Below are 107,667 nucleotides of genomic sequence, written 5' to 3' on the forward strand. Positions count from 1 at the left end.
CTTGTTTCCCTTCCCAAAAAGCTCGTGACCGCTATTATCAGAAGATTACCTTCTGCCTGATTCAGGAATTTGATGCCTGCGCCTAAATGTACTGCTAAATGTACAAAAAAAAGTGTCCGTCAGTCAGGGTGTAGTGTATCTAATTTTAGGTACATAACTCTTGGAATTCAACATTTATGATTCATTACTACTGGCAACTATATCTCTTCCTGTAACGTGAGTCTGTCAGCATATCCTAGGCATTACCCTAGACGTTAGCTTTTGACTCTATCTTTCCTACACATGACTTGCGGCTAACTACCTACTCAGTAATCGACCTTACTGAGAGTGCATGTGAGGTTACTTCGTTCCTGATAACCATTCTGTGAACTTTTAGGGTGGTACTATTCACCGGGAGTTATATGGGAAATCGTTACAAGGAAATCCAACTTTGTAATCCTAACTCCGTTGACTTTTTTGTCTGTAGCGTATCAAACCTTCTTTCGCTACACTACAATGACGATGATTCAAACATACCTTTCTCTCGTACCCATGAGTTCTCTGCCTGCTACTAACATCGGTCAGGTTAAGGATGCTTCGCTATTCGACCCTTGCATCAATCCATGGGTTTGTTATGTCCATAAATCAGGGTAGGGCTTTCACTCGGATTTCGCGAGGGATGGATTTACACCATCATGGTTATCAAGTTGTCATGGTTCTTTTCGACCAAGCGGCTAATCCCCCAAACCTTATTTAGGTATGATTTCTAGCCAACGAATCGCACGGATGTCCTTGTACCAAGGATGAGTTTTCTTGAGATTCGGTAAGGTCTTCTTATTAAACTAAGTCGATGAGTCGCCTCACCGACTCGTCTCCAGAACCGTACGTGACAATGCACGCATCATACGGCTCCTCGTCATAGGAACCATTGTCATTGGTACCTCTTAGAACGGATGTTGGTCTAGTTTATTAGAGTCAATCCTTGTTCCATGTTTGTTGTCGTGGCAGTGGAGGTGTAGTAACTCTAGATTTTTATCTTGGTCATCTCCACCTAGTGCGCGTGGTAATATGTGATGCTTTTCTAGTAAATCTCCTTCCCTGAAGGTAAGACCACAATGAGCGCATTTCCGGAAACGAAACCTTAGATAGGGTCGCCTTACTACAAAAGACTTCAACCTTTTACGCATAACCTACCAACTATAAAGGCTCCACTATCTTACGGTAACTTCAAACCCTTTTTGCCGTTCTAAAAGCCTTCCCTTCTGATTGGTCATCTCAGGATGCTTTCTCATTCTGGTATTCCAATAGATTAGGTCTCCATCATAAGGGCTTCTGGTGTCTTTGACTTTTGTGTGTCTGATAATTTCTACCTTGGCATGTCTAGGTAAGTAATTATCTTTACTAGTCATAAACATCCATCTATCCTTTCCTAAGGTTCCCCAATATTTCTTGGTTACCCAGTTTTTAGATTTATTAGGATGCCTTCTGTATCCCCATCTTTGAAGCTTATTCCATAACATGTATCCTATTTTCTCGAATGTTTCTTTGCTACATACTGTTTTATTGTAGTTGCACCATCCGAGTATAATAGGTTTAAGGCATTTTATTAGTGCCTCTTGGGAGGCGGCTCTATGACGGTCTATTTTGTCTGAGAGCTGCCTATAATGTCTTTGGATGCTTTCTTTGGATGGTTTTATGATGGTATTAAAACCTTGTTTTGACTGATTTTTACCTACATTGTATTGACGTATATTGAATCCTAGGAAGTCAAATCCGTCCGTTGTGTGGGCTATTTTTGTTTTACTTGGTTTTAATTCCAGCCCTATATCCTTCAACCATGTGCTAATAATTTTTTGACATTCTTCTACTGTGGTTTGGTCTTCGTGTATGATTACGAAGTCGTCAGCATATCTTATCAAACTCATTGCCTTTCTCTTTTGTGTTTTAGCCCTCCCTTTTATTTTTAATGTTTCTGCATATTGTTTGATGTGCTCTTCCATTCCGTGGAGGGCTATATTTGCCAGGAGTGGAGATATAACTCCACCCTGAGGAGTGCCCTCTTTTGTAGGTGAGAATGTTCCATTGTCCATCACTCCGGCTTTGAGCCAGGACTTTATTAGACGTCTTAAGGATGGATATGTATTTAATTTTGTTAGTAGCGTTTCATGGTTGATTTTGTCAAAGCATTTGGCAATATCTGCATCTAGAACCCATTTTTGTTTTTGGGCAATGGCTTTGAATATTGCTTCAATAGCATCGTGACATGAGCGTCCTGGTCTGAACCCATAAGAGTTGGGTTCAAATTTTGCTTCCCATTCAGGTTCTAATGCCTGTTTAGCAAGTGCCTGTAAAGCACGGTCATATATGGTCGGGATTCCTAAAGGTCGCTTTTCCGTTTTTCCAGGTTTTGGTATCCAAACCCTTCTTGTTGGTTTTGCCTTCTTATGGATTTTTAGGTTAACTACCAGGGCGAGTCGTTGCCTATGGGTTAAGGCTTCTTTCCCGTCTATTCCGGCAGTTTTCTTACCTTTGTTTTCCTGGGTAACCCGCCTGACCGCAATCATTTTGGCTGTCCAGGATTTCATTAGGGTCTTTTGTAGCTTTCTTACCACACGGACGTCACCACGTTGTGAGGCTCGATATATTCGTTTTTGTAACTTAAATAAGACTTTTTCTAGCTTACGCCAATTTACCCTATTCCATTCCACCGTCTGGTTTCCCTGGGTTTTAGACATATTCATTACTACTTACAACTATATCTTTTCCTATAGACGTGAATCTGTCGGCGTATCCTGGATGTTACTCCAGGTATTAGCTTTTGATTCAATCTTGCTCCCATATAACTTACGGCTAACTACCTACTCAGAATATTCGACCTTTCTGAGAGTATATATAGGAGTTACTTCGTTCCTGATAACCATTTTTTCGGACTTTTAGGGCGATACTATTCACCGGGAATTAGGGAAATCATTATGTAGAGCCAAAACTACATAATCCATTTGTTTTCCTTTAACTATTTGTTTGTAGCGTATCAAACCTTATTTCGCTACACCTATTTAACTCGGATGTATCTTTCTTGCGTACCCATGAGTCCCTGCCTGTTACTAACATCTGTTCAGGTTAAGGATGCTTCACTGTTCGACCCTTGCATTAATCTATGAGTTTGTTATGTTCATAAATCAGGGTAAGGCTGTCACTCGGATTTCGCGAGGGATGGAGTTTCACCATCATGGTTATCAAGTTATCAGAGTCAGTTTCCTGACCTAGCGACTAATCCTCCTTCTGACCTTTAATTGGTTTGAAGTTTATAGTCAACGAATCGCACTTGGCTGTAGTAGTCTGGATTATTTCTTAAATCAGGGAGATGACAAACAAGAGGACAAGCATTAATGGAACAGCGATTCTGTTCATACCAGGCCAATCTATCCGCCAACAAATAGTTGTACTGGGCACAAAGCATTGACAACCATTTATCAATTTTAGCTACTTGTTCTTTTGTTGGTTTTAATCGGTATTGATACGCTAGTTTCATCCCTTGCTTCCTGTTTGATCGACCTACTCTGATGATCACATGCCTGTACACATGCGACAACCCATAATGAAAGACAAGAAGTTGATTATCAGACTTACCGATTTTGAAAAAAGGCAGTTCTTACAGGAAGCAGAACGAAGAGGAATGACTCAATCTGAATTAATCAGAAGTTTAATAGCTCGTTTTCCTGTCCCGAAAGACTCTGTGCAAAATTCATCCCTGGAGACGAAACCTTAGGATAGTGGAGCCTTTACAGGCGACAGACTATGCAGAGAAGGGTTAAAAATTATTAATTAAGGCGACCCTATCCTTACGGTAACTTTAAACACTCATGCTGCGCATGTTCGTTGTGGGGCTTCTTTTGCCGGACAGCTAAATGGAAACTAACTTGCTAAGGGTTCTGATATCAGTTCCCAAGCATTGACATCGCTGACACCAATGCGCACTGGTACGTTCAGATAATCCTCTACCAGGTAATAATCCGTCTCATAGCGGCCTAATGTGCCATCGGGACGCCTGAGGGTGTACTGGAATTTGGGAATGTAACGCTCCCGAGTCAATCGATCAATTAGTTCGTTATAGTCATCCCGACTATCACGCCACAAGTAGCGATAATTAAAGCCAGTCCACTGATGGGGTTGGAGAATACCCCGCTCTGGTGCAAGTAGGTCATTGGTGTGTAAGCAAACATCATTCCACATTGACGTAATTACTACAATTAGACCTTCTTGACGCTTTTCTTTGATAAAATCATTAACACGAAGGTAGTTCGCTCCTAGCAAATAGGTTCCGTCTTGGCGTACTGGTCCGGTCATAGTTGTCTGGCTCCTGAGTATGGAGGTGGGAATTTGGTAAGGTCGCTCGCATCCAGGCCAAGATACAATAGCCCGTTGAAGCCTGAGTTTTTGAGCAGATACAGCCAGCTCACTAGCATGTCGCCTTAGAGCGTAAGCTGCTAATCGTGATGGAGCTTCAATATTGAAGCTTTCCGTGGTAACTGATAGATGGCACCCTGAGAAAAAGAAATTGTCCATTGTTGAAGACTGAAACCTAAAATGACACGCTGAGTAGTGAGTGTTGCTGTTAAACAAGTTAAACCGGACCAACGGAGACTATGGCTAACTACTATGGCTAACTACTATGGCTAACTATGGTTGTTGATCTATGGTTGTTGATTTATGGTTGTTGATCTAAGTAACCGACGGCTTCCATAGTACAGTAACTGGCAGGATTGATTTTAGCCAAAAATCGCTTCAAAAACCGATAATTTCTGTAAAAAATCCCCTCTGATAGCAATCACCATTGGCAGCTGTTAGTCCGATCACGGTTATTGAATCCTTGGCGACTCGCTGTTGCTCGACAATTTTGGAAAACCGTAGAAACAGCGATCGCGAATCTCCACTAACTCATCGGTTGTCCAAGGTTCATCATTGTTCTTGCATAGCACTACACCCAAACCAATCAGATCATCATCTGTGGGTCGGTTTCCTTCCAAGATGGCTTGGAGGTTTTCAACGCTAACTTCACTTAATCGTGATAGTTCTTCCAAGTTCCAGCCATGAATCAGATCAGCAATGGTAGGAGTTTGTGCTGGAACTGCTAATTGTTGGCTGCTGTCTAGGTACTGAAAAAATTTAGTCAGCGCATCTTCTAGTCCTTCACTGTAGTCAAGTTCGTGTTCGACACAGTAGTTGCGGAAGCGCTTTAGTAGATGTTTGGGAATATGTCCTCGCAGTAATGCATACCGGGGATCTGTCTTTTTGTGAACCAATGTCCTTGTCCTCTAGCTCCAGAGAGAGCAACATGTGATTGTCCTCTTATAAGTTTGGCACATTTTGTCACGATATACTTCTATTGGTATATCGTGATATCATGACAATGGGTTAATACACTGGTTAATACACTTAGGTAGTTACTACACTTACGGGGTTTATTTAAGTGTTTTACTATCGTGTTTTGTGTGTTCGTTCCTTTTGTCGCGATATATTTATATAGTTACATCACTATGTCGCGACGTCAAGACCAAAAAAAATATTTTTTTCCCCTTTCCCTGTGGCCTAATGCCTGTGGTAATGCCTGTTGCCCTTAAGTTTATTGGTGAAACGGTACAACCAATAGGGGTAATAATACGTATAGCAACCAACTCCAATTCCAGGAGTAATTCCAGGAGCTAGTACCAGTGGCAGACTCTGGCTCTGTCAAGAGTGCATCGATTCTCTCTTGGAAGCGACTGGGAGGCACAGGTCTACTAAAGGGAGCACAGAAATTTTCCGTAGTTATCATGGGACTGCTAACCATAGTCAACAGTGATTCTGCCAACAATAGGGCATCGACCCGTTTAGCGGCCCAATGGTCAGCACGGATTTCTCGTAGATTCAATAGTTCTTGCCACAATGACTCTGTATTTGGTAACCAAGCGGTAATTCGATGAATCCATCCTAGCCAGAAAAACCAGAAGGTATCTCGGTAATGGTGGTGAGCTTGCTCATGGGTGATCACAGCCTCTAGATGTTCCGATGAAAGAGTTTCTAGGAGTCCCTGACTGACCACAAGTTCGGGTTGCCAAAAGCCAATCTGAGCAATAAAGGGTATGGGAGTGTCTAAAAGACGAGCCAATTGACCCTGACTAGCTAGGGATTCAGGGGTTGGAGTTAAGCCAGGACAGTTTTCAACCCTTTCCCATTGCCCATTTTGCCATTGCCCATTTATTAAGCAAATTTGGGGTAAGGAACGAACTTGTTGCAAAGACTGCCAACCAAGCTTTGCTGACTTTAGCCACAACACTACTGCCCAACCCAGAAATCCTAGGGCTAGGCAGTAGCTGAGCCAGTCGGTGCGTAACCCGATCATTTGTCCCTTTGGCCCCATGGATAGGACAGCCAAAGCAGTGGTTAGGAGAAGTAGGGGTGGAGCAAGAAATTGCACTAGTACCTGTTGCCAGCGCCTGGGCAAACTCCCAGGAAGTTGGTAGCTTGTGTGCCTGTGCCAGCAAGCCAGCCCTAATGCTGCTATAATCATCACCACATGCATTATTTTTCCTCCTTCCGCCTTTGACGTGCTGCTTGCAGTCGTTGTGCGATCGCAGAAATTTGTTCCACACTGGCTGCATCTAAGCTATCGGCAAAGGCAGCAACTACATCCGGATTGCCTACGGCTAAAAAGCGATTGAGCTGGTCATGGGCTGCGAGTACCTGGGCTTCTTGCCGAGACACTAAGGGTCTCCATAAAAAGGTACGCTGTCGTTTATCACAACTGAGCCAACCTTTCTGGGTCAAGCGGCGTAGCACTGTGGTCACTGAAGCATAAGCTAATTCCCGATCTGGGTCAGCCAAAATCTGTTCATGGACATCTTTGACAGTAGCGCAACCTAATGCCCAGATAATCTCCAAGATTTCTCGTTCCAATGGACCTAGGGAGAGTTGTTTAGGGCGATGATGGGGCAGAGGACTCATAGATTACTGGTTAATTTTGGTTTAATTTTATTTAGGTTAATTTTGGTGCTAGAGGTTATTTACAGTTTATGACATTTTGATCAGTCAGGCTATCCCGATTCATATGTAGTCGGTCTGCTTCCTTCATTGATAGTCTTGGTTCTTAGGTTTGACAGCAGTTCTTCTAAGGTTTACAGTCATTCTGAGGAATAATTATAGGCCACTCTGTAGCCTGCTATCTGTTTTGATCAGAAGGAGAATACCCTTGAAGAAGCTGCTATCAATCCTGTTGACTGCTACGGTATGGTTTACATTTGCTCTAGAACGTCCAGCCCTCGCTGGTGATGCCGCTCAGGGAGCTCAGGTTTTTAGTCAGAATTGTGCTGCTTGTCATATCGGTGGCAATAACGTGATTATGGCCAATAAAACCTTGAAGAAAGCTGTCCTGAAACGATATAAGATGTATGACCTGGAAAAAATTAAAACCCAGGTAACCAATGGGAAAAACGCTATGCCCTCCTTCCAGAAAAAGCTAACTGAGCAGGAGATTGAAAATGTGGCTACCTATGTTTTATTGCAGGCTGACAATGACTGGAAGTTGGGTAAAGAAATTCCTAATCGAAAATCCCCACAGTCCAAATCTCCACAATTAGGTGTAGAGGCTGATCAGACGCCAGTTAATCAGGACAAGACCGATACCCTTAAACCCAAAAAGCGCCCATTCTGGCGCTCATTATTTTGATTCCCCTAATGTAATGAAAGTTACTATAGCATTTTTATTGGATGTGCGAAACTAGGATTGATGGGAAAAGCGATGTAGTGAAGTCTTGGACACCCCACAGCATGGGTCGATTTAGGGAGCCAAGATGCTAATGCTTTCAATAATTAATCGTTAAGTTGAGCAACGCCAAAAATGCTATTATTCTCAAAATAAACGTCAAAATGGATTGAAGACATGAAAACCTAGTATCGCTAGATACTAAGTTTTCAATTCAATTATTGGTATCAACAGCTACGATTAATGGGTAGGACGAGCAACTCATGGCTTCAAGATATTCGCTTCAAGATATCAAAGCTTAGTATGCCTATAAAATAAATTATAGATTATTGTTATCCCTAAGCTAATATTGGTATCAACAGCTACAATTAATCGGGAAAAGGGGATCCAGGGCAAACGCATCTAAATTCTAAAAGCCTTACTCAGAAGAGATTTCAAAATTAATAAGCATAAATACTTATCTTATTAATCTCATATCCAGTAGGCATTTCAAAATAAGATGCGTTTACCCTGAAAGGGGATCAGACTCCTGAATCCCTTACTGCCAAGTATTTAAAGCGACCTTGGTTTAGCTTTACCAGGGCTTGAAATAAATTTATGCAAATTTTTAGTAAAGTTGGTGAATTGCTTTGGTAAACTATCTGTGAAGCTAAACAAACCTACAAATCCTTTATTCAAATCATGAGAAGGGTGCATATGATGATTCGCTGTCAAGATTCGGTTAGTTTGTGGATTAACTCCTGGGAGCTGTTGAGATCCATCTATAACCTCAATTGAGGGGTTAACCAAGCTGTCCCAACTGGCCAACCGCCTCAGTGGTGATTAATGCCTAGTTTAGTGACCCCTACTGGTTAAACCTAGTTACACCTATGTTGACGAGAGGTAATTTCCCCTAAACCGCTGTCGAATGGGAGCAGTTGGTACTGATGATTGAGACAAGAGAGAGAGCACCCAGAGCTGTTTAAAAAGCTCTCCATAACCTGTAAGCCTATTCAAAACTGGCCAAAGCCTAGCTTACCCAACCACATCAGGTAGAGCTAATAGTGCTTTCGACCAGCTCCAACAAATTCTGTTTCTGACAGCAAGTAGGGCGATGTCTACCCAACTGTCAGATTAGAACCATATGCATTTTTTTTGTAAGCTCATGATGTTATGGCGCTACGCCCAAGGCAAGAGGCATGCATCCATGCAAAAGTTGAATACAACAGCTTTTAAGCTTGTATCAATGTCCTCTTAATGCTTAGTGCTATAAAAATTTGGAAACTGCATAAAAGGTGTGGACTCAACCAGATAAGTAACTGGTGACACAAACCAATGGTGTTAGTTAGGTTGCCCACAAACCCAAGCTTAAGAGGCTTGACCTAAAGCTGGTTGGTTTTATGGAACAGATCATGCCCAGGCATGGGTAATTCTCATCATCAGGATTTAGTTTCGGTGCTAGCTGTTAGGAATTATCCAAACGGGTACTGTCAATGGCTGAAGTTGTTTCTCATAATGGAGCAAAAGGGGGTTAAAGTGATGCTGTCAAAGGTACCAGAACAAAGTTGGCACCGAGTCCGTTGGGTGCTAGTGATTAGTTGGCTAATATTAATTGTCTCGTTGTTTTATGACCCGATCTCACACAATTTAACTGATCCTGATAATCTATTCAGCCTATTTCGAGATCCCATACTCACCCGAGACCCATGTGTTCAAGTCCAGGGAGTATGCCTAGATGAGAAACCCTATGCCCTGGGAGCGCGAATGTTTTGGGGCATGATCGTGCCTAGCGCCATCATGATTGTCTTGGTGTTTGGTCATGAGACTTGGCGACGCATTTGCCCACTTTACTTTCTGTCCCAAATTCCCAGAGCTTTGGGGTTGCAGCCACAGGGGGATATCAGCAAAAATCCCTGGCTAGTTCGTAACCATTTATATGTGCAGTTTGCCATTTTCTTTATCGGGTTGAACTGCCGGATTCTATTTGTTAACTCTGACCGCTTGGTTCTGGGTTTGTTTCTGAGCTTGACTATCGTATCCGCCATGATGATGGTATTCCTCTATGGTGGCAGAAGTTGGTGTCATTATGTCTGTCCATTTGGCATGGTTCAGATGGTATTTACTGGACCACGGGGATTGCTTGGCACTGAAGCTCACAACGCACCGCCAAAAACCATTACCCAGTCCATGTGCCGCACCCTAGACAAGACCACAGGTCAAGAAAAAAGTGCCTGTATCAGTTGTAAGTCCCCTTGTATGGATATCGATTCCGAAAAAGCCTACTGGCAACAACTGACTAAGCCTGGTCGGAAATTAGTCCAATACGGTTATTTAGGCATGGTAATTGGCTATTTCGTCTACTACTGGTTGTATGCAGGAAACTTCGATTATTACCTGTCTGGGGCTTGGACCCATGAAGAGAATCAGTTAGGTGCGCTTTTCAAGCCAGGGTTTTACATCATGAATCACCCGATTGCGATTCCTAAACTGGTGGCAACTCCTCTTACCTTCGTTGTCTTCGTGGCGCTCAGTTGTCTAATTTGTACCAAGCTAGAGAAGACATACAAAGCTGCTCTGTGGCGAAAAAACCAATCTATCACTCACGAGCAAGTATTGCACCGAGTCTTTTCCATTTGTACCTTTATTGCGTTTAACTTCTTCTTCATCTACGGGGGTCGTCCCGAAATTAATCGGTTCCCTGTTCTAGTGCAATTCCTGTTTCAGAGTGTAGTGATTCTAGTCAGCAGCTTATGGCTTTATCAAACTTGGGGTCGTAGTTCCCACCAATATACCCAGGAGAGTTTGGCAGACAAGTTGCGCCGTCAACTCAAGAAGCTACCCCTGGACTTCTCGGAATTTCTGGAAGGTCGTTCCGTGGATGATCTCAAACCTGAGGAATTACACATCCTGGCTAAAACCCTACCGGGTGCTAACCAACAATACCGCTTGGGGGTATACAAAGGGGTGCTAAGAGAAGCCATCCAAGCTGGACATGTGAATTCCGCTAGTAGTCTCGAGGTTCTCCAGCAGATCCGGGATGAACTGGGTATCAACGATCAGCAACATTATCAGGTTTTAGAAGAACTTGGTAAGGAGCAAGAAAACTTACCAATATTGTATCCCCACTATGGACGGGACCCTTATAAAGTACTGAGCACCATCAAAGAGCGCCAGAAAACTAGTACTTCTAACCAACGCACTATACTCAGGGAATCTCGCCAGCAAAATCGTTCTGATAAGCGCACCAAGCTGCTAAAAAACCGCAAAGATGAGAACAATCAATCAGGTGATCACGACTAGTCCAAGGTGATCCCAGATAGTACATTCAACAGGGTGAAACGAGGAGGATATACCGTAAAAAAAGAGAATTTTTCATAAAAACAAAAAAAAAGGCTGATAATTATATAGCCACTGGTAAAACACTTACTTGTGGCTCAGGCCGAGGGCTTCTGACAGTTTATAAAAATATTCACTAATCTACCACTATCTACAATTAAATGGTAGATTACATCGATGACGCTTGTACCACTCCCTAAGGCGGTCGAACTTACGGGAGTCTCCAAAAACACTTTAAGGAAGTATGCAGATGATGGGACGATCAGATGTGAGAAGACCCCAGGATAAACTAGGCTCTTTGACACAGAAAGCTTGCTTAGTCTTGGGCGACGACAACCAAGGCAACCAACAACCATCTGTTATTGTCGAGTCAGTAGCAACAAGCAAACAGACGACCTCGCCAGACAAATCGCCTACGTGCATTCCCTCTTCCCGGAAGCAGAAATCATCTTTGACATTGGGTCAGGACTCAACTACAAAAGGAAAGGACTTAAAGCCATACTGGAACGGATTGTGCGCGGATATCAGCTCACAATTGTTGTTGCCTGTAGAGAACGAATTACCCGATTCGGATTTGAACTCATTGAGTACTTGGTCAGTATCAACGGTGGAAAAATCCTGGTTCTCCACCAATCTCAAAGCTGCCCGGAATCAGAACTTACCGCAGATATTCTCTCCATCATTCATGTCTTCTCAAGCCGTGTCCACGGACTCCGAAAATACGGCCAAAAAATCAAAGAAGATTCGAGTGTTCCTAAGCGCTGAACAACGTTCTATGGTTCGTCAGTGGTTTGGAGTTTCCCGTTACGTTTTCAATAAAACCGTCAAAATACTTGAAAATGGCGAAGTCAAGGCTAATTGGAAAGCTATTAAAACGGGAATATTAAACAACCTTCCTGAATGGTGCAAGACAGTACCTTATCAAATCAAGTCTATAGCGATAAAGGATGCTTGCACCGCTGTTAGGGAGGCAAAGAATAAATATAAAAAGATTTCGCAGATTAATCGTGTTAGATTTAGGTCTAGGAAGAACCCTGTTCAATCTTGTTATATCCCCAAATCAGCGGTTTCAGCTCAAGGCATTTACCATACCAAACTAGGGGTAGTAACCTTTACTGAGACTCTTCCTGAGAATATCTGTGATTGTCGATTAACCAGTACAAATGGGGATTATTATCTTGTAATCCCCCATAAGGTAACTAGTATCAAAGCCGAAAACCAAGGTAGAGTAGTTGCTTTAGATCCTGGAGTCAGGACTTTTTTGACATTCTTTAGCGAGACTTCTGTTGGAAAGATTGGTAATGGCGATTTCTCTCGGATTCAACGCTTATGCCAACACCTGGATAATCTAATCTCGAAGATCAGTAAAGCTAAAGGTGGACAGAAGCGTCGGACAAGGAAAGCCGCTAGGCGGATGATTATCAGGATCCAAAATCTGGTCAACGAACTTCATCATAAAGCTGCCAGGTTTTTGGTTGACAACTTCGATGTGATATTGCTTCCCACTTTTGAGACTTCCCAGATGTCGAACAGAAGCGTACGCAAGCTCTTATCCAAGACAGTTCGCAATATGCTCTGTTTTGCCCATTATCGTTTTAAAGAATTTCTCAAACATAAAGCCCAAGAAACGGGAAAGATTGTCGTAGATGTCTGTGAGGCGTATACCAGTAAGACTGTTAGCTGGACTGGGGAGTTAGTCAACATTGGCGCAAGCAAAGTAATTAAATCAAAAGTTGATGGCCGAACAATGGATAGGGACATTAACGGCGCTCGTGGGATATTCCTACGGGCTTTGGGAGATACCCCCTGGCTGAGAAATCAGCTTGCATTAGTGAGCCAAGATCTGCTTTTGGTAGATTCTGGTAGCTAAAAAGTATCGGTACTACCGATGAAGACAAGTTGATATCAGTTGTGAACTCACAATGGACAATCCCTTCATAAATTTCAGCAATTGACGCAATTGACCCATTAGTTCGGTAATTTGGAGTGACACAAAACATGCTTACGACTACAGTCATCAACTACCAAACCAACGAGTTACAGGAAAAAATCCTGAAACCGGAAACTGGAATTCAAGGTGAGTATCTGATTGGCCGCCATCCGAGCTGTGACCTAGTCTTGGATAGTCCTGTCGTCAGTCGTGTACACGGCAGAATCCTATGCATAAGGGGACAGTGTTTCTTTACTGACCTCGGTAGCACCGATGGCTCTCGGATCAATAATGAGGAGGTAGATGTTAACCAAAACTGGCTCCTGAAGGAAGATGATATCATCCGCATCGGTGAATTTGTGTTGTTGGTCAAAGACCTACAGCTCTATGGCTCTAACCAGGAAGCCAACCTGGTAGATGGTAATAGCCCTGGAATCAAGCAGTGGACTAAGGGTGAGATTACTGTCCGCTGTGTACAGGTCATTAATGAGACCGATGATGTGAAAACATTTCGCTTCGTTGCCGAACCACCAATACTGTTCAGCTACAAGCCAGGTCAGTTTGTCACTCTCGATTTGGAGATTGATGGCAAACCAGTGAAGCGTTCCTACTCCATATCTTCGGCCCCCTCACGTCCTCATACCTTGGAAATTACTGTCAAGAGAGTTCCAGCACCAGCGGACGCTCCTGATGTGCCAGCGGGTTTGGTGTCTAACTGGTTGCACGACAACATCAAAGTTGGGTCCGAGGTGAGATTAAATGGTCCAATGGGGAAATTTACCTGTGCTGACCATAGGGCTGATAAACTGCTGTTTATTTCAGCAGGTAGTGGCATTACCCCGATCATGTCTATGTCCAAATGGCTTTGTGATACCGGTGCTGATGTGGATGTTGTGTTTGTCCACAGTGCTCGTAGCCCACAAGATATCATCTTCCATCAGAAATTACAGTTGATGGCCGCTTTGCACCCTAATTTTAAGCTGGCGATTACCACGACTCGCCCAGAACTCGACCAAGCTTGGTCCGGTTATACCGGAAGACTCAATGAAGCCATGCTGGCAGAGATGGCTGCAGATTTTCGCGATCGCATTGTTTATGTCTGTGGCCCGAATCCCTTTATGGCAGGGGTGAAAGGGATGCTAGCCGGTCTAGACTTCCCCATGGAAAACTACCATGAAGAGAGCTTTGGCGGCAAAAAGCCCTCTAAACAGAATAAACAGAAAGCAGCAGCAACAACTCCTGAACCAGTCAAAGGGGACAATCGTCCTAGACTACACCTAGTAGAATCACCATCAACCTCTAATGAACCCACTGTGGTCTTTGCTGAGTCTGGAAAAGAGGTCAGCTGTGATGCGGAGGATGTGATCCTAGATGTGGCGGAACAAGAAGGGGTGCCATTACCAAGTGGTTGCCGCATGGGAGCCTGTGGTGCTTGTAAGCGCAAGCTTATAGAAGGGAAGGTAGAGTATGATGAACAGCCTGACGCTCTGGAAGACGAGGAACGGCAGCAAGGGATGATTTTAACTTGTGTGGCTCGTCCTGTAGGACGAGTAGTGGTTAGCGCATAAACATCTCAAGTCAACGGTTCAATAATGAATCTAGCTTACTACTGATTCAGGTCAATAAAGCTGAAACAGAACAGGGAAAAGGTTTTATAACAGTTCAAATTTCGCCAAATACCTTTTCCCTAGCTGAAATCCCCGCAATTTTGGGGAGTTATAGCAGAAGTCAGAAGTCAGAAGTAAAACTCTTGCGCTTACTTAGGTTTAAGACTTTTGTCATGTCCTAACTGCCCTGGCCACTGCTATATTACTCAAAATACGAACTCTGTGAAGATTGTGACAATTAGGTGAACAAAACCTGAGGATTTGTGAAAACTACTGGTCGTTATCAGTAACTCTGATTATGACCAGGAATTTTTGCTGTGAAAATACGAGACTAATTTGTGAAGATCATGACCATGAGGTTGGCCAAATCGAATCAATAACAGAAACGTGATTAATAAGTGCTACTAACTTAAGGCAGTAAACCTGATCTAGCGATGGTTTTAGCCTCTGGGGGATTGAGCTAATTATGGTCAGAATTTTGTCCTGGTTTACCCTGGTAGCGGTAACTCTAATCATGACGATTCCCAGTTTCTGTGAAACTTGTGAAAATATGGATATCTTTTATGAAGATTTCTTAAAGTTACCAAGAAGTTTACTGATGAGGATTGACGTTGTTTGTGAAAATACGGATGATAACTGTGAAGGATTTAAATCTAGCCAAAAATTTTGACCTATGTGTCAAGTACCGAGAACTCCCAAAGACTCTGATTAATCAACCAGATCTAAGGAATTTATGCTCAGAGTTCCTAGTCTGTTCAGGGTAAACGCATCTAATTTTATGACTTATATATAGTGTTTATTGAATTCACAAAACACTATATGTGTAAAATGCCTTGTCAACAACCACAATAATGCAGAATTTATTGATAATTTTTTTCGATTTTTTTTGATTATTGAGAATTATTACGAATTAATTGACAAGATGCGTTGACCATGCTACTCTAATATGGGTCTTATTTGAATCTATTTTGGAACTTGATTCAACGGCAAGACATCAGTGTTTTTACCTGTAGTGTAAGCATATGCGCTACAGATGGTGCTACTTGAGGTGCCGTCAGCCGTCAGCCGTCAGCCGTCAGCCGTTTGCCAATGGCTGATAGCTGAATGCTGATAGCTGAATGCTAATAGCTGAATGCTGATACCTGAATGCTGATACCTGAATGCTGAATGCTGAATGCTGAATGCTGAATGCTGAATGCTTACCCTGTAGTGTTCTCGGGAGACTATTTATCCTAAATTTTCTCCTAAATTGGTGAGACGACCTGATCTCATCATTGCTTTTTCCCAGGTAACCAATCCGATCGGTAACGACGTTTTGCTACCGTCCAATCTATCGTCCAATTTTTAGACCTGTTGCATAAAAAGCTAACAACAGGGTGATAACTACTGTAGTTGCCTCGTAAAAACCGTCCAATCTACCGTCCAATTTTTAGACCTCTTGCATAAAAAGCCAACAACAGGGTGATAACTACTGTAGTTACCTCGTAGAAACTGACTTTTGCAAAAGGTCTTTTCAAGAACAACCAGTCACGGGTGTAAATATGAAAAATTTATTTTCGGCTCACCATCAAGGGCTGACAAAACGACAGCATCTCTCCTCACTCCTAACCATTGGAGTAACAACCGTAGGTCTATCCCTGGGCTTACCAGCACAAGCCATAGACCTGACACTAGACAACAGCGCTAATCTGTGGGTGAATCAAGCCTTGAGGGCCGTAGAAAATAACCCGCAATTGGGACCGACAGGAGCCTCCCGGGCCTATGGCATCTTGGGTACTGCCATGTACGATGCCTGGTCGGCTTATGAAGGAACCCCGATTAGCACCACTCTTGGGGATACTCTGCAACGTCCTGATATTGAGAACACCTTGGAAAATAAGTCCCTAGCGATTAGCTATGCCGCTCATAGCGTCCTCTCGGACCTTTTCCCCTCTGAGGTTGCTTCCTTCGATTCGCTTCTGACTGATGTGCGATCGCTTGCTGGCAACTCTGCTTCTATCCCTACTGCTACCAACGTTGGTAAAACAGTAGCCAACAGCTTATTGCAGTTCCGACGTCAGGATGGTTCCAACCAGTTAGGAAATGACCCGAGGGGTACACTTGGTGTTCCTTACTCCGACACCACTGGTTATCGACCAGTGAACAGTTCCGATAACATCGTCGATATCACTCGCTGGACACCAGAACGGGTACCAATTGGCAGCCCGGATGCCAGGCTGCAACGGTTTCTGACTCCCCAGTGGGGCAATGTTACTCCCTTTGCCTTGAACTCTGGCTCTGAATTTCGACCACCAGCACCAGAACCTTTTCTGCGTGTAGAGGGTACTCTGAATCGGGAGGAGCGTACCGTCACCCTTGAAGATGGCACAGAGGTTAGTCTGGTTAACGAAGACGGCGAGATTAATACTGACGTTGTTAACCCTGGGTTTATCGACCAAGCTGAGCGCATCGTTGAGGTCAGCGCTAATCTCACCGATGAGCAAAAACTAGTGGCTGAGTTCTGGGAAGACCCCTCTGGCACCCCCTTCCCTCCTGGAACTTGGATGAGTTTTGGTTCATTCGTCTCTGAACGGGATAACCAAACCCTAGATGAAGATATCCAACTTTACTTTGGTCTGGGGAATGCAGTTTTGGATGCGGGCATTGCGACTTGGGAAGCAAAAGTCTTCTACGACTATACTCGTCCTGTCCGAGCGATCCGCGAACTAGGTGAGCTGGGCTTGATTGGTGAATTCGATCAGGAGCTGGGAGGCTTTGCGATCGAATCTTATGGTGGACCAGGAGTAGGAACCATAAGGCTATTAGCTAGTGATTTCATTACCTACCAAACTCCTGGTGCCGATCCATCCCCTCCCTTTGCGGAATTTACCTCAGGACATAGTGCTTTCAGTGCTGCTGCAGCTGAGATTTTTAAGCTATTTACCGGTAGTGATTACTTCGGCAATTCAGTAACTTTTCTCCCTGGTTCCTCTCTTTTTGAACCTGGTTTGACTCCCACGGATCAAGTCACCCTGTTTTGGGAGACATTTTCCGATGCTGCTGATGAAGCTGGTATTTCTCGCATCTACGGTGGCATTCACTTCGATGATGGAGATATATTCGGGGGACAATTAGGGCGAGACGTTGGTGGCAAGGTCTATGACCGGACATTATTCTTCATCAATGGTGGTGTTAAAGTTCCCGAACCTACCTCGGTATTGGGTATGTTAGTATTTGGTGCCTTTGGTGCTGCTTCCATGATCAAAGGAAAACGGGGAAATCAATCTCACCATCAATCTCACTAACATTACCTAAAAATCTTCCTTTTGGAGGTTTAGGAAGCCTTGGTTTCTGATTAACCTAAAAAAGAAAAGGGAAAAGGTTTCATAACAGTTCAGGTTTCGCCAAATACCTTTTCCCTAGCTGAAATCCCCCCAATTTTGGGGGGTATTTAGTTAGGATACATAACAAATCTGGCTATGGCAAGTTGGTATATAGCATTTCCAAATGATTTGTAAACAAGGACTACCATTTTTTTATTACCAAAAACCCCTATATACTTGATTAACTCTTGCCTCTTGCCTCTTGCCTCTTACCTTTCCCTAAGGATTCTGTTCACAACTCAAATAAAAATGCTATAAATCCATCAAAACCGAGGGTAAGGGAAAGAATCAATAAAGAATAATTTTTATAAATAATATTAAGAAGAAATTGCAATAGTGCTGAAAATCAAGGCTTAATATGGTCATAATCCTTGCCATATATCACATTTTGGCTCAATTTTTCTGGCGCTTACCCTGCTTAAAAACCGACGGCTGAATTTCATGAACCTGGATTGCCTTTGAAGATTTTCCCAGGGTTTCTTCCAGATTTTGTACCAGAATGGTTTATACTGATTATCTGGGGAGGCGACATCCAAGCTGAAATCCATACTGGGTAATAATTTCAGCCCATAAGCTCCAAAAAGATACATGCTGTTTTGAGCAGACCTTGAACCACGATACACAACGATCACATCAACGGAGCATTCAACCAACTATTCAACCGAGCATTCAACAGGTACAATCTGGTCTAGGGGAATTTTCAGCAATTTTGCGATCGCATCAACTCACCATAAACCCATTGGTAAGTAATGCAGGTAATGCAGAATTTATCCAGGTTTAAGGTAGCTGACTATTCCACAGATGAAAGCCCTGTGTCAAGCCTTGGGTGTGACTCTCGACGACTTACCGAATGATTGCGGACTGCCCAAGGGTAAATCATAGTAATCCATCGGAATTCTTGCCTAGTAACCAATAATACTGAATGATGATAAATAGTGTCATGGCAAGATCACGTTTATCAATGGGATTAGTCATTAGTACAGTCAATATGAAAGGTGGTGTGGGCAAGACCACCCTCACCGTCAACTTGGCGACTTGCTTAGCCAAAAATCATAATAAGCGGGTTTTGGTGGTCGATTTAGATACCCAAATTAGTGGAACCTTGAGCTTAATGCAGCCCCAAGCATTTGCTAAAGCTAGAAAAGGCAGACGGACATTAAGCCGCTTAATTGACAAAGTCACTAAACCTAGCTATCGCAGTCGCTTAACAATTGAGGATATTATTCAAACTGATAATTGTAATATCAAAGGATTGGATTTATTGCCGGGAGATATTGAGCTTTATGATGAATATGTAGTCTCTGATCTACTCCATAAGCAATCTATTCAGGAAGGGGAGGTGGAATTTAGTAAGGTTTGGAGCCGCTTTGAAAGTTTATTAATCAAAGGGATATTAGAGCCGATTATCCCTAACTATGACTTTATTATTTTAGATTGCGCTCCTGGGTACAATCTTTTGACTCGCAGTGGCATTGTGGCTAGTGATTTATATCTGCTACCAGCCAGACCAGAACCTTTATCTATTGTAGGGATTCAACTTCTAGAAAGACGGATTGCCAGGCTCAAAGAAAGTCATCAGCAGGATAGTCCTCTTAACTTGCAGCTGTTGGGGATTATCTTTATTTTGTCAGGCGGTGGACTGATGGGTAGGTACTATAAGCAAGTGATGAGGCGAGTTGATAACGATTTCGATAGCAACCAAATTTTTAAAATTCGCATTCCCATGGATGTTAATGTTGCTAAAGCTGTGGATAGTTTTAGTCCTGTAGTTATCGCTCATCCTAATTCTGCTGGCTCTAAAGCATTCTTCAAGTTGACAGAAGAATTTTTACTTAAGCTTGAGGGGATTAAGAGTATGGAACAAATCAGGGATTAGTGTTGAATCTCTAATCCCTGATCTGGCCAATAGTGCTAACTGTCCTTAGCAATCTCTCAATCACCAATAACTTACGGGACTGCTCCAGGCTGAAAGCCCCGTGTTTTTAAACCGGGGATGAAAGCCAGGTAGCGACTTTAGTCGCCGTGAAAAAAATTAAGTCATAACTTGACGTTTTATTTAAAACGTGTTAGGGTAATATTCTATCGAATAGAGGTCGAAATTCGGTGATCATATTAGAGTTCAAAGCATACGGTAAACCCCTTCAATATCAAGCCATCGACGAAGCGATTCGGACAGTCAAGTTGATCCGAAACAGTTGTATTCGTTTGTGGATGGACAATAAAGGGACTGGCAAGTACGACCTTAGTAAGTATTCTAAAATACTAGCTAAAAACTTCCCATTTGCTAATGATTTAAACTCTACCGCCCGACAGGCTGCTGCTGAAAGGGCTTGGTTAGAAGTTACCGTAAGAAGAGTGGAGCCTTTATAGGCGACAGGCTATGCAAAAAAGGGTTAAAACTCATGAAATAAGGCTCCACTCTTCTAAGGTTTCATCTCCGGTCATCGATATCTCGCTTCTTTGAAAATTGCCAGAAAAAAGTACCTGGGAAAAAGGGCTACCCTCGCTTTCATAAACACTGTAGGTCGGTTGAATATAAGCAGTCAGGATGGAAGTTATCCCCTGACAAAAAATCAATCACTTTCAGTGACAAAAAAGGAATCGGAAAGCTTAAGCTCAAAGGCACATGGGACTTGTGGCGTTTTGACCAAAAATCAATCAAGCGAGTTCGTATAGTCAAAAGGGCTGATGGGTACTATGTTCAGTTTTGTGTCTCGGTTGATATAGACGAACAATTAGAGCCAAGTCATTCGACTATTGGGTTAGACGTAGGACTGAAAGAGTTCTATACTGACTCCATGGGTAATACCCAACCAAATCCTCGGTTTTATAGAACAGGGGAAAAGCGGTTAAAGTTTTATCAACGCCGAGTTTCCCGGAAAAAGAAAGCCTCATCCAATCGTAAAAAAGCCATCAATAGATTAGGTAGGCAGCATCTCAAGATAAGTAGGCAGCGTGAAGAACATGCCAAGAGACTGGTTAGAAGTTACCGCAAGAAGAGTGCAGCCTTTATAGTTGATAGGCTATGCATCAAAGGTGGCAGGTTTTGTTGTAAGGCTGCACTCTTCTAAGGTTTCGTCTCCGGCACGTTGCGTAATCCGGTCTAACGATCTGGTCGCCTATGAAGATTTGAGAGTCAAAAATTTGGTGAAAAATCACTGTCTCGCTAAATCTATTAATGACGCAGGTTGGTATCAATTTAGGAAATGGTTAGAGCATTTTGGCAAGAAGTTTGGAAGGGTCACGGTCGGAGTGAATCCTGCCTACACAAGTCAAAACTGCTCTGAGTGTGGCGAAGTGGTTAAAAAGTCATTATCAACCAGGACTCACGTCTGTGGGTGTGGCTGTGAATTAGACCGTGACCACAACGCTGCAATCAACATACTAAATCGAGCCTTGGGTACGGTGGGGCACACCGGAACCTGGGTCATTGATCCAAACGCTTCAGGAGAATCGGCCTCTATTGTTCTTGGTTCCGACCAGGTTCAGTAAGCTGGCTCGTTGAATGAAGAATCCCCGTCTTTTTAAAGCGGGGAGTGTCAAAAGTCAGTTAACAAGTTACCTCAGAAGTTACCAGCTAAGGCAGCATTACAGCGTTCGCAGATGGTAGGATGCTCAGCAATTGTACCTACTTTAGGTCCGTAGTTCCAACAGCGATCGCATTTTAAGCCTTCTGCATTGACTACCCCTAGCGCTATAGTTTCCGAATCAGCGCTATAGGTGGCTGTTTGTATGGCTTCTAGGGAATCTACTAATTCTACTTGAGAGGCTAACAGGAGATAGCGCAATTCATCCACTTGATTTCCACTCAGGCTATCGGAAGGATTCATGGCTTCCAGGCGCTGCTTTAATTGTTGATCTTTAACATAAAGCAAGACCTTAGCATCTAGAGATGAGCCAATCATCTTTTCGGCTCTGGCTTTTTCGAGTACTTTATTTACTTCTGTGCGGATGGTGCGCAAGGTTGACCAGGACGCCGCTAGTTCAGGGTTTTTCCATTGTTCGTCTAATTTGACCCAACCTGACTCAAACACGGATTCATGGGATTTCTGGTAAGGTAGGTATTGCCAGATATCCTCTGCCATGTGACAGAGGACCGGTGCGATCGCTTTAGCTAAATTTTCTACTGCTATTTGTAGCACTGTCTGACAACTGCGCCGCCGTGGTGAGTTGGCAGCACTGATATAGAGTCGGTCTTTGGCAATATCCAGATAGAAGTTAGACAGGTCTACTACACAGAAGTTCTGCACGCTCTGGAAAAAGCGGAAGAATTGATAACTCTCAAAGGCATCAGTTACATCCTCAAATACCTCTGTGATCCGGTGTAGCATGTAGCGGTCTAATTCCGGTAATTCCTGAACAGGCACCTTATCCTTAGCTGGGTCAAAGTCATGAAGGTTCCCTAGCAGGAAACGCGCTGTATTACGAATTTTGCGATAGACATCGGCTAGCTGCTTAAGAATACTCTGAGATATTGGAACATCTGAGGAATAGTCTACAGAAGATACCCACAATCGCAGCACATCAGCTCCGTAGGGGGGTTCTTTTTTCTGGTTTTTACCACCCTCGATGATTATAGCTGGTTCCAAGATATTCCCCAAAGACTTACTCATCTTGCGCCCTTGGTCATCTAGAACAAAGCCGTGGGTTAAAACAGTTTTGTAGGGAGCATAACCATTGCTGGCTACACTGGTCAGTAAGCTGGACTGGAACCAACCCCGGTGTTGGTCTGAGCCTTCCAAGTAAATATCCACGGGATAGCGTAATTCTTCCCGTTGCTCGGCCACTGCTGCCCAAGAAGACCCGGAGTCAAACCAGACATCCATGGTATCGTTGCCCTTGCGGTAGGTCTTACCATTATTACGATAGGATTCTGGTAACAATTCCTCTACTGATAGTTCCCACCAGGCATCAGAACCTTTCTCAGCAATAATTCCCTGGACATAAGCAATGGTTTCTTCATTGAGCAGGGGTTCGTTAGTTTCTTCGTCGTAGAATACCGGAATTGGTACACCCCAGCTCCGTTGGCGGGAAATGCACCAATCGGAACGATCCGCCACCATCGGGGTAATCCGGTTTTGTCCTTGGGCAGGGATCCATTTTACGGATGCGATCGCATTTATTGCTTCATCCCGGAATCCCTCTACTGAAGCAAACCATTGTTCTGTGGCTCTAAAGATCGTTGGTTTTTTAGTGCGCCAATCGTAAGGATATTTATGAACATAGGGCACTTCTTTGATCAATGACCCAGCTGTGTTCAGTGCTTCAATGATTGCTGGATTGGCGTCCTTAAGCACATTCAACCCAGCAAACTGTCCCGCCTCTGCGGTAAACTTCCCATCTGCATCTACTGGGGAAAGGATAGGTAAGCCATAACGCTGACCCACACCATAGTCTTCTTGACCATGACCAGGAGCCGTGTGAACCAAACCTGTTCCCGATTCCGTGGTGATGTAATCCCCACCAATCACAATTTTGCTTTCCCGATCAAATAGGGGATGCTGGTAAGTGCAATTTTCCAATGCCTCACCCTTAACCGTCGTTTTGACCGTAAGTGGAGTTTCCAGAGTAACTGATAGTCTTTCAACCAAATCCGCTGCTACTAATAGGAATTGGGATTGGTTAGTTTGGGAACCGCCTTCCACTATTGCATAGGTCAGTTCTGGATTAACCGCTACTGCCAAATTCCCAGGGATTGTCCAGGGAGTCGTAGTCCAGATCGCAACACCTAGATTTGGCAAAAATGGGTCTAGGATTTCCTTTATCCCTGACGCTGCCTTAGTCATTGGGAAAGCGGCATAGATACTTGGGGAGGTGTGACCTTCCGGATATTCCAACTCCGCTTCCGCTAGGGCTGTTTTAGAACTGGGACTCCAGTGAACTGGCTTCAGTCCCCTGTAAATGTAGCCCTTCAAGACCATTTGACCAAATACCCCAATTTGAGCCGCTTCGTACTCTGGGTTTAGGGTCAGGTAAGGATTTTCCCAGTCTCCCCATACTCCATAGCGCTGGAAACCTTTACTTTGCTGCTCTACTGTTTTCAGGGCAAATTTCTTGGCTTTCCGGCGTAGTTTGATCGGAGTGAGATGTTGACGATCCTCTAGCTTCATAGCTTGCAAGACTTTCAGCTCAATCGGCAAGCCATGACAATCCCAACCAGGTACATAGCGAACTTTGCGACCTTGCAGCAGTTGATATTTATTAATGATGTCCTTGAGGACTTTATTAAGGGCGTGACCCATGTGCAGAGACCCGTTGGCGTAGGGAGGGCCATCATGCAACACGAAAATCTCGCCAGGATTAGTTTGTGACAGGCGCTCATAAATAGTTTGCTCTGCCCAAAACTGTTGGAGTTGTGGTTCTCGCTTGATAGCGTTTGCCCGCATATTAAAGTCGGTTTTGGGCAGATTGACCGTATCTTTATAGCTTTTGGATGCTGTCACAGTTTCAAGCCAAAATTCTAGTAGATCAGTTGATTAGCAGTTGATTAGATAGCTATAACCAACTTTAACGTGGTAACCGCTGAGTGTGTACTGCTGAGTCGTTACAGCCAACATCACACAATCAACGGTCAACAAAGGATATATATCTATATGATATATCTCTGTTATTTTTCTTGGCAGCAATCTGGCCAACCTTCAAATTTCCTTAGAAGGATTGTCTGATTTTTTAGGAATCGGTTTTTTCGCCGTTGGGGCTGGTGGCGGCTTTTGTGTTGCGCTAGACTTATTTTCCACCTTGGGATTAGGAGGAGGTGGCGCTTTGGCTTCTGGTGCGATCGCTTCTGGTGCGATCGCTTCTGGTTTCTGCTCTGGCTCCTGAGTTGACTTTGCCTGAGTTGACTTTGCCTCTGGAGGGGGTGAGTCTTCTGACTTTTCTTTAACCTTGGGATTAGGAGGTGGTGGGGCTTTTGCTTCTGGTGCGATCGCTTCTGGTGCGATCGCTTCTGGTTTCTGCTCTGGCTCCTGAGTTGACTCTGGCTGTGCGGGAGGTGAGTCTTCCTTAGCCGCTGCTACTGGTTGAGGGGTTTCTGTTTTAGGGATAGTTGTTTCAGGCGACTTAATGGTTTTAGTGTCATCTGTTTCTATAACCGCTGCTTGGGTAGTGGATGGTAGCGTAGTTGCTTCATCCGCTGCAGAGCTTGGTTGGGCAGTTTTGGGATTAGTTTCCTGGGTGGGTGACGCCATGGTGGTATCTGCCGGTACAGCAGGAGTTCGGGCTGAGTCTTGGCGTTTGCCCAAAAGATTGCCAATAAAGCCAGTTACTTTAGGTATTAGCCCTTTTAATGACTCACTTGGCAGTATTTCTTGAATTTTGGCGATAAATTCAGCTTGACTTGGGATAGGGGTTTGTTGGTCAATCGGTATCAAGGCTCGTCGCAAGGTCAAGGTTTGCCAACCCAACCAGCCTACCAGGGATACACCCGCAATTTGACCGATTAAGACGCCGCCAGTAATGCGTCCAGCACAAATCCATAACACTAGAGCGTAGAATAATCCCACTCCACTCCAGATAAAGTCATATTTACGATGCACCTCTGGTAAAAAGAAGGCAGCTAGGTAAAAGACTAAGCTACCAAGAGCAATAACCAACGCCAAGAGGTATGCCAGCATTTTCGGAGTACTCCTTACGTGCTTCTTTACTCATCATGAAGCAAAATGTTGCCTCATATACAAATTATCTCTCACTTAATCACTCACATCACCTGCACCACACTCACTCTACCCAGTATAGTGTGGGGTTTGAGTACTCCTACGTTAAAGAATTGGGATTAGTACCGAATACGAGGGTCAATCAAAGCATTAACAATATCAATGGCAATACTTGCGATTACCACAATAGTGGCAAAAAATACCATAATCCCTTGCACCGTCGGGTAATCCCGTCCAGAAATTGCTTCATACAACCGATTCCCTAACCCTGGCCAAGAGAACGTCACCTCTGTCAACACTGCTCCACCTAACAAAGCAGCTAAAGTCAACCCTAGCACTGTAATCACAGGAATCATGGCATTTTTCAGAGCATGGGCAAAAACAATCCGTCTTTCGTGAATACCTCTAGCTCTGGCCGCTTCTACATAATCAGCCTTGAGAGTTTGCTTCAAGTTTACCCGCACAATCCGTTCAAAGATGCCACTCAACAGCAGCCCTAAGGTAATACTGGGTAAGGCTAAATAATAGACAGCAGTGAAAAACTGAACTAAATTACCACTGAAGAGACTATCTATTGTATATAGACCAGTAAACCCTTCTGGTGTTGGTAGGGTAATGGGATAGCGAGTACCGATGGGAAACCAACCCAGCTGAACAGAGAAAATTAACTGCACCACCATCCCCATCCAAAACAGAGGGATGGAGTAAGTAATGATACCAAATAATCTACCCCCCACATCCCAAACTGTTCCGCTGCGGGATGCGGCTAAAGTGCCAACTCCTATACCAACTAAGAATGCTATGGCCATGCCGCATACTGATAGTTCTACAGTGGCGGGGAAATGTTGTTGAATAATCTCCCAGACTTTTTGACCTTGGCTAGTGATTGAGGTACCTAGGTCTAAACGTAGCAAGGATCCTAAGTAGCGAATATACTGCAACCACAACGGGTCAGCTAATCCTAATTGTTTTCGGTAGTCTTCTTTAACGATATCTGGAGCGCGATTCCCTAACACAGCATCCACAGGATCTCCTGGGGTAGCTCTGAGCAGAAGAAAAACTAGGGTGGTAATGGTCCATAGCATCAGGGGCGCTAGCAGCAGGCGGATTATTATGTAGTATTTTAGGGCTTTGGCACGGGACATAATTATAGCGTTTTTATCTGGGTTGTAAACACAATAATTGCAGCAAAAGGCAAAAGGCAAGAGGCAAAAGGCAAGAGGGTAAGGATATCTCTATAGACACTAAAATATAGCATTTACTGGTAATTTTTCAACTTAATTTTAGGTAAAAATCAAGTTACATGCAATGATTAGTTATTTTGCTTTTATTAATTTAGTCTATTTAAAACCATGTTTAATGGTTTGTATTATAGTGATAATAATTGCATAGCAATACTTTTATAAACTATAGATTTTTGATAGTAATTAATCATCAATAATAATCGGGTATTATAATAGTTTTTTTATTTAAAATTGACAATAAAAAATATTTAATATTACATATATCCCATAATTTATAACTTTTGCAACAGATTAAAAATGATGTACATTGAAATTGTTTATTCCCTGTTCCCTGTTCCCTGTTCCCTGTTCCCTATTACAGACTGTTTATTTAGCAAAACAAGTACCGTAGAGCCATTAACAATTATCCCAAGCAACGGTATAAATGTTCTTTCCATCGGGGTGCGTCGATAGACCAGATTACAGTCATGTTTGGTGTTTGGTTGAGTACTCCCAGCTCATCCACTACAGTTTGACCACGGGTGAGTGCGCTTACTGTTTCTACCTCCACGTAGTATTTGCTTTGGGTGGTTACGATAGCTGGGTCAAGAGCCACTGCAGCTGGAGTGACGTTGCCCACCACATTAGCGGCTCCACCCATGATCACGCAACGCTTGACTAGGGAGGCTATGGCATCATCGGAAGCGGTATCGGTGTCAATCAGGAATTTCCGCATATCTGAATGTAGCATTTGTTAATGGTATTACTACCACAACTCTTAATCTCTTCTTTAGGCAAGAACCCAAAATATCGGGCTAACCTGGGAGTGAATCCACCCTAGACAACTACTACAGCAACACTGGCGGAGATTTTTATGACACAACGGACCTTTGGGGTAATTGGTTTGGCTGTAATGGGGGAAAACCTCGCGCTTAATGTAGAAAGTCGTGGTTTCCCGATCGCAGTATACAACCGGACTGCAGCCAAAACCGAGAAATTTATGGCTGAGCGAGCTCAGGGCAAGGATGTGAAAGCTGCTTATTCCTTGGAAGAGTTTGTTCAAGCTCTGGAGCGACCCCGCAAAATCCTAGTGATGGTGAAAGCAGGGAAGCCAGTTGATGCAGTCATTGAGCAACTCAAACCTCTCCTAGAGCCAGGAGATATGATCATTGATGGTGGCAATTCTCTCTACCAAGATACCGAGCGGCGGACTAAGGATTTAGAAGCCACAGGATTGGGATTTGTTGGCATGGGCGTCAGTGGTGGTGAAGAAGGAGCCCTCAATGGTCCGAGTTTAATGCCTGGTGGTACTTCATCGGCATACAAGGATTTAGAACCAATTTTGGTCAAAATTGCGGCTCAGGTTGATGATGGTCCCTGTGTAACCTACATTGGTCCCGGTGGTGCTGGTCACTACGTTAAGATGGCACACAATGGCATTGAGTATGGCGACATGCAACTAATTGCTGAAGCCTACGATGTACTGAAAAATGCCTTGGGACTAGATCACAAGCAGCTACATGAAGTGTTTGCTGAATGGAACACCACTGATGAGCTAAATTCCTTTTTGATTGAAATTACAGCGGATATCTTCAAATACATTGATCCAGAAACGAATGGGCCGTTAGTGGAGATGATTCTTGATGCTGCTGGACAAAAGGGCACTGGACGGTGGACTGTAGTTAGTTCCCTAGAACTAGGGGTGTCAATTCCTACCATCTACGCTGCAGTCAATGCTCGTGTTATGTCCTCTTTCAAGGATCAGCGGGTAGCAGCAGCTAAGGAAATCACTGGTCCTGTGGGCAAGTATGATGGCGATGTCAAAGCATTTATTACCAAAGTCCGGGATGCTCTCTATTGCTCTAAGATGTGTTCCTATGCTCAGGGAATGGCACTCTTGAGTCGGGCATCGGAAGAGTTTAACTATAATCTGAACTTGAGTGAAGTTGCCCGGATTTGGAAAGGAGGTTGTATCATTCGAGCTGGCTTCTTAGATAAGATTAAGAATGCCTTCAACCAAAATCCCCAACTCCCCAATCTGTTGTTAGCTCCTGAGTTTAAGCAAACAATTTTGGATCGTCAGGATGGTTGGCGAGATGTGCTAGCGGTATCAAACAAATTAGGGATTCCAGTCCCTGCTTTTAGTGCATCCCTAGATTATTTCGACAGTTACCGACGCGATCGCTTACCCCAAAACCTGACCCAAGCCCAGCGCGACTACTTTGGTGCTCATACCTACGAGCGGCTGGATAAACCCAGGGGTGAGTTTTTCCACACCGATTGGATGGGATTGAGTTCACAAGGTTAGTAAAACTTTATTACTGCTTTAGGCGCAAAGCATTTGGGCGACCATGGTTTATTCTGATTTGATCAGGTCATAAACCCGATGCTTTGCCCTAGTATAGCAGAAGTTAGAAGTCAGAAGTCAGAAGTCAGAAGTAAAACTCTTGCGCTTACTTAGGTTTGAGACTTTTGTCATGTCCTAACTGCCCTGGCGACTGCTATAACTATAGGAAAGGGAATAGGGAGCAGGGAACAAAAATTTACAATTTATTTAGCATTGCTATAATCAAAAACTATTCGAGTAAAGCAGATTTATAATAGCGCTGCATCGCTTCATTTATTTAAATTTAAAACTAGTTAATTTTAAAACACCATGACACCCATTGCTATATAGCAATCCTATCTGATTCGTGAAATAAATGGGCTGCTTTCCACCATCCCGTTAATTATAGGTATTTTACCGGACTTGATATAACAGGTGATCCGTAATTTTTGCGATCGCGAAGCGTGACCTACGGTCAATCGCTTTTAGCGTGGCCTACGGCCAATCGCGTAGCGGCTCCTTGGCCAAAAGGCCACGCTACGCGAAAGGAGCATCGCTTTTTTCGTTGGTGCTTTGCTTGCCTATTATACCAACCTGGAGATTAATCCTAAGTTCACAATTGTCCAATCACCGTTAAAAAGCGCCATTTTGCCGTTGGATACCAAAATAGTAATTTTGTCAAGGCTTACGGGAATTATAGTCATAAGTCCCCTAATTAGTGGTTGAGTTAGTTGTTCAGCGACTAGAGGGCGATTGGCCTTTGGCCACGCTTCGCGAACGCAATTTGTTTTGTTCGAGGTATCCAGGATTAATGGGTAGTATAGTTGGCATTTTCACAGCTACAGATAAGCATCTTGATCGGAACTTGCTTATGCGCATGCGTAATGCAATTGCCGATAGTGGTTCTGATGACAGTTATTTAGACATTACACCAGAGGATGGAGTGGGTCTAGCCCATGTTCCCCTGATCAGGAGAGACTTAACGGCTGATAGCTATCAGCCAATGTGGAACTCTAACCATACAAGGGTCGTTGTCTTCAGTGGTGCAATTTTCAACTGCCTGGAAATCAGAGACGAGTTGGAAACATTGGGGTTTAATGTCCAATCTAATCGTGACACTGAAATATTACTGAAGGGATACGAAGCTTGGGGAACAGAGGTTGTTTATAAGCTCAATGGTACCTTTGCTTTTGCTATTTGGGACCGCTCTGTTGGAAGGCTGTGGTTAGCGAGAGACAGATTTGGGGAGCAACCACTATATTACTTCTTCGATGAAGTACACTCTACTTTTATTTTTGCTTCAGAGCTTAAGGCAATCCTAGAACACCCTGTTGTTTCCAAAGCTGTGGACCCTCAAGGGTTGCAATCCTACCTGGTTTTTGGATACGTTCCTTCTCCCTTGAGCCTAGTTAAGGGGGTAAAAAAGCTACAACCTGCTCATAGTTTAATCATTGAAGCCGGAAAAACACCGCAGCTACATTGCTACTGGCAACTTAAGCAAGTCGCAACATTGCAGAGTGCCCCAGAAGCAGAAATCAGAGACAATCTTCGCTCGCGGTTTGAGTTGGCGGTAAAGCGTCGCTTAGATCGCAACAGTCATTTTTCTCCCGCAGCACTTCTGAGTGGTGGTTTAGACTCTACCCTGGTTGTGGGGATGATGAGCAAACTCTTAAAAGAACCAGTTCACACCTTTTCTACAGCCTTTGAAATTGGTTCTGTTGATGCTGAAATCTGGAACACAAATCCGAATCAGTGTAACTCTGATGCTGATGTTGCTAAAGCAGTGAGTGCCCATTTTGGTACCAAACATAGTCAGCTGATTATCTCTGGGAGACAAGATTTAATCGGCACACTGCGGCGTTGTGTGAGAAATTTTGGTGAGCCTCATGGTAGCCAGATTAACGTCACCATGATCTTGCTGGCTGAATGGCTTAAGGAGCAAGGAATTGCAGTAGTAATGACTGGGGATGGCAGTGATGCCATCTTTGGAGGTGAGCCGCGCCATCTATTAGATATGCAGATTAGCCTCTTGCAAAAATTACCTAAGTGGTTGCGCAACTTAGCCTATGCCAACAGAAACAAATGGCCAGTAAAAGATAACTTTAATCCTACAGCTTTTAGAAGAGTGGACTTAGCACCCTTAACTGTAGAAAGATTAAGTACTTGGTTTACCTACGGCAAGGGAGAATTTAATCAGCTCTTACAGGGAGAATACGCTACAGATACCGGAGTCATAGACTCGATCTATCAGGAACTATTAAAAAGTTTGCTCTCCAACAATCACATTACTAGCAACCAAGATGCCCTGCTCTACATGGATTTGAAGTTGGATATTGAAGAATCAAATCGCATCAAGACATATAAAACAAGTACGCCAGCAGGTTTGGAATCCCTGACTCCTTTTTTAGATTACCAATTTGTTGAATATGCCATGTCTATTCCCTTTTCCAGGAAAGTGGGCTGGCAAAAAGATAAGCAACTGCTGAGAGCGACTTTCTCAGATTTATTGCCAAAAGTAGTACAAAAGCGGAAAAAGTATGGTTGGCGATCGCCTTTTGGCTCTTGGATCAAAGATTATCTGTGGGAAGATGTTTGTGGGTTAATTCAAACATTGCCAGAAACAGGTATTTTTAAACCAGAAGTTTGTAACTTGATACAAGACTACCAACCTGCTAACAGCCGCCAACTTTGGTCGTTGCTGACTTTTGCCATCTGGCACCAAGAATTTATGGAATGACCAATATTAGCTTGATTCGCAAGAATCAAGAGGTGCGACCCGTGGCGAATTTAATTCGCCTACGGAAAGCGCACCTACTAACTAGAAGCACTGGTATAAAAACGCAGGGCAAACTGCCAAAAGATCCCAGAAGCAAACAGCAATCCTAGGGCTAGAATACCGGAACCTACTACCCAAAAGGTATCACTCCGATTCAACATCACTTCTGCTGGGACTGTAGTCAGGAACGCCACTGGCACTACAAAGGTAAAGAAGAACCGATAGCTAGCCGGATAAGCTACGATGGGATATCGACCAGCTTCTAGCATACTGCGCAGAACAGCGGTGACATTGTAGATTTTGACAAACCAAATGCTTGTTGCTCCCAGCATAAACCAGATGCTGTAGAGGCTAGTCAACCCAAAACATAGTGGCACTACACTCAAAAGATAGTTGCCGATATCTAAGTTTAGGCGTCCACCAGCGTAGCCTATTACTATAATTGAGAAGATTAAGTCTGGTAACCCCCAAGGGCTGACACTTCGCCAAGACAGCCAGAACTGAGAACTAATGGGCTTGAGTAGGATAAAATCGAGGGTTCCTTGCTCGACGTGATCCACAATCCGGTTGAGATTGGGAATCAGGAATGTGCCAGAAAACCCCTGTAGTAACGTGAATATCCCTAGTATGACCAGGGCTTCTTCCCAATTCCAGCCGGAAAAGGTGTAGCCAGTGCGGTAAAACAAGAATAGACCGAATAGGCTACCAGCTAGGTTTCCTAGGCTGCTCAAGGTAGCGATCGCAAAATTTAACCGATATTCCAGTTCAGCAGTGAGCGCAGTACTCCAGAACAACTGGAGTACACTAACATATCGTTTCATATTAATGTGGCTATCAATGAAACTTGGGCTACCCCCAATAATATGCCATTGGGCTAATGCACCAACTATCCCTTATAATTGCATCTTATTCTAAGGTTCTGATAAGATTTAAATTTTCACAGTTAGGTTGAATAGGATAATAATGAATAAAATCTTGGTAATTGAGGACGAGATTTTTATTCGAGAAAATCTGATCGAACTCCTTGAAATTGAAGGGTTTGAAGCTCAGGGTGCTGAAAATGGTGTTGAAGGTGTACAGTTGGTTCAACAAGAACCACCAGATTTGATTTTGTGCGATGTAATGATGCCTGAACTAGATGGATATGGGGTATTGCAGGCACTACGTCAAGATCCAGCCACAGCGAAAATTCCGTTTATGTTTCTGACGGCTAGTGCAGATCGCAGCAATATTCAGAAGATCAGAGAACTAGGCATTCATGACTATATTCTTAAGCCATTTAATGTGGATAAATTTTTGGATGTAATCTCAAATCGGCTAGCGGAACAAAATAAAGCCTAGGGCGTGTTTTCAAAGTTTTCCGCAAGATTATGATCCCCCCCAGCCCCCCTTGAAAAAGGGGGGAGCCATACTCAAAGTCCCCCTTTTTTAAGGGGGACCAACGGGGGATCTCCGAGGCAAGAAGACACGCCCTAGTGGTGATCACGGGAAATAACAACCAACAGTTGACCACAGACCATGCACTGATGAGTTCTAAAGCATTAATCCAAGATCCAGAACCCTTGGAAAGTCGATTGAAAGAAATTCCCCTGGAACCAGGGGTTTATTTAATGCGTGACCATAGCGCTAGTATTCTCTACATCGGCAAATCCCGAAAATTGCGTACGCGAGTCCGTTCCTATTTCCGTGACTCCCAACCCCTGAGTCCTCGCATTGCCATGATGGTGGGACAGGTTACTGATATTGAATTCATCGTAACCGATACCGAAGCCGAAGCCCTAGCCTTGGAAGCCAATCTGATTAAGCAGCACCAACCTTACTACAACGTACTGCTCAAGGATGATAAGAAGTATCCCTATGTTGCCATCACTTGGTCAGAGGATTATCCCCGCATCTTCATTACCCGTAAGCGGCGCATGGGGAATAAACAGGATAAATACTATGGTCCCTACGTCGATCTAAAACTGTTACGCAATACTTTATCTCTGGTCAAACAGATTTTCCCCATCCGGCAACGCCCTCGACCTCTGTTTAAAGACCGTCCTTGCCTTAACTATGATTTAGGTCGTTGTCCTGGTGTGTGTCAAAAACTGATCACACCGGAAGAGTACCGTAAAACCATCCAGAAAATCGCTATGGTTTTTCAAGGGCGTACTGGGGAACTGATTGAGATGCTGACGGCCAATATGGAACAAGCAGCAGAATCCCTTAACTTTGAGCTAGCAGCCCGGATTAGGGATCAGATTACTGGACTTAATTCCCTCAGTACAGACCAAAAAGTAGCCTTACCTGACGATACTGTATCACGAGATGCGATCGCACTAGCGGCTGATGCCAAACATGCTTGCATCCAACTATTTCAGATCCGTGGTGGTCACTTAGTCGGGCGCTTGGGATTTTTTGCCGATGTAGCCCCTCAAGGGAATGGGGGGATAGAACTCGGAGCAATTTTACAACGGGTTTTAGAAGAGCATTACCAAACTGCTGATGCGGTGGAAATCCCCACAGAAATTTTGGTGCAACACCCGTTACCCGATGGGGAGATGTTGGCTGACTATTTGAGCCGGAGCAAAGGTCGAAATGTGACTATACTCACTCCCCAACGGCAAACCAAAGCTGAACTGATTGAAATGGTCAAGCGCAATGCTAACTATGAACTGGAACGCACCCAGCGATTGGTTGACCGCAACACCAAAGCTATGGAGGATTTAGCTAACATTCTTGACTTACCGGATTTACCACGGCGCATAGAAGGGTATGACATTTCCCATATCCAGGGGAGCAATGCAGTGGCTTCTCAGGTCGTGTTTCTAGATGGCACACCAGCCAAGCAGCACTACCGTCACTACAAGATCAAAAATCCTAATATCACTGTCGGTCACTCCGATGATTTTGCTAGCCTTGCTGAGGTGATTAGCCGTCGCTTCAAAAAAAGTCAACTCGAACCAGAACTAGCAGATAATCAACACTCAACAAGCAACACTAAACAATCAACAATCAACAACCCAAACTCAACAACCCAAACTCAACAATCAACAATCAACAATCAACAATCAAAACTCAGAAAAGATTGGCCTGATTTGGTAATGATTGATGGCGGAAAAGGACAGCTGTCAGCAGTTGTAGCAGTATTACAAGAGCTAAATTTACAAGAAGAAGTGCCTGTGGTAAGCTTAGCTAAACAGTACGAAGAACTATTTTTACCAGAGGAGCCATTACCCTTAAACACTGATCCCGAACAACCAGGAGTGCAACTTTTGCGCAGGGTCAGAGATGAGGCTCATCGTTTTGCGGTAAATTTTCATCGCAAACAAAGAACTACTCACTTACATCGTTCCCGTTTAGATGAGATTCCTGGATTGGGATTTCAGCGGCAAAAACAGTTATTGGCTCACTTTAACTCCATTGATTACATTCGCAACGCATCAGTTAAACAGCTGGCTGAAGTACCAGGGATTGGTTTGCATTTATCTAAGGAAATTTATCACTACTTCCACCCATGACTAGACCTTTTTCAAAAGTATATATTATAACTAATACTAGACTTTTAGCGGTCAGCAAACAGAGGAAAATGCCACACAAAAACCGAGGTAACAACTGAAACAAAAACTTAGACAATCTAGTCTGATCTGCCCATTAGCCTGAAAATCAGCGCGTTTGTATTTGAGATGTAAACCTGTATGGTTTTTTTTACTGTCCAATAACACTGAGGATCTCTTGTATCTTGCCTTTTTAGGCAATTCGTGTTTCTTCCACCCAGATAAAAATGCTCTATAAACCTTGCGGTATCAATCTCTTAGTAGGTTTACTCTACTACCGCAGTTGTTGACTCAAGGGAATTGGAGGTTTTGCGTTCCCGTAGCGGCTCAATGCTCGCCCATCCCTTAGCTCCTCGTTAGGAGGATCTCATTCTTAGGGCTTTCTCTCTGTGTGCTTTTTTCTGTGCCCTGGCCTGATTAAAGTGCCAGTGGTTTCATTTATGTTTGCGAAACCTGCGTCCGCACCACTGTTTGCCCTGTGCTTTCCCCCAAGACATCGCTGCACCCGTAAATGGATGTCGGGGAGTGCTAAATCTGCGACTAATTACCAGACAGTTAGTAATTATACACCTTATTCTATTACAAATCAAACATGGATAGACAGTTTCAGCTCAGGTTCTAATACTTTATTAAATTAATATTTTTTAAGTTATATTAAGAAATAACCCTAAAAAATCATCCTTCTTTAATAAAATTACCGAACACTACCACTAACAGGGGAATAACCATGAGCCGAAACACTTTAGATGAACAGATATCTCAGCTGAATGGCTCTGGCACTATCACTAAGCCAGATCACCAACCGAGATCTCAGCTGAATGGCTCTGACACTATCACTAAGCCAGATCACCAACCGAGATCTCAGCTGAATGGCTCTGGCACTATCACTCAGCCCGATCAACAACCATTACACCAAGCTAATCACCAACAGGAGGATTCAGCCTCATCATTACCCAGATCCGAGACTAGTGAATCCAAAAACTCCTTGACATTAGGAGCAGGTAGTTTAGTGATGGCCATGGGTATGGGAATTATGCTGACCTTCCTAGGAATGCGATTGATCGGGACAGCTCCAAAGGTTCAAAAAACCGATTCCCCTGCTGAAACTGTTCAAACCCCTGGGGCTGTCCCCTCTGCTGAAACCCCTGGGGCTGTTCCCTCTGCTGTACCTGCTCAAACTGTTACAGTGGCAGACGTAAAAACCACCACAGTTAACCGAACCCTAGAAGCTATTGGTAGTGTTGCTGCTTTTGAGGAGATTAGGGTCAAATCCCAAGCAACGGGTTTACAGATTAAACAGGTACTGGTTAGAGAAGGGGAATTTGTCAAGGCCGGACAAGTAATGGTAAGCCTAGATAATGCTGTGCTTCAGGCACAGTTAGCTCAAGCTCAGGCAGCAGTTGCCCAAGCTGAAGCCCGTTTAGCAGAACTCAAAGCAGGGACACGCTCAGAAGAAAAAGCCCAAGCTAGAGCTCGTCTAGACCAAGCCCAAGCTCGTCTAAGACAGGCCCAAGCCAGTATCCCTAGACAAATTGACCAAGCCAAAGCCCGAGTGGCATCGGCTGTTGCACAGTTGAGTCTAGCTAAACGTCGCTTCGAGAGCCAGGAAAAATTGATTGCCGAGGGAGCCATCTCCCAAGACCGCTATAATGAGGTGGAAAGTCAATATTTCAGTGCTCAAGCGAATTTATCTGAAGCCCAACAACGCCTTGAGCAAACACGAAACACCAACTCCCCAGAAATTGCTCAGTTAGAAGCCGCTGTCGTAGAAGCGCAACAGCAGCTCCAGCAAAGATTGGCTGGTTCCCGTCCAGAAGTAATTGCTCAAGCCCAAGCTCAACTGGCTAGAGAAAAGGCACAAGTCCAGTTAGTGATGGCGCAACTGAACGATACCCAAGTGGTGGCACCAGTCAGTGGCAAAGTAGCCACTAGAAATGCCCGTGTCGGTGATATTACCTCTTCGTCAGAAACACTCTTTACCATTATCGAAAAGGGGCGTTTGGAACTGTTATTAAGGGTACCCGAAACCCAACTGTCCCAAATTCAGATTGGACAACCAGTAGAAATATCTTCTAAAGGAGATAGCCGCCTGAAGCTTTCTGGAACAGTACGAGAAATTGACCCGATAGTTGATCAGCAGTCTCGTCAGGCTCTGGTAAAAGTAGATTTACCCAATTCCGGCACCTTGCGACCAGGGATGTTTTTACAAGGCTCCATCACCACCTCAGCCACTACCGGTCTAACTATACCATCGAAAGCAGTATTGCCCCAAGCCGACACTAGCGCTATCGTTTACCGACTCGAAGCAGATAACACCGTTAAAGCACAACCAGTGGTAATGGGAGAACTGCTCCCTAGTGGGCAAGTAGAAATCAAGAGTGGTTTATCCGCAAGCGATCGCATTGTAGTAAAAGGTGCTGCTTTCCTCAAAGACGGCGATCCCGTCCAAGTCTTAGAAACCCAATAGAAGCGTTGAAAGTTAACCGGTTACAGCTTCCATGTTGATTAACGGTTGAAAGTTAACCGGTTACAGCTTCCATGTTGATTAACGGTTGAAAGTTAACCGGTTACAGCTTCCATGTTGATTAACGGTTGAAAGTTAGCCGGTTACAGGTTCGATATTGGGCAAATAACCTTGGCCAAAAGCCCACGCTACGGGCACAATCTTGGCCAAAAGCCCACGCGATCGCGTTCAACCAACTAACCTGAAACCTTCAACCAACTAACCTTCAACCAACTAACCTTCAACCGATTAACCTTCAACCGATTAACCTTCAACCTTGGCCAATAGGCACGCGCGTCGCGTTCAACCTTCAACCGATTAACCTTCAACGATTTATAAGATGTCCTTCCACGTCTCCTCTTGGTCAATTAAAAATCCGGTTGCTACTCTGGTCATGTTCCTGGTTTTAGGAATAGTCGGTCTATTCTCCTTTAAGCAGTTGGGAATTGATCAGCTCCCTAATATTGATCTTCCAGCCGTGATGGTTACTGTTACCCAGCCAGGGGCAGGACCTGCAGAACTGGAATTCCAGGTAACGAAAAAAGTTGAAGATGCTGTTGCTAGCCTCGGAAATATTGACCAAATCAGCTCTACCGTTACTGATGGCAGCTCCAGCACTATTATTAATTTTGTCCTGGGAACTGATAGCAATCAGGCAACTAATGATGTACGCAATGCCGTAGCTCAAATTCGTCAAAGTTTGCCCCTAGATATCAACGAACCTATCGTCAGACGGTTAGAATTTGCCGGGGGTTCAGTGATGACCTATGCGGTAGCTTCTGACAAACGCTCGGTGGAGGAATTGAGTGACCTAGTTGACCGGAAAATTAGCCGTGATCTGGTTAATGTACCGGGAGTTGCCCAAATTAATCGACTCGGAGGAGTTGACCGGGAAATTCGAGTTGACCTTGACCCCGCTAGATTACAAGCCTTTGGTATCACTGCTACCCAAGTTAATGACCAAATTCGGACTTTTAATGTCAACTTACCCGGTGGTCGTGGTAACATCGGCGGCGCTGAACAGAATGTCCGGACTCTCGGAAGTGCCAAGACGGTGGAAGAGTTAAAAAACTACCGTATTGTCCTCCCGGATGGCGCAAATGTTACCCTTTCGAGTTTGGGAGAGGTTACAGACGGCTTTGGTGATCTCAGGAAAGCAGCCTATCTCAATGGGGAGTCAGTGGTAGCCTTTTCTGTACAGCGCAGCACTGGTAGCAGTTTGGTATCCGTGGAAGAAGGGGTTCGCAAGGCTATTGAACAATTAAAAACTACTCTTCCAGAGGAGATCGAACTGCGCTTGATCTTCACCCGTGCTGATTCAATCCGTGAGTCCTACCAAGCAACCATTGATTCCCTGGTTATCGGTTCACTACTGACCGTAGCCACCGTGGGGATATTTCTGAGAAATTGGCGGGTAACTCTAATTACAGCAATAGCCCTACCTTTATCAATTATTCCCACCTTTTTGGTGATGAAAGCCCTAAACTATACCCTCAACGGTATGACCCTACTGGGTTTAGCCCTAGCCGTGGGAAACTTGGTCGATGATGCCATTTGCATGATTGAAAATATCGACCAGCACTTGGATATGGGTAAGAAACCCTTTAAAGCAGCGTGGGATGGGGCGCGGGAAATTGGTTTAGCTGTAGTAGCCACCACCGCAACTATTGTCGCGGTATTTATTCCTGTAGCCTTCATGGGGGGTATCCCTGGTCAATTCTTCCAACCCTTTGGAGTAACCGTTGCGGTATCTACTATGTTTTCCACCCTGGTAGCTACAACAATGACACCAATGCTGAGTGCTTATTTGCTCAAGCCAAAATCAAAAGGATTGAAGGTTGACCCGTTGAAGGTTGACCCGTTGTTCGCGAAGCGTGGCCAATTGGCCAAGGTTGACAAGTTGAAGGTTGACCCGTTGAAGGTTGACCCGTTGTTCGCGAAGCGTGGCCAATTGGCCAAGGTTGACAAGTTGAAGGTTGACAAGTTGAAGGTTGACAAGTTGAAGGTTGAAAGTTGGCAAAATAACCATCAACCCAATAACCATCAACCCAATAACCATCAACCCAATAACCATCAACCCAATAACCATCAACCCAATAACCATCAACCCAATAACCTTCAACCCAATAACCTTCAACCCAATAACCTTCAACCCAATAACCTTCAACCCAATAACCATCAGAGCCGACGTATACAACCTTATCGAGGTATATTAACCTGGGCGTTGAAGCACCGGATTACCACGATGTTGATAGCTGTAGCTTTTTTCATCGCTAGCTTGCAGCTTGTACAGTTTATTCCCAAGGGTTTGTTTAATAATGGGGATACTGGAGTCAGTACGGTATCGATTGAGCTGCCACCGGGGTCTCAGCTGAGTGAAACCATAGACGTCATTCAAGAAACGAATCGGTTGTTACAGTCAAACCCAGCTGTGGAAAATGTTCTGGCCAGGGCTGGAGATGATGGTGTAAATTCTGGTATTGTATACGCCAAACTCTTACCCAAAGAGCAACGGGAAATATCTCAGCAAGAATTTGAGCAGCAGATGCGTGAGGGTTTCCAGAAAATACCTGGCGCGAGGGTTACTTTCCGTAGTCAAGGGGCTGGAGGCTCTAGCAAGGATTTATCAATTGTTCTCAAGAGTGAGAATGGTGAACTGCTTTCCCAAACCGCCCAAACTCTAGAACAACAGATGCGCCAAAGTCCTGGTTTAGTGGAAGTCACCTCTAGTGAAAGTCTAGTTAAACCAGAAATTGTGATTGTACCTAATCCTGCCCGTGCTGCAGATTTAGGAGTATCTGTTCAAGCGATCGCACGCACGGCCTCTTTAGCCCTAATTGGAGATCTTGAGTCAAATCTGGCTAAATTTGACTTACCTGACCGACAAATTCCGATTCGTGTCCAACTCGACCCAGAATCGAGGGATGACATCGAAACCCTCAAAAATCTGCGGGTTCCCAGTCGAAATGGAACCTTAGTCCCCATCGCTGCTGTAGCCGATATCCGTTTAGGGAGTGGACCGGCCCAGATTGACCGCTTTAATCGTGCTCGTAAGGTGTCTTTGGGAGCCAACTTGCAAGGGATTTCCCTAGGAGATGCGATCGCAAAAGTTAAATCCCTACCTGCCATGAATCCCCTACCCCCTGGAGTTTCCGAGGAACCCGCTGGGGATGCCAAGATTATGCGAGACATCTTCGGTGGCTTTTTAAGCGCCTTAGGACTAGCAGTGCTATCGATTTATGCCATTCTGGTGCTGTTGTACAATAGTTTTCTCTATCCCTTTGGGATTTTGGTGGCTTTACCCCTATCCATCGGTGGTGCCTTAATGGGACTGTTGGTCGCCCAGAAGGAATTGGGACTGTATGCCCTAATTGGGATAGTGTTACTGATGGGATTGGTGACCAAAAATGCCATTCTGTTGGTAGACTTTGCCTTAGCCGATCAGAAAGAAGGGACATCCCAGTTTAAAGCAGTCATTCAAGCTGGAGTGAGTCGCTTGCGACCGATTTTGATGACCTCCGTCTCCACCGTTGCTGGGATGATTCCCATTGCCTTGGAATGGGGAGCAGCCGGTGAAGTTCGTAGTCCGATGGCTATTGCCGTGATTGGAGGATTTACCACTTCTACTCTGCTAACCTTGGTGGTGGTGCCGGTATTATTTACCTATGTCGATAACTTAGTTCGTTGGGCAAGAAAGACCCTCTTTGGAAGTAAAACTCAAGATTACCAAGACGATGTAGTAGAGGTTGAGGTAGAGCCTGAGCACTATTTGAGCAATGGTACTTCTGTTGCTGCCAGTAATGGTAAGTTCTAGTCTCTCGACTAATGTCTAGGTAAGCTATCAGCTATCAGCTATCAGCCGTCAGCTATCAGCCAAGGGCTGATAGCTGACGGCTGAATCCTTATGCCTAGGGTGAATAACAATTAACTATATAGCAACCGAAGTATAGTTTAGGACAGAGTATTTTGGTTGAAAGGGAGCAGGGACTAAGGCCGTAGGCCACGCGGGGCGCGTTCGGAGCAGGGAGCAGAAATATGTCTTAAGCTTTACTTCGACTGCTATACAAAGTTTATTGTTGGTATTTAATTATAATGATGCAGATGTCAATTACCTATTGATTGTATTAACCAAAACCCATCAATCCCTGCCCTGATAAGTTAGCCATAATATAGCGCTACGTGCAAGTCCGCAAGTCACAAGTCAGAAGTCAAAAGTTTACTACAAAAGGTTTTCAGCTTTTAGCAATGTCAAACACTTTAATGCGTAGTGCTATATCATGTCGGGATAATTACCCTTAATAAAAAACTCCCCCATCTCCCCATCTCCGCATCTCTCCCCACTTCCCAACCTCCCCACCCTCCCCTTGTTTTTTACAAATATGAGATGCACCCGGTTGGTGTAGTGATAGGGTGGATAGTATTCCCAGCAGTCTGATGATGGTAACATTTGAGGAAGGGGGGTGTTTGATCAACGGCGAAGACGGGAAGGACGCCAAGAAAGCAAGTAAACCCAAGAAAGCAAGTATAGCAGTCGCCAGGGCAGTTAGAACATGACAAAAGTCTCAAACCCTTTGTAAGCGCAAGAGTTTGACTTCTGACTTCTGACTTCTGACTTCTGACTTCTGCTATAAACCAGGGAGGCGGATTTTTGTAACCAATTAATATTACAATTAATATTACAATTCAGCAATTAACTAAATTAGCAAGCAACTGAATAATTATGATGTGTGACTACATAGGTTGATCAATTCAAAATTATGCAGTTAAATTACCTAAGATAAAGAAATTAAATAGCGATTAAGTTAGGTAAGGGATTAAGTTAGGTAAGGGATTAAGTAGCGATTAAGTAAGTTATGATTAGTTTAGGTGATTGGTGTAAGTTATTGGTGTAGTGGGAGCATCGACTCGTGAAAGCTGTTGGGTGGCATAGTAACTGGTTGTGGAAACTTTTTTCTCTAGTTGGAGAAATTTATTTAGGTATAGCCATACTGTATCCCGTCCATGTCGCTAAGGCTGAATCTATTATACCAGCCACAGATGGTACGGGCACTAGTATTACAATTTATGGCAATGAGTTGACGGTTGACGGGGGTACAGTTTCCGGAGATAGCGCCAATTTATTCCATAGTTTTCAAGAATTTGGTCTGACGGCAGAACAGACAGTTACGTTTCTGTCTAATCCCCGAATTCGTAATATTTTGGGTCGGGTGATTGGGGGTAAGCCGTCAATTGTTGACGGGTTAATTCGAATAGCTGGAGGTAACTCAAATTTATTTTTAATGAATCCAGCCGGATGGGTGTTTGGTGCTAATGCTCGTCTGAATATCCCAGGTGATTTAACCGTAACAACAGCGAATCGGATTGGGTTTGGTCAAGACAATTGGTTCACTAGCTTTGGGTCAAATGACTATCAAACTTTAATCGGTAATCCCAAGACTTTGGCCTTTGACTCGACTCAACCAGGGAGTATTATTAATGCTGGGAATCTGGAACTACTAGAGGGTAATAATTTAAGCTTAATCGGCGGTAGTGTGATCAGTACTGGAAACGTAAGTGCTGCCAACGGAACGGTTACTCTGGCTGCTGTAGATGGTGCTAATTTAGTTAGGATTAGCCAACCAGGACACCTATTAAATATCGAAATTGAATTACCAACGGATGCTGATGGGGAACAGCTACCCTTTACACCTCAGGATTTACCAACCTTGTTGACCGGAGGAGTTGAAGAGTTACAGACACCGATTGTGGTGAAGCCAGATGGTAAAGTACAGCTCGCGGATTCTGATTTACCGATTGAGATGGGTGATGTGGTGGCTCGGGAGGTAAACGCTCAGACTGCTACACTATCAGCTGCTAATAATCTCACCTTAGTCGAAAGTCAGCTCTCTACCACTGGGGATTTGAATCTGTTGGCTGGCAATACAGTGCGATCGCATGATAGTCTAGCGCGCCCCTTTATTGCTGAAGCCCTCGGCAGTTTATCCATCCAGGGGAATCAAGCCATCGAGATTTCCACCTTCAATCATCAAGCTAGTGGTTTCTTCTCTGGTGGAAACATGGTACTGCGTTCCGCTAATCCAGTACAAGGCAGTAGTCGCTATCACACTGGCGCTAGTTTTCGGATCGAGCAGTTAGATGGCAGTCCAGGAAATTTGATTAGTCCTGATGATTCCATCATTTTCGCAAATGGTGATGTCAGTCTAGGAAACTATCAAGGCGCTTCCTTACATATTTTAGCAGGGGGTAGTGTTACCTTAGGCGAGATTGTGATTAATCCTAGTGATGAGCCTAATCCTAAAATTAGTCCAACCCACTCCGATCCCTTTCGCGGCTTACTCGCTAATGTCACTCTATCTGACCAAAGCAATTTGGTGATTGATGGTGCTAATCAGGCGACCTTAGATATTAGAGCTGGTATTGATTGGACACAACTAGGAGGAATTCCAGGAAACAACTCAGGTAATCTTGTTCCTGATTTTAGTAATACTGTTACCAGTAATGCCACCAGTGCCGATATCAAAGTTAGGGATATTACCGTAGCTCGGGATGGATTGGTCTCGATAACCAATCAGTATTCGCCTAATACTGCATTAACCACTGGTGCAATTCAAGTTGACACCATTAAGACCGGTGGTTTAAGTAATAGTAATCCTAATACTAATTCCCCACAAATCCTGATTGACTCTCGCAGCACTATCGAAGTCACTAACAATAATCGCTTAGATACTGCTAATAATACTGGTAGGGGAGGGGATATTACCCTAAATGCTGATGGCAATAGTCAATTATCCACCACTCAACCTACTATTCAAATTCCTAGTATTGATTCCTTTGGTGGGTCAGGGGCCGGTGATGTCACCGTAACTAGCAGAGGTGGTGATATCCAAATCAATAGTGGGGGTAGCGGTATCAATGCTGGATCGGAATCAGAAAATGGGGGAGCGATCGCAATTACAGCTACTAACGGTAACATTACTATCAAAAATCCCATCAATAGCCCCAGCACTCTAGTCATTGATACCGATGGTCAAGTCAGTCTCGGCAATCCGGAGCAACCCTTACAAGTCAGTAACATTAAAAATGTTTTGATTACCGCTGGCGGGATTGAACTGATTTCCCAGCTGATGGCTGAAAGCATCACTATTCAACCAAAAGAGCTTAATACTACCGTGGGGATAGGGGAAGACGCTGGTGCCACCTTCCAAATCACAACAGCGGATTTGATCAATAACCTCGATCTAGGAACCTCCGGTACCTTAACCATTGGAAATCCTGAATTGACCGGTGATGTAAGAATCCGCAACTTTGACCTGAGTCAGGAAAACCTCAATGTTATAGTCAGAGGCCGGGATATTCACTTTGTTAGCAGTGACAGCAATCCTGTTGTCCAACTCGCTAATAATCAGACAGCTCAATTTATCTCTGCTGGTACCATCTTTGATAGTTCAGGCACTGAAGTAAAAATTGATGGGCCACAAGGGGCAGTCCTATTCGATGCTGAAAATGGATTTAGCTACGCCGATGCTAATGGTATAGATGTTCAAGCTCAGAATGTTGCTGCTATTACCCGCAACCGTGGCGATATTATCCTTAACCTCCAACATCCCAATGCTGTGATTACTACCGTGGCTGGTGTGAATGGGATTAGCGCTGCTAATAATGGCAACATTAGTCTGGGACAGGATATACCTGGTACTATCATTATTGATCAACCCATCCTTGCTCAGGGTTCAGGGACTATTTCAATTGGGGAATTCAACACTAGTCAAATCAATCTCAACAGCAGTGTGACATCTGGCAGTGGTAACATTAGCTTCCTCAAACCCCTGAATCTTGATAACACTAGCGCTAACATCACCAGCACTACCGGTAACATCACTTTTGATGGCACTGTTAACGGTAATCAAGACCTGAGTGTTAATGCTGGGACTGGCACCATTCAGTTTAATCAGGCAGTGGGAGGTACCATTCCCCTAGGAGATATTACCCTAACTGCTGATGAAATTAACTTTAACGACATAGTTCAAGGGAATGCCACCATTACGTTACAACCATTCACGTCTGATCAAGCGATCGCAATTGGTGGCAATCACAGGAGCAAAACTAGTAGTTTAGCGCTAACTGGCCAAGAAATCAACCTCCTGCAAGATGGCTTTACTGCTATCACTATCGGTAATCCTAACAGTAGCGCTAACATTACCATTGCTGAGACTGGGGTCACTTTCCAAGACCCAGTAACCATTCAAGCCCCAGCCGGATCAGGTGCCATCATCGGCAATGGCACAATTCAAGGCATAGACGATGCTTCCATTACTCTAGAGGCCAATCAAAGTATTGTAGTTGAGAACATTATCACCAATGGCTCCGATATCAACCTTACCGCTAGGAATGGAGAGGTATTCACAGACAACCTAAACACTTCTGGTATTAGTGGTGGTAATCTTGTTATCGATGCCTCCACTACCATTAAGACTGGCTTAATTAATACTAGCGGTAGTCTTGGTGATGGCGGAAATGTGATTATCGACCCGATTGGGGATGTGGAAGTCAGGGCGATTAATGCTCAAGGGGGAGAAAACGGTAGTGGTGGTAATGTTGATATTACCGCTGGTCGATTTTTCCGAGCTACCGATACCTTTAGCGATCGCAATCAGACCACAGCTAGTATTTCCACTAGCGGCGGAGTGGCAGGAGGGTCAGTCATCATCCGACATAATGGCGGAGCTCGTTCCATACCCTTTACCGTAGGGGATGCTACCCTCAATGGTACCGCTGCAGCCATTACCACTGGCATCGACAATTCGATTTTGCCAACGCAACGGTTTCTGGAGTCCTATACTCAGGGTAATTTTCCCAGTCAGATTCAACTGATTACTCAGTCATCTCCTAATACTAGTAATAATACTAGTAATACTGAAGTAACCAATAGTGAGCCAGATTTACCTGAGTTACCACCGGAAATCCTGCCACCAGTGATGATAGAAGAAACTGAAGCATTGTCCAAGGAAATGCTAGTCTATCAACTAGAGGATTATTTTACCGGTCAAGCCACCGGTCAAGCCACCGGTCAAGCCAACGGTCAAGTTGAGTCATCTATTCCTGAGATTAAAACAGCCAAAGACATTCAAACAGAACTCAAGCAAATTGAACAAGTTACCGATGCTAGACCGGCACTGATCTATGTCTTTTTTCGGAATTCTGGAAATTTACCAGGACTAGACGTTGTCTTGAAAACCGAATTCCTCAACATCAATCCTAATGTAATTGTAGAGCCCAAGCCTAATGCTCCGTTAGAACTAGTATTGGTAACTAGCCAAGGCAAAATGATCTACAAACGGATTGCTAATACCAGCCGGGAGCAAGTGTTAGCCTTAGCTCAATCATTCCGCGATAGTGTAGCATCTCCTAGAGCAGGGGTGTTTCGACCAGAAGACCTAGCCAAATCCCAACAACTCTATCAATTACTGATTAAACCCCTCCAGAAGACATTAGATCAACAAAACATCAATAACTTGGTGTTTGTTATGGATAAAAGCTTGCAGTCTCTCCCCTTAGCAGCCCTCCATGATGGCGAAAGCTTTATTGTCGAAAAATACAGTGTTGGTTTAGTGCCTAGTTTGAGCTTGACCGATACCAACTATACCGATGTCAGAAAAGCCCCAGTGCTGGCTATGGGCACGGAAAAATTTGACCAGCATCGAGACTTACCCTATGTTCCCAAACTAATCGAGCATTTAGTCAATACCTGGTCAGCTAAAGCCCTAGAAAACGACAACTTTACCTTAGCTAATCTCCAGCATGAAATTAACCATAAATCCTTTAACATCCTTCATTTAGGAACCCATGGTAAATTTCGGTCTAATGCTAATGATTCCTACATTCAGTTCGGGAAAAAACGATTAGGATTAGGAAAAATGAAAACCTTGGGATTAGAGCAACCACCGGTCAACTTATTAGTCTTAAGTGCTTGTGATACAGCCCTTGGCAATCAACAGTATGAATTAGGATTTGCTGGATTTGCCTATCAAGCCAAAGTGCAATCGGTTTTAGCAAGTTTGTTAGCAGTGCCTCAAAATGGAACGTTTAAACTTCTGAAATCTTTTTATGACCATTTAAAAGTAGTCCCTATAAAAGCAGAAGCCTTAAGGTTAGCCCAAGTAGAGATGCTTAAGGATAATACTAACACTAATAATAATTTATCCCATCCTTACTATTGGGCATGGTTTACTATTGTGGGGAATCCTTGGTAGTTTTAAAAGGGAACAGGGAACAGGGAGCAGGGAGCAGGGAGTAGGGAGTAGGGAGTAGGGAATCGGGAGTCGGGAACAGGGAACAGGGAACAGGGAACAGGGAACAGGGAACAGGGAACAGGGAGTGGTGTAGGGTGCGTTAAGGACCGGCTCGCCCTGATTTTATCTGTGATCAGGGTATATATAGCCGGTTCCGTAACGCACCACCGGGTCAAACAGCAAAGAATATCTAAACGTAGCACCTCAAGTAGCGTGACCATTCGCGTAGCGTGGCCTAAAGGCCAAGGTCAATCGCTTTTAGCGTGGCCTACGGCCAATCGCGTAGCGTGACCATTCGCGTAGCGTGGCCTAAAGGCCAAGGTCAATCGCTTTTATCTTCCCTATCTCCCTATCTCCCTATCTCCCTACTCCCGATTCCCTACTCCCTACTCCCTACTCCCTACTCCCTACTCCCCGAGCTCAACCCTAAAGCTTCTTCTTCAGAGCTGACGTAGCAGTTAATGCACCAACAGCTAATATACCGAATACAGTGGTTGGTTCAGGAACGGTAGCTGGGGCTCCGTCATAAAACACTGTAATGTCAAACATCACATTTTGTTCAGCTTCTCGAAAAGCAAGAACTGCCTCACCAGGAGCAACACTCCCTGAGGTTAGCAACAGTTTTTTCATATCCTTAGAAAAGATGAGTTCGCTGAAAATATCAGAAATACTTTCCTTACTCCAGGCTGCATCTTCTTCGCCAGGAATTGTGTAGAGGATACTGGTTAAGGTCTTGTCGATGTTATTTCCAATTACCACTCTACGCCCTAGATCTGTGGTAATGGAATCCCCAGTTTCACAAAAAGGAGGACAAAGCTGGGCAGTAGGCTCCTCACCAACGGGGGGCTTAACAACTACATTTTTAACTAGTGTAACTGCCTGGGCCACACTAGGCATTACCACAGTCATCAATGCTGCTGATGCTGTAGCCATAGCTAATTTTTGAGCCATCCCTTTGGTAACCGCTAATGATGATGATAATTCAGTCATCTAAATCCCTGATTATTTTACCTAGGTCATAATACCCAACAATCTGGACATTATTTATAAATCTTTGGTAAACTTATTATGAAGCTGATCTTCAAGATTGTGAAGGCTTTTATTCAGGTTATAAGGTAAGCAGTTAGCCGTCAGCTGCCAGCCGTCAGCCGTCAGCCGTCAGCCGTCAGCTATGAGCCTAATGCTTAACATAAACCTCGAATTTATGTAACTCAGATTAAACAAATGCTTACCTATTTTGTTCAAAAGCTGAAAGCTAAGCATATGCGCTACTTGAGGTGCTGCTTGAGGTGCCGTCAGCCGTCAGCCGTCAGCCATCAGCTAAAAGCTCACGCTACTTGAGGTGCTATCAGCCTAATGCTTAACATAAACCTCGAATTTATGTAACTCAGATTAAACAAATCTTTACCTGTTTTCTTCAAAAACTAAAAGGTAAGCATATGCTGTTCGCGTAGCCTGTGCGTAGCACATAAGCTGAAAACTGAAAGCTGAAAGCTCAAAGCTGAAAGCTGAAAACTGAAAAATGAAAACTGAAAGCTGATAGCTCAAAGCTGAAAAATGAAAAATGAAAAATGAAAAATGAAAGCTGATAGCTCAAAGCTCAAAACTGAAAGCTGATATGATAGCTGATAGATAAAAACTGATAGCTGATAGATAAAAACTGAAAACTGAAAGCTGATAGCTGATAGCTGATAGCTGATATCTCCCTACTCCCTACTCCCTACTCCCTATTCCCTGTTCCCTATTCCCTGTTCCCTATTCCCTACTTATGGATACAAACGCCTCTGAATTACAAGAAAAAATTCGTCAACAATTTGATTTTGGACCCTATCCCAGAATTCCCATCGACCGCTCCCCGAAAAAGCAGCTAAGCTTACTTTATTTTCATAATATTGTTACTCCCTATTATTTAAGAAATCACCAAGTTATTAATCCAGACCAGAAAGTCATATTAGATGCTGGCTGTGGCACGGGATACAAATCATTAATTTTAGCAGAAGCGAATCCCGGAGCAAAAATTATTGGGATTGATATCTCGGAGCAGTCTCTGGATTTAGCCCGTAAACGATTAAGCTATTATGGGTTTGAAGAGGCAGAATTTCATCAGCTCTCCCTTTATGACTTACCTAGCACCGGGTGGGAATTTGATTATATCAATTGCGACGAGCTACTGTATTTATTTCCTGAGCTAGCCGTTGCCCTGAAAGCGATGAAAGCGGTTTTGAAGCCTCAGGGAATTATTCGCAGCAATCTACACAGTAAGCATCAACGCTCGCTCTATTTTCGGGCTCAAGAAGTATTCCAACTTATGGGTTTAACTGATCACAATCCCGAGGATATGGAAATTGAAATTGCTATAGAGACTATGAAAGCATTAAAGAATACTGTTGATATCAAAGCCAGAACTTGGAAGAGTAAATATGAGGAAGAAGAGGGTAAACATACAATGTTAATGAACTATCTCCTCCAAGGGGATAAAGGCTACACTATGTCTGATTTATTCGCTGGCTTAAGAGAGGCTAATCTAGAATTTATCAATATGGTCAATTGGCGAGAATGGGATTTAATGAGTCTATTCAAAGAACCAGACAATTTGCCAGTGTTTCTAGCCATGAGCTTGCCGGATATATCTGTGGAAGAGCGACTGCATTTGTTTGAGCTATTACATCCTGTTCATCGGCTCCTAGATTTCTGGTGTGGACACCCCGAGCAAGGCCAATCCTTTACCCCAGTTTCCGAGTGGACAATCTCCGATTGGCAGAAGGCTAAAGTACATCTCCATCCTCAGCTGAATATACCAGACGTGAAACAAGACATTCTCAAAGCCATTACTGAATTACAGCCCTTTGAAATTAGTAGGTATCTGCCAGTGAGTGGAGTGCAATCTCTGGTAGACAGTGCCGTTGCCTCTTGTTTATTACCCCTATTTGATGCTCCTCAGTCGATGCCATCTTTAGTAGAGCGATGGCAAAGATTGCGCCCAGTGGATCCCGTAACCCTTGAGCCGATAGCTGAGCAGAAGGCGTTTGATACGGTGAAAGAGGCATTGATGGGATTGGAGAATTATGGGTATGTGTTGGTTGAAGGTTAGGAGGTTGGTAGGTTAGGAGGTTGAAGGTTGGCAGGTTGGTAGGTTGAAGGTTAGTTGGTTGAAGGTTGAAGGTTAAAGGTTAAAGGTTGGTAGCCGTAGGGTGCGTTAGGGACCGGCTCGCCCGGATTTTTGGCCTTGAGCGCCAGGGTTGAGACAGCCGGTCCCGTAACGCACCAGGAGCAGCCATCAGTGCGATCGCGAAGCAGCAGCTTGTAGGGTGGGCAAAAACACCACGGTGCTTTGGAGAAGTTCTAGATCATCGAAATTTTGCCCACCACTACTGGTTCATGTGAGGTTTGCGATCGCGTTTGGCCGTAGCTCCCAATTCCCAATTCCCGATTCCCGATTCCCGATTCCCGATTCCCGATTCCCGATTCCCTACTCCAAAAGTCCCGGATCAATTCCTAATTCCTGAAGTTGTTCCGGACTGAGGGCCTTCAATTGTGCTACCAACTGTTGCCGCTTTTGTTGCTCCTGCTGGGCTTGATCCTCAGCGTAGGCTGCCCGCTCCTCAGCGTAGGCTGCCCGCTCCTGGCCAGTGAGTAGTAAATTTCCCTCTCGATCCCACCATCGCAACCAAGGTTGTTCGGCTAAACCGAGATAGGTGCCTTGCCACACCCCTAGTTCTACATTCATGCGATTAATGGGATAGTGGTTGCGCTCGTTGGGACTCAGGCGCTCGTAGCTGCCATCTTCCCAGTGGTAAACTTCCAACTCCCCGGTATTGATCATAAAGATGCCGTAATAGGGAATGCGGATAATTTTTTCGTATACCCAGAATTTCCCTGGTTTTTGAACAGTACCATCTACGGCTTGTAAGGGTGTCCGATCCCGTTCTTCCGCACCTGTACCCGATGCAAACTCTAGGACAATCAGAGGTGTAATATATTCCCGCCAAAGAACATAAGAGCGTCTAATCTGGCCATCAAGTCGGGGCGGCACATCAGGCACATAAAACCAATCCGGGGCTTCTGCACCTTTTTCCGGGGGGTTAGTCTCTCGCCAGTAAATCCCACAATCTTGACCGATGGCATAGCGATTGTCCGGGTGAAGCTCTTGCAACACTGGCTCGATGGAGTCAGTCAAAAGAATGCTTTGGGGATGTTCCTGAAAATTTTTCACAAAGGTTCCATCAGATTCCGGCAGTTGGGTATGGTCTGGAAACGGGCGCAGTTGTTCGTCGATGGTGGTGTTGGACTCAACCATAGGTCGAAGGTGTTGACAATTGACCAAACTTGTGTTGTTAGCTATCAGCCATCAGCTATCAGCTGTCAGCGATCGCATATGTCGAAATTAATGGGATTGACCTTGGCCAAAAGGCCACGCTACGCGAATGGTCACGCTTCGCGATCGCATTAATCTAGCAGGCAGTGGTGGGCAGTGTGTAGTTTGACTATGGCTTTGTGATCTGATCTGTCTGACACACTGCCCACCCTACATCTATTCTATTCCCTCCCTACTCCCTACTCCCTACTCCCCACACCCCACACCCCACACCCCACACCCCACACCCCACTCCCGACTCCCTAAAATTTTTTTTCCCCTAGATGATATGAAAATCAAAACAAGTGGGTAAGTTAAGTCTAGAAGAAAACAATTGGTAAGCATTCAGCTATCAGCTTTCAGCTATCAGCTTTCAGCTTTCAGCTATCAGCTATCAGCTATCAGCTATCAGCTATCAGCTTTCAGCCATTGGCCGTAGGCCAGGCTAAGGGAACAGCTTTTGAATAAAAAAAGCTGACCACTGACCGCTGACCACTGACTGCTTACAACAAATCAGCATCCCACATCTGTATAAAGACTTATGAAAACTGATCTAAAAGTTAAACTGCTTAAGCACCTGAGCCAGAAAAAGCAAGACGAAGGTTTTACTCTAATCGAACTACTGGTTGTAATCATCATTATTGGAATTCTATCCGCCATTGCTCTGCCTTCTTTCTTGAACCAAGCTAATAAAGCCAAGCAGTCGGAAGCTAAAACTTATGTCGGTTCCATGAATAGAGCTCAGCAAGCTTACTACCTGGAAAATGATAAATTTGTAACTGTGGATACTGATTTTGGTGAGTTAGGTCTTGGCATTGCCACAGAGACTGATCACTACTTGTATGGGCTAAGAAGCGACGATGAGGAAAGCAACGTCTCTAACTATGCAGACCCAAATAAGGATGGAGACATTGATACAGAGTCTGCGCTTAAGGCATATTATGGCATCACAAGCGTAGGTGAGACAGAGACCAGTGAGACAACCACGTTGGCTGTATTGTGTGAAGCAAGAAAAGTTAGTCGGTTTCAAGGTCAAGTGGGATCCCAGGGGGATATCAATGTTGATGCGAAGGGTGTTCCTAGCTGCCCGGAAGCCGACTGGAAACCGTTATAAGGTGATTAATATTTAGGTAAAACCTTGGTGACGACAGTTTGAATCACCAAAAATTAGATATTTAGTTAGAGTGGGTAGACGGTTCTACCTACTTTTTTTTATGGAAATACTTCAGTGGACAATTACCCTAATCAGGTTTTCAATAGTATTATAAAATGGGGTGATATCTTTGATTTAATTAGCACAAAAGTATGACTAACTGGCAGCAACAAGCGGAGCACTATCTAGTTCAGGGGGACTACAGTAAAGCCGCAAGCTTATACGAACAGGCTATTGAAGCAGAACCTGATGTGATTGCCTACTACTGGCATTTAGGGTTACTGTTCCTCTTGCAGGGTCAAGAAACCGAAGCCCAAACCACTTGGCTGCTGGTGATGGCGGAGGCGGAGTCAGAGCAATTAGAGACTTGGACCGAGGAACTGCTCCAGGTGTTGCAAACCGAAGCTGAGCGCAGGCAGAAGTTAGCCGATTATGCCCTAGCCTGGGCAATCCGCCAGCATATGCGGGAAATTTGCCCCACGGATCTGACTAATCTCTTGGAAATTATTGCCCTAAGCATCAAGCTAGAAACCTTTAGGGGTGATGACTTGACGGAGCTGGGGGTGATTGAACTGCTACAAACCCAGCCAAGAATAGAATGCAATCAGCAATTATTACCAGAGGTTTTGGGGCAGATACTAGAAGCCGAACCATTGCATCCAACCTCCCTAGAATTTACCGAAGCTTGCTTAGCTTACCTGCCCAATCCTGAGGTTTGGTTCTGGCCGTTACTGTCAGCCTGTATGAAAATTGGTCATACCTTAAAGCAACCGACCATCGCTGCTGGTTTTCTGGAACGTTATCGCTCCTTAGATCTTCATAATCCTCAGAATATAGAAATATTACGACATCTCGCTACCTTTTATCAAAATGCTCGTAATTATGACCAGGGCATAGAAACCGCTAAGTTGTGCTATTCCTTATCGGAATCTTTACCAGACAAAATATCGGGAATTAACCTGGTACTGCGGGGGATCATGAATGCCGGGGGCTATTGGCCGGAAGTTACTGGGGCTTGCCAGACCCTAGAATCACTGCTGGTTTCACTAATTAAGGAACAACCAGCTAACTTGTCTGATGTTGAGACTCTACGTCTGCTTACCCCATTCTTTTCTTTGGCTCATGTTCAGGACCAGCCTAGCCATTTCAGACCAATTTTGAATCAAATGGCTGAGGTGTTCCAGAGGAATATTCGGGGGTATACGAAGGAAAGAGCGGAGTGGTATGGATCCCCCCTAACCCCCCTTAATAAGGGGGGAATTGAGGATGGGGCAATTGAGTTAAAGTCCCCCAGAATTGGGGGATTTAGGGGGCTTGCACCTGAAGGTAGTGAGGTCAATTCATCGGAAAATCCCTGTAATAGGGAGCAGGGATCCCCCCTAACCCCCCTTAATAACGGGGGAATTGAAGATGGGGCAATTGAGTTAAAGTCCCCCAGAATTGGGGGATTTAGGGGGCTTGCACCTGAAGGTAGTGAGGTCAATTCATCGGAAAATCCCTGTAATAGGGACCAGGGATCCCCCCTAACCCCCCTTAATAAGGGGGGAATTGAGGATGGGGCAATTGAGTTAAAGTCCCCCAGAATTGGGGGATTTAGGGGGCTTGCACCTGAAGGTAGTGAGGTCAATTCATCGGAAAATCCCTGTAATAGGGAGCAGGGATCCCCCCTAACCCCCCTTAATAAGGGGGGAATTGAGGATGGGGCAATTGAGTTAAAGTCCCCCAGAATTGGGGGATTTAGGGGGCTTGCACCTGAAGGTAGTGAGGTCAATTCATCGGAAAATCCCTGTAATAGGGAGCAGGGATCCCCCCTAACCCCCCTTAATAAGGGGGGAATTGAGGACGGAGGAAAAACTGCTAGACCCTTAAAAGTCGGATACCTGTGTCATTGCTTAAGACGGCATTCCGTGGGGTGGCTAGCTCGTTGGCTGTTTGAGCATCATGACCGGGAGCGGTTTCAACTTTATGGCTATTTCGTAGACTACAAGTTAGTAAACGATAACCTCCAAGAATGGTATGTCAATCAGGTAGACCATCCTCGCAAATTAGGGATTCATGTTCTAGAGGTGGCTGAGCAGATTTATCAGGATCAACTGGATATTTTAGTTGACCTTGATAGCATCACCTTGGATATCACCTGTGCAGTGATGGCTCTGAAACTGGCACCAGTACAAGTCACCTGGCTAGGGTGGGATGCTTCAGGATTACCTGCCATTGATTACGTGATTGCTGACCCCTACGTATTACCAGATTCCGCTCAGGCTTACTATTCCGAGAAAATCTGGTGCTTACCCCAAACCTATATTGCGGTGGATGGGTTTGAAGTGGGTGTACCGAGCTTACGTCGGGACCACCTGGATATTCCCAACGATGCCACCATTTATCTCAGTAGTCAGAAGGGATACAAGCGCAATCCCGATACCACAAGGCTGCAAATGAAAATTATCAAAGCGGTCCCCAATAGCTACTTTTTGATTAAAGGCAAATCTGACCAAGACTCGATCACACGGTTCTTTAACCAGATTGCGGAAGAAGAAGGGGTAGACTGCGATCGCCTCCGGTTTCTACCAGAAGTCCCTACGGAAGCCGTTCATCGTGCCAACTTAGGCATTGCGGATGTGGTCCTGGATACCTATCCCTACAATGGAGCCACTACTACCCTGGAAACCCTGTGGATGGGTATTCCCCTAGTCACCAGAGTGGGAGAACAGTTTGTTGCTCGCAACAGTTACACCATGATGATGAATGCCGGAATCACCGAAGGCATTGCCTGGACAGATGATCAGTATATCGAGTGGGGGATTCGCTTAGGCAAAGACCCAGCCCTGAGACAACAGATTTCCTGGAAACTGCGACAATCTCGACAAACTGCCCCCTTGTGGAATGGTAAGCAATTTACTAGGGAAATGGAAAAGGCTTATGAGGCAATGTTAGGGAGATAGGGAGCTGTCAGCTATCAGCTATCAGCTATCAGCTATCAGCTATCAGCTATCAGCTATCAGCTATCAGCTATCAGCTTAAGCGCTACGCGCACGCTACGCGAACAGCTATGAGTTTATGCACTACAGATGGTGCTTTTGAATCAAACAGGTAACCATTTGTTGAATCTGAGGAAAGTCCCAGCATCGTTCGCACAGCGTGGCCATTCGCGTAGCGTGGCCGTTCGCGTAGCGTGGCCAAAAGGCCAAAAGGCCAAGGCCAAAGCCTGTGCCACAAAGCAGACAACTGACCGCTTAATGCTGACTGCTGACTGCTGACCGCTGACCGGTGAAGGCTTAGGCGTAGAGCGATAACATTAGCCCTAAAGAATTTGGTACAAAAATTTTCAAAATATGTTATAATAATAAATTTTGTGTAATATACTGAAAATGTGGATGGAAAACGTCCGTCACGAACTCGCCGCTAATTCCTTCGGACTATAGCGGGAGATTGATTGCTCTGTCGTGACCAGACTAAGTTCTTAGAGAACTACGTTATTCAGCTCATGACACCTACAAATACGTGCCAGTTTGTAGCAACTGTCGTACAGCTTTAAACAGGCGTAACGAGTTAAACCAGTGAGTTGTACCTAACAAGGTTGAATAACATTGTCGAGGCTAACTCTACCCGTTTATCGGAGTGTTCGTGCGTAATGCGAGTTTTCGTTCTAGATCAAAACAAACAACCTCTAGATCCTTGTCATCCAGCGAGAGCTAGAGAACTACTTAAGAAAGGGAGGGCTAAAGTTTTCAAACGCTACCCATTCACTATCATCATGCCAGATCGGTCTATCGATGATTCTGTTACTCATTCACACAGAATTAAGATAGACCCCGGCTCAAAAACAACAGGTATTGCTATTGTTTGTGAGCAAACTGGACGGGTTACCAATGCTTTAGAAATCAACCATCGAGGTCAACAGATTAAGAAGGCTCTAGAATCTCGACGAGCATTAAGACGTGGTAGACGGAATCGCAAAACCCGATATCGTCAGCCAAGATTTCTAAACCGAACACGCCCTGACGGTTGGTTGCCACCATCATTAATGAGTCGAGTTTTCAATGTTGAGACTTGGGTTAGGCGGCTGATCAAGTTGTGTCCTATAACCGCAATATCTCAAGAATTAGTTCGATTTGATACTCAGAAAATGCAAAACCCAGAAGTATCAGGAGTTGAATATCAACACGGTGAGCTATTTGGATTTGAGGTAAAAGAGTATTTACTTACTAAGTGGGGACATAACTGCGTTTACTGTGGCGCTATTGATACTCCCTTAGAGGTTGAGCACATTATCCCCAAATCAAAAGGTGGTAGCAATCGAGTTAGTAATTTAACTCTTGCGTGCAGAAGCTGCAATCAGAAAAAAGGTAATGACTCGATCGAGAAATTCCTAAGAAAAAAGCCGGAAATACTCAAAAAGGTATTAGCTAAAGCCAAAAACCCTTTAAAAGATGCAGCAGCAGTTAACGCAACCCGATGGGAATTGTTCAGAAGACTAAAACTAACAGAGCTACCTATTGAGGTAGGTTCTGGCGGCTTGACTAAGTTCAACCGGAAAACTAGGGGTATTGAGAAAACCCATTGGACTGATGCTGCTTGTGTAGGTAAGTCTACCCCACAGATGTTATTACTAAGCGGAGTGAAACCACTAACGGTTACAGCCAAAGGTCATGGCGTTCGTCAGCGATGCCGTCCAGATAAGTACGGTTTTCCAAAGGCTCATGCACCTGCTGCTAAGTTTTTTAGAGGCTTTCAGACAGGGGATATTGTCAAAGCTGATATCAAGAAAGGGAAGTATGCTGGGCAATACACAGGGCGAATTGCTATTCGTTATCGTCCGAGTTTTGTGCTTTCGGCAAAGCCGTTCGCGAAGCGTGGCCTACGGCCTCCGCTACGCGAACAAACTTCTGCTCAGAAGATTGATGTACATCCAAAATATTTGCAAACAATCTTTAGGGCTGACGGCTATGAATACCAAGTTAATTAATGCGGATTCGCGCTTGGCTGTAGGCCACGCTACGCCAGGGCAAACGCATCTAAATTCTAGAAGCCTTACTCAGAAGCGATTTCAAAATTAATCAGCATAAATACTTATCGGTTCAATCTCATATCCAGTAGGCATTTCAGAATAAAATGCGTTTACCCTGAATGAATAATTACCAATTATAAATTCTACATTCTAAATTCTTCATTATCAATTCTAAATTATACATTCTTATTCCCTATTATCAAATAAAAACACGATGCTATTACAAGACAAAAAACGCTACTACACAGCAGACGAGTATTTAGAACTAGAAGAAGCTGCTGATTATAAAAGTGAATATCGGGATGGAGAAATTATACCGATGGCTGGAGGAACCACCAATCATAATAAAATTGCTCTCAATTTTGCCGCTAACTTGAAGTTTGCCTTAAAAGGAAAAGACTACGATATCTATATCGGTGATGTGCGATTGTGGATACCTGATTATCGTCAGTATACCTATCCTGATATTATGGTAATTCAGGGGAAACCGATCTATACCGGAAAAGGTAAGACTACTGTGATGAATCCTTTGCTAATTGTTGAAGTCTTATCTAAATCTACTAGAAATTATGACCAAGGAGAGAAGTTTCTCTACTATCGCTCAATTCCCCAATTCAAAGAATATATACTAATAGACCAAGCCAGATATCATGTTATTCAACATACCAAAACTATTGAAGGACAATGGTTACTGACTGAGCAAACATCAGAAAATGTAATTTTGGAATTAAGTACTATCGATTTTACCATTAACTTTAGTGATATTTACGAGGGAATTAAGAATGAAGAATTAAGAATGAAGAAGGCAGAATGAAGAATTGAGAATGAAGAATTAAGAATGAAGAATTAAGAATGAAGAAGGCAGAATGAAGAAGGCAGAATGAAGAAGGCAGAATGAAGAAGGCAGAATTGAGTTATAATGGTGAAGGCAGAAGGCAGAATGAAGAATTGAGTTAGAATGGTTAAGGCAGAATGGTGAATGGTGAAGGCAGACTTCTAAATTCCAAATTCTAAATTCTAAATTCTAAATTCTAAATTCTAAATTCTACATTCTAAACTATGTATCTCACCCATTTCGGCGCAAACACCTGGCTACTGGAACTTCCAGAGCAACGGATTCTGATTGACCCCTGGTTAGTGGGTTCATTGGTCTTTGGCAATCTACCTTGGTTCTTTAAAGGGGACAAACCGGAAGCAATTAACAGCATTCCGGATAAAATTGACCTAATTTTGCTCTCCCAAGGCTTAGAGGACCACACCCATACCCCAACCTTGGAAAAATTAGACAAAACTATTCCAGTGGTGGGCTCTACTAGTGCGGCAAAGGTAGTCAAACAGCTAGGTTATACCCAGGTAACCCCCCTTACTCCTGGTGAAACCGTTGCGTTAGGAAATCACTTAGAAATCCGAGCCTTGCCAGGAGCACCCATTGGTCCATTCCAGCAGGAAAATGCCTATCTGATCACGCAGTTGGATAGTGGTACCAGTCTTTACTACGAACCTCATGGCTATCCCCCTGCTGAAGTCAAGGATTATGCCCCAGTAGATATCGTGATTAGCCCAGCCCTAACCTTAGAAATTCCCTTAGCCGGGCCAATCGTTCAAGGGCATAAGACAGCACTGCAATTGGCGCAATGGTTACGACCCCAAGTCTTTCTGCCCACAACCATTGATGAAAATGTCAAGTATGAAGGGGTTTTGGGTTCCGTAGTGCGGGAAGTGGGGAGTCTCGAAGAATTGCGATCGCAACTCCTCCAGGACAATCTGCCCACAAAAGTCATCACTCCGGAACTAGGGGTTTCCTTGGAATTATAGGAAGGGAATCGGCAATCGGCAATCGGCAATCGGGAGAAGAGAGGGGGAAGTGTGGGAAGTATGGGAAGTGTGGGAAGAGGAATGTGAAAACGCTACAGTAGCATAGTGTCCCACATCAACAGCGAGAAGATCCAACATGCTGGAGTTGTATCAATTTGAACTGTCCCAATACTCAGAGAAAGTACGACTGATTCTGGATTACAAAGAGCTGGACTATCGTAAAATTGAGGTAACCCCAGGAGTAGGACAGTTAGAACTATTCCAACTGTCTGGTCAAAGTAAGGTACCAGTGCTAAAAGATGGGGATACCGTGATTAGTGATTCTACTGCGATCGCAATGTATTTGGATCGCAAGTATCCCGACAAACCCATCATCCCCACCGATCCCAAAGAACGAGGACTGTGTTTACTGATCGAAGAATGGGCAGATGAATCCATTGGTACCAAAAGCCGGAAAGTGGTCTATGGCGCATTGAGCCAAAATCCCGACTTCCGCAAATCGGTCCTACCGAACCAAACCCCGGATTTGCTCAAAACAGTAGTTGGTTCGGTACCCTCGGAATTTTTAGATATTCTAGGGTTTGGTGTCGGTTGTGGCACTGATGCCGTCAAGGAAGCCAAAGATGGTCTCAAGCAAGACCTAGAAGCCTTGAGTCTGTTACTCCTGGATAGTCCTTATCTAGTCAGCAACTCCCCTTGCTTAGCAGATTTTGCCGTAGCCGGTTTAAGTCTGCTCCTGAAATTCCCCGATGGGAATTATCTCGATATTCCCCAGCAATATCAAGGTAAAGGGATTCCTGGCTTGGCCGATAGTAACCTCTACGAAACCTTTTTCGCTTGGCGCGATCGCATCTATGCTGATTATCGCAAACCTTTAGTTTCCGATAGTCCTAGTGATTCTCAACCCACATCAATTGAGATCGACTAATAATAATTGACTCTAAGGGGTCAGCGGTCAGCCGTCAGCGGTCAGCGGTCAGCGGTCAGCGGTCAGCCGTCAGCTGTTCGCGTAGCGTGCGCGTAGCGCTTAAGCTGATAGCACCTCAACTAGCTTGTGTGGCACAGGCTTCTAGCCTGTGACCCATCCCATAAGCTGATAACTGATAGCTGATAGCTGATAGCTGATAGCTGATAACTGATAGCTGATAGCTGATAGCTGATAGCTGATAGCTGATAGCTGATAGCTGATAGCTGATAGCTGATAGCTGATAGCTGATAGCCTACTCCCTACTCCCTACTCCCCATCACCCAAATGATTTAGGATTGCTATAGTCCTGGAATTATGGTAATGGATTTAAGTCAACCTTTAGGTTCAGTTATTCAAGGCTCTTTGTCTGCTGGATTGGAAGTGCGATTACACCCCGATGTCTCCGTAGAAGATATGCGGGTGGGGAAATTTCTGGTGGTCCAGGGAATGCGATCGCGTTTCTTCTGTATGCTCACCGATGTGTCTTTGGGAACCTCCAGTCAGCGGATTCTGGTTAATCCTCCTAATCCCAATGATGATTTTCTACGGGATGTACTCGCAGGTAGTGGCACCTACGGTACGATTAATCTAACCCCGATGCTAATGTTTACGCCACAAAAGTCCCAGTCACAACAGCCAGTGGAACTAAATGGAAAAAGTCCCTTAGGCTCCTTTCAAGCTCAAAGTAGCGAAGAGATGGAATTGTTACCAGTAAAAACAATTCCCAGCCACTTTTCTCAAGTATACGATGCTAGTGAACGGGATTTTCGGGCAGTCTTTGGCTGGGAAGATGACCCCCATCGCCGGAATTTTTCCATTGGTCAACCCCTTGACATGGAAGTCCCCATATGCATCGACTTAGATCGGTTTGTGGAACGGAGTAACGGGATTTTTGGTAAGTCTGGCACCGGTAAATCCTTTCTAACTCGACTACTGCTATCTGGGATTATCCGTAGGCAAGCAGCAGTAAATTTAATTTTTGATATGCACTCGGAATATGGCTGGGAAGCCGTATCGGAAGGGAAACAATTTAGTACAGTCAAAGGGTTGCGCCAGCTTTTTCCATCCCAGGTACAAGTTTATACCCTCGACCCAGAATCCACCAGACGACGAGGGATTCGGGATGCCCAAGAGCTTTATCTAAGTTATGACCAAATTGAAGTAGAAGATATCAACCTAGTCCGAGGAGAGTTAAATCTTTCTGAAGCTAGTCTAGAAAATGCCATTATTTTACGCAATGAATTTGGCAAATCCTGGATTGTGCAACTGCTGTCTATGACCAATGAAGAAATCCAGGAATTTTGCGAAGTCAAACGAGGCAACAAGTCTTCAATTATGGCATTACAGCGCAAATTAAGCCGATTCGATGAATTGAAGTATATCCGCAGTGCTTGTCCCCATAATTATGTCAATCGAATTTTAGAATCTCTCGATGCCGGGAAGCATGTTGTGGTAGAATTCGGTTCCCAATCCAATATGCTTTCCTATATGTTAGCAACTAATTTAATTACCCGTCGTATTCATAACAGTTATGTCAGAAAAGCTGAAATATTTTTGCAGTCGAAAAATGCCAGCGATCGCCCCCGTCCCCTAGTAATTACCATTGAAGAAGCCCACCGTTTCCTAGATCCAGCCACAGTACGTCAAACAATTTTTGGGATTATTGCCCGTGAAATGCGCAAGTATTTTGTGACCTTGTTAGTCGTAGACCAGCGTCCTTCTGGCATTGATAACGAAGTCATGTCTCAAATTGGAACTAGGATTACTTGTTTACTAAATGATGATAAAGATATTGAAGCAATTTTTACTGGGGTGTCTGGTGGCCAAAGTTTGCGTTCGGTATTAGCCAAGCTCGATTCTAAGCAACAAGCCTTGATTTTAGGACATGCGGTACCAATGCCAGTCGTAGTCAAGACCCGTGCTTACGATCAGCAATTTTATCGGGAAATTGGGGAGCTAGATTGGCAAGAAGTGTCCGATCAAGAGGTATTTTTAGCCGCCCAATCAGCTAGGGAAGATATAGGGTTTTGAAGTAGGCTATCAGCAGTCAGCAGTCAGCGGTCAGCTTAAGCGCTACGCGCACGCGTGCGCGTTCAGTGGTCAGCCGTCAGTGGTCAGTGGTCAGTGCTCAGTGGCCACTCAAGTAGTGTGGCACAGGCTTCTAGCCTGTGATCCATAAGCTGTTCGGCGTAGCTTGGGCCTAGCCCATCAGCTGATATAGCAATCCGTCTAGGAATTGCTGAGAATTTTGTTCCCTACTCCCTACTCCCTACTCCCTGTTCCCTACTCCCAGATCCGCTGTTCCCTTTGCTTAAGCTGATAGACGAACTTTTCTAGTATGCTGAAAATATGATGCCATAAAGCTTACGAGATCTGGCAAATGCCCTATCTGGTAACATCAGTGCTTAATTACCCTGTGATTAATCCAGGGGATAATTCAAAAGGAGATTAAAACTTGAGGAACCAAAATCCACAAAATTTGCAATCTTTAGTCGGGGGGATTATCGCAGCATTAGTTATTCTCCTCTCCTTTAATTGTTTTGTAATTATCAATCCCGGTCAGGCTGGAGTCCTTAGTATTTTGGGTAAAGCTAGAGATGGCGCTCTGCTTGAGGGTATCCACTTCAAACTGCCCTTCGTCTCTATAGTCGATGTGTATGATGTCACCGTACAGAAGTTTGAAGTCCCAGCCCAGAGTTCCACAAAGGATCTTCAGGATTTGACCGCACGATTTGCCATCAACTTCCGCCTCGATCCCACTAAGGTGGTTAGTATCAGACGAAAACAAGGAACTCTACAGAATCTAGTGACCACAATTATTGCCCCTCAGACTCAAGAGTCATTTAAAATTGCTGCCGCCCTTCGCACTGCTGAAGAATCGATTACCCAACGGAGTCAGTTAAAGGAAGATTTTGATAAGGCTTTGGGCGAAAGGTTAGCCAAGTATGATGTCCAAGTATTGGATACTAGTGTCATTGACCTGAATTTTTCTAGGGAATTTGCCAAGGCAGTTGAAGAAAAACAGGTAGCAGAACAACAGGCCCAACGAGCTGTCTATATAGCACAGGAGGCTGAGCAAGAAGCTCAAGCAGAAATTAATCGCGCTCAGGGTAAGGCCGAAGCCCAACGACTGTTGGCGGAAACCCTCAAAGCCCAAGGGGGTGAACTGGTGCTCCAGAAAGAAGCGATCGCAGCTTGGCGAGAAGGTGGGGCTCAGATGCCTAAAGTTCTGGTTATTGGTGGTGAGGGGAATCACAGTGTTCCCTTTATCTTTGACCTAAACAACGTACCTCAATAGCATCAAAATGTCAATAAAATAGTCAAAAGCTCTTTAATTTCATGGTAGTTAGTAATAGTAAGTTTGATATTTTGCACTTGATTATTAGTAGTTAAATTACAACTACCAAAAACCGTTTTCTACCCAGAAAACGGTTTTTTTTTAAATAAATTTATAGCAGTCTAAGTAAACCTTAAGACATATTTATCTTCCCTACTCCCTACTCCCTACTCCCTACTCCCTACTCCCTACTCCCTACTCCCTAATCCCTAATCCCTACTCCCTAATCCCTACTCCCTAATCCCTACTCCCTTTCCTATAAATTTTTCATGAGTATTTTCACCCTACAATCAGTTCACAAAGACTTTGGGATTAAGGAAATCCTGAAAGAGGCTAGCTTTAGTCTAGATCCTATGGATAAAGTTGGTCTAATTGGCACTAATGGTTCAGGCAAATCGACCCTATTAAAGATAATTGCTGGTCTTGAGCCCATTGATAGTGGTCAACTCTCGGTTAATCCCAAAACTAAAATTGTTTACTTACCCCAACAACCAGACTTAGATGAAAACAACACGGTTTTGGAACAAGTGTTTGCTGATAGTGGTCAGCAGATGACTCTGATTCGTGAGTATGAAGAACTTTCCCAGAAATTGGCTCACAATCCCGAGGATAACCAACTGCTAGCACAGCTCTCAAGTGTAACCCAGCAGATGGATGCCACAGGAGCTTGGGAACTAGAAACAAAGGCAAAAATTATTCTGAGTAAATTAGGGATAGTTGATTTTGATGCTCCCATTGGTCAGTTGTCTGGTGGCTATCGTAAACGGATTGCTTTAGCAGCTGCCTTGCTAGCGGAACCAGAGGTATTGTTAATGGATGAGCCAACAAACCATCTTGATGCCATGTCAGTGGAGTGGTTACAGAGTTATCTGAATAGTTATCGTGGAGCAATCTTACTGATTACTCACGACCGCTATTTTCTAGACCAGGTCACCAACCGCATTATCGAAATTGACCGGGGAGACCTGTATACTTACTCTGGCAACTATTCCTACTATTTAGAGAAAAAAGCCTTAGCTGAAGAATCAGCCATCAGTACTCAACGGAAACATCAAGGGGTATTGCGCCGAGAGCTAGAATGGCTAAAACGAGGTCCAAAAGCTCGCAGTACCAAGCAAAAAGCTCGAATTGACCGTATTCACGACATGCAAGCCAAGGAGTTTAAACAAGCTCAGGGTAAAGTAGAAATTTCTACCCCTGGTCGTCGCATTGGCAAAAAAGTGATTGAGTTAGAAAATGTTTCTAAAGGCTATAACGCTAGAATTCTGCTCAAAGATTTTACCTACGAATTTAGTCCCGATGACCGAGTTGGCATTATTGGTGGGAATGGCGTAGGGAAATCTACCCTAATGGATATTATTACTGGACGCATTCAGCCCGATGCTGGTAAAATAGAAATTGGTTCCACCATTTATATCGGTTACTTTGACCAGCATTCAGAAGATTTGCTCGAAGCTCTTAATCAAAATCAACGGGTAATTGATTACCTTAAAGACGTAGCAGAGTATGTGACAACCGCTGATGGCACATTGATCAGTGCCTCACAGATGCTGGAGCGTTTCTTATTTCCTCCCACCCAACAGTATGCACCAATTCATAAGCTTTCCGGTGGAGAGAAACGTCGCTTGTTTCTGTTGCAAGTACTGATGAGTTCTCCCAATGTACTTATTCTTGACGAGCCCACTAATGATTTAGATGTACAAACTCTAGCTGTACTGGAGGAGTATCTAGAGGGGTTTAATGGTTGTGTGATTATTGTCTCCCACGACCGCTATTTCCTAGACCGCAGCGTAGATAAAATCTTTGCCTTTGAATCTGAGGGTAAGGTACGCCAGTATCCTGGTAATTATTCCCTTTATATCGATTATAAGCGAGAAGAAGAAGCAAAACTAGCCCAACAGATGGCTCAGACTCAAGGGAAAAAGGCTGAATCCTCTAAGGTCGAGCCGTCCACTAAAAAATCATCGAGTAATAACAAACCCCGTCGGCTGTCTAATTGGGAAAGGCGGGAATTTGATCAACTCGAAAGTCAGATTCCCCAACTGGAAGCTCAGAAAGCTGAGTTGGAGAAAACCCTTTATCAATCTCCTCCCAAAAATACCAGTGAGGTCCAGGCACTTTATCAGACCTTGGAAGCCTTGACTCAGGAAATTGATACAGCAACTGAGCGTTGGATGGAGTTGGCGGAACGGGAATTTTAGATCACAACCGTTGCGATTGGCCTACGGCCACGCTACGGGATTGACCGTAGGTCACGCTACTTGAGGTGCATAATTTAGATCACCAGCGCTGTGATTATACCGTTGCGAGCCTACCGTTCCATACGCATAATTGAGGTGACAGCTGATCAACGTTCAATTGTTCGTCAGTGGTTTGGAGGTACTACCAGTCATGATGAATTTTTGTTACGATCACCAAAAACATCCTGGCTCGTAAACTCTATCACTAGACTTATTGCATAAATCATGTTTTTGCCTCCCTAGCCCCCCAAATCTGGGCAGGGGATAATGGGGGCTTGGCACCATTGATGCAAGAGGTCTACTGTAGGTGGCGGTTTCCGGGGATAATCTGCTGTAGATGGGAAAACTAAGAAGGACTAATGGTCAAAGGAACAGGGGAATCCCTGTCAACCAAACTTCTGTAGTCTCGCGCTTAAACGCCAATAAAGCGGTACAAATCGGGATTTAACACCTCAAAACGGACATGGACATTTTTGTAGCGCTAGGGTAAGATGGAGAAGTAAGAAACAGCAGTTAATGATGCCAAGAAAGTTGGGGACAACCAAGAAAATATCGACTCAAGTCGTTCCCGTAGTGGGAATGAATAATTCGGTCAAGCAAGAGTGGTTCTCTACGATCAAGAAGCTAGGCATCGTTAGAGCCGAGTCTTACAACAAGCTAGGTAGCATTAGCCATTGGGGGATGGATTGGAAAAAGGCTATCCCCGAGATCAAAAGCTTTAGGACTCCTGAAACCCTGGGCTTACCGGCTAAATTGATGGATTGGACGATCAACGATGTAGCCAAGGCAATCACAGCTCAGCAGGCAGCTTCCTCCGATGCTGTAATTAAAAAGATCTACAAAAGATTTCCCGGAAAAGAAAACGAAAAGTGTAGAAAAGAATATGCCACGCAGCTTAAAACCTTAGCTTTCCTGGAGAAACCACTACTTCACCGGCTTGTCAGGAAAGAATTTAAAAGAGGTCATTCTTGGGTTGACAATCAGATGGTTTATCAACAAGTAGGATACAAGTGCAAAAGACTTTATCCTAATACATACCAGCTGGAAATAGCTGGATTAACGAGTAGAAAAAGAAACAAGATAGTTGTCAAAAGTAACAGAAAAGTAAAAGGTCAGATCAGACTGATATATAATAACCAGTCTCAACAATTTGAGATTCATTTCTTGGTTGACCATGGAAGAGTCGAATCTGTTCGAAGACCTCGCGAGATAGGAGTAGACAAAGGTTACACAGAAGCCTTCTATGATTCGGAAGGCAAGGCTCATGGGAAAGGCTTAGGAGTCTTGCTAAGCAAGAAATCAGATAGAATATGTGCCAAGAACCGAAAAAGAGGAAAGCTTTGGGCACTTCATAGAAAATTAGAAAAGTTAGACCCAGCTAAATCAGCTCGAATATTAAGAAATAATCTGAGCAGAAAAACCGAGAACAAACGTTACAAGCAAGATCAATCAGAAATACAGTCAGTACTCGGAGCTGCCTCCAAGTCACTAGTTGGAGGAAGAGCGTTAAAAGTTTTTGCAGAAGATTTAACACAACCAATTAAGAATAAGCGCCAGTCGTTGGCCATGTCTCGCAAGCTCAATAGCTGGATGATTGGACAGATGCGAGACTCCCTGCAAAAATGGGCTGACTGGACTGGCTCGGTTGTCACGGAAGTTCAGCCTAGTTACACGTCGCAAATTGACTCCAGGAATGGAACCCTATTAGGGAAAAGGACTGGGGACAGTTTTACCGGATTTGATGGGGTCGTGTTGCCGGCTGACCACAATGCTGCCAAGAACATCCTTGCGAGGGGTACGGACTTCGAGATTTCTCGGTTCTCTTCTAGGACTGAGGTTCAGGCCGTGTTGTTGCGTCGTACCGCGCGTTTCTTGAAAGGGTTGGGATTGAGTCTAGCTGATGCAGTTGAGCTTGGTTGGCTTAACTCCAAACATAGTAAGACTCAGGCTTTCAAGCAACTCCTCATCGAGATGTGAGGAACGTCCAGATAGCTGGGTGGTAGGTTTAACTCCAATTACCGTCTAACCACTCCTCACTCGGACAACAATAAATTGTACCTTGACCGTTAAATCCGGGTTTATCCCGATTAATCACGGTTTAAGAGTATCTCAACCCGACAGCAACTTGGGATCAGGAATAAAAGTCCCCAGCTAAAATTTTCCTTGGAGACATCTTAATGCTGCGACTCGAACAAATTAGTAAAGTATACCCCACTGGCGAAGTTCTAAAGGATGTCAACTGGGAAGTTAAACCAGGCGATCGCATTGGCTTAGTTGGCGTCAATGGTGCCGGGAAATCTACCCAACTGAAAATTATTGCTGGAGAGATGGAACCCACCAGCGGCGTTGTTATCCGTCCTGCCAGTCTTCATATCGCTTACCTCACCCAAGAATTTGAAGTAGACCCAACCCGCACGGTCTCAGCAGAATTCTGGACGGTATTTAAGGAAGCTAACCACGTACACTCCGAAATGCTACAAGTCCAAAACGCCATGGAAATGGCTGATGAAGCAGAATTGGAAGGGCTGATTAGAAAACTAGATAGGTTGCAGCGCCAATTTGAAGCCCTCGATGGTTATGGCTTACAAGCAAAAATTGACAAGATCTTGCCGGAGATGGGATTTGAGCCAGAGGATAGCGATCGCTTAGTGAGTGCTTTCAGTGGTGGCTGGCAAATGCGCATGAGTTTAGGCAAAATCCTGCTCCAGAAGCCAGACGTCCTACTAATGGACGAGCCGACTAACCATCTTGACTTGGAAACCATCGAATGGTTAGAAAAGTATCTCAAGGGTCTGAAGACCCCAATGGTAATAGTATCTCACGACCGGGAGTTTCTTGACCGCCTCTGTACCCAAATTGTAGAAACCGAACGGGGTGTCTCGACTACCTACCTAGGCAATTACTCAGCTTATCTCCAGCAGAAAGCCGAGATGCAGGCAGCTCAACTGAGTAGCTACGAGCGTCAACAAAAGGAAATAGAAAAGCAGCAAGCCTTTATTGAGCGTTTCCGTGCTAGTGCAACCCGGTCTACCCAAGCCAAAAGCCGAGAGAAACAATTAGAAAAAACTGAACGGATAGAAGCCCCAACTGCTAATCTCAAAACTCTCAAATTCCAATTCCCTCCTGCCCCTCGTAGTGGTTTTGAGGTAGTCAAAATCAAGGATTTAGTCCATGACTATGATGACAAGATTTTATTTCTGGGAGCAGACTTGTTGATTGAACGGGGCGATCGCATTGCCTTCATCGGTCCCAATGGTTGCGGTAAATCCACCTTACTCCGGATGATCATGGGAATGGAAAAGCCAACAGAAGGGATAGTAGGACTGGGCAAACACAATGTGATTCCTGGTTACTTTGAGCAGAATCAAGCAGAAGCCCTAGAATTGAGCAAAACGGTCATGGAAACCATCCATGATGAAGTCCCAGACTGGAAAAATCAGGAAGTGCGTACCCTATTGGGACGGTTTCTGTTTACTGGGGACACGGTATATAAAAAGGTTGAGTCCCTTAGTGGAGGCGAAAAAGCCCGCCTGGCCTTAGCCAAAATGCTCCTTTGTCCTGCTAATTTACTAATTCTGGATGAGCCGACTAATCACCTGGATATCCCAGCCAAAGAAATGTTGGAGGAAGCACTCGGTACCTATGATGGTACAGTAATTATTGTTTCCCACGACCGCTATTTTATCTCGAAAGTGGCCAAAAAAATAGTGGAAATCCGGGATGGCGAATTCTGTACCTATCTGGGAGATTACCACTACTATCTTGAAAAGATTGCCCAGGAAAAAGAAGAAGCTCGGTTAAAAGCGATCGCTGCGGCCAAAGCGGCTAAAAAAGCGGCAAATGCTAGCAAAAAGACTAAAAAGACCAAAAAGAAAGCTGCTGCTAAACAAAAGTAACAACAAAAGTAACATATAGCAGTTTTCAATACCCAATTGAGAACTGCTATATTACCTATTACCGATTAAAATTACCGATTAAAAGCTTATTGCTTAAGTGCTGAGGAGTCAACTATATTGCTGGTTAATCTCTGCAATACCTGATCAATATCGTTCAAATCACCGACAATCCGCCGGACAGGCTCGGGCCATACTCTGAGTAGTGTCGGTGTAGCTGAGATCTGATCACTTTCTGCGAGTTCTGGGTGCTTGAAAACATCAATAATTTTTAGGGTATAGGGATGACCTAAATGATTCTCTAACAACTGGTATAGACTCTTGAGAGTATACTCAGTTTCTGTACTATGTCCGCAAACGAACAAACGCAGGACATAGCTATGGGTAGGTTGTGCCTGGGAGTGAGACACATCAGGCAGGGACATCCTGGATAAAGAATCAGGTTTGGTGACATCGGTGACAGTCAGTGAGTCTGTACTATCAGTGGCAGACTTAGATAAACCCGGCAGCTTTTCAATAGCTCTCAAATGCTGCTGAGGTGACCATCTCCCAGAGTTTTGATTAGTAACCCTTTCTGGCAAAACCTCTTCTGTATCGTAGTAGGATAATGGCTCTGGGCGGTCAATGCGCAGGATCAAGTCGTGGTTTTCCCAAAGTTGGGGAAACTGATTGCGATAAGTTTCTAGCACCGCCGGGTCACAGGACTCTTCCTCCCAAGGGGCTACTTGCCAAATCAGGTTGTCAGTGCCAAATACGGCATTTAACAATGCCTGATGATGTTGCACCAACCAATGAATTTCTGCTGACATGCGCAACTGATTGGTTTGAGGGTCAATCCACCGATCAATGGTAGCAGTATATCCGGGGACTAAAAAATGAGGTGGCTCTGGTAACCCCAGTATTTCCTGTAAACTCGCACACAGATGCAGGTGCCAGTGACTCTGCTTATTAAAGTCAATGCTATACACTAGATCTTCCCCTGGTGTAAATATAGCAATACCTTTAAACAGTTGGGGCGAGGGGGTTTCATCCAGCATATGCTAGTACTATGTCAATTTAGTTTTGATGGTCAAGGTGTTACGGTAATGGTGTGATATCATGTCCGTTTGAATACTTACACTTTGGTAAATCGAAGGCAGAGGGCAGAAGGCAGCTTTGCTGAAGGAAAGGAGTAAGGTTTGAAGGGAGAAGGTTTTTCATCACTAATTATCCGGACATGATATTAGGGGTTAGGTTTTAGGGGTTAAGTCAGTATCCCTAATTCCTAATCCCTATACAAGCCTGCCTAATCCCTAAATCCGACCGCGCAACATCATTGCAATCTCGTTGGGAGTGGGTGACTTTTCCAAGGCAGTTTCCTCAGTAATACGCCCCTCTTGGTAAAGAGCGAACAAGGATTTATTTACGGTAACCATACCGTCAAATTCACTGTCCGCCATCAGTTGTTCAATTTCTTCGTATTTGCCCTTGAGGATGTAATCCTTAATGGATTCAGTATTAATCAGGATGTCATGAAAAGCAGCACGCTTGCCATCGGTAGTACGGCACAACCCTTGGGAAATGACTCCTACTAGGGCTTCTGATATGGACACCCGCATGGGAGCCTGTTCTTCTGGATTGTAGAGATTGAGAATCCGCTCAATGGTTTTCACGGCACTGTTGGTATGCAAAGTACCCATGACCAAGTGACCAGTTTGAGCAGCTTTCAGAGCTGTATTGACTGTTTCTCGATCTCGCATTTCCCCAATCAGAATCACATCGGGGTCTTCCCGCAAAGCGGCTTTCAACGCCCGGTCAAATTTACGGGTATGCATTCCTACTTCCCGCTGTTTAACCAGAGATTTTCGACTTTGGTGGATAAATTCAATGGGGTCTTCAATGGTAATTATATGCCGCGCCATCTCTTTGTTCATATAGTCTATCATTGCGGCCATGCTGGTAGATTTTCCGGAACCTGTGGGACCGGTGACCAAAATGAGACCTTTATGGTAATGACAGACATCTTTCAGGATTGGTGGCAACCGCAACTGCTCAAGGGTCAATATCTTCAGGGGAATAATCCGCAAGACCATGGCAGGACCAAGAAGGCTATCGAAGACATTAATCCTTACCCGACTAAACTCGTACTGAGTTGCCCCATCAAATTCCAACTCTTCTCTAAAGCGCCGGATTTCTTCATCAGTCATTACTTCCTTGAGCCAACAGTTAAATGTTGCGTGATCGGTGAGTGGATATTCGGTTGGCTCCATTTCACCGCGACTCCGGAAACGGGGAGTTTCACCAACACCTAGATGAATATCAGACACTCCTTTCTCAAAAGCCTCACGGACAATGCTTTCTAAGCTTGACTGTCCAGGGGGCAGACCGATGCTATGGGGTGTCTGCTGGTGCTGATTGGCGGATGGTTTTGCTTGGACGTTAGTGGCTGAATTCTGAGCTGCTGTGGCCACAGGCCGAGGGCGTGAGGCTACTGCGGCACCGGCTTGACTGCTTCTTGGAGCCATGGCTCTTGGTTGTGCAGGTCTCGATTGATTGGCTTGAGCAGATACTGGTCTAGACGCTATATTCGAAGGCGGTGGTGCTGGTGCAATCCGGGGTGAACGCTGTGGGTCTGTCATCTTTCAACTACCAACTACAGTTGGGCTACGAGAATTTATTTTACAAACTCTTACATTAAGTTTTCCCAACAGTTAGGGTTGAGTATAACTTATAACAGTTCTACCTTAGGTAAGGGATTTTCGTCCTGGGTTAATGGGAGTCGGGAGTCGGGAGCGGTGCGACCCGTGGCGAATTTAATTACGGGTCAAGCGCACCGAGGGAGTCGGGAGTCGGGGTAAGAAAATTGAGTGTACCTGATAAGTATGAGAAACGCTATAGACCAATTTCATTTCTTCGAGCTATAAATGGTGAGGAGGTGATGTGTTTATAGGACTATGTATGTTTTGAAATTCGTCAGCTGTCACCATCTAATTGTTTGTTATTGTTTGTGATTGTTTCTTTTTGAGTAAGCAGGAAAAGCTCTAAAACCCTCTCCCCTGCTCAAGACCAGATTTAAGATCACCTTGAGGGCGGGGCGCAAGCCGTCAGGGCGCAAGCAAAGGGCCCCATTGATTCAAAGCACCCCTAAGATTAGGGTTGAGCAAGGGACGGGGGGGAAAGTCCTAATCACAAATACCTAATATGAGTAATTATCCTTAATTATCAGTAATTATGCTTAATATTAGAAAACTATTCAATTTGGATAAAAAATATTAAGCAAAGTATAATAAATGTTAAGCAAATCGGAGTCAACCCCTCACCCATCCTGATCCGATTCGGTGACCCTAGTTCCCTTTCTTGTTCTTGCGACTCTATAACTTATCTCTATAACTGATTCGGTCTATATAACTCTAACTATAACCCTATAACTGATTGGGTCTATATCTTCGGTCCATGTATCAGCGATCAAAAATTGCTTCATCTGTCTAATGGTAGATTATGGGTCTGTCTTAAGATAACCAATAATTTCCGGCTTTTAACGATTGTAACAATTTTGATACATAGGTCGGACGAGTTGACTGTAAACTTTTTTGACAAAAGGTTCATCTTCATCAAAATTTTACCTATACTGAAACTCACCTAGAAAATTTCCAATCAAAGAATTTACTCAAAGACAGACCCTGTCAATGAATGACAGACACTGTCAATTCATTTTTTTAATGATTACTGGAGAAAACACCATGGCATTAACCACAAGTCAAAGCTTGACACAAACTGATTCATTAGCAGTGGTCAAAAGCTTTTTAATTTGGGCATTTACCTTGGCAGTTTGCTTACTGGTTGTCGGTTTTCCGTTGATTGTATTGATGGTGACCACCGGCGCTCTGTTAGCGATCGCTCTACAATCGATTCTGCCGGTTAGTGCTGTATTACTAGTAGCAGGTAGTATGATTGGAGTAAATGTTTTAGCAGTGATATTAGGTGCAGGAGTCTTAACCTTTAAGGGGGTTCATCCTCAGGAAGTTCGTTGGTTAAATTGGCTACATGGCGAGCCTGATCTGATCCAGACTCCCGTTTATGCGGCTTGCCCCCTCACCTGTAACATTATCAGGTAACATGATCAGATAGTCACATAGAAGGTTTGTGAGCTGACCCAAGTCTCGGAATGTTAATAATTGATGACCTTCTAGGATCTCAAAAAAGGGTACAAGGTGTGGGAGTGTTTTCTCTTTTCCGTCTAAAGGTCATCAAGGGTCAGCACCCTGCCCGTTCATAGACGGGGCTTCCAAACATTCCACGATTTTTTGTAATAAAGCCAAGCTTTGGTAAGTTGATTGGTTTTTCAGCAATTTTCCCGGTCTTGACCGGGTTTTTTGATGAGAACATTCAAGAGTATCCTACGAAGGTTGAAGGTTGCAGGTTGCAGGTTGCAGGTTGCAGGTTGCAGGTTGAAGGTTGAAGGTTGAAGGTTGGTTGACGGTTGCAGGTTGAAGGTTGAAGGTTGGTTGACGGTTGCAGGTTTAAGGTTGCAGGTTGAAGGTTGCAGGTTGCAGGTTGCAGGTTGCAGGTTGAAGGTTGCAGGTTGTTCGCCTTTGGCGTTCGGTGTAGGGTAGGTTGCAGGTTGCAGGTTGAAGGTTGGTTGATGGTTGCAGGTTGTTCGCCTTTGGCGGTTCGGTGTAGGGTAGGTTGCAGGTTGCAGGTTGAAGGTTGGTTGACGGTTGCAGGTTGCAGGTTGCAGGTTGTTCGCCTTTGGCGTTCGGTGTAGGGTAGGTTGTTCCCGTAGCGTGGCCGAAAGGCCAAGGTTGGTTAACGGTTGCAGGTTGCAGGTTGTTCGCCTTTGGCGTTCGGTGTAGGGTAGGTTGCAGGTTGAAGGTTGGTTGAAGGTTGGGTGAAGGTTGGGTGAAGGTTGCAGGTTGAAGGTTAGTCGAAGGTTGGTCAAAGGTTGGTCAAAGGTTAACGGTTGCTTCGCTACCAATTACCCATCTCCTCATCTCCTCATCTGGCCAGATGGCCAGATGGCCAGATGGCCAGATGGGGGAGATTTTTATTGGGTGCATCTCATATTTGTAAAAAAGATCGGAAGTGTGGGAAGTGTGGGGCCCGGGCGCGGGGAGTGTGAGGAGTGTGGGAATTTTCGCCCGAATTTTTGCCTAATTGCAAAAGTGATGCAGCTTCGGAACAGGGGAGGCAGCGCCGCCAAAGGGGGTTCCCCCCACTCGCGCTTTGCCGTGGTTTCCCCCACTCGCGCTTTGCATCAAGACACTGAGATGCACCCTTTTTATTAAGGGTAATTATCCCGACATAATATAACAATCAATTTCAGTACTTAAAAAATCAAATATTATCACTGTTCCCTGTTTCCTACCTTGATAAGTAAATTTTTAACTTGGGGCAATCACTAAGTTTATACTGCCATGATCCAGATTTAAGCTACTAGCTAAAAAAACTACCATTCTAATCGTTATATTTTAAATAATTATTAACTTTTATGTAAATTACCTTGATTTTTTTGATTTTATTGTTGACAAGAATAGTAGCCATTGGTTATACTATAATCATTGGAAAAAGAGCCGCGATCATCGGCCACCAACCTGGAAGCGCGGCTCTCCCCCCCAAGTTAAATGGAGGTAACTCTATCATGCCAAAAAAACGATTCGTTTATCATCCCATCGATTATCACGAAGCTTTCGCATAGCGTGTGCGTAGCACAATGGAGCGCCTGGAACAGCTTGCACAACAGAGGGAGTTAAAGGGCGAGTATTCCTATCCCTATCCCATTACCGAGCGCGAGCAAATCTTGATCCGACTTTACAGTTACTCCGAATTGGGTATGACACCGCAACGGTTTTACAATAAGTGGGACTTGAGTCGGGAAGATATGGCTTTAATCTGCTCTTGTTCCGTTCACACCGTTAACGGCTGGTTTAACACCAGTCGTCGCTGTTACCCTCCCACTCCTGGTCACTTGCGCCATCTGGCCATTATGGATCTCTTGTTGGAGGATTTCGAGACAATTCCTAAACCGTTATTGGAGCGATTGTTGTCGAAGGGTCTTGAAGGCAGAATGTAGAATTAAGAATGTAGAATTAAGAATGTAGAAGGTAGAATGTAGAATTAAGAATGTAGAATTAAGAATGTAGAATTAAGAATGTAGAATTAAGAATGTAGAATTAAACACCTACACAGAATTAATTACCTACTCTCAATTTCTGTAATCCTGACATTGTAAGGTTTTTAATTTTGTGAAATGTGTAATCAATTTTGTATACCTGCTTACAAATTCTAAATTATAAATTCTACATTCTAAATTAGAATCTATTCCCATGGTTTTATTTTCACAATTAAAATAGGGATGCTAGACTGGATTTAATGTAACCTAAAATGACTCTCCCAAGGTTTTCGACTTTGGGAGTATTTACTTGCTGTTAAGCAATTTACTATATTTCATAATACTTATCAAGCCTTTTTGAAACCTTATTGATAATAGATAGCAGTTATCAATAAGGTGAGGTAAATCAGTTAAGAATTTTAGTAAATCAGGTAACAGGTAAAAAATCCTGTATACTTGATTACTATCAGAACTAGCGTAACTTTGCTAATTTCTCTTGAGCAAATTCCCGCAGTTTAGGATCGGGGTCATGCTCTGCTCTATTTTTCAATAAAGACCGGGTTTGGGAATGGTTAGGATAATATTTCAGGATGGCCTGAAGGGCTACTTGTCGAGGATTGACATTGTCGTAATCCTCGTCTTGATCACGCTCAAAGGGGTCATGGAGAATGCGATGCTCTGAAAGAGCCGCTACGCGAACGCATAAAAATTCCCATAACCAAGGCTGATCGTGCCAAGCTTGAGCTAACTGTTCAATTGCTGTACTTCGCAGCCAGGAATCTTTATCAGAACGAACCGATTCTTGAAGTATGGCTAAGGTATCTGGGTGGTCTTGGTAACCTTGAGCTAACTGTTCAATTGCTGTAAGTCGCACCGACGAATTTTTATCAGAGCGAGCGGATTGTTGAAGTAGGGCTAAGGTATCTCGGTGGTCTTGGTAAGCTTGAGCTAACTGTTCAAGTGCTGTACGTCGCACCCACGAAATCTGATCAGAGCGAGCGGATTCTTGAAGTAGGGGTAAGGTATCTGGGTGGTCTTGGTAACCTTGAGCTAATTGTTCAATTGCAATACCTCGCACCCACCAATGCTGATCAGAGCAAGCCGATACTTGAAGTAGGGGTAAAGTATCTCGATGGTCTTGGTAACATTGAGCTAACTGGTAAATTGCTGTACCTCGCACATCCGAATCAGTATCGGAGCGAGCCGATACTTGAAGTAGGGGTAAGGTATCTCGATGGTCTTGCCAATGGGTGGCTACTCCTACAACAGCTGTAGTGCGTATATAACGGACTAAGAATCCCTGATATTCATACTTTTTATAATCATAATTTAGATCATAGTGAATTAAGTCTTTGAAGCAATTCAGTAATTCAGTATCCGTTGATTTAATATCATACCGATTCCTGACTTCAGACAAACAATCCCCTGCCAGAAATAAATTATGAAACTTATCCCCTTCTCCATCTTTTGCCATCAAATACTCAATAATCTCTCCACCTTTCTTGGAATCAATCATGCCCACAATCAACTTGATCACTTCATGCCAAGATTCATCCTGCCAGTGTTTACCAAATACCTCGTTTTTCAAATGTTCTAGGGAAATTTCCTGTTTTTTTTCAAATTTACTGACAAATTCCCAAGCACAGAAATATTCCAAAAATGTCCGATGCACAAAGGCGTAGTAATCGGCTCCCATGAAACACAAGATAAAATTGCGGGTGCGCAACTGATTAATCATTACCTTAGCAACGGCTCTGGGATTAGTAACCTCCCGTAATTTCAGCTCATCTTTGATAATCCTTTCTAAATCCTCTCCACTAATCAGATTTCCCGCTAACCCTGCTTGATTTTCATGCATAAAATATGCCACTTTTCCAAGCATTTGTTGCTTATCTTTATAATCAATCGTCTTGGGATCAACACGATTATCTTCTAGTAATGCTCGTTCCACATCCCATTGATGGAGCAGTAATCGAGACGCTTGGTTGTAGAGTTCAGAGCGGTCACGAGGCAATTCTTGATTGCGGTTCAGGATTGCCATCATAGTTAATAATAGGGGATTTTGCGCCAGTTGTCGAATTGGAGGTGATGTGTCTATTGCTTTTTGTAAGCGCTCGCGTTTCCTAACTTTATCGGCTTGATTAGTAAAGGTTAACTCGTGCCAGTGCTCGATAAAGGTTTGAATTTGTTCTGACTCCAAGTCTTGGAGCATCACATGACGAAATTGAGCATTTCGTAGCCGTTGGGGTTTATAACCAATGAGGCGAGATGTAACAATTACTCGTACCTTAGGATAGGTATTGGTAAAGCGATGAATATCAGTAATCACATCTTCTCGTTTCCCTGGCTCAAAGACTTCATCCAAGCCATGGCCGTTGGCCACGCTACGCGAACAAACATCACTAAAGCTTTACCAGCCTTTAACTGGTGATGCAGTTGATGTTGATTGAGATGACATATCGCTCCACTGCTTTGATGGCAGAATTCCAAGAAGTTATTACACTGTCCACTATCGCGATTGCGGATATAGGTACGTAATTCAATCAGTAAGGGAATTGGTAGAGAAAGGGCAGTAGTCAGATCCGTTCTTGCCCAATTTAATGCTAAATATTGCAGCAAGGTAGATTTACCGGAGCCTGGGTCTCCTAAAACCACCAAATAGGGATAACCTTGAGAGTCATTAATAACATCCAATACAGATTTAATTGGCTGTTGATGATAAGCGTCTTTAGCTCGTTTCAACTCCTCTATATCAATTGCTATGTCTAGTTGACCACTGTCTCCTAGTTGTCTATAATAATCTTTAGGAAGTTCATGAATAGCTGACGGCATCAGGTCATGAACCTCTCGCACATTTTGGGGGATAAATATCGTCCAGAGTTTTAGTTCGTTATAGGCACAAGCATTGGTATCTAAACTATCCAAGCCCAGATTACCGTAACGCTCTAGGAGTGCTTCTTGATAGGTGCTTAAGTCAAAGTCTGGGATAATGCCTGCGGTAGCTTTAGTGTTTTCTGCGATCGCGTAGCGTAGCCCTTCGGGCTAATCGCATCCAAGGTTTGGGAATCTCGGATAGGCCGTAACTGATCCGACTCCCGGATGATAGTGTGTACTTGCTTGAGATACTGTCTAGCAATATACTTCCAACGAAATTCTTCTGGTAATGGTAATAACTTAAGCTCAATCCAAGTCTTGGTTAATGTCTCGGTATCTATGTGTTGACAGCCATATTTAAACGCACTTCCTAGGATAGCTTTAATGGATTTGTTTTTAATATACTGCTTGAGGGGTTTAGTATACTGTTTTAATTCTTGCTTGGATAACTCAGCATCTTCCAATTCTCTTTCAACTAAGGCTACAAATTCTTTTAAAGCTTTACCGAAGAGTTTTTTCTGGGTATTTTGATCCGATAGTCCAGTATAGTCTTTGATGGATTCTTTGAAAAAATCTTTGGTGTAGTCTTCTAGAGCTTCTTTGGCCAAGGGACCGATCACTTCTTTGGCGAGATAGCCACCGGCACTAGAAATTCCCCAAACTGCTAACCAATCCAGCATGATATTGGTATTTGTTTTTTAGTTTATCTATTAGTATAGAGCAAAGGGAAAAGGGAGTAGGGAGTAGGGAGTAGGGAGTAGGGAGTAGGGAGTAGGGAACTTCGGATCTGGGAACAGCGGATCTGGGAACAGGGAGCACAGCTGATGGCTGACAGCTGACAGCTGACGGCTAAATGCTTACCGACAGTTGCTAAAATCAAAATCATGAGTCGGAAAAAATTGAGGTAATCTCATGTCTGTTGCCAAACCCTTATTTGAGCAGGTTATTCTCCCTCATCCGGCCAAAGAAACCCTGCCCACCATGTATGATTTACCCAGTGAAGATCCCGAGGAACCGGGTTTGCCTGACGAATTTCATCTTTGGCAACCACAACTGTGTAGTGAGACCTTTCGCCCTCCCAATTATGAGAGCGATCGCGTTTTTGTGGCCAGTGACTTAAATTTATATTATGACCCCAACCATACCGCTTGGTACAAACGACCGGATTGGTTTGCTGTAGTGGGGATTTCCCGATTTTACCAGGGACGAGAGCTCAGAATGAGTTATGTGATCTGGCAAGAAGACGTCAGACCAATTGTGGCCATAGAGTTGCTCTCTGCCAGCACCAAAGATCAAGACCTTGGTTACAGTGAACGAACGGGAGAACCACCAACGAAATGGGAAGTGTACGAGCAAATTTTAGCGATTCCCTACTATGTTACCTTTGACCGAGTCAGTAACGAATTACAACTTTTTAAGTTAGATGGCGGCAGCTATCAACCACAAACATTAGACAATTCCCAATTTTGGATGCCTGAGTTGCAATTGGGTTTAGGACTATGGCTTGGTCAATATCGGGGATTGAATCGGTTGTGGCTACGTTGGTATGATCAACAGGGAAATTGGATTCCTACTGAGGCAGAACTTGAACGTCTTCGAGCTGAACAGGAACGGCAACGAGCTGAACTGGCTCAACAACGAGCTGAACAGGAACGTCAAGAGAAGGAACTGGCTCAACAACGAGCTGAACAGGAACACCAACGAGCTGAACAGGAACACCAACGAGCTGAACAATTAGCAGAACGGTTACGACAGATGGGTATTAATCCCGATGAAATTTAACCCCTGTCTGAGTTGGTGGGTGTATCTCATTAAAGCTGTTTGACCCGGTGGTGGGTTAGATTATGTTCGGATAATTGGGGACAATACTGATAGATTGGCAATCTTTTTCAGTGCTACTGATACTGACGATAATTCCTTAAACGCAGTGCATGGCGAAAATTCGGAAAACCGTTGTGAACACGATTGGGTTAAATCCAGATTACCTGATTCCCGTTCCCAAAGAGACGATTCCGAAAACAGGGATCGGCAAAATTCAGCGCCAGGAATTGAGAAAAAGATTCGAGGCTGGTGAATTCCATGGAATCTTTTGAAAGGCTGAAGTCAGGAGTCAGAAGTCATAATTTCAAATACCTCCTGTTATCTGATCGCGTTTTCCATACCTATGAGGTACACAGGATTTTTTACCTGTTCCCTGTTCCCGATTCCCGATTCCCGATTCCCGATTCCCGATTCTGCAACCACCATTGACCTCAAAGCCCTTAGATGCTTTCTCCAGCAGTAGCCTTCCTTTTAAGACGCAGGCTGACCCAGATCATTTGCTTGAGAGGTAAAGGAACCTCTGGGTGCAACCCTTCCGCAATTTCTTCAAAAGTTTTAATTGACCCAGGATAAACAAAAACTGGCCATCCTTCTTTAGCAAGGCAGGTAAACACAGCTGACTCTTCCAGCAGGTAGGTGATCGCCAGGTGCTTTTGCCTTTGGAGAAGCTGCTCTACTTCCTCTTCTTCTGACTGTTCCCCCCGATTAAGATAGGTTTGGGCAAAGGAGTTTACCATCCTTTGAAAGGATTCATCCTTTTGATAAAGACCCTGAAAGTCTTTGTAATAGATCTCAAATTCTGATTGGTTCTCTATTTGGGAAGCCATCTGGAATTGGAATTGACAACTTCCAGAGTATTGCTGGAACAAGAAACGGTTTTGATTAATAAAGGTCTCTCCAGTGCGAATTGCTTCCAGCCAAGCTTCATCCCCTTTAAGTCCCTGTCTAAGCTCGATTGTCAATCGGTAGATACTATCGCAAACTAGTACTAGGCAAGCTTTGAAGTGTTCGCTAATCCATTTAATTGAGGCTTCGAGTCGCTCACTATCAACGAAGTTTCTGCTTCCCAGACTGATAATGAAAAAACAGTTTTGATAATCAGAGAGGGAGCTACGTAGGCGACGAGGGAAGACCTTAGCTAAGCTTGCCTTATACCTATGAACTTTGCTCAGATTGGCAGTAGATTGGGTCAACTTTAAGTCGCGTATCTTAAGATCGATTGCTTTGATTATTTGAGACTGAAGCAACTTCAACTGTTCTAGTGAAAGCTGATTCCAGTCAAAATTTTCAATGATCGTTTCTTCGTCCCTGTGGCTACTCATTCTGTTATACCAAATCCCCTTGACTGAGACTTTATTCAAAACAATCAAAATCCTTGCCTAGAGAGGATTTTAATATTTGTTTAATTACTCTATCATAACCAGATTTGGTATTAGATGTTTTTGGCCGTCAGCTGACAGCTGACGGCTGACAGTTTACGGCTGAATGCTTACAGCCGAATTAAACGTCGGTTTCAAATAAGGAAAGGCGCAATCGCTCCGCTGAATCTTCTAGTTCTGCCAGAGACTCAAGGCTCACCGCCATGGTTTTTTCAATCCCTAAAATCTCCGCCGCTTTAGCCACAGATGCTTTTTCTTTGTCATGGTAATTACCATCCGCTCGACACATCTTGATCGCTTGGTACAACATGCTTCGGCGAAAATTCAGCGGAAAGTCATACTTTATCCCACTCAATAGCTCCTCAACGTTAGCATTTTTCCAATCGAATTGGCGGAGCGCTTCAATGTATTCTGCAGATTCAACAAAGTTCATTTGCTGTTCGTCAATATACCACTGGAATTCTCCTTCTGCCAGTTCGCCATCTGCTCCAGCAATTGCCATTAAAGTACCGCCGTAATTCATGGCTACCTCAAAATCAATTGGTTTAGTAATGTTATATCTCTTATTACCATATGGGGTCGGCTGGAGACTTTTTCCACTTGTCATAGTTTTCCTCTCTGTTTTTGATTTAGGTGTTTTGAGCAAATTTATTCTACCACAAGATAAATTGATGGGAGCATGGGGTAAACCCCCTGTTTGTCAAGTCAAGTTTATAAAACTCAATACTTTGAGGTTAATCACCTGTAGTTTGAGAAGATTATCAAGAAAACTATCTAATAATTTATAATATAAAACTGTACTAAAATCATAGACTGTTTGTTAAATTTTGCTTAAATTATTTTAGCTATTAGCCACAGGTACCTGTTGGGTAATACAATGAATTCCTCCTCCACCTTCAGCCAGAATCAGACTATTTACACCAACAACCTTCCGCCCAGGGAAAACCTCACGCAGAATAGCAAGGGGAGCATCATCTTGGCTGGAGTCACCAGCAATCGGAACGATTACCGCACCATTAGCAATGTAAAAATTCATGTGAGCAATATCTAAGCCAAGAGGAATCTCAACAATCTCAAACTTACGTCCACGAGCATCAGTACTTTGTTGTAATCGATGCTTAGCATCCCGACAAATCTTGTAATTTGGATCATTAGCATCATCAGTGCTATGGAGTAAGACCAATCCAGGTGCGGCAAATGCGCAAATGCCATCCACATGTCCATCTGTCACGGGATCAGGTACGATACCACGACCCAGCCAAACCACTGTTTCAGCCCCGAGATAGTCCTTCAAAAGTCTCTCAACTTGAGACTTACTCATCGTGGGATTGCGATTAGGGTTAAGTAAACATTCCTCAGTAGTGATAATAGTGCCTTCACCATCTAATGTGACACCACCGCCCTCCAACACTAGAGAGGATGAGTACATGGTTGTATCAAGATAGTGGCACAATCGCGCCTTAAGTAAAGCATCGTCCTGATAGGGGGGAAACTTACCACCCCAACCGTTGAACGTAAACCCAGCTACCCGACGTGAACCCTTGCCGTTCACCAAAAACATTGGACCGGAATCCCTGGCCCAGCCATCGTTTACGGGAAATTCAATTAGTTCGATATCTGAACTCAACAAGCCTTTAGCCACACCCTTGTCTTGAGGATGAACAACCATCGAAACCGGTTCAAACTCATTGACAGCATTCGCCACTGCTGCCCATTCCCGCCTTGCCTTCTTCAGACCATAGCCTTTCCAATTCTGAGCTGGAGGAAACACCATGATCGTGAATTCATGGGGCTGCCATTCCGCTGGAAAGAAAAAGCCATCCTCAAGGGGTGTTGTCTGCTGTAATAACGTAACTCCACTGCTGCTATAGTCCGGCATTCTACTACTAACCTCAGTTCTCACCCTTGAGCAGACTGCTGACATACCCAAGGCACTAGCAGCTGAAACAAGACTTAACTTTAGTAACCTTCGACGATTCAACATAGCGTGTATCTATTCTAGAGTACTTATCACTTGGGTCGGGAGTCCGGAGTCGGGAGTCGGGAGTCGGGAGTCGGGAGTCGGGAGTCGGGAGTCGGAATCCTGCCATACTTCCAACACTTCCGACACTTCCGACACTTAACACACTTTTTGATGGTCAATGCTAGCAGCGGTATCATAGAGTGGCTCAAATGTCCAGTGACAGGTGATCTGTTTTTTCTACTGATGGTCAAATTAAGGTAATTAGAGATTCTGTAATGCGGTGTGATTGCAATTACACCTTTGGGTAATGGGGAAAGTCTTTTTACCATTACCCTTATTTCCCATACAGAAAATGCTCACTAATGTAAGCTATCAGCTATCAGCTATCAGCTATCAGCTATCAGCTATCAGCTAATGCGCTATGGGAACAGCTTTTGAATCAAACAGGTAAGCATTGGTTTAATCTCAGTGAAGTCACAGCTTCGTTCGCACAGCGTGGCCAAACGCGCACGCGTGGCCGAAAGGCCAAGGCCAAAGCCTGTGCCACGCTGACCGCTGACCGCTGACCGCTGACTGCTTACTCACTAATACCAAGTCCGGTTAATTTGTTAAGTTTCAAGTTTCTAGTTTCAATTTTAATCGAATGGTGTCTTTCCTATGACTAAAGTACCTATTACTAAAGTAACTGACGAACTCAAAACCGAAATTTTCTACCCCGACAGTGATGGTAAGCCTATGACAGAAAGTGATCCTACTCGGGATTATCTGATTTATGGGGTAAACGCCTTAAAAAGTTATTTCAAAAATCGGGAAGATGTTTATGTTTCCGGTAACTTATTTATTTACTACCAGAAAGGAGAACCCGATCAGGTAGTCTCTCCCGATGTATTTGTGGTTTTTGGCGTAGAAAACAAACAGCGAAGAAGCTACAAAACTTGGGAAGAGGGAGGAAAACTGCCCAGTTGGGTATTAGAAATAACCTCAAAAAGCAGCCGGAATAGTGATCAAACCACAAAAAGCCAACTATACCAAACTATGGGAGTATTAGAATACTTTCAGTATGACCCTACTGGGGATTATCTTAACCCGCCACTTAAGGGATTACTTTTGGTGAAGGGAAAGTATAAACCTATCCCCAGCAAGTCTTTAGGGGATGGAGATTTTTCTATTGATAGTGAAGTCTTAGGTCTAGAGCTTCAAGTGCATCAGGGAAAACTAGAATTTTTTGATCAGAAGCTGGGTACAAAGCTATTAAATTTTCAAGAACTGGAGATAGCTTATCAGCGAGCAAAGTTAGAGCAAACCACAGAAGCTCAAGCCCGACAACAAGCGGAGTTAGAGCGAGCTGCTGAAGCTCAAGCCCGACAACGAGCGGAAGAAGGGCTACAGAATGCTATTTCCCAGTTATTAAGCTTAGGCTTGACTGTTGAACAGATAGCTGAAGCACTAAATTTATCAGTGCCAGAGGTTAACCGTCACCTTTAAATTGGTTATTCCCCCTTACCTATTCCCTATTCCCTGCTCCCTATTCCCTATTCCCTATTCCCTGTTCCCTGTTCTAATCACCAATGACTAATGAGCAATTAAAACCTAAATTTTTTTATCGCAATACTAATGGTACACCAATGGCAGAAAGTGACCCTAACCGAGATTATATCATTTATGGCGTAGAAGCCTTGAAAAACTATTTCAAAAATCGAGACGATGTTTATGTTTCCGGCAACTTATCGATTTACTACCTAGAAGGCGTATATGATGCGGTAATTGAGCCTGATGTATTTGTAATTTTCGGAGTAGAAAATAAACTACGAAAACACTACAAAGTTTGGGAAGAAGGAGGAAATTTACCGAGTTGGATATTAGAAGTAACTTCAATAAATACTAAGGGAACTGATCAAAGATTTAATCGCCAAACATACCAAGATATGGGAGTATTAGAATACATGCAGTATGACCCTGTGGAAGATTATCTCCAACCACCCCTGAAAGGATTACGTCTGGTGGAGGGAAACTATGAGCCTATAGCTAGCAAACCTTTAGGAGATGAAGATTTCTCGATTTACAGTGAAGTCTTAGGTTTAGAACTTCAAGTGAATCAGGGAAAACTAGAGTTTTTCGATCCGAAGTTGGGAAAAAAGCTATTAAACTTTCAAGAACTGGACATGGCTTATCAGGAAGCTGAACAAGCACTACAGCAAACTGAACAAGCACTACAGAAAGCTATTTCCCATTTATTAGGATTAGGGTTAAGTGTGGAACAGATAGCTGAAGCCTTGAGCTTATCAGTAGAAGACATTAATCACAGACTGCAAGAATAACTAAGGTCAGTTTTGGATAAGGAGGAGCGAAGGGAGTAGGCTGAAAGTGTTTAAGAATTCAGCCGTCAGCCGTCAGCTGTCAGCCATTGGCGTAGCGTGCGCGTAGCCCATAAGCTGATACGCGACACGCTGATAGCTGATAGCTGAATGCTTACGAACGTGCCACTCCTCAAGCTTCCCAAATTTCTTCCATAACCATGACAAAACCAGGCAGCACCGAATCATCCCCCTTCACCGTAGCGGGATTTTCCAATTGCTCCACATCAGCACCAGGACGGTAAATATACACCCGACGACTATTTGGCTCAATCAACCACCCCAACCTCGCACCATTGTCCATGTACTCCTCCATCTTCTCCTTGAGATCTTTTACCCTATCACTGGGGGAACGCAACTCAATCACAAAATCTGGGCACAGAGGAATAAATTTTTTTCTTTCTTCTTTACTCAGGGATTCCCAGCGCTCCAGCTTGAGCCAAGATGCATCAGGAGAACGATCTGCCCCATTGGGCAGCCTTATTGCCACAAGAAGACTCAAAAACCTTCCCTAGCTTTGTTTGGCGGTTCCATAACCGTAGCTGAAAATTAATGTCGGAATTTCTGTCAGATGTTTCACCTCCTGTTGGGGGCATAACAATTATTTTTCCGTCTAATGTACGTTCAATACGTAAATCTCGATTAACCTGACAAAACTCAAAAAATTGGTCATCATCCATATCCAATGCTGGAGGCATCCTCAGCACAATGGGATTAGTTTCAACAGGTGTGGTGGCTACTGTCATGATTTAGCTACTTCCCGCATAAAAGAGTTTCTTCGTAAGCATTCAGCTCTCAGCTATCAGCTATCAGCCAAAAGCTTGTGGCGACGCTACGTAAACAATTTATACCCATAGCGCACGCTACACCAAACAGCTAGCTTTTGAACAAAATAAGCACCTCAAGCAGCGTGAGTCTAAAGCTGACGGCTGACGGCTGACGGCTGAATGCTTACGTTTATTCTATTCTAAAGTTTTGGTTAAGCGATCGCTGGCAAGAGCTTCTCTAAGGGAAGAGAACATTAACTATAGTTAGTGTATTTTTCAACAAAAAAATGTAGGGGTTGGTTCATACTCCCCCTACATTACTACATTAATAAACCCTACTAATTTGTTAAGCACTAGTAGGGTGGGCAAAGTAATCGAGTCTAAAAGAATCAACAAAATAGAATTGTTTTTGCCCACCCTACAAGCTCAAAAAAATAGAACTGTTTTTGCCCACCCTACTAGTTTTTGCTACTAGCTAGTCAACAGTAAAATATCAATCCTTAACGAGGACTAATGGGTGGAGCGAAAGAAACTATTGGAGCATTTTCTAGTGCTACTGGTGGTTCGTTGACCAAGGTTGGTACAGAGTTGCGGAGTCGTGCGGTTAGCTGGACTGTGGTAGCGTCATAGATCTGAGTCACAATTTTCGGATACAAACCAATCCCGATAATTGGTACTAATAGACAGGCAATAATAAACACTTCCCGAGGTTCCGCATCAATCAAGGCTTCGTGGGCGACTAATTCCTTGTTTTCCGGACCGTATAAAATCTCGCGCAGCATCGAGAGCAGGTAAATTGGTGTTAAGATAACCCCGACAGCTGCCAGGACGATCACTAATACCTTGAAGAAGGAACCGTAAGCATCACTGGTAGCAAAGCCAACAAACACCATCACTTCTGCCACAAACCCACTCATTCCGGGTAATGCTAAGGATGCCATGGAACAGGTTGTCCACATGGCGAACATTTTGCCCATTCTCTTACCAACACCCCCCATCTCATCGAGCATCAAGGTATGGGTACGGTCATAGGTAGCTCCTACTAAGAAGAATAGGCTGGCACCGATTAAACCGTGGGAAATCATTTGCATCACTGCCCCACTCATGCCTAAGTCGGTAAAGGAAGCAATACCAATTAAGACAAATCCCATATGGGAAATGGATGAGTAAGCAATCTTACGCTTGAGATTACGCTGGGCAAAGGAGGTAAGGGCAGCGTAGACAATATTGACAATCCCTAAAATCACCAATACCGGAGCAAACACGGCATGGGCATCGGGTAGCATGCCAGCATTCATGCGGATGAGGGCATATCCCCCCATTTTCAGCAGAATTCCAGCCAGGAGCATGTGTACCGGGGCTGTGGCTTCCCCGTGGGCATCTGGTAACCAGGTATGTAGAGGGAAGATGGGTAGCTTGACCCCGTAAGCAATCAGGAAGCCTCCGTAAAGCAATAGCTGGAAATTGAGGGCGTAATCTTTCAGGGCTAGCGATCGCATATCAAAAGTTACGGTATCCCCATAGAATGCCATGCCTAAGGCAGCTAGCAAAATAAACAGGGAACCCCCTGCGGTGTAGAGGATAAACTTGGTAGCTGCATAGAGACGCTTTTTGCCCCCCCAGATTGACAGTAGCATGTAAACCGGAATTAACTCCAGTTCCCATACCAAGAAGAACAACAGCATATCCTGAACAGCAAATACAGCAATCTGACCACCGTACATTGCCAACATCAGGAAGTAAAACAGCTTAGGCTTGAAGGTTACCGGCCAAGCTGCCAGCATCGCTAGGGTAGTAATAAAGCCAGTCAGTAACACTAGAGGCATGGATAAGCCATCTACACCTACTGACCAATTCAAGTCCATTTGAGGCACCCAGCTGTATTTTTCGACCAGTTGCAGTTCTGGGTTGCTCAGGTCGTATTGGGTCACAAAAGCATAGACAATTAGGGCAAAATCAATTAACCCAATAATTAAAGCGTACCAACGCTCCCAAGTCCCATTTTTTTCTGGCAGAAACGGGATCAGGAGCGATGCCGCAATCGGAAACAGAATAATTATTGTTAGCCAGGGGAAATCTGTCATAGTCAACTAGTCAGTCACCATTGGTCAAAATAAAATTGCAAATTTTATTTTGTTAATTGTTAATTGTTGATAAACAACTAACAATTAACAAAGCAGGTCAGGTCACACCTGAGACAATTACTAAACCCAGTACTGCGAGGAAGACAATTAGAGCATAGAATTGGGCACGACCGTTTTCTACGTATTTCAGTGCTTCACCACTGAGCAGGGTGAAAAAGCCAGTCAGGTTTACAGCACCATCAACGATACGGTAGTCTACCTCCATAACTTGCCGTGCTAATCGACGGCTTCCCTGAACAAACAGCCGGTCATAAATTTCATCGAAGTACCACTTATTGAGAGACAGCTGATATAGGGGCTGGATTTTTTTAGCGATCGCATTGGGGTCAATCTTGCCCTGTAAGTACATCAGTACCGCAACGGAAATCCCAATCAGACCAATTCCCACGGAACTGCCGCCCATAATCAGAAATTCTGACCAGTCAAAGGCTTCTGCTTCTGCCACGACTTCGGCTATGGTTTCACTGGCTGGGTGGATAAATTCCTCAAAGTAGTTGTTAAAGGGAGTTCCCACCAAACCAATCAGTACCGATGGCACGGCTAAGACTAACAACGGTAGAGTCATCGTTAAGGGTGACTCATGGGGAAACTCACTGTGGTGGTGGTCGTGGTGATCATGGTCAGCCTGAGCTTCAAGTTCCCGTACATCCATAGCACCAGGACCAAAAGCAGGTACAGCTACACCAGCAGCTTCCTTGAGTTGATGACGGATTTCCATTTCATTGCCCCGAAATTCCCCTTCAAAGGTAGAGAAATACATCCGGAACATATAGAAAGCAGTCATTCCAGCAGTCAGCCAGCCAATTCCCCAAAGTATTGGACTTACTTCAAAAGTACTGCCTAAGATTTCATCTTTTGACCAGAACCCTGCGAAGGGGGGAATTCCACAAATTGCCAAGGTTCCAATTAGGAATGTCAGGGAGGTAATGGGCATAAACTTACGCAAGCCTCCCATTAACCGCATATCCTGAGCTAAAATCGGGTCATGGCCAACCACAGCTTCCATACCGTGAATTACTGACCCAGAGCAGAGGAACAGCATGGCTTTGAAATAAGCGTGGGTCATCAGGTGAAATAAGCCAGCACCATAGGCTCCAATGCCCATTGCCATTACCATATAACCCAATTGAGACATAGTTGAATAGGCTAACCCTTTCTTAATATCATTTTGAGTAATAGCAATGGTTGCCCCTAAGAAAGCGGTAAATGCTCCCGTCCAGGCAATCACAGTCATGGCGACTGGAATCCCTTCAAACACGGGGTACATCCTGGCAATCAAAAACACCCCAGCAGCTACCATGGTTGCGGCGTGAATTAGGGCAGAGATCGGGGTTGGGCCTTCCATGGCATCGGGAAGCCAAACGTGGAGGGGAAATTGGGCGGATTTAGCCACCGGACCGAGAAACACTAAGACAGCGAACACAGCTGCCATGCCTGCACCCAGGTAACCGGATTCCACAAAGGTTTCCAGATTGGCTCCCATGACATCAAAGTCGAAGGTGCCAGTTGCCCAGTAGAGTCCCAACATGCCTAACAGCAGACCAAAGTCTCCGACACGGTTAGTCACGAAAGCTTTTTGACAAGCATCTGCTGCTGCCTTACGGTCATACCAGAATCCAATTAACAGGTAGGAACACATTCCCACCAGTTCCCAGAAAATATAAACTTGCAACAGGTTGGCAGAAACGACCAACCCTAGCATAGAGGAACTAAACAAGCTTAAATAAGCATAAAAGCGCACATAACCGGGGTCATGAGCCATGTAGCCATCGGTATAAATCATCACCAGAAAAGCTACGGTGGTCACAACTACCAGCATCAGTGCCGTTAAGTGATCGATGGTATAGCCCATCATTAGGTGAAAATTGCCAGCAGCAGCCCACTCCAGGGTGCGTTGATAGGGTTCATGACCATGAAATTGACTCCAGAGTATAGCAAAGGAGAACACCATGGACGCCCCCAACCAGGAGACAATAAATACAGCTAACAGCTGCCGCAGACGGTTCGTTGCTCTATTGAAGGAAATTAGCCCCAGACCAACCAGCATTGCCCCTGCCAAGGGAAACACTGGGATTAGCCAGGCATATTGATAAAGCGGTTCCATTTAAGACAGCCTACTTCAGATTTCGTTACTATTTTGGCAAACTGTTAACCGCTCATGTCTAAAGTTTTTCTTTTTGTTTGTCTGTAGAAGGCCAGACGCTTTAATCTCAACTGCACTATAGCAGCCTAGGCCATGGACTTACGGTCGGCATTGGCTTGCGGCGACTACTACCAACAGCCGCCATCCCGTGAATAGGCTACTAAGGTCTCATATCTGATACAAATCTTAACCTTTTTCGTAATCTTCATCACAAAATATCTCATCAAAATGGGTAATCATCATGAGATAATCGGACTAATTGATGAAAATAATAAAAAAAGTTTAGTTAACAAAAATTTATCTTTTCGTTACGGAGCCATTGCCAATTACTAGGAATGGAAGTGCTATAATCGATAATTTATAAATTCACAGGCACAGATCAGGCACAAGAGTCAGAAACCAATTAGTAATTGGCAATCGGTAATTGGTCATGGGAAAGGGTAAACCCACAACCTGGTTACCGATGACCAATTCAATGGCTAATTAGGTTAAGGCGCGCTAATTAGTTTAAGTTAAGGTTCTAGGCTTTTAGGTTGAATGGCTAAGGGTGTTCTGACCTAGTTGGCTAGCGCCTGGTCAAGCACGGAGGCTCTCAAAAGCTTTCCTTCTGTACCATTACCCTCTTGTAGCTAATACCTAATACCTAATACCTAATACCTAATACCTAATACCTAATACCTAATACCTAATACCTAATACCTAATACCTAATACCTAATACCTAATACCTAATACCTATAATTTCTCTTGAGGAGATATTGACCGAAAAAGCTTTCAAACCTTGGCGCTGCCTTTTATCCAAGTCCTTGGTGAAATCTGGGTATTGGCAGTGTGATTTGAGCAGCCTGGCAATTTCCCTGAGCAGCTCATCCCGACCTTGGAAACCTTCTATTCGTGAGACCAACTGACCTTGCTCAAAGAATAGCAATGTCGGTAGGGTCTTGAGTCGATAGGTATTGGCAAGCTTGAGATTGTTATCGGCGTTTACTCTGACAACCTTGACATAATTGCTTCCTTGAGTTTGGAATTCCTCAAGTATGGGGTGAACAAACCGGCACACTCCACACCAAGGGGCCCAGAAATCAACGATAACTGGGGTGGAAGAGTCTAAAACTGTTTTTGAAAACGTCCGTTCATCAACAGACAATACCATGGTTTTTTAAAATATAAGGGTTTTTACATTTGTTTGGGATCATGCTACATCGAATCGGGATCATCTGAACAACAGAAATGCCCTAATTACCAATTTACTTGGGCTACAGCTGTAATCATGAGGGGATGTACCCACCACAACAGCCCAGTAAAACCGATGACTCCTAGGTATGCCGGACGAACAAACTCTTGCCATTTCAGGAATTGACGTCCCTGGATAATTGCCAAAAAAGGGATTACCGATGTGCGAGCTTTGACTGTACAAAAGGCTTCTCCATGCCGTGCCAACAACCGGCGGTCTCCATGCCAGACAGCGAAAAGATGGTGGAGAATTAATCCCACGGAGGTCAATAGGGTAAAGGTGCTACCAATCCAGAGGGTATGGGCAATACACCATATTACTTGTCCTACCATTTGGGGATGCCTGGTAACCCGCATAATGCCAGACTCATATAGATGGACTTGGGGCTTTTGAATCGCAGCAATTTCCAATAAATTAAACGTAGCTGGATAAAGAAACAAGAACGAAATCCCTGAAAGCCCCCATACTAATGACTTCATCCCTGGCAGGTCCTGAAGGAGCCACAACTGTAGACCATCATACCGATGGTTCAAAAAGTAAATAATTAATACAACTGCTAGCGGAAGACTCACTAAAGCAAAGACAATACGATAAAGCCTTGGACCAATTATTTGTTCACCCTTAGAACGCAGGGCGGCTAAACCACTATGAGCGATCGCAAAAGTCAATAGCAACCCAAACATGACAAAGTGGCTGACACTCAGCCAATTTGGAAATACCATAGGCAAGGGTGATAGATGAGAAATAACGCTCTATTATAGCAAAAAAGAGCAAGAATTTGAGTCCTGGTTATGTTAGTGTCGATTTCAGCTCGCTCCTTTCTGTTAATGGTTTAGCCCTATGTCTGACCTACCTTTTTCTCTCGATCAACTCCGTATACTCAAAGCGATCGCTACTGAGGGGAGTTTCAAGCGTGCTGCTGATAGTCTATACGTAAGCCAACCTGCTATCAGCCTGCAAGTACAAAATTTAGAGCGACAGTTAGAGGTGCCGTTATTTGACAGGGGTGGACGCCGTGCCCAACTGACCGAAGCTGGACACCTGCTGTTGGACTATGGGGAAAAAATTCTGGCTCTATGCCAGGAAACCTGCCGAGCCATTGACGACTTACAAAGTCTCCAAGGTGGGACCTTAATTATTGGTGCATCTCAAACTACCGGAACCTATCTACTACCTCGGATGCTTGGTATGTTCCGACAACACTATCCTGAAGTGACAGTACAATTACAGGTTCACTCCACTCGCCGCACTTCCTGGGGTGTAGCCAATGGACTGGTGGATTTGGCCATTATTGGTGGTGAAGTTCCCCTAGAACTTCAGGAAACCTTGACCATTAGTCCTTATGCTGAAGATGAGCTAGTGCTAATCTTGCCTGCATTTCATCCCATGGCTTCTTTGGAGAAGATCGAAAAAGAGGACCTGTATAAGTTACAGTTTATTGCCTTGGACTCCCAATCCACCATCCGTAAGGTAATTGACCAGGTATTAGGTCGCAGTGGCATTGATGCTAAACGGTTTAAGGTGGAGATGGAACTTAACTCCATTGAAGCGATTAAGAACGCAGTACAGTCAGGACTAGGAGCTGCCTTTGTATCGATTACAGCTATTGAAAAAGAATTACAAATGGGCGTGCTACACAGGGCAAAAATAGAGGGAGTAGTGGTTAAACGGGTATTGTCTTTGGTGATTAACCCCAATCGTTACCTTTCCAAAGCAACAGAAGCCTTCTGTAGGCAGATTTTGCCCTTGTTTGGCTCAGTAGCATGGCACGGGCAATCCTTGCCACTATCAGGGATGGTAACTAATCCCAACAATCTAGAAGTGGATAGCCCCCACGCTGAAGCCGGGGGTTGAAAGGGTAGAAAACAAGTGACGGAATTTATCCCGCTGCCCAGGAGAAGATCTGATCAGTAATGCAAAAAATTCCAGGGGCTTCTTCAAAATGGCGTGAGTTTAATATTAGCTAACGACTAAAATAAACACAACAACGAGCGACTTGCTAGAGCTTGTCAGCTGAGTTCTAACCTCTGATACCTGAGCGAAGCGCGAAGCGGTAGCAAGGAATGAACATTAGCATTTGGATATAGATATAGATTAAAACTATAGAACTAATGTACAAATGCCTAGCCCTCGATTGAGGAATATAAATAGACTCTAGTAGAGTATCAAGTAGATGCCTGGTAGCGCCTTGTCTTTCATAGTGATCCTCTAAAACATGGAAATTTTCTGCACCCGTCCTGGCTGCCCAAATCCCCATAATTACTTTGATGATCTAGATAACAGAACCACTCTAACCACCACAGAGCAAAGGTATTGTAATAGCTGTGGTATGCCCCTGATTGTAGCAAGTCGCTACATTCCCTCCCAGCTGCTGCGGAAAGGAGGATTTGGAGCCGCATTTCTAGCACGCGATCGCTATACCCCTACCTTGCGTCAATGTGTAGTTAAGCAGTTCCAACCGTCTGGGAGAATTAGCCAGAGGGAACTACAAACTGCCCACAGATTGTTTGAGCGGGAAGCAACGGTTTTAGAGAAATTGGGCAGGCGTCACCCCCAAATCCCCGATTTGTATGCCTACTTTCCGTTGACTGTGCCGAGTCTGAAACCGGGTAAAGAAGACCAGTTTTTCTATCTGGTACAAGAATATATTGATGGACAAAACTTGGAGGAAGAACTCAACACCTTAGGAGCATTTTCTGAAGCCAAAGCCATAGAAGTGTTAACAGAAATTCTCAAAGTCCTCCAATTTGTCCATGACAATGGCTCCATTCATCGCGATATCAAGCCTTCCAATATTATGCGCGATCGCAATGGGCTTCTCTATCTATTAGACTTTGGTGCAGTTAAGCAACAGGTCAACCCAGGATCAACAGCGGCGAGGTCTACTGGTATTTATTCCATCGGATTTGCACCACCGGAGCAAATGACCGGTTCTCAAATTTACCCTTCAACGGATTTGTATGCTCTGGCAGTGACTGTGATGGTTTTGATGACTGGCAGAGAACCCAATGAACTCTACGAACCTGTTACCCATGAATGGAACTGGAGAAGTTATATCCAAATCAGCAATGCACTTGAGAGTATTTTCAATCGACTACTTATGCCAATGCCCCATCAACGCTTTCAGTCTGCTCAGGAGGTTCTTGATGCCATAAATTGTTTAAACATTGCTCAGACAACCCCTCAACGCCATTATGGCTCAGTTCTACCAGTATCCCCACCCTCCCAGCCCCACACCAGGCGACCACAAACCCACTCACCCCTATCCAAACCCCTCAGACCAAACTTTTCTCTACTTGAGGTACTAGGGGCGGCTGCGTTTACTGGATTTGAGGGAGCTTTATTATTCATTGCTGCAACTGCTTTTGCTAAGATCGTCTCCTCCAACCCACTGGGTATGCTTTTATGGGGAATGAGTTTGGGAGGGCTAATTTATGCTCAATATCGCAGGTTTATTGAAAAAATTGACTTAGTGATTATTGGAGGCATAAGCTTGGGACTTTTGATACTTTTCCCGGTGCTGCGAGTCCAGCAGTCAATCCAGTTAGTTATCATAATATCAGTTCTAGCTGCAGCAGCAGCGATCGCTCTGACGGCACTTTTCCGGCTGGTTTATCAACTGTTATCTCGAATACTATAGCAGGGGCGTTGCTGATTAAAGGAATGATGCAGGGTAACTGACAACGGAACTTATGTCCGATGAAAAACGAAACGAGTGTTCTTTTGCTATCCATGGTGATTACGGTAGCTATGGTGTTGGGAGGGTTATGGTGGCTTCAGAAAAGTCAGATAATCACACTGCCATTTCCGGAGGAAACGGAGGAAGATGAACCTAGGGCTAAGGTAACTCCAAAAACTACAAACATTAAGCCTCAGATAATCATAGCAGAGCACCTTAGTGCCGGAGATAGAAGCTTAATATCAACAGAGGTAACACCAGCAAAACAGGCAGCAGTCAAAGCATTTGCTTCTGGGAATTATGGTAAAGCGGCTTCCTTACTGGAGGCATCGCTTAAAAGTAAGAAAAACGATCCAGAAGCTTTGATTTACCTCAATAACGCTCGGATCGGTACATCTGAGTCTTATACAATTGCGATCTCAATACCTATTGGTGTCGAGGTAAATGCAGCCAAAGAAATGTTACGGGGTGTTGCCCAAGCCCAACAGGAAATCAATGCTAGGGGTGGCGTTAATAATATACCATTGAAGGTGCTGATTGCTAATGATGACAATGATACCAAGGTTGCTAAAAAAATAGCTAAAGCTTTTGTGGATAATCCAGATGTTTTGGGGGTTATTGGTCATTTTAGCAGTGAGGTCACCCTGGCAGCCGCAGAGGTTTATCAAGAGAATCAGTTGGTGGTGATTTCTCCGACTAGTACCTCAGTAACTATTTCAAGACTGGGTAATTATGTCTTTAGGACTATCCCTAGCGATCGCTTTTTTGGTAGCGCCCTGTCTCGCTACATGCTAAATCAATTAAATCTACGCAAAGCAGCTGTCTTTTTTAATTCCCGGAGCAACTACAGCCAATCTCTTGCTGATGCATTTACCACTGCCCTGTTTGCTGATGGCGGCGAGGTCGTGAGAGAGTTTGACTTTACTAAACCTAACTTTAATGCTGCTGTTGATGTCCAACAGGCGATCGAAACAGGTGCAGAAGTGTTGATCTTAGCCCCCAATTCCGCCACCCTTGACCAAGCGTTACTAGTAGTGCAAGTCAATGATGGACGTTTACCGATGCTAGCAGGGGATAGTCTTTACAAACCCAAGACCTTGCAAATCGGTGGTAAGGATGCGGCTAGTATGGTGTTGGCAGTCCCCTGGCATATTTTGGGCGCTCCAAATTCCCCCTTTCCCCAAGCCGCCACGAAATTATGGGGTTCAGATGTGAACTGGCGCACTGCCTTGACTTACGATGCTACTCAAGCTTTAATTGCAGCCCTTAAACAGCAGCCAAGCCGTTCCGGTGTGCAAAACTCCCTATCCGGATCAGGTTTTCAGCCCCAAGGAGTATCCAGCAAAATTCGGTTTTTACCATCAGGCGATCGCAACCAGGCTGTCCAGCTGGTCAAGATTGAACCAGGTAATCGTTCCAGCTTTGGTTATGACTTTGTGCCGATTCCTAGCAAGTAGAAACGGGGCAACATAGAAATAAGAGCGTTGCCCAATTCTGGAATGATTGAGGGTAATCGGTAATCGGTAATCGGTAATCGGTAATCGGTAACTGACCTAACTCGAATTGAGTACCCAAACCCTATTCAGCAATGGCAACAGTCGAGTTGACTAAGAACTAAGGATTAAGGAATCAGGACTAAGAACTCAGGACTGATAAATATTTTTGCCATTTTGTCACCTGATCAGTGCTCAAATCTTGTACCATAAGTTATTTCCATAAGTTATTTCCATAAGTTATTTACTTAACCAGGAGTATCCAACAAGGGCTTTTGTTAACTAGTTGTATTTAGTTGTATTCAGTTGTATTCAGTTGTATTCAGTTGTATTCTACAGGGTCACTATTTCAAGCGCCGTTGATGGTTTTTCGTTGACCTTCAACTGTCAACCGTTAACCGTCAACCATTCCACTCATCAATTACCTTGAAAGATTACAAAACAAATTAGTATTAAGCATTATTCCGGGTAATCAACAGGGTTGGCATGTATAAAAATTAGCAATAGCGTATGTATCAGAACAACGAAACTAAGCTTCTTGGGCTATCATTGATGATCTCCTTAGCTTTGGTATCTGGGTGTCTGTGGTGGTTTAAAGTGACCACATCTCCCTTATCTATGCTGGTATCGAAAAATACATCTTCAGAGAAAGCAACCATACCAAATTACCTTAGTCGGGGAGACCATATTTTATTTTCTGATTCAACAACACTGGAAAAACAGCTAGGAGTAGAAGCGGTTACTGCTGTTAATTACGACGAGGCAGTGGTGAAATTCACTGAATCCTTAGACCTCCACCGTGATGATCCAGAAGCTCTCATCTACCTTAATAACGCTCGTATTGGGGAAAAACCCTATTACACGATTGCTGCTGTTGTGTCCATTAGTGATGACATAAATACTGCTAAAGATATACTTCGGGGTGTGGCTCAAGCTCAACAGGAAATCAATCAAGCTGGTGGAATTAAAGGTATTCCTGTCAAAGTACTGATCGCTAATGATGATAATAATCCAGAGGTGGCCAAAAAATTAGCATTGAAGTTGGTAAGTAAGCCAGAGATTTTGGCAGTTGTTGGTAATTTCAACAGCAAGGTTACTCAAGCTACAGCAGATAGCTATGAATCCGGTCAATTGGTAACGATTTCGCCCATTAGCACTTCAGTAAACCTATCAGGAATTAGCAATTTTGTTTTTCGTACTGTCCCGAATGATTTCCTGGCAGGTAGAGCATTAGCTAAACACATGGTGCAAGACCTCAAGCAGCATAATGTTGCTGTTTTCTACAATTCTCAAAGTGAGTCTAGTCAGTCTCTTAAGTCAGAGTTTGTAACCGCTGTATTCTTGAAAGGAGGACGAGTAGTTAGTGATTTTGACGTGTCTGAGAAAAATTTTAGTGCTGCTAAAAGCTTTAAACAAGCGATTCATCGTGGTGCTCAAGCGCTGATGTTAGGTGCTGATTCTAGCACCCAACATCAGGTACTAAATGTGGTTCAGCTCAATAGCAAACACCGCAATAGTTTGGGTCAACAATTAGTGATTTTGGCGGGAAATCAAGTTTACAATACCAAGACATTGACAGTAGCAGGTAAAGATGCTGAAGGGATGGTAGTAGCATTACCCTGGCATCCCCTAGCCAAGCCTGGTTCTGAATTTCCGAAAACCGCTGATCAGCTTTGGGGTATTGATGTTAACTGGCGCACAGCCATGGCTTATGATGCTGTCCAAGCCTTAAGTGCGGCGATTAGACATAATCCTACTCGCAGCGGAGTTCAACAAGAACTTTCAGCACCGAACTTTTTTGCTAGAGGTGCTGCTGCTCCGATTCGTTTTTTTCCATCAGGCGATCGCTATCAACCGGTCAATTTGGTGACAATTGAACCAAGTAATAGTTCTAGCTTGGAGTATGAATTTGTGCCAATTCCTTAACCCTTATATTAATTTCATTTATGTTTGCTACCGATGATAATGGGGAGATAGGGAGATGGAGAGATGGGGAGATTATTAATCTGTAGGAATATTCTTAAAAATTGGTAAGCTCATGGGCGTTGCTGAATTAAGGAATGAATGCGCGATAATCTGGTTTTATTAAAGCCCCCTAAATCCCCCAATTCTGGGGGACTTGTCTTGATGCAGTCGCTCATGGGGGAAACCCCCAAGACCGCGCTGCATCGCTTGAGAGTTTTTCCCCCCAAGCGAGCAATCCCTCGCTTGGGGGGCTAGGGGGGCGAAACCATACTCAGAATCAGCAACGCCTTTAAATTGGTTATTTCCCGTTCCCTGTTCCCAAATCCCCTGTGCGGTTGTGCTACTGTTTATCTCAACTCCCTAATCTCATACTCAAATCCAACCAACTAGAGCGAGTAATGGGAGCACTGCTGGAGATGTAATCTACTCCTGTTTCTGCCACTGCACGAATCGTCTTTAAGGTAACATTACCCGATGCCTCAATTTTAATGTTGTTGTTGCGTACGCGAATTAGCTTAACTGCTACCTCCATCTGCTCAACTGGCATATTATCCAACATGATAATATCAGCATTGTGGGCGATAGCCTCTTCTACTTCCGCGAGAGTTGTTGTCTCTACTTCAATGGTCATAGGATAGGGAATAGTCTTACGAATTCGAGCGATCGCTTCCCCAATTCCCCCAGCCGCTTGAATATGATTATCCTTAATCATCACCGCATCATCCAAGCCCATGCGATGGTTAATAGCTCCTCCCACTTGAGTTGCATATTTTTCCAAGAGTCTTAAGCCTGGAGTAGTTTTGCGAGTATCCACCAACTGAGCAGGCAAATCAGCAATTTTTTCGGCATACTGACGGGTTAGGGTAGCAATGCCACTCAGACTCATAGTTAGATTTAAAGCTACTCTCTCTCCCATTAACAAAGCATCAAATGGTCCGTGAAAACGAGCAATGGCTTGGCTTGGCTGACAACTTTCTCCCTCTGCTACTAGGGGGATAAAGCTGACCTTTTCATTTAATAAATAGAACACCCGCGCTGCAATTGTCAGTCCCGCAATTGTACCTGCTTGCTTAGCGATCCATTGTCCGTTTCCAGAACTAACTTCTTGAGCGAACAAAGCTTGGGTGGTGCGATCGCCTCTACCAATATCTTCTTTGAGCCATTGATGCAGTAGAGAGTCTAACACTATTGGGGGAGGTAATATTGCCATAAATCTTACCAAAAAAACCTGGTTATTTTTTTTATTTTAACGAGTTTTGATGTCAATTTTTACAATAAATAATTTAATTTAATCCTTGTTTTTTTAAAAAAAATCTATCCAACTTGCATCAGCTTTTGATAAACCCGGAATATTTTTTTGTTTGTAGTCAATCATTAAATCATAGCGGCCTTGGTCATAAACTTGATGTAAAATCATTTGTAAATCTAGAAGTATTTCTGGATCTTCTGGACATAGAGGTAAAGGAAAAACAGGAATCACATCTTGAAGGTTAAAAGCATATAGATAGGCTTGAGGGCGTTGATGACTAAGACTAACTAAAATGTGATAGTCACGCTCGATATTCTGATTTAAATTAATCAGTGAATTACCTTGACGTAGTAAATCTATTTCTACAAAATTTGTTTGGCTACTTAAAATAAGCTGACGTTTTTTTTCATATTTTATCCGACCTTCTCCTACATTTTTATTGATAGGAGAAATAATTTCAATAGCCGTAACAACTTTTCCTGTACCAACTCTCCTAACTTCTAGATATCCTTGCTTAATAGTTTCTGTCAGAGCAAGTTCTATCGTTAAAGGTTCGGTAGAAGGAACTGCAACAGCTACATTAGACTCGGGAGATCTGATCGTATTTTCAGAGCTTTTAGCAATGACATTATCAGGAATACCAATAAGCGTGGACTTTTCTCCACTAGTTTCGTAGATTCGCACTTCTACCGCAACTACATATTTAGGGGCTAACTGTTGGTTTAATAAGCGAGCAATTTCCGTAATTAGCCAATGATGTACGCTTGACCAATAGGCTGAATCTTCTAAATAGGGATTCATTCCAGGGAATGGTGAGGGCATGGTTATTTATACTTAAACTTAGGGGGTAACAGAGAAGCTAAGGGTGCATCTGATTAAAGCTGTTTGACCCGGTGGGTGGAATGGGGATCTTGGTGGAATGGGGATCTTGGTGGAATGGGGATCTTGGTGGAATGGGGATCTTGCCCGTTTCTGCTCTTTTCAGACGGACTGTCCCAACACTGGCTACCGAGAAAATGAGGGCGAGCCTTTTGGTGGTGCGTTACGGGGCGGACTATCGCAACGCTGACTACTAGGCGAAAAATAAGGGCTAGTCCGCCCCTAACGCACCCTACGCACTACTTCCTAGCTCCTTATTCTCGTCCTGCTGACTCTGGTGGTACTGTGGAACTGTTGATCAAGGATATTATGAATGGTGAGCGGTTTGGTAATAATATTCAGTTTGTCAATACCACTACTGTAGCGCTTCGTAAATTCATTTTATTAAAATCTCTTATTAAAATCTCTCAGATGGGAGGATTTACCGATATACATAGAGATGTTTATATTGATGAAAGCGCTGCCTTGCCTCCAAAAAGTCCCAAGAAATACAGGCGATTTCCAGATGTCGATTACCTGCAAAAGCTTTCCGTCCATGCATAATCCTGGAGTCATTCATCAGCAGAAGATCTCCCGGTTGGAGACGAAAGCAGTATTGGTAAACGGGATTTTTTAGATAGAGAAAGAAGGTTGTGTAGGCTGCATAAAATGCCTCCATCTGGTCAAATGGTAGTTTCCAACTGTAGCTGTGAGAATTGGCAAAGTTGATTCTCGTGACCTTTCCGGAGTCATCCAATTCTAGGATAGGCTGAGTCCTAGAGTAAAAGTATTGCCATTCTGTGTAAACCTGTTTAAACTGAATGGGAGTTTGAGTCAAAAGCTGAAAATGGTCTGGATGTTGCTGACGAAAGTCATCCACGACTCGAAAACCGTCTGTTATAAGTGATTCCCCACCAGAAGCATCATTTTCCACACAATACAAGCACGACAGGAGAGGGGGAGTGTGCCAATAGGTATAGTCAGTATGCAAGCTCATCCCATTACCAGTCTCTGCTAAGTCCTTTCCTTCCTTTGTGGTCTTTGATGGTGCGAACAATCCATAGTCACTTTTGTAGATGGGTCCAATGGATTCGAGCATTGGCTGCAAATCCTTAAATTCTATGTTATGCAGTACGGTGAATCCTACGGTAAGGAGTTGATTGAGCCACAACTCAGGATCGGATGAAAGGGCTTCCTGCAACCCGGATATGTTTGCCTCTATCCAAGGTTTATCCCACAGAATTTCCTGGTTGTGAGGATCTGATTCCGGCTGTTGATTGGCACTACCTGCTTCTGATTCGTCATCATAGGCATGAGCGAGCAACCAAGAGATTGGGAATATACTGACATGAGCCGGATCTTCTTTCCAGGTAATCCTCAGTTCCCCATCTTTTTCTTCCCAAGATAAGGGTTCTGGGGTTGAGGTGCCACTAATCTCATAGAGCTTCTGAAAAGAAGTTGGATGGCTGCACTGGGGACATAAGCAATTATCCCGCAACCAAATGTAGTGGAAGCGTTTACCTGCAACTGTTAAAAAGCTCTCTTTTGTGATTACATTGCTTGTCATCAAGACCTCCTGATTATTTGTTGTTGCAATGGTGTGTAATATTTACAACCAGTATAAAATTTTATTTATTCTCCAATTTCTGACATTCCTCTAGCAAGATTTCCATCAGTTTTGGCGGCAGACGCTGATAGGATAAATCCAGTTGGTGGTATTTTTTCCACAACTTTTGATATTCGCTCCTATCTAGACGGGCTTTTTTAGAATAGCAGTTAATCGCCTCTCCAGTAAATCCCCGTTCAACACATTTTTCTAAAGCAAGTTTCGTTTCTTCGATTTCGCCCACACATTCAAAAGCATTATGAGCTTCTAGCCCCATCAACTGACGATAATAAAGCTGTAAATCTGGGCGATCAAAAAGATTTTCCTTGCCTAAGAGGTGTTGAACTTCATTTGCCTGCTCTGGAGTAACATAAGCCATATAAGATAAATAAACGTAAGCACATTTAGGGCAGGATTTACACCAAGGAGGATTGGTGTTACATGAATAAACTAATTTGAGATCTTCTTGTCTAACTTTTTGAGATAAGAGCCGATAAACTAAGGTATCTGACATGGGTTTGAGCAAACTAAAAATAGCCAGATTACTGATAAATTCTTGTTGAATATATTCTTCATAAAGAATTTCGCATTCAGTGCTTTTACACCAGGCGTGATTAATCACCTGATTATCTACCTTAACCTGTTCGCTGTCAGCACTTTTTTCATTTCCAAAACAAAGTTGGGTATATTTCTCCTGAAGGATTATGGGAAGAATGCCAAACATTCCATAAGCGAGGGGTAAGTCTTCATAGTTTCTAATTTCAGAAACCTCTACACCTTCTACCCCATGAAGTTTAGCTGCTGGAGAATTGAGGAATGACTCGATAATATACTGACGATGAATTTTGGGTGGCGGATTTTGGAGTTTGTAAAGATGTTGTTCGTGCATTTCAAACAACTTTTCAGGATTAGCATGGGTGTGTAGGTTAATACTGAAACTATCAAAAGGAACACTATTATCGTCCAACAAACGTGCCATTAGTAGACTATCTTTACCACCACCATTACAAAGAAGCAAGGGAGTGCTTCCTGGAACTAGAGTTACCGCTTCTCTTTTCATGGTGGTAACATCTTTATGAATAATTTCGGCTCCTTGATAATTTAAATTACCAGTTTCATACCGCCACTGACCTAAACATTGTTCAACACTTACTTCCCAGAGTTTTTGTAGATTATTTGTCCAATATTTGCCATATTTTCCTAAATCCAGATGAGTCGGTTTTAAACTTAATATTTTTAAACCATGAAATAACAAAATATGGAAATAAATTTTTTCCATGTATTCCTGACTATACTCAGACTCAAGCTGATGAAAGTCAATTGTTGAATACCAGAGAGTAGTTGTAAAAGTTATTTCGTCATATTGATAAAGTAATGTCAGGTTGTGTTTGGAGCGAGTACAATCTAAAAGTTTTAAAGTGATATTCATTTAATGCTCTAAATTTACCTCTTTTTTATCTTAAGTATAGCAAGTCTTATACCCATGAGGTACAAATCTGTGGGTTTTAGGGAGCAGGGAGCAGGGAGCAGGGAGCAGGGAGCAGGGAGCAGGGAGCAGGGAGCAGGGAAGAGGGAAGAGGGAAGAGGGAAAAAATAATGTGTACCTCATAGCTATGATAAACGCTATATACAATGAGTTATTTACTAAGGGGTTATAACCACTTTACCAAAAAATGTTTTAGTCTGAAAAAATTGCTGAGCCTCCTTAATTTCAGAAAGTTGAAAAACTTTAGCAATCAAAGGTTTTAAAAGACCTTCTTCAAGATATCCAACCAATTGTTGGAACACATCAGGTTCAAGCCGCGTTGCTCCAATCATCTCTAAATCTTTGTAAATCAAATCCCGCAAATCTAAAGGAACCATTGGATTTCCAATTGCACCACAGGAAACATATCTTCCTCTGGGTTTAAGCGCTTTAATAATCAAATTAAAATAATCTCCTCCCACCACATCTAGAGCAACAGTAATTAGATGTTGCTCTAAATTAGAGGCTAATTGCTCATCTCGTCGATAGACATAATCAGCACCTAACTCCTCTGCAAAATGCTCTTTATTCGCGCCAACAACGGCAATAACTTTGGCTCCTCTAATTTTGCTTAATTGAATCAAAGCAGTCCCTACACCACCGGAAGCCCCCATAATCAATACCGTGTCTGCTGCTGAAATTATTCCCTTAGTTACCATATTTTCTGCTGTGGAATAGGAACAGGGAAAGGTAGCGAGTTCAAGATCGGAAAGTGGAGAATTAATCTGATAAACATTGGTGGCTGGAATCACTGCATATTCTGCAAATCCCCCATCTAATTCACTGCCAACATATTGATAGTCATCTAACGTTTCATCACGAATCCAACTGTCAACCATAACTCGTTGATGAAGGAGTTGCGGTTCTACATCGGAACCCATTTCCACAACTTGACCAACAATGTCAGCGCCTTGAATTCGAGGGAATTCTGTTCCATTTTGTGTCCAGCAAGCTGAATGATTGGGGTCATTTTTTTTTGAGTCTCGCAGAAGATCTTGAAAATTATCCTCTGCAGCATACCAGCCAGTACGAGTATTAATATCTGTATTATTAACAGAACAAGCTCCTACTTTAATTAACACTTCTCCCTGTTTCGGGACTGGTTTAGGGACTTGGGTATAGACCAGTTTTTCTGGCCCTCCAAATCCGGTAAGAATCACAGCATTCATTAACTCTGTCATGGCTGCTCGCTCAAGTCATCCTCGTCAATAGTACAGTAATAAGCTCGAACTTTATTCAAAATCTATCCCAGGGTATACTTGCTATACTCTTTGAGATAAACGGCAATACTACTGTTTATCCCAACTCCCCAATCTCATACTCAAATCCAACCAACTAGAGCGAGTAATCGGAGCACTGCTGGAGATGTAATCTACTCCTGTTTCGGCCACTGCACGAATCGTCTTTAAGGTAACATTACCCGATGCCTCAATTTTAATGTTGTTGTTGCGTACGCGAATTAGCTTAACTGCTACCTCCATCTGCTCAACTGGCATATTATCCAACATGATAATATC

76 protein-coding genes and 7 pseudogenes are annotated in these 107,667 nt (G+C 43.9%); 44 read left to right on the forward strand and 39 right to left on the reverse strand.

The genetic code is table 11. From position 1 onward, the window contains the following. Positions 1–923: 923 nt before the first annotated feature. The 7 genes and pseudogenes from F6K63_RS04345 to F6K63_RS04375 all read right to left on the reverse strand — a co-directional run bounded on the left by F6K63_RS04345 (position 924) and on the right by F6K63_RS04375 (position 6,963). Positions 924–1,166, reverse strand: a complete 243-nt coding sequence (locus F6K63_RS04345) for an HNH endonuclease (RefSeq protein ID WP_287310973.1) — start codon at positions 1,164–1,166, stop codon at positions 924–926. Positions 1,167–1,190: 24 nt separating this feature from the next. Beyond that, the gene (gene ltrA, locus F6K63_RS04350; protein ID WP_353812960.1) at positions 1,191–2,720 is read right to left on the reverse strand and encodes a group II intron reverse transcriptase/maturase; all 1,530 of its coding nucleotides are present in this window, start codon (positions 2,718–2,720) and stop codon (positions 1,191–1,193) included. Between the two features lie 584 nt (positions 2,721–3,304). Further along, a pseudogene (locus tag F6K63_RS04355) lies at positions 3,305–3,511 on the reverse strand (helix-turn-helix domain-containing protein); the annotation flags it as partial. Positions 3,512–3,894: 383 nt separating this feature from the next. Continuing rightward, complete coding sequence (locus tag F6K63_RS04360; protein WP_071107140.1) at positions 3,895–4,545, reverse strand: hypothetical protein; 651 nt, start codon at positions 4,543–4,545, stop codon at positions 3,895–3,897. A gap of 293 nt (positions 4,546–4,838) precedes the next feature. Then, complete coding sequence (locus tag F6K63_RS04365) at positions 4,839–5,282, reverse strand: hypothetical protein (RefSeq protein WP_008190960.1); 444 nt, start codon at positions 5,280–5,282, stop codon at positions 4,839–4,841. Between the two features lie 320 nt (positions 5,283–5,602). After that, a complete protein-coding gene (locus F6K63_RS04370; protein WP_008190958.1) occupies positions 5,603–6,541 on the reverse strand; it encodes a M56 family metallopeptidase in 939 nt (312 codons plus the stop codon). After that, positions 6,541–6,963 carry a BlaI/MecI/CopY family transcriptional regulator gene (locus tag F6K63_RS04375; RefSeq protein WP_008190954.1) on the reverse strand — a complete coding sequence of 141 codons (423 nt, stop codon included), beginning with the start codon at positions 6,961–6,963 and terminating at the stop codon, positions 6,541–6,543. The genes F6K63_RS04370 and F6K63_RS04375 overlap by 1 nt, the downstream gene beginning before the upstream one ends. A gap of 244 nt (positions 6,964–7,207) precedes the next feature. On the opposite strand from F6K63_RS04375, the gene petJ reads away from it, so the two are divergent. From petJ to F6K63_RS04425, 10 genes and pseudogenes are all read left to right on the forward strand, one after another. After that, the gene (gene petJ / locus F6K63_RS04380; RefSeq protein WP_008190952.1) at positions 7,208–7,684 is read left to right on the forward strand and encodes a cytochrome c6 PetJ; all 477 of its coding nucleotides are present in this window, start codon (positions 7,208–7,210) and stop codon (positions 7,682–7,684) included. A gap of 1,554 nt (positions 7,685–9,238) precedes the next feature. Beyond that, positions 9,239–10,999 (forward strand): 4Fe-4S binding protein, encoded by a 1,761-nt coding sequence (locus F6K63_RS04385; RefSeq protein ID WP_287310977.1) that lies wholly within the window; start codon positions 9,239–9,241, stop codon positions 10,997–10,999. Positions 11,000–11,347: 348 nt separating this feature from the next. Next, positions 11,348–11,800 carry an IS607 family transposase gene (locus F6K63_RS04390; protein ID WP_287310979.1) on the forward strand — a complete coding sequence of 151 codons (453 nt, stop codon included), beginning with the start codon at positions 11,348–11,350 and terminating at the stop codon, positions 11,798–11,800. Then, entirely contained in the window at positions 11,721–12,905 is a 1,185-nt protein-coding gene (locus F6K63_RS04395; protein WP_287310980.1) for an RNA-guided endonuclease InsQ/TnpB family protein, read from the forward strand. The genes F6K63_RS04390 and F6K63_RS04395 overlap by 80 nt, the downstream gene beginning before the upstream one ends. Positions 12,906–13,033: 128 nt before the next feature. After that, entirely contained in the window at positions 13,034–14,533 is a 1,500-nt protein-coding gene (locus F6K63_RS04400) for a 2Fe-2S iron-sulfur cluster-binding protein (RefSeq protein ID WP_287310981.1), read from the forward strand. 1,580 nt (positions 14,534–16,113) lie between these two features. Continuing rightward, on the forward strand, positions 16,114–17,856 hold the full coding sequence (locus F6K63_RS04405) for a vanadium-dependent haloperoxidase (RefSeq protein WP_287267799.1): 1,743 nt from the start codon (positions 16,114–16,116) through the stop codon (positions 17,854–17,856). 685 nt (positions 17,857–18,541) lie between these two features. Beyond that, a complete protein-coding gene (locus F6K63_RS04410; RefSeq protein ID WP_154659983.1) occupies positions 18,542–18,715 on the forward strand; it encodes a hypothetical protein in 174 nt (57 codons plus the stop codon). A gap of 180 nt (positions 18,716–18,895) precedes the next feature. After that, positions 18,896–19,810 carry a ParA family protein gene (locus F6K63_RS04415; RefSeq protein ID WP_287257143.1) on the forward strand — a complete coding sequence of 305 codons (915 nt, stop codon included), beginning with the start codon at positions 18,896–18,898 and terminating at the stop codon, positions 19,808–19,810. 227 nt (positions 19,811–20,037) lie between these two features. Continuing rightward, positions 20,038–20,268, forward strand: a pseudogene (locus tag F6K63_RS04420) (RNA-guided endonuclease TnpB family protein); the annotation flags it as partial. A 107-nt stretch (positions 20,269–20,375) separates the two neighbouring features. Continuing rightward, positions 20,376–21,426: pseudogene (locus F6K63_RS04425) on the forward strand (RNA-guided endonuclease InsQ/TnpB family protein); the annotation flags it as partial. Positions 21,427–21,497: 71 nt separating this feature from the next. Here the strand turns inward: F6K63_RS04425 and ileS are convergent. From ileS to F6K63_RS04445, 4 genes and pseudogenes are all read right to left on the reverse strand, one after another. After that, on the reverse strand, positions 21,498–24,377 hold the full coding sequence (gene ileS, locus F6K63_RS04430; RefSeq protein ID WP_287310982.1) for an isoleucine--tRNA ligase: 2,880 nt from the start codon (positions 24,375–24,377) through the stop codon (positions 21,498–21,500). Positions 24,378–24,572: 195 nt separating this feature from the next. Next, positions 24,573–25,547 carry a Ycf66 family protein gene (locus F6K63_RS04435; RefSeq protein WP_287310984.1) on the reverse strand — a complete coding sequence of 325 codons (975 nt, stop codon included), beginning with the start codon at positions 25,545–25,547 and terminating at the stop codon, positions 24,573–24,575. Positions 25,548–25,705: 158 nt separating this feature from the next. Further along, complete coding sequence (locus F6K63_RS04440; RefSeq protein ID WP_287310986.1) at positions 25,706–26,731, reverse strand: ABC transporter permease; 1,026 nt, start codon at positions 26,729–26,731, stop codon at positions 25,706–25,708. A 502-nt stretch (positions 26,732–27,233) separates the two neighbouring features. Then, positions 27,234–27,500 (reverse strand): annotated as a pseudogene (locus F6K63_RS04445) (nucleoside hydrolase); the annotation flags it as partial. 183 nt (positions 27,501–27,683) lie between these two features. On the opposite strand from F6K63_RS04445, the gene gnd reads away from it, so the two are divergent. The 3 genes from gnd to asnB all read left to right on the forward strand — a co-directional run bounded on the left by gnd (position 27,684) and on the right by asnB (position 31,872). Beyond that, positions 27,684–29,117 (forward strand): decarboxylating NADP(+)-dependent phosphogluconate dehydrogenase, encoded by a 1,434-nt coding sequence (gene gnd, locus F6K63_RS04450; protein ID WP_287310989.1) that lies wholly within the window; start codon positions 27,684–27,686, stop codon positions 29,115–29,117. A 482-nt stretch (positions 29,118–29,599) separates the two neighbouring features. Beyond that, positions 29,600–29,740, forward strand: coding sequence for a hypothetical protein (locus F6K63_RS04455; RefSeq protein ID WP_287251220.1), 141 nt, complete (start codon positions 29,600–29,602; stop codon positions 29,738–29,740). 206 nt (positions 29,741–29,946) lie between these two features. Then, complete coding sequence (gene asnB, locus F6K63_RS04460) at positions 29,947–31,872, forward strand: asparagine synthase (glutamine-hydrolyzing) (protein ID WP_287311118.1); 1,926 nt, start codon at positions 29,947–29,949, stop codon at positions 31,870–31,872. Between the two features lie 77 nt (positions 31,873–31,949). On the opposite strand, the gene F6K63_RS04465 is transcribed toward asnB, so the two are convergent. Continuing rightward, positions 31,950–32,732: an ABC transporter permease gene (locus tag F6K63_RS04465; RefSeq protein WP_008190909.1), complete on the reverse strand. Its 783-nt coding sequence runs from the start codon at positions 32,730–32,732 to the stop codon at positions 31,950–31,952. 142 nt (positions 32,733–32,874) lie between these two features. On the opposite strand from F6K63_RS04465, the gene F6K63_RS04470 reads away from it, so the two are divergent. From F6K63_RS04470 to F6K63_RS04490, 5 genes are all read left to right on the forward strand, one after another. After that, positions 32,875–33,252 (forward strand): response regulator, encoded by a 378-nt coding sequence (locus F6K63_RS04470; RefSeq protein WP_008190906.1) that lies wholly within the window; start codon positions 32,875–32,877, stop codon positions 33,250–33,252. A 185-nt stretch (positions 33,253–33,437) separates the two neighbouring features. Further along, positions 33,438–35,414 (forward strand): excinuclease ABC subunit UvrC, encoded by a 1,977-nt coding sequence (gene uvrC, locus F6K63_RS04475; protein ID WP_287310991.1) that lies wholly within the window; start codon positions 33,438–33,440, stop codon positions 35,412–35,414. Between the two features lie 763 nt (positions 35,415–36,177). Next, complete coding sequence (locus F6K63_RS04480) at positions 36,178–37,917, forward strand: efflux RND transporter periplasmic adaptor subunit (RefSeq protein ID WP_287310993.1); 1,740 nt, start codon at positions 36,178–36,180, stop codon at positions 37,915–37,917. Positions 37,918–38,293: 376 nt separating this feature from the next. After that, on the forward strand, positions 38,294–41,767 hold the full coding sequence (locus F6K63_RS04485) for an efflux RND transporter permease subunit (RefSeq protein ID WP_287310995.1): 3,474 nt from the start codon (positions 38,294–38,296) through the stop codon (positions 41,765–41,767). Between the two features lie 1,093 nt (positions 41,768–42,860). After that, positions 42,861–48,203, forward strand: coding sequence for a CHAT domain-containing protein (locus F6K63_RS04490; RefSeq protein ID WP_287310997.1), 5,343 nt, complete (start codon positions 42,861–42,863; stop codon positions 48,201–48,203). A gap of 2 nt (positions 48,204–48,205) precedes the next feature. Here the strand turns inward: F6K63_RS04490 and F6K63_RS04495 are convergent, their stop codons facing one another. Further along, on the reverse strand, positions 48,206–48,463 hold the full coding sequence (locus F6K63_RS04495) for a hypothetical protein (RefSeq protein WP_287310998.1): 258 nt from the start codon (positions 48,461–48,463) through the stop codon (positions 48,206–48,208). Between the two features lie 42 nt (positions 48,464–48,505). Here F6K63_RS04495 and F6K63_RS04500 point away from each other — a divergent pair, with 42 nt between their 5' ends. Beyond that, the gene (locus F6K63_RS04500) at positions 48,506–48,697 is read left to right on the forward strand and encodes a hypothetical protein (RefSeq protein WP_287311000.1); all 192 of its coding nucleotides are present in this window, start codon (positions 48,506–48,508) and stop codon (positions 48,695–48,697) included. Here F6K63_RS04500 and F6K63_RS04505 read toward each other — a convergent pair. Continuing rightward, a complete protein-coding gene (locus tag F6K63_RS04505; protein WP_071105146.1) occupies positions 48,669–49,232 on the reverse strand; it encodes a PEP-CTERM sorting domain-containing protein in 564 nt (187 codons plus the stop codon). The genes F6K63_RS04500 and F6K63_RS04505 overlap by 29 nt on opposite strands. A gap of 778 nt (positions 49,233–50,010) precedes the next feature. Here F6K63_RS04505 and F6K63_RS04510 point away from each other — a divergent pair. Both F6K63_RS04510 and F6K63_RS04515 read left to right on the forward strand, forming a co-directional pair. Further along, entirely contained in the window at positions 50,011–51,333 is a 1,323-nt protein-coding gene (locus F6K63_RS04510) for a class I SAM-dependent methyltransferase (RefSeq protein WP_287311003.1), read from the forward strand. A gap of 217 nt (positions 51,334–51,550) precedes the next feature. Then, positions 51,551–51,748: a hypothetical protein gene (locus F6K63_RS04515; protein ID WP_287311005.1), complete on the forward strand. Its 198-nt coding sequence runs from the start codon at positions 51,551–51,553 to the stop codon at positions 51,746–51,748. Here the strand turns inward: F6K63_RS04515 and F6K63_RS04520 are convergent. After that, on the reverse strand, positions 51,712–52,539 hold the full coding sequence (locus F6K63_RS04520; RefSeq protein ID WP_287311007.1) for a Uma2 family endonuclease: 828 nt from the start codon (positions 52,537–52,539) through the stop codon (positions 51,712–51,714). The genes F6K63_RS04515 and F6K63_RS04520 overlap by 37 nt on opposite strands. 12 nt (positions 52,540–52,551) lie before the next feature. Here F6K63_RS04520 and F6K63_RS04525 point away from each other — a divergent pair, with 12 nt between their 5' ends. The 3 genes from F6K63_RS04525 (at position 52,552) to F6K63_RS04535 (ending at position 56,691) form a co-directional block, all read left to right on the forward strand. Beyond that, positions 52,552–52,692: a hypothetical protein gene (locus F6K63_RS04525; RefSeq protein ID WP_287311008.1), complete on the forward strand. Its 141-nt coding sequence runs from the start codon at positions 52,552–52,554 to the stop codon at positions 52,690–52,692. Positions 52,693–53,137: 445 nt separating this feature from the next. Beyond that, entirely contained in the window at positions 53,138–53,710 is a 573-nt protein-coding gene (locus F6K63_RS04530) for a type IV pilin-like G/H family protein (protein ID WP_287311010.1), read from the forward strand. Between the two features lie 191 nt (positions 53,711–53,901). Beyond that, positions 53,902–56,691, forward strand: coding sequence for an O-linked N-acetylglucosamine transferase, SPINDLY family protein (locus tag F6K63_RS04535; protein ID WP_287311012.1), 2,790 nt, complete (start codon positions 53,902–53,904; stop codon positions 56,689–56,691). A 140-nt stretch (positions 56,692–56,831) separates the two neighbouring features. Here the strand turns inward: F6K63_RS04535 and F6K63_RS04540 are convergent, their stop codons facing one another. Next, positions 56,832–56,963: a hypothetical protein gene (locus F6K63_RS04540; protein ID WP_287311014.1), complete on the reverse strand. Its 132-nt coding sequence runs from the start codon at positions 56,961–56,963 to the stop codon at positions 56,832–56,834. Between the two features lie 417 nt (positions 56,964–57,380). Here F6K63_RS04540 and iscB point away from each other — a divergent pair, with 417 nt between their 5' ends. The 3 genes from iscB to F6K63_RS04555 all read left to right on the forward strand — a co-directional run bounded on the left by iscB (position 57,381) and on the right by F6K63_RS04555 (position 60,572). Continuing rightward, complete coding sequence (gene iscB / locus F6K63_RS04545; protein WP_008190869.1) at positions 57,381–58,715, forward strand: RNA-guided endonuclease IscB; 1,335 nt, start codon at positions 57,381–57,383, stop codon at positions 58,713–58,715. 256 nt (positions 58,716–58,971) lie between these two features. Then, on the forward strand, positions 58,972–59,571 hold the full coding sequence (locus F6K63_RS04550; RefSeq protein ID WP_287311015.1) for a Uma2 family endonuclease: 600 nt from the start codon (positions 58,972–58,974) through the stop codon (positions 59,569–59,571). 245 nt (positions 59,572–59,816) lie between these two features. Then, positions 59,817–60,572 (forward strand): MBL fold metallo-hydrolase, encoded by a 756-nt coding sequence (locus F6K63_RS04555; protein WP_008190866.1) that lies wholly within the window; start codon positions 59,817–59,819, stop codon positions 60,570–60,572. Here the strand turns inward: F6K63_RS04555 and F6K63_RS04560 are convergent. Then, on the reverse strand, positions 60,567–60,710 hold the full coding sequence (locus tag F6K63_RS04560; RefSeq protein ID WP_161603213.1) for a hypothetical protein: 144 nt from the start codon (positions 60,708–60,710) through the stop codon (positions 60,567–60,569). The genes F6K63_RS04555 and F6K63_RS04560 overlap by 6 nt on opposite strands. Here F6K63_RS04560 and F6K63_RS04565 point away from each other — a divergent pair. From F6K63_RS04565 to F6K63_RS04590, 6 genes are all read left to right on the forward strand, one after another. Next, complete coding sequence (locus tag F6K63_RS04565; protein WP_008190864.1) at positions 60,709–61,500, forward strand: glutathione S-transferase family protein; 792 nt, start codon at positions 60,709–60,711, stop codon at positions 61,498–61,500. The genes F6K63_RS04560 and F6K63_RS04565 overlap by 2 nt on opposite strands. Before the next feature lie 360 nt (positions 61,501–61,860). Then, positions 61,861–63,570 (forward strand): helicase HerA domain-containing protein, encoded by a 1,710-nt coding sequence (locus tag F6K63_RS04570; RefSeq protein WP_008190861.1) that lies wholly within the window; start codon positions 61,861–61,863, stop codon positions 63,568–63,570. A 424-nt stretch (positions 63,571–63,994) separates the two neighbouring features. Next, entirely contained in the window at positions 63,995–64,837 is an 843-nt protein-coding gene (locus F6K63_RS04575) for a prohibitin family protein (RefSeq protein WP_008190859.1), read from the forward strand. 308 nt (positions 64,838–65,145) lie between these two features. Further along, the gene (locus F6K63_RS04580; protein ID WP_287253168.1) at positions 65,146–67,077 is read left to right on the forward strand and encodes an ABC-F family ATP-binding cassette domain-containing protein; all 1,932 of its coding nucleotides are present in this window, start codon (positions 65,146–65,148) and stop codon (positions 67,075–67,077) included. A 558-nt stretch (positions 67,078–67,635) separates the two neighbouring features. Continuing rightward, the gene (locus F6K63_RS04585) at positions 67,636–69,093 is read left to right on the forward strand and encodes a zinc ribbon domain-containing protein (protein ID WP_502708280.1); all 1,458 of its coding nucleotides are present in this window, start codon (positions 67,636–67,638) and stop codon (positions 69,091–69,093) included. Between the two features lie 200 nt (positions 69,094–69,293). Beyond that, positions 69,294–71,012 (forward strand): ABC-F family ATP-binding cassette domain-containing protein, encoded by a 1,719-nt coding sequence (locus tag F6K63_RS04590; protein ID WP_008190851.1) that lies wholly within the window; start codon positions 69,294–69,296, stop codon positions 71,010–71,012. A gap of 86 nt (positions 71,013–71,098) precedes the next feature. Here the strand turns inward: F6K63_RS04590 and F6K63_RS04595 are convergent, their stop codons facing one another. Both F6K63_RS04595 and F6K63_RS04600 read right to left on the reverse strand, forming a co-directional pair. After that, complete coding sequence (locus F6K63_RS04595; RefSeq protein ID WP_008190849.1) at positions 71,099–72,046, reverse strand: circadian clock KaiB family protein; 948 nt, start codon at positions 72,044–72,046, stop codon at positions 71,099–71,101. Between the two features lie 255 nt (positions 72,047–72,301). Beyond that, positions 72,302–73,627 (reverse strand): type IV pilus twitching motility protein PilT, encoded by a 1,326-nt coding sequence (locus tag F6K63_RS04600; protein ID WP_008190847.1) that lies wholly within the window; start codon positions 73,625–73,627, stop codon positions 72,302–72,304. A 78-nt stretch (positions 73,628–73,705) separates the two neighbouring features. On the opposite strand from F6K63_RS04600, the gene F6K63_RS04605 reads away from it, so the two are divergent. Both F6K63_RS04605 and F6K63_RS04610 read left to right on the forward strand, forming a co-directional pair. Continuing rightward, positions 73,706–73,846, forward strand: a complete 141-nt coding sequence (locus F6K63_RS04605; RefSeq protein ID WP_154659978.1) for a hypothetical protein — start codon at positions 73,706–73,708, stop codon at positions 73,844–73,846. Between the two features lie 882 nt (positions 73,847–74,728). Next, entirely contained in the window at positions 74,729–75,103 is a 375-nt protein-coding gene (locus F6K63_RS04610) for a hypothetical protein (RefSeq protein WP_044495632.1), read from the forward strand. A 227-nt stretch (positions 75,104–75,330) separates the two neighbouring features. Here F6K63_RS04610 and F6K63_RS04615 read toward each other — a convergent pair whose 3' ends face one another. Next, a complete protein-coding gene (locus tag F6K63_RS04615) occupies positions 75,331–75,963 on the reverse strand; it encodes a hypothetical protein (protein ID WP_287263256.1) in 633 nt (210 codons plus the stop codon). Positions 75,964–76,686: 723 nt separating this feature from the next. Here F6K63_RS04615 and F6K63_RS04620 point away from each other — a divergent pair. Beyond that, positions 76,687–77,058, forward strand: a complete 372-nt coding sequence (locus F6K63_RS04620) for a hypothetical protein (RefSeq protein ID WP_229419075.1) — start codon at positions 76,687–76,689, stop codon at positions 77,056–77,058. Positions 77,059–77,569: 511 nt separating this feature from the next. On the opposite strand, the gene F6K63_RS04625 is transcribed toward F6K63_RS04620, so the two are convergent. From F6K63_RS04625 to F6K63_RS04640, 4 genes are read right to left on the reverse strand one after another with little or no spacing between them, the layout of a single operon-like run. Continuing rightward, complete coding sequence (locus F6K63_RS04625) at positions 77,570–79,480, reverse strand: NACHT domain-containing protein (RefSeq protein WP_287311019.1); 1,911 nt, start codon at positions 79,478–79,480, stop codon at positions 77,570–77,572. Then, positions 79,423–80,022 carry an NACHT domain-containing protein gene (locus tag F6K63_RS04630; RefSeq protein WP_287311021.1) on the reverse strand — a complete coding sequence of 200 codons (600 nt, stop codon included), beginning with the start codon at positions 80,020–80,022 and terminating at the stop codon, positions 79,423–79,425. The genes F6K63_RS04625 and F6K63_RS04630 overlap by 58 nt, the downstream gene beginning before the upstream one ends. 44 nt (positions 80,023–80,066) lie before the next feature. Then, positions 80,067–80,651, reverse strand: a complete 585-nt coding sequence (locus F6K63_RS04635; protein WP_287254792.1) for a hypothetical protein — start codon at positions 80,649–80,651, stop codon at positions 80,067–80,069. A 23-nt stretch (positions 80,652–80,674) separates the two neighbouring features. Then, positions 80,675–80,857 carry a hypothetical protein gene (locus tag F6K63_RS04640; protein WP_131827218.1) on the reverse strand — a complete coding sequence of 61 codons (183 nt, stop codon included), beginning with the start codon at positions 80,855–80,857 and terminating at the stop codon, positions 80,675–80,677. Positions 80,858–80,883: 26 nt separating this feature from the next. Here F6K63_RS04640 and F6K63_RS04645 point away from each other — a divergent pair, with 26 nt between their 5' ends. After that, positions 80,884–81,753, forward strand: a complete 870-nt coding sequence (locus tag F6K63_RS04645; protein WP_008190831.1) for a Uma2 family endonuclease — start codon at positions 80,884–80,886, stop codon at positions 81,751–81,753. Between the two features lie 149 nt (positions 81,754–81,902). Further along, complete coding sequence (locus F6K63_RS04650) at positions 81,903–82,064, forward strand: hypothetical protein (RefSeq protein WP_008190829.1); 162 nt, start codon at positions 81,903–81,905, stop codon at positions 82,062–82,064. 168 nt (positions 82,065–82,232) lie between these two features. Here F6K63_RS04650 and F6K63_RS04655 read toward each other — a convergent pair whose 3' ends face one another. The 4 genes from F6K63_RS04655 to F6K63_RS04670 all read right to left on the reverse strand — a co-directional run bounded on the left by F6K63_RS04655 (position 82,233) and on the right by F6K63_RS04670 (position 85,290). Further along, positions 82,233–83,114, reverse strand: coding sequence for a tRNA-dependent cyclodipeptide synthase (locus tag F6K63_RS04655; RefSeq protein WP_008190827.1), 882 nt, complete (start codon positions 83,112–83,114; stop codon positions 82,233–82,235). Between the two features lie 178 nt (positions 83,115–83,292). Next, entirely contained in the window at positions 83,293–83,778 is a 486-nt protein-coding gene (locus F6K63_RS04660) for a TerB family tellurite resistance protein (RefSeq protein ID WP_008190826.1), read from the reverse strand. Between the two features lie 234 nt (positions 83,779–84,012). Next, positions 84,013–85,155, reverse strand: coding sequence for an agmatine deiminase family protein (locus F6K63_RS04665; RefSeq protein ID WP_202799283.1), 1,143 nt, complete (start codon positions 85,153–85,155; stop codon positions 84,013–84,015). Positions 85,156–85,164: 9 nt separating this feature from the next. After that, a complete protein-coding gene (locus F6K63_RS04670) occupies positions 85,165–85,290 on the reverse strand; it encodes a hypothetical protein (RefSeq protein ID WP_267872122.1) in 126 nt (41 codons plus the stop codon). A gap of 501 nt (positions 85,291–85,791) precedes the next feature. On the opposite strand from F6K63_RS04670, the gene F6K63_RS04675 reads away from it, so the two are divergent. Next, positions 85,792–86,619: a Uma2 family endonuclease gene (locus tag F6K63_RS04675; RefSeq protein ID WP_008190822.1), complete on the forward strand. Its 828-nt coding sequence runs from the start codon at positions 85,792–85,794 to the stop codon at positions 86,617–86,619. Between the two features lie 83 nt (positions 86,620–86,702). Beyond that, a complete protein-coding gene (locus F6K63_RS04680) occupies positions 86,703–87,452 on the forward strand; it encodes a Uma2 family endonuclease (protein WP_008190821.1) in 750 nt (249 codons plus the stop codon). 169 nt (positions 87,453–87,621) lie between these two features. Here the strand turns inward: F6K63_RS04680 and F6K63_RS37610 are convergent. From F6K63_RS37610 to F6K63_RS04705, 5 genes and pseudogenes are all read right to left on the reverse strand, one after another. Beyond that, positions 87,622–88,234: pseudogene (locus F6K63_RS37610) on the reverse strand (Uma2 family endonuclease). 521 nt (positions 88,235–88,755) lie between these two features. Further along, complete coding sequence (locus F6K63_RS04690; protein WP_008190814.1) at positions 88,756–90,339, reverse strand: NAD(P)H-quinone oxidoreductase subunit 4; 1,584 nt, start codon at positions 90,337–90,339, stop codon at positions 88,756–88,758. 97 nt (positions 90,340–90,436) lie between these two features. Next, the gene (locus F6K63_RS04695) at positions 90,437–92,503 is read right to left on the reverse strand and encodes an NAD(P)H-quinone oxidoreductase subunit 5 (protein WP_287295873.1); all 2,067 of its coding nucleotides are present in this window, start codon (positions 92,501–92,503) and stop codon (positions 90,437–90,439) included. 759 nt (positions 92,504–93,262) lie between these two features. Then, positions 93,263–93,694, reverse strand: coding sequence for a thioredoxin (gene trxA, locus F6K63_RS04700; RefSeq protein WP_008190808.1), 432 nt, complete (start codon positions 93,692–93,694; stop codon positions 93,263–93,265). An 86-nt stretch (positions 93,695–93,780) separates the two neighbouring features. Beyond that, positions 93,781–94,497, reverse strand: a complete 717-nt coding sequence (locus tag F6K63_RS04705) for an NnrU family protein (protein ID WP_008190806.1) — start codon at positions 94,495–94,497, stop codon at positions 93,781–93,783. Positions 94,498–94,615: 118 nt separating this feature from the next. Here F6K63_RS04705 and F6K63_RS04710 point away from each other — a divergent pair. The 4 genes and pseudogenes from F6K63_RS04710 to F6K63_RS04725 all read left to right on the forward strand — a co-directional run. Then, positions 94,616–95,528 (forward strand): annotated as a pseudogene (locus F6K63_RS04710) (LysR family transcriptional regulator); the annotation flags it as partial. 462 nt (positions 95,529–95,990) lie between these two features. Continuing rightward, positions 95,991–97,415, forward strand: a complete 1,425-nt coding sequence (locus tag F6K63_RS04715; protein ID WP_008190803.1) for a serine/threonine-protein kinase — start codon at positions 95,991–95,993, stop codon at positions 97,413–97,415. Positions 97,416–97,474: 59 nt separating this feature from the next. Beyond that, positions 97,475–98,911 carry an ABC transporter substrate-binding protein gene (locus F6K63_RS04720; RefSeq protein WP_287311023.1) on the forward strand — a complete coding sequence of 479 codons (1,437 nt, stop codon included), beginning with the start codon at positions 97,475–97,477 and terminating at the stop codon, positions 98,909–98,911. A 546-nt stretch (positions 98,912–99,457) separates the two neighbouring features. Beyond that, positions 99,458–100,873, forward strand: coding sequence for an ABC transporter substrate-binding protein (locus F6K63_RS04725; RefSeq protein WP_287311024.1), 1,416 nt, complete (start codon positions 99,458–99,460; stop codon positions 100,871–100,873). Between the two features lie 391 nt (positions 100,874–101,264). Here the strand turns inward: F6K63_RS04725 and nadC are convergent, their stop codons facing one another. The 6 genes and pseudogenes from nadC to F6K63_RS04755 all read right to left on the reverse strand — a co-directional run. Beyond that, a complete protein-coding gene (gene nadC / locus F6K63_RS04730; RefSeq protein WP_008190794.1) occupies positions 101,265–102,122 on the reverse strand; it encodes a carboxylating nicotinate-nucleotide diphosphorylase in 858 nt (285 codons plus the stop codon). Between the two features lie 93 nt (positions 102,123–102,215). After that, complete coding sequence (locus F6K63_RS04735; protein ID WP_287311026.1) at positions 102,216–102,983, reverse strand: DUF4058 family protein; 768 nt, start codon at positions 102,981–102,983, stop codon at positions 102,216–102,218. Positions 102,984–103,461: 478 nt separating this feature from the next. Continuing rightward, the gene (locus F6K63_RS04740) at positions 103,462–104,586 is read right to left on the reverse strand and encodes a TauD/TfdA family dioxygenase (RefSeq protein ID WP_287311028.1); all 1,125 of its coding nucleotides are present in this window, start codon (positions 104,584–104,586) and stop codon (positions 103,462–103,464) included. A 61-nt stretch (positions 104,587–104,647) separates the two neighbouring features. Beyond that, entirely contained in the window at positions 104,648–106,054 is a 1,407-nt protein-coding gene (locus F6K63_RS04745) for a MurL C-terminal domain-containing protein (protein ID WP_287311029.1), read from the reverse strand. A 215-nt stretch (positions 106,055–106,269) separates the two neighbouring features. Next, positions 106,270–107,232: an alcohol dehydrogenase family protein gene (locus F6K63_RS04750; RefSeq protein WP_287311031.1), complete on the reverse strand. Its 963-nt coding sequence runs from the start codon at positions 107,230–107,232 to the stop codon at positions 106,270–106,272. 207 nt (positions 107,233–107,439) lie between these two features. Then, a pseudogene (locus tag F6K63_RS04755) lies at positions 107,440–107,667 on the reverse strand (carboxylating nicotinate-nucleotide diphosphorylase); the annotation flags it as partial.

Source organism: Moorena sp. SIO1G6, assembly GCF_010672795.1.
GTDB classification, from domain to species: domain Bacteria; phylum Cyanobacteriota; class Cyanobacteriia; order Cyanobacteriales; family Coleofasciculaceae; genus Moorena; species Moorena producens.

Coding starts and splice junctions, on each gene's coding strand:
- F6K63_RS04345 (WP_287310973.1), bottom strand. CDS start 1,166: ATGCGTAAAAGGTTGAAGTCTTTTGTAGTAAGGCGACCCTATCTAAGG.
- ltrA (WP_353812960.1), bottom strand. CDS start 2,720: ATGAATATGTCTAAAACCCAGGGAAACCAGACGGTGGAATGGAATAGG.
- F6K63_RS04360 (WP_071107140.1), bottom strand. CDS start 4,545: ATGGACAATTTCTTTTTCTCAGGGTGCCATCTATCAGTTACCACGGAA.
- F6K63_RS04370 (WP_008190958.1), bottom strand. CDS start 6,541: ATGCATGTGGTGATGATTATAGCAGCATTAGGGCTGGCTTGCTGGCAC.
- F6K63_RS04375 (WP_008190954.1), bottom strand. CDS start 6,963: ATGAGTCCTCTGCCCCATCATCGCCCTAAACAACTCTCCCTAGGTCCA.
- F6K63_RS04385 (WP_287310977.1), top strand. CDS start 9,239: ATGCTGTCAAAGGTACCAGAACAAAGTTGGCACCGAGTCCGTTGGGTG.
- F6K63_RS04395 (WP_287310980.1), top strand. CDS start 11,721: ATGTCTTCTCAAGCCGTGTCCACGGACTCCGAAAATACGGCCAAAAAA.
- F6K63_RS04400 (WP_287310981.1), top strand. CDS start 13,034: ATGCTTACGACTACAGTCATCAACTACCAAACCAACGAGTTACAGGAA.
- F6K63_RS04405 (WP_287267799.1), top strand. CDS start 16,114: ATGAAAAATTTATTTTCGGCTCACCATCAAGGGCTGACAAAACGACAG.
- F6K63_RS04415 (WP_287257143.1), top strand. CDS start 18,896: ATGGGATTAGTCATTAGTACAGTCAATATGAAAGGTGGTGTGGGCAAG.
- F6K63_RS04435 (WP_287310984.1), bottom strand. CDS start 25,547: ATGCTGGCATACCTCTTGGCGTTGGTTATTGCTCTTGGTAGCTTAGTC.
- F6K63_RS04440 (WP_287310986.1), bottom strand. CDS start 26,731: ATGTCCCGTGCCAAAGCCCTAAAATACTACATAATAATCCGCCTGCTG.
- gnd (WP_287310989.1), top strand. CDS start 27,684: ATGACACAACGGACCTTTGGGGTAATTGGTTTGGCTGTAATGGGGGAA.
- asnB (WP_287311118.1), top strand. CDS start 29,947: ATGGGTAGTATAGTTGGCATTTTCACAGCTACAGATAAGCATCTTGAT.
- F6K63_RS04465 (WP_008190909.1), bottom strand. CDS start 32,732: ATGAAACGATATGTTAGTGTACTCCAGTTGTTCTGGAGTACTGCGCTC.
- F6K63_RS04470 (WP_008190906.1), top strand. CDS start 32,875: ATGAATAAAATCTTGGTAATTGAGGACGAGATTTTTATTCGAGAAAAT.
- uvrC (WP_287310991.1), top strand. CDS start 33,438: ATGAGTTCTAAAGCATTAATCCAAGATCCAGAACCCTTGGAAAGTCGA.
- F6K63_RS04480 (WP_287310993.1), top strand. CDS start 36,178: ATGAGCCGAAACACTTTAGATGAACAGATATCTCAGCTGAATGGCTCT.
- F6K63_RS04485 (WP_287310995.1), top strand. CDS start 38,294: ATGTCCTTCCACGTCTCCTCTTGGTCAATTAAAAATCCGGTTGCTACT.
- F6K63_RS04495 (WP_287310998.1), bottom strand. CDS start 48,463: ATGGTCACGCTACTTGAGGTGCTACGTTTAGATATTCTTTGCTGTTTG.
- F6K63_RS04505 (WP_071105146.1), bottom strand. CDS start 49,232: ATGACTGAATTATCATCATCATTAGCGGTTACCAAAGGGATGGCTCAA.
- F6K63_RS04510 (WP_287311003.1), top strand. CDS start 50,011: ATGGATACAAACGCCTCTGAATTACAAGAAAAAATTCGTCAACAATTT.
- F6K63_RS04520 (WP_287311007.1), bottom strand. CDS start 52,539: ATGGTTGAGTCCAACACCACCATCGACGAACAACTGCGCCCGTTTCCA.
- F6K63_RS04530 (WP_287311010.1), top strand. CDS start 53,138: ATGAAAACTGATCTAAAAGTTAAACTGCTTAAGCACCTGAGCCAGAAA.
- F6K63_RS04535 (WP_287311012.1), top strand. CDS start 53,902: ATGACTAACTGGCAGCAACAAGCGGAGCACTATCTAGTTCAGGGGGAC.
- iscB (WP_008190869.1), top strand. CDS start 57,381: ATGCGAGTTTTCGTTCTAGATCAAAACAAACAACCTCTAGATCCTTGT.
- F6K63_RS04550 (WP_287311015.1), top strand. CDS start 58,972: ATGCTATTACAAGACAAAAAACGCTACTACACAGCAGACGAGTATTTA.
- F6K63_RS04555 (WP_008190866.1), top strand. CDS start 59,817: ATGTATCTCACCCATTTCGGCGCAAACACCTGGCTACTGGAACTTCCA.
- F6K63_RS04565 (WP_008190864.1), top strand. CDS start 60,709: ATGCTGGAGTTGTATCAATTTGAACTGTCCCAATACTCAGAGAAAGTA.
- F6K63_RS04560 (WP_161603213.1), bottom strand. CDS start 60,710: ATGTTGGATCTTCTCGCTGTTGATGTGGGACACTATGCTACTGTAGCG.
- F6K63_RS04570 (WP_008190861.1), top strand. CDS start 61,861: ATGGATTTAAGTCAACCTTTAGGTTCAGTTATTCAAGGCTCTTTGTCT.
- F6K63_RS04580 (WP_287253168.1), top strand. CDS start 65,146: ATGAGTATTTTCACCCTACAATCAGTTCACAAAGACTTTGGGATTAAG.
- F6K63_RS04585 (WP_502708280.1), top strand. CDS start 67,636: ATGCCAAGAAAGTTGGGGACAACCAAGAAAATATCGACTCAAGTCGTT.
- F6K63_RS04590 (WP_008190851.1), top strand. CDS start 69,294: ATGCTGCGACTCGAACAAATTAGTAAAGTATACCCCACTGGCGAAGTT.
- F6K63_RS04595 (WP_008190849.1), bottom strand. CDS start 72,046: ATGCTGGATGAAACCCCCTCGCCCCAACTGTTTAAAGGTATTGCTATA.
- F6K63_RS04600 (WP_008190847.1), bottom strand. CDS start 73,627: ATGACAGACCCACAGCGTTCACCCCGGATTGCACCAGCACCACCGCCT.
- F6K63_RS04610 (WP_044495632.1), top strand. CDS start 74,729: ATGGCATTAACCACAAGTCAAAGCTTGACACAAACTGATTCATTAGCA.
- F6K63_RS04635 (WP_287254792.1), bottom strand. CDS start 80,651: ATGCTGGATTGGTTAGCAGTTTGGGGAATTTCTAGTGCCGGTGGCTAT.
- F6K63_RS04640 (WP_131827218.1), bottom strand. CDS start 80,857: ATGATTTTGATTTTAGCAACTGTCGGTAAGCATTTAGCCGTCAGCTGT.
- F6K63_RS04645 (WP_008190831.1), top strand. CDS start 80,884: ATGTCTGTTGCCAAACCCTTATTTGAGCAGGTTATTCTCCCTCATCCG.
- F6K63_RS04650 (WP_008190829.1), top strand. CDS start 81,903: ATGGCGAAAATTCGGAAAACCGTTGTGAACACGATTGGGTTAAATCCA.
- F6K63_RS04655 (WP_008190827.1), bottom strand. CDS start 83,114: ATGAGTAGCCACAGGGACGAAGAAACGATCATTGAAAATTTTGACTGG.
- F6K63_RS04660 (WP_008190826.1), bottom strand. CDS start 83,778: ATGACAAGTGGAAAAAGTCTCCAGCCGACCCCATATGGTAATAAGAGA.
- F6K63_RS04665 (WP_202799283.1), bottom strand. CDS start 85,155: ATGTTGAATCGTCGAAGGTTACTAAAGTTAAGTCTTGTTTCAGCTGCT.
- F6K63_RS04675 (WP_008190822.1), top strand. CDS start 85,792: ATGACTAAAGTACCTATTACTAAAGTAACTGACGAACTCAAAACCGAA.
- F6K63_RS04680 (WP_008190821.1), top strand. CDS start 86,703: ATGACTAATGAGCAATTAAAACCTAAATTTTTTTATCGCAATACTAAT.
- F6K63_RS04690 (WP_008190814.1), bottom strand. CDS start 90,339: ATGACAGATTTCCCCTGGCTAACAATAATTATTCTGTTTCCGATTGCG.
- F6K63_RS04695 (WP_287295873.1), bottom strand. CDS start 92,503: ATGGAACCGCTTTATCAATATGCCTGGCTAATCCCAGTGTTTCCCTTG.
- trxA (WP_008190808.1), bottom strand. CDS start 93,694: ATGGTATTGTCTGTTGATGAACGGACGTTTTCAAAAACAGTTTTAGAC.
- F6K63_RS04705 (WP_008190806.1), bottom strand. CDS start 94,497: ATGGTATTTCCAAATTGGCTGAGTGTCAGCCACTTTGTCATGTTTGGG.
- F6K63_RS04715 (WP_008190803.1), top strand. CDS start 95,991: ATGGAAATTTTCTGCACCCGTCCTGGCTGCCCAAATCCCCATAATTAC.
- F6K63_RS04720 (WP_287311023.1), top strand. CDS start 97,475: ATGAAAAACGAAACGAGTGTTCTTTTGCTATCCATGGTGATTACGGTA.
- F6K63_RS04725 (WP_287311024.1), top strand. CDS start 99,458: ATGTATCAGAACAACGAAACTAAGCTTCTTGGGCTATCATTGATGATC.
- nadC (WP_008190794.1), bottom strand. CDS start 102,122: ATGGCAATATTACCTCCCCCAATAGTGTTAGACTCTCTACTGCATCAA.
- F6K63_RS04735 (WP_287311026.1), bottom strand. CDS start 102,983: ATGCCCTCACCATTCCCTGGAATGAATCCCTATTTAGAAGATTCAGCC.
- F6K63_RS04740 (WP_287311028.1), bottom strand. CDS start 104,586: ATGACAAGCAATGTAATCACAAAAGAGAGCTTTTTAACAGTTGCAGGT.
- F6K63_RS04745 (WP_287311029.1), bottom strand. CDS start 106,054: ATGAATATCACTTTAAAACTTTTAGATTGTACTCGCTCCAAACACAAC.